The 113368-nt window shown below is 56.9% G+C and carries 110 protein-coding genes, 1 tRNA gene, 1 pseudogene and 1 riboswitch (2 of these 113 running past the window's edge); of the genes and pseudogenes, 68 read left to right on the plus strand and 44 right to left on the minus strand.

Annotated features, from left to right (window positions below; genetic code table 11):
* The 4 genes from ACR0M9_RS03940 to ACR0M9_RS03955 all read right to left on the minus strand — a co-directional run.
* Window positions 1-207, minus strand: partial view of a sarcosine oxidase subunit gamma gene (locus ACR0M9_RS03940; protein WP_480480299.1) — the 5' end (the start) only. It extends 360 nt beyond the left edge of the window; the window shows 207 of its 567 coding nt (coding positions 1-207); it begins with the start codon at window positions 205-207; its stop codon lies beyond the left edge, outside the window.
* Complete coding sequence (locus tag ACR0M9_RS03945; protein ID WP_480772876.1) at window positions 200-3214, minus strand: sarcosine oxidase subunit alpha family protein; 3015 nt, start codon at window positions 3212-3214, stop codon at window positions 200-202. The genes ACR0M9_RS03940 and ACR0M9_RS03945 overlap by 8 nt, the downstream gene beginning before the upstream one ends.
* A gap of 67 nt (window positions 3215-3281) precedes the next feature.
* A complete protein-coding gene (locus tag ACR0M9_RS03950; protein WP_480772877.1) occupies window positions 3282-3611 on the minus strand; it encodes a sarcosine oxidase subunit delta in 330 nt (109 codons plus the stop codon).
* Between the two features lie 75 nt (window positions 3612-3686).
* Window positions 3687-4931, minus strand: coding sequence for a sarcosine oxidase subunit beta family protein (locus ACR0M9_RS03955; RefSeq protein ID WP_267365236.1), 1245 nt, complete (start codon window positions 4929-4931; stop codon window positions 3687-3689).
* A gap of 176 nt (window positions 4932-5107) precedes the next feature.
* Between ACR0M9_RS03955 and ccmI the strand changes: the two genes are divergently transcribed.
* From ccmI to ACR0M9_RS03970, 3 genes are read left to right on the plus strand one after another with little or no spacing between them, the layout of a single operon-like run.
* On the plus strand, window positions 5108-6328 hold the full coding sequence (gene ccmI / locus ACR0M9_RS03960; protein ID WP_480772878.1) for a c-type cytochrome biogenesis protein CcmI: 1221 nt from the start codon (window positions 5108-5110) through the stop codon (window positions 6326-6328).
* Window positions 6325-6789, plus strand: coding sequence for a Holliday junction resolvase RuvX (gene ruvX, locus ACR0M9_RS03965; protein ID WP_267365234.1), 465 nt, complete (start codon window positions 6325-6327; stop codon window positions 6787-6789). Before ccmI ends, ruvX begins: the two co-directional genes overlap by 4 nt.
* An 18-nt stretch (window positions 6790-6807) precedes the next feature.
* A complete protein-coding gene (locus tag ACR0M9_RS03970) occupies window positions 6808-7041 on the plus strand; it encodes a DUF1289 domain-containing protein (protein WP_209503450.1) in 234 nt (77 codons plus the stop codon).
* A 622-nt stretch (window positions 7042-7663) separates the two neighbouring features.
* Here ACR0M9_RS03970 and ACR0M9_RS03975 read toward each other — a convergent pair.
* The 4 genes from ACR0M9_RS03975 to dusA are packed head-to-tail and all read right to left on the minus strand — an operon-like array spanning window position 7664 to window position 11058.
* Window positions 7664-8389, minus strand: a complete 726-nt coding sequence (locus ACR0M9_RS03975; RefSeq protein WP_480772879.1) for a SpoIIAA family protein — start codon at window positions 8387-8389, stop codon at window positions 7664-7666.
* A gap of 39 nt (window positions 8390-8428) precedes the next feature.
* Window positions 8429-9211, minus strand: coding sequence for a hypothetical protein (locus ACR0M9_RS03980; protein ID WP_480772880.1), 783 nt, complete (start codon window positions 9209-9211; stop codon window positions 8429-8431).
* A complete protein-coding gene (locus ACR0M9_RS03985) occupies window positions 9208-10032 on the minus strand; it encodes a sulfite exporter TauE/SafE family protein (RefSeq protein WP_480772881.1) in 825 nt (274 codons plus the stop codon). Before ACR0M9_RS03985 ends, ACR0M9_RS03980 begins: the two co-directional genes overlap by 4 nt.
* Window positions 10033-10050: 18 nt before the next feature.
* Window positions 10051-11058 (minus strand): tRNA dihydrouridine(20/20a) synthase DusA, encoded by a 1008-nt coding sequence (dusA, locus tag ACR0M9_RS03990; RefSeq protein ID WP_480772882.1) that lies wholly within the window; start codon window positions 11056-11058, stop codon window positions 10051-10053.
* Between the two features lie 401 nt (window positions 11059-11459).
* Here dusA and ACR0M9_RS03995 point away from each other — a divergent pair, with 401 nt between their 5' ends.
* The 5 genes from ACR0M9_RS03995 to ACR0M9_RS04015 all read left to right on the plus strand — a co-directional run bounded on the left by ACR0M9_RS03995 (window position 11460) and on the right by ACR0M9_RS04015 (window position 17518).
* A complete protein-coding gene (locus ACR0M9_RS03995; RefSeq protein ID WP_480546534.1) occupies window positions 11460-12779 on the plus strand; it encodes a glutamine synthetase family protein in 1320 nt (439 codons plus the stop codon).
* Window positions 12780-12838: 59 nt separating this feature from the next.
* Window positions 12839-13519: a type 1 glutamine amidotransferase gene (locus ACR0M9_RS04000; RefSeq protein ID WP_209503436.1), complete on the plus strand. Its 681-nt coding sequence runs from the start codon at window positions 12839-12841 to the stop codon at window positions 13517-13519.
* The gene (locus tag ACR0M9_RS04005; protein WP_209596891.1) at window positions 13519-14877 is read left to right on the plus strand and encodes a glutamine synthetase family protein; all 1359 of its coding nucleotides are present in this window, start codon (window positions 13519-13521) and stop codon (window positions 14875-14877) included. Before ACR0M9_RS04000 ends, ACR0M9_RS04005 begins: the two co-directional genes overlap by 1 nt.
* A gap of 8 nt (window positions 14878-14885) precedes the next feature.
* Window positions 14886-16190, plus strand: a complete 1305-nt coding sequence (locus tag ACR0M9_RS04010) for an NAD(P)/FAD-dependent oxidoreductase (protein ID WP_480772883.1) — start codon at window positions 14886-14888, stop codon at window positions 16188-16190.
* Window positions 16191-16303: 113 nt separating this feature from the next.
* Entirely contained in the window at window positions 16304-17518 is a 1215-nt protein-coding gene (locus ACR0M9_RS04015) for a DegT/DnrJ/EryC1/StrS family aminotransferase (protein ID WP_480772884.1), read from the plus strand.
* 48 nt (window positions 17519-17566) lie between these two features.
* Here ACR0M9_RS04015 and phaR read toward each other — a convergent pair whose 3' ends face one another.
* The 3 genes from phaR to ACR0M9_RS04030 form a co-directional block, all read right to left on the minus strand.
* A complete protein-coding gene (phaR, locus tag ACR0M9_RS04020) occupies window positions 17567-18118 on the minus strand; it encodes a polyhydroxyalkanoate synthesis repressor PhaR (protein ID WP_480473452.1) in 552 nt (183 codons plus the stop codon).
* Between the two features lie 135 nt (window positions 18119-18253).
* The gene (locus ACR0M9_RS04025) at window positions 18254-18700 is read right to left on the minus strand and encodes a phasin family protein (RefSeq protein ID WP_209503426.1); all 447 of its coding nucleotides are present in this window, start codon (window positions 18698-18700) and stop codon (window positions 18254-18256) included.
* Between the two features lie 131 nt (window positions 18701-18831).
* Entirely contained in the window at window positions 18832-20634 is a 1803-nt protein-coding gene (locus ACR0M9_RS04030) for a PHA/PHB synthase family protein (RefSeq protein WP_480772885.1), read from the minus strand.
* Between the two features lie 111 nt (window positions 20635-20745).
* Between ACR0M9_RS04030 and phaZ the strand changes: the two genes are divergently transcribed.
* Both phaZ and ACR0M9_RS04040 read left to right on the plus strand, forming a co-directional pair.
* Entirely contained in the window at window positions 20746-22017 is a 1272-nt protein-coding gene (gene phaZ / locus ACR0M9_RS04035) for a polyhydroxyalkanoate depolymerase (RefSeq protein ID WP_480473454.1), read from the plus strand.
* A 5-nt stretch (window positions 22018-22022) separates the two neighbouring features.
* Window positions 22023-22610, plus strand: a complete 588-nt coding sequence (locus ACR0M9_RS04040; RefSeq protein WP_480473455.1) for a DUF6151 family protein — start codon at window positions 22023-22025, stop codon at window positions 22608-22610.
* Here ACR0M9_RS04040 and ACR0M9_RS04045 read toward each other — a convergent pair.
* The 4 genes from ACR0M9_RS04045 to ACR0M9_RS04060 form a co-directional block, all read right to left on the minus strand.
* Entirely contained in the window at window positions 22601-23317 is a 717-nt protein-coding gene (locus ACR0M9_RS04045) for an alpha/beta fold hydrolase (protein ID WP_480772886.1), read from the minus strand. The genes ACR0M9_RS04040 and ACR0M9_RS04045 overlap by 10 nt on opposite strands.
* A gap of 83 nt (window positions 23318-23400) precedes the next feature.
* Entirely contained in the window at window positions 23401-24015 is a 615-nt protein-coding gene (locus ACR0M9_RS04050) for a hypothetical protein (RefSeq protein ID WP_480772952.1), read from the minus strand.
* Between the two features lie 41 nt (window positions 24016-24056).
* On the minus strand, window positions 24057-25049 hold the full coding sequence (locus ACR0M9_RS04055) for an alpha/beta hydrolase (RefSeq protein ID WP_480772887.1): 993 nt from the start codon (window positions 25047-25049) through the stop codon (window positions 24057-24059).
* The gene (locus ACR0M9_RS04060; RefSeq protein ID WP_480772888.1) at window positions 25049-25798 is read right to left on the minus strand and encodes an alpha/beta fold hydrolase; all 750 of its coding nucleotides are present in this window, start codon (window positions 25796-25798) and stop codon (window positions 25049-25051) included. Before ACR0M9_RS04060 ends, ACR0M9_RS04055 begins: the two co-directional genes overlap by 1 nt.
* Window positions 25799-26009: 211 nt before the next feature.
* Between ACR0M9_RS04060 and thrS the strand changes: the two genes are divergently transcribed.
* From thrS to ACR0M9_RS04085, 5 genes are all read left to right on the plus strand, one after another.
* On the plus strand, window positions 26010-27968 hold the full coding sequence (gene thrS, locus ACR0M9_RS04065) for a threonine--tRNA ligase (protein ID WP_480772889.1): 1959 nt from the start codon (window positions 26010-26012) through the stop codon (window positions 27966-27968).
* Window positions 27969-28189: 221 nt separating this feature from the next.
* Complete coding sequence (locus tag ACR0M9_RS04070; protein ID WP_209503410.1) at window positions 28190-28492, plus strand: BufA1 family periplasmic bufferin-type metallophore; 303 nt, start codon at window positions 28190-28192, stop codon at window positions 28490-28492.
* Window positions 28493-28564: 72 nt separating this feature from the next.
* The gene (gene bufB, locus ACR0M9_RS04075; RefSeq protein ID WP_480772890.1) at window positions 28565-29422 is read left to right on the plus strand and encodes an MNIO family bufferin maturase; all 858 of its coding nucleotides are present in this window, start codon (window positions 28565-28567) and stop codon (window positions 29420-29422) included.
* Complete coding sequence (locus ACR0M9_RS04080; RefSeq protein ID WP_480484200.1) at window positions 29419-30180, plus strand: HvfC/BufC family peptide modification chaperone; 762 nt, start codon at window positions 29419-29421, stop codon at window positions 30178-30180. The genes bufB and ACR0M9_RS04080 overlap by 4 nt, the downstream gene beginning before the upstream one ends.
* Window positions 30177-30695 (plus strand): DoxX family protein, encoded by a 519-nt coding sequence (locus ACR0M9_RS04085; RefSeq protein WP_480504609.1) that lies wholly within the window; start codon window positions 30177-30179, stop codon window positions 30693-30695. Before ACR0M9_RS04080 ends, ACR0M9_RS04085 begins: the two co-directional genes overlap by 4 nt.
* A gap of 1 nt (window position 30696) precedes the next feature.
* Here the strand turns inward: ACR0M9_RS04085 and ACR0M9_RS04090 are convergent, their stop codons facing one another.
* Together ACR0M9_RS04090 and ACR0M9_RS04095 are read right to left on the minus strand one after the other, a co-directional pair.
* Window positions 30697-31065, minus strand: coding sequence for a hypothetical protein (locus ACR0M9_RS04090; protein WP_480504607.1), 369 nt, complete (start codon window positions 31063-31065; stop codon window positions 30697-30699).
* Window positions 31066-31106: 41 nt separating this feature from the next.
* Window positions 31107-31424, minus strand: coding sequence for an ArsC/Spx/MgsR family protein (locus ACR0M9_RS04095; RefSeq protein ID WP_480484202.1), 318 nt, complete (start codon window positions 31422-31424; stop codon window positions 31107-31109).
* 214 nt (window positions 31425-31638) lie between these two features.
* On the opposite strand from ACR0M9_RS04095, the gene ACR0M9_RS04100 reads away from it, so the two are divergent.
* Entirely contained in the window at window positions 31639-31845 is a 207-nt protein-coding gene (locus ACR0M9_RS04100; protein WP_008758035.1) for a cold-shock protein, read from the plus strand.
* Between the two features lie 84 nt (window positions 31846-31929).
* On the opposite strand, the gene ACR0M9_RS04105 is transcribed toward ACR0M9_RS04100, so the two are convergent.
* Together ACR0M9_RS04105 and thyX are read right to left on the minus strand one after the other, a co-directional pair.
* Window positions 31930-32238 carry a hypothetical protein gene (locus tag ACR0M9_RS04105; protein ID WP_480564114.1) on the minus strand — a complete coding sequence of 103 codons (309 nt, stop codon included), beginning with the start codon at window positions 32236-32238 and terminating at the stop codon, window positions 31930-31932.
* 61 nt (window positions 32239-32299) lie between these two features.
* A complete protein-coding gene (thyX, locus tag ACR0M9_RS04110; protein WP_480484204.1) occupies window positions 32300-33208 on the minus strand; it encodes an FAD-dependent thymidylate synthase in 909 nt (302 codons plus the stop codon).
* 176 nt (window positions 33209-33384) lie between these two features.
* Between thyX and ACR0M9_RS04115 the strand changes: the two genes are divergently transcribed.
* Genes ACR0M9_RS04115 through ACR0M9_RS04125 form a run of 3 tightly spaced genes read left to right on the plus strand, consistent with a single transcriptional unit; the run spans window position 33385 to window position 35221 of the window.
* A complete protein-coding gene (locus ACR0M9_RS04115) occupies window positions 33385-33813 on the plus strand; it encodes a VOC family protein (RefSeq protein WP_480564111.1) in 429 nt (142 codons plus the stop codon).
* Complete coding sequence (locus ACR0M9_RS04120; RefSeq protein ID WP_480564108.1) at window positions 33810-34511, plus strand: DUF1194 domain-containing protein; 702 nt, start codon at window positions 33810-33812, stop codon at window positions 34509-34511. The genes ACR0M9_RS04115 and ACR0M9_RS04120 overlap by 4 nt, the downstream gene beginning before the upstream one ends.
* A complete protein-coding gene (locus tag ACR0M9_RS04125; RefSeq protein ID WP_480772891.1) occupies window positions 34508-35221 on the plus strand; it encodes a DUF1194 domain-containing protein in 714 nt (237 codons plus the stop codon). The genes ACR0M9_RS04120 and ACR0M9_RS04125 overlap by 4 nt, the downstream gene beginning before the upstream one ends.
* On the opposite strand, the gene ACR0M9_RS04130 is transcribed toward ACR0M9_RS04125, so the two are convergent.
* From ACR0M9_RS04130 to ACR0M9_RS04140, 3 genes are all read right to left on the minus strand, one after another.
* Window positions 35222-35719, minus strand: a complete 498-nt coding sequence (locus ACR0M9_RS04130; RefSeq protein WP_480484207.1) for a MarR family winged helix-turn-helix transcriptional regulator — start codon at window positions 35717-35719, stop codon at window positions 35222-35224.
* Between the two features lie 78 nt (window positions 35720-35797).
* The gene (locus ACR0M9_RS04135; protein ID WP_480565240.1) at window positions 35798-36022 is read right to left on the minus strand and encodes a succinate dehydrogenase assembly factor 2; all 225 of its coding nucleotides are present in this window, start codon (window positions 36020-36022) and stop codon (window positions 35798-35800) included.
* 29 nt (window positions 36023-36051) lie between these two features.
* Entirely contained in the window at window positions 36052-36444 is a 393-nt protein-coding gene (locus tag ACR0M9_RS04140; RefSeq protein ID WP_267366820.1) for a helix-turn-helix domain-containing protein, read from the minus strand.
* A gap of 92 nt (window positions 36445-36536) precedes the next feature.
* Here ACR0M9_RS04140 and ACR0M9_RS04145 point away from each other — a divergent pair, with 92 nt between their 5' ends.
* Together ACR0M9_RS04145 and ACR0M9_RS04150 are read left to right on the plus strand one after the other, a co-directional pair.
* Window positions 36537-37739: a pyridoxal phosphate-dependent aminotransferase gene (locus ACR0M9_RS04145; RefSeq protein ID WP_480484208.1), complete on the plus strand. Its 1203-nt coding sequence runs from the start codon at window positions 36537-36539 to the stop codon at window positions 37737-37739.
* Window positions 37740-37741: 2 nt separating this feature from the next.
* Window positions 37742-38143 (plus strand): hypothetical protein, encoded by a 402-nt coding sequence (locus ACR0M9_RS04150; RefSeq protein WP_480473472.1) that lies wholly within the window; start codon window positions 37742-37744, stop codon window positions 38141-38143.
* Here the strand turns inward: ACR0M9_RS04150 and ACR0M9_RS04155 are convergent.
* Together ACR0M9_RS04155 and ppk2 are read right to left on the minus strand one after the other, a co-directional pair.
* The gene (locus ACR0M9_RS04155; RefSeq protein ID WP_480772892.1) at window positions 38140-39510 is read right to left on the minus strand and encodes an MATE family efflux transporter; all 1371 of its coding nucleotides are present in this window, start codon (window positions 39508-39510) and stop codon (window positions 38140-38142) included. The genes ACR0M9_RS04150 and ACR0M9_RS04155 overlap by 4 nt on opposite strands.
* Before the next feature lie 107 nt (window positions 39511-39617).
* Entirely contained in the window at window positions 39618-40541 is a 924-nt protein-coding gene (gene ppk2 / locus ACR0M9_RS04160) for a polyphosphate kinase 2 (RefSeq protein ID WP_480484209.1), read from the minus strand.
* 121 nt (window positions 40542-40662) lie between these two features.
* Between ppk2 and ACR0M9_RS04165 the strand changes: the two genes are divergently transcribed.
* Window positions 40663-41541: an alpha/beta fold hydrolase gene (locus tag ACR0M9_RS04165; protein WP_480484210.1), complete on the plus strand. Its 879-nt coding sequence runs from the start codon at window positions 40663-40665 to the stop codon at window positions 41539-41541.
* 70 nt (window positions 41542-41611) lie between these two features.
* Here the strand turns inward: ACR0M9_RS04165 and ACR0M9_RS04170 are convergent, their stop codons facing one another.
* A complete protein-coding gene (locus tag ACR0M9_RS04170) occupies window positions 41612-42220 on the minus strand; it encodes a carboxymuconolactone decarboxylase family protein (RefSeq protein ID WP_480484211.1) in 609 nt (202 codons plus the stop codon).
* 152 nt (window positions 42221-42372) lie between these two features.
* Here ACR0M9_RS04170 and parE point away from each other — a divergent pair, with 152 nt between their 5' ends.
* The 4 genes from parE to ACR0M9_RS04190 all read left to right on the plus strand — a co-directional run bounded on the left by parE (window position 42373) and on the right by ACR0M9_RS04190 (window position 46353).
* Window positions 42373-44331: a DNA topoisomerase IV subunit B gene (gene parE, locus ACR0M9_RS04175; protein ID WP_267364771.1), complete on the plus strand. Its 1959-nt coding sequence runs from the start codon at window positions 42373-42375 to the stop codon at window positions 44329-44331.
* A 23-nt stretch (window positions 44332-44354) separates the two neighbouring features.
* Window positions 44355-44705: a DUF6864 domain-containing function gene (locus ACR0M9_RS04180; protein WP_480772893.1), complete on the plus strand. Its 351-nt coding sequence runs from the start codon at window positions 44355-44357 to the stop codon at window positions 44703-44705.
* Window positions 44698-45099 (plus strand): hypothetical protein, encoded by a 402-nt coding sequence (locus tag ACR0M9_RS04185; RefSeq protein ID WP_152457479.1) that lies wholly within the window; start codon window positions 44698-44700, stop codon window positions 45097-45099. The genes ACR0M9_RS04180 and ACR0M9_RS04185 overlap by 8 nt, the downstream gene beginning before the upstream one ends.
* Window positions 45100-45381: 282 nt before the next feature.
* Window positions 45382-46353: a UDP-glucuronic acid decarboxylase family protein gene (locus ACR0M9_RS04190; protein ID WP_480564092.1), complete on the plus strand. Its 972-nt coding sequence runs from the start codon at window positions 45382-45384 to the stop codon at window positions 46351-46353.
* Window positions 46354-46381: 28 nt separating this feature from the next.
* Here the strand turns inward: ACR0M9_RS04190 and ACR0M9_RS04195 are convergent, their stop codons facing one another.
* A complete protein-coding gene (locus ACR0M9_RS04195; protein ID WP_480772894.1) occupies window positions 46382-47221 on the minus strand; it encodes an EamA family transporter in 840 nt (279 codons plus the stop codon).
* A 244-nt stretch (window positions 47222-47465) separates the two neighbouring features.
* Between ACR0M9_RS04195 and ACR0M9_RS04200 the strand changes: the two are divergent.
* Window positions 47466-48221: pseudogene (locus ACR0M9_RS04200) on the plus strand (hypothetical protein); the annotation flags it as partial.
* Window positions 48222-48228: 7 nt separating this feature from the next.
* On the opposite strand, the gene ACR0M9_RS04205 reads toward ACR0M9_RS04200, so the two are convergent.
* Window positions 48229-48903: a TIGR04283 family arsenosugar biosynthesis glycosyltransferase gene (locus ACR0M9_RS04205; RefSeq protein WP_480538169.1), complete on the minus strand. Its 675-nt coding sequence runs from the start codon at window positions 48901-48903 to the stop codon at window positions 48229-48231.
* A gap of 73 nt (window positions 48904-48976) precedes the next feature.
* Here ACR0M9_RS04205 and ygfZ point away from each other — a divergent pair, with 73 nt between their 5' ends.
* Window positions 48977-49720 carry a CAF17-like 4Fe-4S cluster assembly/insertion protein YgfZ gene (gene ygfZ / locus ACR0M9_RS04210; protein WP_480564086.1) on the plus strand — a complete coding sequence of 248 codons (744 nt, stop codon included), beginning with the start codon at window positions 48977-48979 and terminating at the stop codon, window positions 49718-49720.
* 106 nt (window positions 49721-49826) lie between these two features.
* Window positions 49827-50768 carry an ABC transporter transmembrane domain-containing protein gene (locus tag ACR0M9_RS04215; RefSeq protein ID WP_480772895.1) on the plus strand — a complete coding sequence of 314 codons (942 nt, stop codon included), beginning with the start codon at window positions 49827-49829 and terminating at the stop codon, window positions 50766-50768.
* Window positions 50769-50821: 53 nt separating this feature from the next.
* On the opposite strand, the gene efp is transcribed toward ACR0M9_RS04215, so the two are convergent.
* Window positions 50822-51385: an elongation factor P gene (efp, locus tag ACR0M9_RS04220; RefSeq protein ID WP_209503361.1), complete on the minus strand. Its 564-nt coding sequence runs from the start codon at window positions 51383-51385 to the stop codon at window positions 50822-50824.
* Between the two features lie 219 nt (window positions 51386-51604).
* Between efp and ACR0M9_RS04225 the strand changes: the two genes are divergently transcribed.
* Both ACR0M9_RS04225 and ACR0M9_RS04230 read left to right on the plus strand, forming a co-directional pair.
* Entirely contained in the window at window positions 51605-51925 is a 321-nt protein-coding gene (locus ACR0M9_RS04225) for a DUF6280 family protein (protein WP_037310273.1), read from the plus strand.
* A 156-nt stretch (window positions 51926-52081) separates the two neighbouring features.
* Complete coding sequence (locus ACR0M9_RS04230) at window positions 52082-53539, plus strand: cobyric acid synthase (protein ID WP_480772896.1); 1458 nt, start codon at window positions 52082-52084, stop codon at window positions 53537-53539.
* Window positions 53540-53542: 3 nt separating this feature from the next.
* Here ACR0M9_RS04230 and ACR0M9_RS04235 read toward each other — a convergent pair whose 3' ends face one another.
* The 3 genes from ACR0M9_RS04235 to ACR0M9_RS04245 all read right to left on the minus strand — a co-directional run bounded on the left by ACR0M9_RS04235 (window position 53543) and on the right by ACR0M9_RS04245 (window position 56571).
* Window positions 53543-54331: a hypothetical protein gene (locus tag ACR0M9_RS04235; protein WP_480772897.1), complete on the minus strand. Its 789-nt coding sequence runs from the start codon at window positions 54329-54331 to the stop codon at window positions 53543-53545.
* A gap of 73 nt (window positions 54332-54404) precedes the next feature.
* Window positions 54405-55823: a TolC family outer membrane protein gene (locus ACR0M9_RS04240; protein ID WP_209503355.1), complete on the minus strand. Its 1419-nt coding sequence runs from the start codon at window positions 55821-55823 to the stop codon at window positions 54405-54407.
* A gap of 94 nt (window positions 55824-55917) precedes the next feature.
* Complete coding sequence (locus ACR0M9_RS04245) at window positions 55918-56571, minus strand: protein-L-isoaspartate O-methyltransferase family protein (RefSeq protein WP_209503353.1); 654 nt, start codon at window positions 56569-56571, stop codon at window positions 55918-55920.
* Window positions 56572-56795: 224 nt separating this feature from the next.
* Between ACR0M9_RS04245 and ACR0M9_RS04250 the strand changes: the two genes are divergently transcribed.
* Together ACR0M9_RS04250 and ACR0M9_RS04255 are read left to right on the plus strand one after the other, a co-directional pair.
* A tRNA-Cys gene (locus ACR0M9_RS04250) sits at window positions 56796-56869 on the plus strand.
* Window positions 56870-57301: 432 nt separating this feature from the next.
* On the plus strand, window positions 57302-58261 hold the full coding sequence (locus ACR0M9_RS04255) for a DNA cytosine methyltransferase (RefSeq protein WP_480772898.1): 960 nt from the start codon (window positions 57302-57304) through the stop codon (window positions 58259-58261).
* Between the two features lie 6 nt (window positions 58262-58267).
* Here ACR0M9_RS04255 and ACR0M9_RS04260 read toward each other — a convergent pair whose 3' ends face one another.
* Window positions 58268-59035: an HNH endonuclease gene (locus ACR0M9_RS04260; protein ID WP_480772899.1), complete on the minus strand. Its 768-nt coding sequence runs from the start codon at window positions 59033-59035 to the stop codon at window positions 58268-58270.
* A gap of 216 nt (window positions 59036-59251) precedes the next feature.
* Here ACR0M9_RS04260 and ACR0M9_RS04265 point away from each other — a divergent pair, with 216 nt between their 5' ends.
* Window positions 59252-62878, plus strand: a complete 3627-nt coding sequence (locus tag ACR0M9_RS04265) for an ORC-CDC6 family AAA ATPase (protein ID WP_480772900.1) — start codon at window positions 59252-59254, stop codon at window positions 62876-62878.
* Window positions 62879-62914: 36 nt separating this feature from the next.
* Complete coding sequence (locus tag ACR0M9_RS04270; RefSeq protein WP_480772901.1) at window positions 62915-63409, plus strand: hypothetical protein; 495 nt, start codon at window positions 62915-62917, stop codon at window positions 63407-63409.
* Window positions 63410-63565: 156 nt separating this feature from the next.
* Here the strand turns inward: ACR0M9_RS04270 and ACR0M9_RS04275 are convergent, their stop codons facing one another.
* On the minus strand, window positions 63566-64939 hold the full coding sequence (locus ACR0M9_RS04275; protein WP_480772902.1) for a hypothetical protein: 1374 nt from the start codon (window positions 64937-64939) through the stop codon (window positions 63566-63568).
* A 449-nt stretch (window positions 64940-65388) separates the two neighbouring features.
* On the opposite strand from ACR0M9_RS04275, the gene ACR0M9_RS04280 reads away from it, so the two are divergent.
* Entirely contained in the window at window positions 65389-65697 is a 309-nt protein-coding gene (locus tag ACR0M9_RS04280) for a hypothetical protein (RefSeq protein WP_480772903.1), read from the plus strand.
* A gap of 29 nt (window positions 65698-65726) precedes the next feature.
* Window positions 65727-66599, plus strand: coding sequence for a hypothetical protein (locus tag ACR0M9_RS04285; protein WP_480772904.1), 873 nt, complete (start codon window positions 65727-65729; stop codon window positions 66597-66599).
* A 309-nt stretch (window positions 66600-66908) separates the two neighbouring features.
* Here ACR0M9_RS04285 and ACR0M9_RS04290 read toward each other — a convergent pair whose 3' ends face one another.
* The 5 genes from ACR0M9_RS04290 to ACR0M9_RS04310 all read right to left on the minus strand — a co-directional run bounded on the left by ACR0M9_RS04290 (window position 66909) and on the right by ACR0M9_RS04310 (window position 73846).
* On the minus strand, window positions 66909-69200 hold the full coding sequence (locus tag ACR0M9_RS04290; protein WP_480772905.1) for a virulence-associated E family protein: 2292 nt from the start codon (window positions 69198-69200) through the stop codon (window positions 66909-66911).
* Window positions 69190-69396 carry a helix-turn-helix transcriptional regulator gene (locus ACR0M9_RS04295; protein ID WP_480772906.1) on the minus strand — a complete coding sequence of 69 codons (207 nt, stop codon included), beginning with the start codon at window positions 69394-69396 and terminating at the stop codon, window positions 69190-69192. The genes ACR0M9_RS04290 and ACR0M9_RS04295 overlap by 11 nt, the downstream gene beginning before the upstream one ends.
* Window positions 69397-69894: 498 nt before the next feature.
* A complete protein-coding gene (locus ACR0M9_RS04300; protein WP_480772907.1) occupies window positions 69895-70557 on the minus strand; it encodes a DUF2026 family protein in 663 nt (220 codons plus the stop codon).
* Between the two features lie 667 nt (window positions 70558-71224).
* Complete coding sequence (locus ACR0M9_RS04305) at window positions 71225-72511, minus strand: tyrosine-type recombinase/integrase (RefSeq protein WP_480772908.1); 1287 nt, start codon at window positions 72509-72511, stop codon at window positions 71225-71227.
* 315 nt (window positions 72512-72826) lie between these two features.
* Window positions 72827-73846, minus strand: a complete 1020-nt coding sequence (locus tag ACR0M9_RS04310; protein WP_480772909.1) for an NAD(P)-dependent oxidoreductase — start codon at window positions 73844-73846, stop codon at window positions 72827-72829.
* An 84-nt stretch (window positions 73847-73930) separates the two neighbouring features.
* Window positions 73931-74135: riboswitch (cobalamin riboswitch) on the plus strand.
* Window positions 74136-74229: 94 nt separating this feature from the next.
* On the opposite strand from ACR0M9_RS04310, the gene ACR0M9_RS04315 reads away from it, so the two are divergent.
* Genes ACR0M9_RS04315 through cobJ form a run of 7 tightly spaced genes read left to right on the plus strand, consistent with a single transcriptional unit; the run spans window position 74230 to window position 82194 of the window.
* Complete coding sequence (locus ACR0M9_RS04315; RefSeq protein ID WP_480484221.1) at window positions 74230-74604, plus strand: DUF1636 family protein; 375 nt, start codon at window positions 74230-74232, stop codon at window positions 74602-74604.
* A 4-nt stretch (window positions 74605-74608) separates the two neighbouring features.
* The gene (gene cobW, locus ACR0M9_RS04320) at window positions 74609-75664 is read left to right on the plus strand and encodes a cobalamin biosynthesis protein CobW (RefSeq protein WP_480772910.1); all 1056 of its coding nucleotides are present in this window, start codon (window positions 74609-74611) and stop codon (window positions 75662-75664) included.
* A 3-nt stretch (window positions 75665-75667) separates the two neighbouring features.
* On the plus strand, window positions 75668-78961 hold the full coding sequence (cobN, locus tag ACR0M9_RS04325; RefSeq protein WP_480772911.1) for a cobaltochelatase subunit CobN: 3294 nt from the start codon (window positions 75668-75670) through the stop codon (window positions 78959-78961).
* Window positions 78958-80079 (plus strand): cobalamin biosynthesis protein CobG, encoded by a 1122-nt coding sequence (locus tag ACR0M9_RS04330; protein ID WP_480772912.1) that lies wholly within the window; start codon window positions 78958-78960, stop codon window positions 80077-80079. The genes cobN and ACR0M9_RS04330 overlap by 4 nt, the downstream gene beginning before the upstream one ends.
* Window positions 80079-80708 (plus strand): precorrin-8X methylmutase, encoded by a 630-nt coding sequence (locus tag ACR0M9_RS04335; RefSeq protein ID WP_480772913.1) that lies wholly within the window; start codon window positions 80079-80081, stop codon window positions 80706-80708. Before ACR0M9_RS04330 ends, ACR0M9_RS04335 begins: the two co-directional genes overlap by 1 nt.
* A complete protein-coding gene (locus ACR0M9_RS04340; RefSeq protein WP_480504568.1) occupies window positions 80705-81433 on the plus strand; it encodes a precorrin-2 C(20)-methyltransferase in 729 nt (242 codons plus the stop codon). Before ACR0M9_RS04335 ends, ACR0M9_RS04340 begins: the two co-directional genes overlap by 4 nt.
* Complete coding sequence (cobJ, locus tag ACR0M9_RS04345; RefSeq protein ID WP_480504566.1) at window positions 81430-82194, plus strand: precorrin-3B C(17)-methyltransferase; 765 nt, start codon at window positions 81430-81432, stop codon at window positions 82192-82194. Before ACR0M9_RS04340 ends, cobJ begins: the two co-directional genes overlap by 4 nt.
* On the opposite strand, the gene ACR0M9_RS04350 is transcribed toward cobJ, so the two are convergent.
* Window positions 82185-82916, minus strand: a complete 732-nt coding sequence (locus ACR0M9_RS04350; RefSeq protein WP_480772914.1) for a cobalt-precorrin-6A reductase — start codon at window positions 82914-82916, stop codon at window positions 82185-82187. The genes cobJ and ACR0M9_RS04350 overlap by 10 nt on opposite strands.
* Here ACR0M9_RS04350 and cbiE point away from each other — a divergent pair.
* From cbiE to mdoH, 13 genes are all read left to right on the plus strand, one after another.
* Window positions 82915-84114: a precorrin-6y C5,15-methyltransferase (decarboxylating) subunit CbiE gene (cbiE, locus tag ACR0M9_RS04355; RefSeq protein WP_480485191.1), complete on the plus strand. Its 1200-nt coding sequence runs from the start codon at window positions 82915-82917 to the stop codon at window positions 84112-84114. The genes ACR0M9_RS04350 and cbiE overlap by 2 nt on opposite strands.
* Window positions 84111-84479, plus strand: coding sequence for a cobalamin biosynthesis protein (locus ACR0M9_RS04360; RefSeq protein WP_480484230.1), 369 nt, complete (start codon window positions 84111-84113; stop codon window positions 84477-84479). The genes cbiE and ACR0M9_RS04360 overlap by 4 nt, the downstream gene beginning before the upstream one ends.
* Window positions 84476-85270 carry a precorrin-4 C(11)-methyltransferase gene (gene cobM / locus ACR0M9_RS04365; protein ID WP_480484231.1) on the plus strand — a complete coding sequence of 265 codons (795 nt, stop codon included), beginning with the start codon at window positions 84476-84478 and terminating at the stop codon, window positions 85268-85270. Before ACR0M9_RS04360 ends, cobM begins: the two co-directional genes overlap by 4 nt.
* Window positions 85257-86579, plus strand: a complete 1323-nt coding sequence (locus ACR0M9_RS04370) for a cobyrinic acid a,c-diamide synthase CobB (protein ID WP_480485190.1) — start codon at window positions 85257-85259, stop codon at window positions 86577-86579. Before cobM ends, ACR0M9_RS04370 begins: the two co-directional genes overlap by 14 nt.
* On the plus strand, window positions 86576-87304 hold the full coding sequence (cobA, locus tag ACR0M9_RS04375; protein WP_480772915.1) for a uroporphyrinogen-III C-methyltransferase: 729 nt from the start codon (window positions 86576-86578) through the stop codon (window positions 87302-87304). Before ACR0M9_RS04370 ends, cobA begins: the two co-directional genes overlap by 4 nt.
* Window positions 87297-88040 carry a precorrin-6A synthase (deacetylating) gene (gene cobF / locus ACR0M9_RS04380; RefSeq protein WP_480504556.1) on the plus strand — a complete coding sequence of 248 codons (744 nt, stop codon included), beginning with the start codon at window positions 87297-87299 and terminating at the stop codon, window positions 88038-88040. Before cobA ends, cobF begins: the two co-directional genes overlap by 8 nt.
* A gap of 87 nt (window positions 88041-88127) precedes the next feature.
* Window positions 88128-88586: a DUF302 domain-containing protein gene (locus tag ACR0M9_RS04385; RefSeq protein WP_480585105.1), complete on the plus strand. Its 459-nt coding sequence runs from the start codon at window positions 88128-88130 to the stop codon at window positions 88584-88586.
* 79 nt (window positions 88587-88665) lie between these two features.
* Window positions 88666-90285, plus strand: a complete 1620-nt coding sequence (locus ACR0M9_RS04390; RefSeq protein WP_480772916.1) for a thiamine pyrophosphate-binding protein — start codon at window positions 88666-88668, stop codon at window positions 90283-90285.
* Window positions 90272-91456, plus strand: a complete 1185-nt coding sequence (locus ACR0M9_RS04395; RefSeq protein ID WP_480772917.1) for a CaiB/BaiF CoA transferase family protein — start codon at window positions 90272-90274, stop codon at window positions 91454-91456. Before ACR0M9_RS04390 ends, ACR0M9_RS04395 begins: the two co-directional genes overlap by 14 nt.
* 179 nt (window positions 91457-91635) lie before the next feature.
* Window positions 91636-93006: a tetratricopeptide repeat protein gene (locus ACR0M9_RS04400; protein WP_480772918.1), complete on the plus strand. Its 1371-nt coding sequence runs from the start codon at window positions 91636-91638 to the stop codon at window positions 93004-93006.
* A gap of 28 nt (window positions 93007-93034) precedes the next feature.
* A complete protein-coding gene (locus ACR0M9_RS04405) occupies window positions 93035-94252 on the plus strand; it encodes an OpgC family protein (protein WP_480772919.1) in 1218 nt (405 codons plus the stop codon).
* Window positions 94249-95748 (plus strand): OpgD/OpgG family glucan biosynthesis protein, encoded by a 1500-nt coding sequence (locus ACR0M9_RS04410; RefSeq protein ID WP_480772920.1) that lies wholly within the window; start codon window positions 94249-94251, stop codon window positions 95746-95748. The genes ACR0M9_RS04405 and ACR0M9_RS04410 overlap by 4 nt, the downstream gene beginning before the upstream one ends.
* Entirely contained in the window at window positions 95745-97616 is a 1872-nt protein-coding gene (gene mdoH / locus ACR0M9_RS04415; RefSeq protein WP_480772953.1) for a glucans biosynthesis glucosyltransferase MdoH, read from the plus strand. The genes ACR0M9_RS04410 and mdoH overlap by 4 nt, the downstream gene beginning before the upstream one ends.
* Here mdoH and ACR0M9_RS04420 read toward each other — a convergent pair whose 3' ends face one another.
* Window positions 97617-98441 carry a CE1 family esterase gene (locus ACR0M9_RS04420; protein WP_480772921.1) on the minus strand — a complete coding sequence of 275 codons (825 nt, stop codon included), beginning with the start codon at window positions 98439-98441 and terminating at the stop codon, window positions 97617-97619.
* Entirely contained in the window at window positions 98438-98899 is a 462-nt protein-coding gene (locus ACR0M9_RS04425; RefSeq protein ID WP_480772954.1) for a rhodanese-like domain-containing protein, read from the minus strand. Before ACR0M9_RS04425 ends, ACR0M9_RS04420 begins: the two co-directional genes overlap by 4 nt.
* Before the next feature lie 233 nt (window positions 98900-99132).
* On the opposite strand from ACR0M9_RS04425, the gene ACR0M9_RS04430 reads away from it, so the two are divergent.
* From ACR0M9_RS04430 to selD, 7 genes are read left to right on the plus strand one after another with little or no spacing between them, the layout of a single operon-like run.
* Window positions 99133-102003: a monovalent cation/H+ antiporter subunit A gene (locus tag ACR0M9_RS04430; protein WP_480772922.1), complete on the plus strand. Its 2871-nt coding sequence runs from the start codon at window positions 99133-99135 to the stop codon at window positions 102001-102003.
* Complete coding sequence (locus tag ACR0M9_RS04435; protein ID WP_209503290.1) at window positions 102003-102362, plus strand: Na+/H+ antiporter subunit C; 360 nt, start codon at window positions 102003-102005, stop codon at window positions 102360-102362. The genes ACR0M9_RS04430 and ACR0M9_RS04435 overlap by 1 nt, the downstream gene beginning before the upstream one ends.
* Window positions 102359-103903 (plus strand): monovalent cation/H+ antiporter subunit D, encoded by a 1545-nt coding sequence (locus ACR0M9_RS04440; protein ID WP_480772923.1) that lies wholly within the window; start codon window positions 102359-102361, stop codon window positions 103901-103903. The genes ACR0M9_RS04435 and ACR0M9_RS04440 overlap by 4 nt, the downstream gene beginning before the upstream one ends.
* Window positions 103903-104400 carry a Na+/H+ antiporter subunit E gene (locus ACR0M9_RS04445; protein ID WP_209504851.1) on the plus strand — a complete coding sequence of 166 codons (498 nt, stop codon included), beginning with the start codon at window positions 103903-103905 and terminating at the stop codon, window positions 104398-104400. The genes ACR0M9_RS04440 and ACR0M9_RS04445 overlap by 1 nt, the downstream gene beginning before the upstream one ends.
* Complete coding sequence (locus ACR0M9_RS04450; protein ID WP_209503286.1) at window positions 104397-104666, plus strand: K+/H+ antiporter subunit F; 270 nt, start codon at window positions 104397-104399, stop codon at window positions 104664-104666. The genes ACR0M9_RS04445 and ACR0M9_RS04450 overlap by 4 nt, the downstream gene beginning before the upstream one ends.
* 7 nt (window positions 104667-104673) lie before the next feature.
* A complete protein-coding gene (locus ACR0M9_RS04455) occupies window positions 104674-105060 on the plus strand; it encodes a Na+/H+ antiporter subunit G (protein ID WP_209597047.1) in 387 nt (128 codons plus the stop codon).
* A 5-nt stretch (window positions 105061-105065) separates the two neighbouring features.
* Complete coding sequence (selD, locus tag ACR0M9_RS04460) at window positions 105066-107225, plus strand: selenide, water dikinase SelD (RefSeq protein WP_480772924.1); 2160 nt, start codon at window positions 105066-105068, stop codon at window positions 107223-107225.
* On the opposite strand, the gene mnmH is transcribed toward selD, so the two are convergent.
* On the minus strand, window positions 107216-108268 hold the full coding sequence (gene mnmH / locus ACR0M9_RS04465) for a tRNA 2-selenouridine(34) synthase MnmH (protein WP_480772925.1): 1053 nt from the start codon (window positions 108266-108268) through the stop codon (window positions 107216-107218). The genes selD and mnmH overlap by 10 nt on opposite strands.
* A gap of 37 nt (window positions 108269-108305) precedes the next feature.
* Window positions 108306-108971 (minus strand): SOS response-associated peptidase, encoded by a 666-nt coding sequence (locus tag ACR0M9_RS04470; protein WP_480558296.1) that lies wholly within the window; start codon window positions 108969-108971, stop codon window positions 108306-108308.
* Window positions 108972-109026: 55 nt separating this feature from the next.
* On the opposite strand from ACR0M9_RS04470, the gene ACR0M9_RS04475 reads away from it, so the two are divergent.
* A complete protein-coding gene (locus tag ACR0M9_RS04475; RefSeq protein ID WP_480772926.1) occupies window positions 109027-110679 on the plus strand; it encodes a tetratricopeptide repeat-containing sulfotransferase family protein in 1653 nt (550 codons plus the stop codon).
* A 63-nt stretch (window positions 110680-110742) separates the two neighbouring features.
* Here the strand turns inward: ACR0M9_RS04475 and ACR0M9_RS04480 are convergent, their stop codons facing one another.
* Entirely contained in the window at window positions 110743-112320 is a 1578-nt protein-coding gene (locus ACR0M9_RS04480) for a bifunctional metallophosphatase/5'-nucleotidase (RefSeq protein ID WP_480484248.1), read from the minus strand.
* A 107-nt stretch (window positions 112321-112427) separates the two neighbouring features.
* Between ACR0M9_RS04480 and ACR0M9_RS04485 the strand changes: the two genes are divergently transcribed.
* The 3 genes in view from ACR0M9_RS04485 to ACR0M9_RS04495 are tightly spaced (each overlapping or abutting the next) and all read left to right on the plus strand, a layout consistent with a single transcriptional unit that may run on beyond the window.
* Entirely contained in the window at window positions 112428-112766 is a 339-nt protein-coding gene (locus ACR0M9_RS04485; protein WP_209503272.1) for a DUF952 domain-containing protein, read from the plus strand.
* Complete coding sequence (locus tag ACR0M9_RS04490; protein WP_480772927.1) at window positions 112763-113194, plus strand: DUF1330 domain-containing protein; 432 nt, start codon at window positions 112763-112765, stop codon at window positions 113192-113194. Before ACR0M9_RS04485 ends, ACR0M9_RS04490 begins: the two co-directional genes overlap by 4 nt.
* On the plus strand, window positions 113191-113368 hold the start of the coding sequence (locus ACR0M9_RS04495) for a quinone-dependent dihydroorotate dehydrogenase (RefSeq protein WP_480538202.1). 881 nt of this gene lie beyond the right edge of the window; only the first 178 of its 1059 coding nucleotides appear in the window; it begins with the start codon at window positions 113191-113193; its stop codon lies off the right edge, out of view. Before ACR0M9_RS04490 ends, ACR0M9_RS04495 begins: the two co-directional genes overlap by 4 nt.

Below are 113368 nucleotides of genomic sequence, written 5' to 3' on the forward strand. Positions count from 1 at the left end.
TGACATCCAGCATACGCCGGTATCTCCGCTGACCAGCGCCTCGCGCTGACCGGGTACGTTCTGCCCAGTCGCGTCCTTGACGGCCTTGGCGAGGCTTTTGTCGGACAAGTCACCGCGCAGGGTGATCATGCCTTGCAGGCCACATTCCCTGACATTAGCGATGCCATCATAGCTGGCGTGGTTCAATGCGCTGATAGGTTCAGACATTCTGCTTCTCCCCGTCCTTATCGAAGAAGATCGGGTCCACGATCTTGGCTTTGTAGGTTTTGCCGTCGGTGCCCGGGAACTCGACCACGTCGCCCATCCGGTCCGGGCCGTGCTTGATCAGGCCCATAGCGATCCCTTTACCGAGGTTGGCCGAGTAATAGGTCGAGGTGACCCGCCCGATCATATTGCGCTGACCATTGGCATTCACACCCTCGCCCACTGCATATGCGCCATCAGGCAGAACAGAACCATCCACAGTCTCAAGCCCAACCAGTTTCCAGCGCTCGGGGTCCGCCATATGGCTGCGCAAATGGGCGCGTTTACCGAGGTAGTCCTCTTTCTTTTTCGACAGCGCCCAGTGCAGCCCAAGATCCTGCGGGATCACGGTGCCGTCGGTCTCGTCGCCGATCATGATAAAGCCCTTCTCGGCCCGAAGAATGTGCAGACATTCTGTGCCATAAGGCATCACACCGAATTCCTTGCCTGCTTCCATCAGGGCATCCCAGAACGCCTGACCCTGCGAGGCGGGAACGGCGATCTCGTAGGACAACTCGCCCGAGAACGAGATGCGATAGGCGCGGCAGTCGAACGCGCCGATCTTGCCATCGCGCCATTCCATGAAGGGCAGCGCCTCGCGGCTGACATCCATGCCGCCCAGCTTTTCAAGAACCTTACGGGCATTGGGGCCGACTACAGCGACCTGAGCATATTGCTCGGTCACGTTGGCGACATAGACTTTCCAGTCCCACCATTCGGTTTGTAGCCATTCTTCCATGTGACCATGGATACGCTCGGCACCGCCGGTGGTGGTGTGGCACAGCCATGTGTCCTCATCGATGCGTGCGACCACGCCGTCGTCGATCAGAAAGCCGTTTTCCGAGCACATCAGGCCATAGCGGCATTTTCCGACCTTCAGCGTGGACATCATGTTAGTGTACAACATGTCCAGAAACTTGCCAGCGTCGGGGCCTTTGACGATCAGCTTGCCCAGCGTCGAGGCGTCCAGCAGGCCAAGGTTTTCGCGGGTGTTCTTCACCTCACGGTTCACGGCGTCATGCACGGATTCACCAGGACGGACATAGGCGTAGGTCCGGCGCCAGTGGCCGACCGGCTCCCAGTCCGCGCCGTTCTTGTCGTGCCAGTTGTGCATTGGGGTCTGACGGATCGGCTGGAACACTTCACCCCGCGCTTCACCGCCGATCGCGCCCATCGAGATGGGTGTATAAGGCGGGCGGAAGGTCGTGGTGCCGACCTTCGGGATTTCGGACTCCAACGCATCAGCGAGGATCGCCAAGCCATTGATGTTGCTCAACTTACCCTGATCCGTCGCCATACCAAGTGTGGTGTAACGCTTGGTGTGCTCAACGCTCTCATAGCCCTCGCGCGCGGCCAGCTGCACGTCCGAGACTTTGACGTCGTTCTGGAAGTCGAGCCAGGATTTCATGCGCAGCTGGATTTCGGCGTTTGCCGGCATCAGCCAGACAGCCTCCATCGGTGCTTCTGCAGTGGTTTCGCCAACCGGAGCCTTGATGTTTTTCGGCTTGAACCCGGCCGCCTTGGCTGCTGCTTTTCCTACAGTGTGGGCGTCAGTCAGAACATCGCCCAGCGCCAACGCGCCATTCGATGCCCCGGCGGCCAGAACAAAGCCCTCACCATTTGCGCCCAGCGGCGGGCGTGAGGGATCGGGGCGGAAAAAGGCATTCGCGTCATCCCAGGTCAGCTTGCCACCGCAATGAGACCACATATGAACGACCGGCGACCAGCCGCCCGACATGGCCACTGCATCTGCTTCAACCTCTTCACGAGCGCCTCCAACACCTTCCTGGTTGCAGATGGCGACTTTTTTGACGCGCTTGCCGCCCTTGACCTTGGCAATGGCCTTGCCCGGATCGACGCGGATACCCAACTGGCGGGCTTCCTCTGCCAAAGGTCCAGCCGTTGCCCGTGCGTCAACAATACGCAAAACATCCACACCCGCTTGCTTCAGCGTAATCGCGGTGCGATAGGCGTCGTCATTGTTGGTGGCGACGATGACACGTTCGCCCGGGGTTACACCCCAGTTCACGGCATAATCGCGCATGGCCGAGGCCAGCATCACACCCGGAACATCGTTACCCGCAAAGGACAACGGGCGTTCAATTGCGCCGGTTGCAGTCACAATTTGCTTGGCGCGGATACGCCAGAGGCGGTGGCGCGGGCCTTGCACGCCCGGCGTGTGGTCTGTCAGGCGCTCATAACCCAGAACGTAACCATGGTCATAAACACCTGCGCCCATGCAGCGCGAGCGCATGGTGACGTTGTCCATTGTTTCGAGTTCGGAAACCAATTGCTCCACGAACTTATCCACAGGCTCATCATTGACTGTGCCACCATCAACCGGAGCGCGACCGCCCCAATGTGCGCTCTGCTCAATCAGCAGAACCTTGGCTCCCGAAGCTGCCGCCGCCTTTGCCGACTGTAGGCCAGCCACACCGCCACCGATGACCAGAACATCGGTGAAGGCATAGAAGTGCTCATAGGTATCGGCATCGCGGCTGTCCTTGTCGGGCGCTTTGCCCAGACCGGCAGACTGACGGATGAACGGCTCGTAGACGTGCTTCCAGAACGGTTTGGGGTGGATGAACGTCTTGTAGTAGAAGCCAGCCGGCAGGAACCGGGCGAATGCCGTATTCACCGCGCCGATGTCGTGTTCAAGGCTTGGCCAATGGTTTTGCGAAACCGCAGTCAGGCCGTTGAACAGCTCGGTCGTGGTGGCGCGCTGGTTCGGTTCAAACCGGTTGCCCTGCCCCAGCCCGACCAGAGCGTTTGGTTCTTCCGCACCGCTGGCGACAACGCCGCGGGGGCGGTGGTATTTGAACGACCGGCCCATCATCATCTGATCGTTGGCCAGCAGCGCCGAGGCAAGCGTGTCGCCCTCATAGCCCTGCATCGACGTGCCATTGAAGGTAAACGTGACCTTTTTCGACCGGTCAATCAGCCGGCCTTGTTTTGCGAGACGGGTGCTCATTGTGCGGACCTTTCGCGGGTGGAGGCGTCGGAGCCTCCGGCGGGAGTATTTTTGAAAAGATGAAGCATCAGGAGAACTCTCTCCAGGTCCGTCCGGGACGCTTTGCGGCGATGGCCTCTTTGATGTCCTGCGGTGGCTCGGAGGTCTGAGCCGTGTAAGTGCCGAACACTTCTAGCGTGCTTGTGCAGCGCGCCGCGTGAAACCACTTGCCACAGCCATTGGCATGGCGCCAACGTTCAAAGTGCACGCCTTTGGGGTTTTCGCGCATGAACAGGTAGTCGTGGAACTCGTCATCCGACGAGCCGGGACCAAAACGCTTCAGATGCGCCTCGCCACCGGCGGCCAGTTCTGTTTCTTCGGCATCAACGCCGCAGTAAGGGCAATTCAGGATCAGCATGTTGTCATCCTTTTGGCGGTTGGTTGGCGCAGCGGCCAACCAGAATTCTGTTTCTTGGCAACCTCGGACCCACCTTCAGTGGGCCACCCCGGCAGCCACGCTTTCGTCGATGAAGCGGCCTTCCTTGAAGCGGTCCAGCGAGAAGGCCTCGGTCAAAGGTGAATGACCTGTGGCCATCAGCTGCGCCATGCCCCAGCCCGAGCCAGGGATTGCCTTAAAGCCGCCGGTGCCCCAGCCCCCATTGATAAAGCAGCCCTGCAGCGGAGTTTTCGACAGGATAGGCGAGCGGTCACCGGTCATGTCCACAATCCCACCCCACTGGCGCAGCATCTTCAGGCGCGAGATCATCGGGAAGGTTTCGACCAAGGCGCGGACGGTTTCCTCGATATGATGGAAGCTGCCACGTTGGGTGAAGTTGTTGAACCCGTCGGTACCACCACCGATCACCATCTCGCCCTTGTCAGACTGCGACATGTAGCCGTGAACGGTGTTGGCCATCACGACCACGTCCATGCAGGGTTTGATGGGTTCGGATACCAGTGCCTGCAATGCGACGGCTTCCAGCGGGAGACGGAAGCCCGCCATCTCGGCCAGTTGACCGGAGTGGCCCGCAACGACGATACCCAGCTTGTCGCAATCGATGGCACCCTTGGTGGTGTCTACGCCGACGACACGACCGTTTTCCGAGCGTACGCCGGTGACCTCGCATTGTTGGATGATATCCATACCCATCGCCGAACAGGCGCGCGCATAGCCCCACGCCACGGCATCGTGACGCGCAGTGCCCCCGCGTTCCTGCCAGAGCCCGCCCAGAACCGGATAGCGGGGACCGTCCAGATTGATGATAGGCACAAGTTGCTTGACGCGTTCGGGCCCGATCCATTCGGTCTTCACACCTTGAAGGGCGTTTGCATGGGCCGTGCGCTGATAGCCGCGAATCTCATGCTGGGTCTGCGCCAGCATGATCACGCCACGCGGGCTGAACATGATGTTGTAGTTCAGATCCTGGCTCAGATCCTCATAAAGGCCACGTGCTTTCTCGTAGATCGCCGCTGAAGGATCCTGCAGGTAGTTCGAACGGATGATCGTTGTGTTTCGACCCGTGTTACCACCACCCAGCCAGCCTTTTTCGATCACCGCGACATTCTGAATGCCGTAGTTCTTGCCAAGGTAATACGCGGTTGCAAGACCATGCCCGCCAGCACCGATGATGATGACGTCATAACGTTTCTTGGGCTCGGGCGAACGCCAGGCGCGTTCCCATCCGGTGTGATAGCGCAGGGCCTCCCGCGCGACAGCAAAGGCTGAGTAGTGTTTCATAAGCGAATCCATCCGGTTCGGTGATTGCGCGCAGATATGCCGCGCGGCGACAGTTTAACCGCGCCGCGCAACGCCGCAATATCGCACTATTGCGACATGTCGTTCATTCGCGGCCATTTGTCCCTTTTGTCGGACGCCCCACAGGTCTAAGTCAGGGCAGTATCTTCGGAGGGGCCATGACGTTCTGGGTTCTGATTTTTCTTGTCGCGCTTCTGATTGCGGCATTTCTGAGCTTCACATTGCTGCGCAAACGCCGCGGGGATGAACCTGCGGCGGCGTACGATCTGCGGGTGTATCGCGAACAGCTGACCGGTGTGGACCGGGATCTGGCGCGCGGGGTGATTGGTGAGGCAGATGCGGAACGGGTCCGCACCGAAATCTCCCGACGAATTCTTGCCGCTGACGAACAGATGAAAAAGGGTGGCTCGGGTGCCGGGCCATCACGGACCGTCTCGATTGTGACAATCCCGGTTGTCATGCTGATCATCATCGGGGGCGCGATGGCGATGTATCATCGTATTGGCGCCGTCGGGTTGCCCGACATGCCCCTGACCGCGCGACTGGAACTGGCCGAGGAGGTCCGTGCCAATCGCCCGTCCCAGAACGCCGCAGAAGAACTGGCGACCCCACCTCAAGCGGCGCAGCTTGACGAAAATTACGCGTCCCTTCTCAAGCAGTTGCGAGAGACCGTTGCGGCCCGCCCGGATGATTTGCAGGGGCAGATGCTTTTGGCGCAGCATGAGACCAATTCAGGGAACTTCAAGGACGGATATACCGCGCAACAAAGGGTGATCGAACTGTCAAGCGACGCAGCCACAGCCGAGCATTACGCGGATTTTGCCGAGATGATGATCCTGGCTGCGGGTGGATATGTGTCGCCCGAAGCTGAACAGGCCCTTGCCGAAGCTTTGAAACGCGATCCTCATCACGGTCCGGCCCGGTATTACTGGGGGCAAATGCTGGTTCAGACCGGACGACCAGACCTTGCCTACCGCATTTGGGTTGAAACGCTGAGGGAAGCCCCAACAGGCGCACCATGGGCAGGTGCGATCCGGGATCAGATTGATGAGTTGGCCTTTCGGGCAGGGGTTTTCAATGCACCGGACATGAGCGCACCGTCCGGACCAAGTCGCGAAGACATGGCCGCAGCAGCGGAAATGAGCCCCGAGGAACGGCAGCAGATGATTCAGGGAATGGTGGATCAGTTGTCCGACCGCCTGGCGACAGAAGGCGGCGCACCCGAGGAATGGGCTCGTTTGATCGCCGCACTGGGTGTTCTGGGTCAGGGCCAACGGGCCATGGATATCCACAATGAGGCGCTGGAGGTGTTTGCCGGAAACACCGAGGCCTTGCAGATCATTGATGCCGCAGCCCTGCAAGCAGGGATTGCGAAATGATCCACGACGTTTTCGAAGACTTCGCCAAGGCGCTGCCCCCGATGCAAGCGCTGATTGGGCTGGATCTGGGCGAAAAGACCATCGGTGTCGCAGTTTCCGACCGGATGCGGGGCGTGGCCAGCCCGTTGGAGACTGTAAGGCGCAAGAAATTCACACTCGATTCCGCCCGGTTGATTGAAATTGCTACGGATCGCGAGATTGGCGGCATTCTGTTGGGTCTTCCCAAAAACATGGATGGCACAGAGGGGCCGCGCTGCCAATCTACGCGGGCATTTGCGCGAAACCTGTCCCGTCTGACGGAATTACCTATCGGATTCTGGGATGAACGGCTGAGTACGGTTGCGGCAGAAAAAGCACTGCTTGAGGCGGATACGTCACGAAAACGTCGCGGACAGGTTATTGATCACGTTGCAGCAGGTTATATCTTGCAGGGAGCGCTGGACAGGCTGCGCTTTTTGTAACAGGTCGGAGACCGATCGATGACGAACATGGTTTGGAAGCGCAATGAGGTCGAAAGCCCTTGTGTCCAGATTTGTGTTGTCCATCCAGCCGAGCGTATCTGCACCGGATGTTACCGCACGATTGACGAGATCTCTCGCTGGTCCAGGATGGACAGCAGCGAACGCGCTGAAATCATGAACGACCTGCCGTCTCGTAAACCGCGGCTCAGCAAGCGGCGCGGCGGGCGTGCCGCTCGCATGAATGGCTCCTGACCGATCAGCGTAGACGTTTTGATGACATTTCTGCCGACTGTGCGGCCCTTTTCGGGATAGGTGCGTTCGGCGCGGTGCCACGCAGTTCTTTCTGAAACAGAAGCGCAATCTCGGATTGGCTGGTTTTGGGCCGCCGATCATCATTGCGCGCGCATTCCGATTGCAGCACGTCAGCCGCACGTTTGGTCTTTCTGGTATTAGTGAGTCTTCCGATCAAAGTCTTAAGTGGCATTGCGGACGTCCCGTTTCCAGTAACCGTGCCACTGCGGGTCGAGTTCGAGCTCCGAGGGGGTCTAGCTCTTGAACATTGAGGTTCAACGTGAGTGGTAACCCGCAGCGACAGGGTGTGGCTAAAGGTATTTCCCGTCACAAGTAGGGGGAAAACACGCGGCCTTTGATCGTTTTTGACGCCTCAATCAAGAAAAACTCACAAAAGCCCATAATTTCCTTACGTCACTTTTCGATTCGACTTTGCCAAGACTGGGAAAGTTGGGGCTGAAGCTGTGAAAATCCGCCGTCAGCAGTCGAATCATGCCTGACATCGCACAACCGGATTTGAGGCTGCATCACGAACCTTGACCGATTGGGTGTTGCCTGCTCAGGCGTTCCACAGTCGAAGGTTTTATCCGGCGGCAAGCCAAGCCCTGGCGTTCTCGTACTCTTCGGACGGGAAAAACTGTGTCCGGGTCCCTAACACATGGCTGGCGACCTTCTGCGCCATGCGCTGCCAGCTTTTGTCCCCAACGATGGCAGCTCGGTCCAGTTGTCCGATATGTCGGCTGGCCAACCGAAAATGCGCCGCAAGCGCTGACAGCCCTTGCCAGCCGTCAAACTCCCTGAGGTCTATCAGCAGGCGAAACCCTGGCCGGTCCTGTAACAATGCATCCAGATCACGTTCTGCCTGTTTGTACCATTCAGGGTCCAGCTTGCCCAATAGGCTGATCTGAACACATGGGCCGCTCAGGTCAGTCACGTGGATCGATCCCAGGGACTCACGCATCCAGCGTCGGGCCGCCTCAAGCTCGACCAGATCGAACACCTGAACCGGACAGGGCAGGATGGGGGCAGCCAGACGAACGCTTGTCTGCACCCAGCCCTGGTCAGCAACAACTGCGATCCGGTCGAAACCTCGCCAATGGCTTAACCCCAGCTTGGTGTCGGACCAGGCCGCGCCCAGATCGTACCCCTGGAATTCAGGTTGGATTATTGCCAGCAGCCGAACCGTGTCATGTTCGGTCAGCGCAGCCTCGATCGCGGGAACCAGAGTATTGGCGTAGTCGGCGCTGGTCACTTGCCCCGACAACTCGACTTCTATGAGTGCACCGTCAGAATTCGTATGAACCGTCATCATCGGTCAAAACCTCCAAAGCCAAATAATGACAGGACGTTAGGCGGATTCGATCCATTCGGCTACTCCACCGGAGCATTCGGGGCGGAAATAGGCGATCATTCGACCATCCTGCCCCGCCGTCGCCCCTGCGGCCCAGGGAGCAACCCCGTGCAGGCAATGGCGGTGCAGCAGATAGGCCTCTCCCGGCTTTGCAGGCACCTCGATCCTTGGGCAGGTCGCAAACACCTCGCGACGGGCGGATTGGTAGATATCCGTTATGTCAACTTCGTGCAGGACCTCAGGCGGTATCCCTTCAAGCGCCCGCCTGAACGCGGTCCGTAGAATGTCATGACTGCCGTCCCACACCACCATCGGAGACGCGTCTGCGCTGGCCTCGGTCAGTGGAATGCCCAGAATCCAGGCATGAGGTTCATCAACCCGGCGGCGGCGATCCGGCCCTGTTGGGCGCAAACCGTCCACATGGGCCGCATCCCTGTTTCGACGGTAGCGGGTGGCCGCTTCATTCTCACCCCGGCGCGGGCGCGGATAACCCGGATAAACAACAGAAACCTGCCCCTTGTGCAGCGGTAAATCTCCAAAGTGTTTGTCGATGAACGCCATGGCCTTGCCGTTCAACGGCCCGGACTGCCCGACCCTGCCCTTCGTGTCATTGGGCAGTGCGTCGACACCGATGAACCACGTCCCTTCGCAATCCAACCATTCCGCGTGGACCGGATCCTTTGTAGACGCCCGTGCGGCAGGCAAAGCGTGGCTCACCCATTCGGCCAGCACCGGATCATACGGGAATTTCACCCAGCCCCGGGCCGAAAAATCGCTCATAAGCCTACAGCCTTGCGCAGCATGTTCAGCGCGACCAGCGTCAGGAACACGGCGAAGACACGTTTCAACGGTTTTGGGTCCATTGCATGGGCCAGCTTTACCCCCCATGGCGCGGTGATCATTGTCATTGCGACAACGATCCCGAAGGCCACAAGATTAACCGCGCCAATGGTCAACGGGGGGCGATGCTCGGGCGCGATATCCACAAACAAGAACCCAATGACCGACGGTACGGCGATGATCACCCCAAACCCGGCCGCGGTCGCGACCGCGCGGTGGATAGGGGTGTTATAGAGGCTCATCAGCGGCACACCGAAACTGCCGCCGCCGATGCCCATCAGAACGGAAAGAAACCCGACCAGCGGGGACAGGACGGCCCGTTTGATACCGCCGGGCATTGAGTCGCCCACCCGCCATTCTGCGCGACCCAACCCAAGATAGGCACCGATCACCATGCCCAGAATTCCGAAAAGTGCCTGCAAAGCCTCGGTCCGCAGCGCCGATGCGACCAGCACTCCGACAATTGCGCCGACGACAATACCCGGACCCCAGCCGCGCAGGATATCCCAATCCACCGCACCCTTCTTGTTGTGGGCAAGAACCGACCGCAAAGACGTTACAATGATCGTGGCCAGCGACGTCGCCAGACAGAGCTGCATCAATTGCGGACCGCCATAGCCAAGCGTTTGAAACGCATAGAAGAACGCGGGGACCAGCACGATACCGCCGCCCACTCCCAACAGCCCGGCAAGCACACCGGCCAGCGCGCCGATCACAAGCAAAAGGCCCATCATCTGGGCCAGCAACATTGTCTCGGGCATCGTCCCCCCTTTTGCCGTCTAAACCTCGGCCATCGGCGCTATGTGGTTCAGGGCCTGTAGCATGACTTCTGGCCCGGCCCCTTCATGCACGGCCCCTTCGGACAATGCGCGCCGCCATGCCCGCGCACCGGGACGCCCCGCAAAGAGACCCAGCATATGCCGTGTGATCTGGTGCAAACGCCCGCCATTGGCAAGGTGCATCTCAATATAGGGCACCATTTCTTGAACAACCGTCATCGGATCGGGAACGGTTCCAACGCCAAAGATGCGCCGGTCGGCATCTGCCAGGATATCACCGGGCTGATGATAGGCCGCCCGACCGATCATGACGCCGTCAAGACCTGCGTCCAGATGTGCTGCTGCTTCGTTCAAACTGGCGATACCACCATTGATCGATATATGCAGATCCGCAAACGCGACTTTCATCCGATGCACAAGGTCATAGTCGAGCGGTGGAACATCGCGGTTTTCCTTGGGGCTCAACCCCTGCAACCACGCCTTGCGCGCATGGATCGTTACTCTTTGACAACCTGCCGCACTGATCTGCTCAAGAAACGCAGGCAGAACTTCTTCGGGCTCTTGATCATCCACGCCGATGCGGCATTTGACCGTGACATCCACATTTACCGCGTCGCGCATTGCTGCGACGCATTCTGCAACCCGCGCCGGATCTTTCATCAGAACCGCCCCGAAAGTACCAGACTGCACCCTGTCCGACGGGCACCCACAGTTCAGATTGATCTCATCATATCCTGCATCAGCACCCAAACGCGCCGCTTGCGCCAGCTCCTCCGGATCGGACCCACCCAACTGCAAAGCCACGGGATGTTCCTGCGGTGAATGATCCAACAGATGCAGCGCCCCACCCCGAACAAGCGCCGGTGCGGTTACCATCTCGGTATACAGCAGGGTTTCCGAGCTAAGCAGCCGATGAAAATACCGACAGTGGCGGTCGGTCCAATCCATCATCGGCGCAATGCTCAGCGTGGCATGGTGTTGAATGTTATCTCTTCCACGTGCAGTCAACTCAACTATCCTCAAGAGTACGAAACCCGCAGCTATCATAGAAAAATCGTCGAAATAAGCCAATTTTCGAGGAGTGGTCAAAAGAAGCTGCTTTGCGGATTCAGGCGTCGCATCAAATCCGATCGCCGCGCTTTCAACACTGGGAAAATCTAACCACTCTCTGACTTGCCGCAGACAACGCCATTGTGGAATATGTTCAATGGATTAACAGATACTCCCATGATGTTTTCACTGCTGGAAATGCGAGACGCGAGCTTTGTCGGCAGGACCACTTTTGCACTCAACCAAAAATCTATGTCGAGCAGCCGCATCTGACCCAAAAATCAAAATTTGATCAAATTTGGTGACAAATCCGATCCATTGAAGTACATCACGGGGAAACAGAATTGACGGAGCCCCAAATGGACCTGAGCGCCCTGCACAGTTTTCGTGTGACTGCCTGTGACCTGAACGGTCAGATGCGGGGCAAGCGCGTGCCCCCTGAATATGCGAGCAAGCTGGAGAAAGGTGCAGTGCGAATGCCGTTCTCGGCGCTCAATGTCGATCTCTGGGGCGCGGACATCCACGGCAGCCCGCTGGTGTTTGAAACGGGCGATGCTGATGGCGTGCTGCGACCAACCGACCGGGGCCCGGTGCCTGTCCCCTGGCTTCCGAAAGAAACGGCGCTGGTTCCGATGAGCTTGTTTGACGATGCAGGCACTCCGTTTGCGGGTGATCCGCGTCACGCTCTGTCTGCCATTCTTGACCGATATGCCAAACGCGGTTGGTCGGTCGTCGCGGCGACCGAACTGGAATTCACACTCATCGATGCCTCGGGCGCGCAACCGCAACCTCCGTTGAACCCGATCACCGGGCGCCGCCTGCTGCACGAATCCGTTCTGTCGGTCGCTGAAATGGATGCGTTCGAGGATTTCTTTACAGACCTCTACGATGGCTGCGCCGCCATGGACATCCCCGCACAAACCGCCATCTCGGAAAGTGGCGTTGGCCAGTTCGAAATCAACCTGAATCATCAGGATGCCATGCGCTGCGCCGACGATACGTGGCTTTTCAAGGCGTTGACACGCGGCCTTGCGCGCAAACACGGGTTTGCCGCAACATTCATGTCAAAACCCTATGCCGATGATGCGGGCAATGGGATGCATGTGCACTTCTCAGTGCTGGACCAACGCGGTCGCAATGTGTTCGACAATGGCGGGCCTGAAGGGACCAGCATTCTGCATTCCGCTGTCGCGGGTTGTGTGGCGGCCATGCCAGGCAGCACGTTGATTTTTGCTCCGCATGGCAATTCATACACCCGGCTTGTACCGGGTGCGCATGCGCCGACCGGGGCCTGCTGGGCCTATGAGAACAGAACAGCCGCAATTCGCATCCCGGGTGGAGCACCGGCAGCGCGGCGCATCGAACACCGCGTCGCGGGTGGTGACATCAACCCTTACCTGATGCTGACGGCGGTATTGGGCGCAGCCCTTGTCGGGATCGAAGACGGCCTGCACCCCCCTGCCCCGATCACAGGCAATGCTTACGATATTGAAGACCTGCCCCAACTGATGCCGGACTGGGCAACTGCAATTGACAGGTTTGAAACCGACCCCCTGGTCGCCCGACTTTTCTCGGCTGACCTGATCCAGTACCTGACCATGACTAAGCGACAGGAAGTTGAACGATTTGAGCGCATCACTCCTGAAGATCACTGGCTGAGCTATCTCGAGGCGGTTTGACCCCCCTTGCCGCCTCATTGGGACTCAGCTAGAGTGAATTTGATCAAATTTGGTGACACATGAAAATCGGCATTTTACAAACCGGCCACACACCAGATGCCTTGCACGGCGAATTTGGCGACTATGATGAGCTGTTTCCTGAACTTCTCGGTGGCAACGGATTTGAGTTCCAGACCTTTGCCGTGGTCGACGGCATATTCCCAGGCGGCGCATATGACGCAGATGGCTGGGTCATTACCGGTTCGCGCCACGGCGCGTACGAAGACCTGCCGTGGATCGCCCCACTGGAAGACTTGGTCAGAGAGATTCAGCAAAGCGGAAAGCCACTGATCGGCGTATGCTTTGGACATCAGATCATCGCGCAGGCACTGGGCGGCAAGGTCGAGAAATTCTCGGGCGGATGGGCCGTCGGACGCACTGAATACGAATATGACGGCAACACAGTCTGGCTGAATGCCTGGCATCAGGATCAGGTTGTCGCGCTGCCCGAAGGGGCGCGCGTTCTGGGTCAGAACGCATTTTGCGAAAACGCTATGCTGGCTTATGGAGACACGATCTGGACGGTTCAGGCCCACCCCGAATTCACCAATGGTTTTGTCGCGGGCCTGATGCGCACACGGGGAAAAGGCGTCGTCCCCGAAGACCTGATGCGCGAGGCCGCAAATCGCGAAACCGCTCCGGATGACAACGCCACAATCGCGCGCCATATGGCCGAGTTTTTAAAGAAAGAGAGAGCCTGATGGCTGATTGGACTGATAAACTGCCGGAAGCCGCCAAAGCCTATTTCCACGGACAGCGGCTGGACGAGGTTGAATGTATCATCTCGGACCTTCCCGGAATTGCGCGTGGCAAGGCCGTGCCTGCCACGAAATTCGCCAAGCAATCCTATTTTCACCTGCCCGACAGCATCTTCTTCCAGACCATCACGGGGGACTGGGGTGAAGCCGCGGGTGACGACGGGTTCATCGAAAAGGACATGATCCTGAAGCCCGACTATTCGACGGCTTCAGCCGCGCCCTGGACCGGGGACTGGACGCTGCAGGTGATCCACGACGCCTATGACCGGGATGGTGATCCGATCCCTTATAGCCCACGCAACGTGTTAAAACGCGTGGTCCAGCTGTATCACAACCGAGGCTGGAAACCGGTTGTTGCGCCAGAGATGGAGTTCTTTCTGGTCGCCCCCAACGTCGATCCCGCACAGGAAATCAAGCCGATGATGGGGCGTTCTGGCCGCCCCGCTGCGGCGCGGCAGGCGTATTCGATGACTGCGGTGGACGAGTTCGGCCCGGTCATCGACGATATCTATGACTTCGCCGAGCATCAGGGGTTCGAAATCGATGGCATCACCCAGGAAGGCGGTGCGGGCCAGTTGGAGATCAACCTGCGCCACGGCAACCCGGTCAAACTTGCTGATGAGGTTTTCTACTTCAAACGCCTGATCCGCGAAGCGGCATTGCGGCATAATTGTTTTGCAACCTTCATGGCCAAACCGATCGAGGAAGAGCCGGGCTCGGCCATGCATATCCATCATTCAATTATCGACATGGAGACCGGCCAGAACATCTTTTCGGGCCCGCAGGGCGGCGAAACGGACGCGTTCTATCACTTCATTGCCGGGTTGCAGAACCATCTGCCCGCCGGTCTGGCCGTGATGGCACCTTATGTGAACTCGTATCGTCGTTACGTGAAAGACCACGCGGCGCCGATTAATCTGGAATGGGCTCGCGACAACCGCACTACAGGCATTCGCGTTCCTCTGTCCGGACCTGAATCGCGCCGTGTCGAAAACCGCATCGCCGGTATGGATTGCAACCCGTATCTGGGCATCGCCCTGTCGCTGGCGTGCGGCTATCTGGGTCTGGTCGAGCAGGAACGCCCGCGTCGTCAATTCTATGGTGACGCCTATGAAGGCGAAGGGGATATCCCTCAGGTCATGGGCGATGCACTGGATCTGTTTGACGAAGCCACCGCCCTGCACGAAATCCTTGGCCCCGAGTTTGCCCGTGTCTATGGCATCGTGAAACGGGCCGAGTATGAAGAATTTCTGCAGGTCATCTCTCCGTGGGAACGGGAACATCTGCTGATCAACGTCTGAGACTTTTCGTGAACCTGCTCTATTCCAATGACCGCAAGGGCGAATACCCTGCCAGCTGGTATGCCGCGACGGCAAACCCAACGGCACGCTTTCCTGTTTTGGCCGAAGATATTGTGGCGGATGTCTGCGTTGTGGGCGGCGGCTACACAGGCCTGTCCGCAGCATTGCATCTGGCCGAGGCGGGGTTCGATGTCGTTCTGCTTGAAGCCCACCGTGTCGGATTTGGTGCCTCGGGGCGCAATGGTGGTCAACTGGGCAGCGCGCAGCGGATGGATCAGGAAGACCTTGAGCGTCTTGTTGGCGACCCGGATGCCGCAAAGCTGTGGGACCTGGCCGAAGACGCCAAGGATCTGGTCAAATCACTGATCGCCAAGCATCAGATCGCGTGCGACTTGCAACCCGGTGTCGCGGTTCTGGGTCTGTCAGCTTCGGAACGAAAAGAGCTGCATGACCATGCAGGCCATCTGTCCGACCGGTATCACTATGACCAGATCAAGCTGCTGGATGAAGACGAAGGCCACAAACTGTGCCCCTCGCCCGCTTATAAGGGTGGGTATCTGGACATGGGGGCCGCTCATCTGCACCCATTGAACTTTGCGCTGGGGTTGGCACAGGCTGCGGCCAAAGCGGGTGTTCGCATCTTTGAGGGTACCGAAGTCATCGGTATTGACGAAACCCGGCCTGCCCTGATCCGGACCGCCAGGGGGAACGTTAGGGCCGACCATGTTATGCTGGCCTGCAATGGCTATCTTGGCAATCTCAACCGGACCGTCGCGGCCCGTGTCATGCCCATCAACAACTTCATTGCAGCGACCGAACCCCTTGGCAGCGAGGCTGCGCGGGTCCTGACTCAGGATGTCGCGGTCGCGGATACCAAGTTCGTGGTGAACTATTTCCGCCTCAGCGCCGATGGCCGGCTTTTGTTCGGTGGCGGCGAAAGCTATGGCTATCGTTTTCCTGCGGATGTCGCTGCGAAGGTCCGCAAGCCGATGACCGAGATTTTCCCACATCTGCGCGATGTCAAAATCGACTATGCATGGGGTGGGACGCTGGCCATTACCATGCGGCGGATGCCTTATCTGGTGCGTATCGCACCCAACATTCTGTCTGCTTCCGGCTATTCCGGTCATGGTGTAGGCACCGCGACCCATGCCGGGCAACTGATGGCGCTGGCCATTCAGGGACAGGCAGAAGGGTTCGATACAATGGCCCGCGTGCCAACTCTGCCCTTCCCCGGCGGGTCCGCCCTGCGCAACCCGCTGCTGGTGCTGGCAATGACATGGTTCGCCTTGCGGGACCGGCTTGGGATCTGATCCACGTTACTTGTGACAAATTGGTGAATTTCCGCTGGCGCGGCGATTGAGGGCTTGGATTGCCACCTGAATAGCTTTATCTTTACCAAAGATAGAATTCGGGAAATCCAAATATGACGCTTCCACCAAACGTTCATGACGCCGAACCCATCCCAGAAGCAGCAAAAGAAGCCATCGACGCCCTGATGCAGTCGGGCGACTTGTTTCGTTATACCGCCCCGCAAGATGCCCCGGTGTCTTTGCTGGAGGCCGAGTTTGCCGAACTGCTGGGCACAAAATACGCTCTCGCTGTTTCATCCTGCTCTGCTGCGCTGTTCCTGTCGCTCAAGGCACTGGGTCTGCCGCGCGATGCGCGCGTCCTGATCCCCGGCTTCACTTTTGCGGCGGTTCCTTCGTCAGTCATCCACGCGGACTGCATTCCGGTTCTGTGCGAAGTAGGCGAGAATTATCGCATCGACATGGCCGATTTCGAGGCCAAGCTCGACAGCGTTCATGCGGTGATCATCAGCCACATGCGCGGCCACACATCTGATATGGACGCGATCATGGCACTTTGTGACGCGCATGACATCCCGGTGATCGAAGACGCCGCGCATTCGCTGGGCACGACCTGGCATGGCAAAAATATCGGAACCATCGGCAAGGTCGGCTGTTTCTCGTTTCAATCCTACAAGATGATCAATGCGGGCGAAGGCGGTATTCTAATCTCAAACGATGCTGATCTGGTGGCTCGTGCCGTCATCATGTCGGGCGCGTACGAACATAACTGGAAGAAACACAAAGGACCGCACGGCGACAACTCGCCCGAGTTGGAAGAGGCCTTCGTCCGCTGGCAGAACAAGTTACCACTGTATAACCTGCGTTTAAACAACCTGAGCGCCGCTGTGATCCGCCCGCAGATCCCAGAACTGGCCCGTCGTGTCCGCGATGGTCTGGCGAACCACGACTATGTTGCCGGGCGCTTGAATACCTCACCCCATATCGACGTGCCAGCGCCACTGCCTCCTGAGCGGCGCGCGCCGGATTCGATTCAGTTCAATCTGGTTGGGTTGCAGGAACACGAGATTCGCGCATTTGCCGCCGCAGCCGAGGCGCGCGGCGTCAAAGTTCAGGTCTTTGGCCTGAGCCAGGACAATGCACGCGCCTTCTGGAACTGGCAATTCCTGCCGGAAACGTTCGAACTGCCGCAAACACGTGACATGCTGATGAAAGCGTGTGACGTCCGACTGCCCGTACGCCTGACACGCGCAGAGTTGGACGTGATCGCGGATATTCTGCTGGCCGCCGTCGGCGAAGTGACCGGCCCAATGCCGGTCTACGGCACCTGAGACTAGAACTGACCCACTTAAATGGTGGGCCTTTTCCTCAGGCTCACCTTAATTCAGTTTTGAAAGCTTCTGTTGAAGTTCGGCCAACTGTTTCTTGATATCGTCAAGATCCTCTTTCGGCTCTGACTTTTCGCTTTCCTTCTCTGGCGAGGACCATCTGCCAGACAACCCACCAGTCATAGCCTTCAGAAAGGCCTGCTGCTGTGCTTTCAACGCTTCAAAACCCGGCATCTGGGACATCGGGTTCATGGCGTTCATGTTTTCCATCATCTTGCTTTGGCTTTCGCGCAGCATATCGAACGAGCTTTGCAGGAATTGCGGCATCATGCCCCCGCCAGGCAGCATGTAACTGCGCACAAGATCGTTCAGAACATTGACAGGCAGCACATTCTCGCCGCGGCTTTCATGTTCAGCAATGATCTGCAGCAGATACTGCCGCGTCAGGTCGTCGCCGGATTTCAGGTCGATGATTTGTACTTCGCGCCCGTCACGGATGAATCCCGCGATATCTTCGAGCGTCACGTAATCGCTGGTCTCGGTGTTATACAGCCGACGGCTGGCATAGCGCTTGATCAGCAGCGGTTTTTCTTGGTCCGACACCGGGTACCCTCCCCAAGGATGATGCGTTGCAGCACAGGTTATGCGAGTGCAGCACAAAAAGAAAGGGCAGGTCAATGGACCTGCCCAACGCGATTGCACCTATAGGGAGGGTCGGGTGCGTTTCGCTGACTTTTCTTACTTCGCAGCAGCAGCTTTTTTAGCGGCTGTGGTCACGTCGTTGGTTGCTTTTTTAACAGCGGCGGATGCTTCTTCCGCAGCTTCTTTACCAGCAGCCATCAGCAGTTCGACGGTTTCGGTCTGAACTTTTTTCGCGATTTCTGCGAAAGCGGCCATGTTCTCGGCTGCAACTTCAGCAGACGCGCTTGCGAAATCGGTTGCTGCTTTTGCGTAGTCGGCAGGCTCTGCCTTGGCTTTCGACATCTCGGTCAGTTTGGCCAGCGTGTCTTTGGTCCATTTGCTCGAGATTTCTGCCGATTTCTCTGCTGCTTCCAGAGCAACGCCCGACAGCTTTTCATTCAGCGAAGCGGTCGATTTGAATGCGCCTTCCATTGCGGTTGTGTCCACAGGGAATGCACCCATCATGTCTTTCATGATCGCGGTAAAGTCTTGGGTCTTAGCCATTGTCATAATCCTTTTAGCCAGTCCGGGCCCACCCCGGGTTTCATCAGCTTGAGGACAATATGATTGCTGCAATGCAGCATTGCAAGTTTTTTCTTGCTGCATTGCAGAAAATTTTAAATTTCAGAATGAAATCAGTCGTTTGGTTTTGCCACTACATACGTTCCGGGTGCAGCAGCCAGGCTCGGGTGCTTCGAATCGCCGGGTTTGCGGGCCGGTACCTGCTTGCCCGACCGTTTCTTCAGCCAGGCATCCCACATGGGCCACCATGACCCTTCATGAAAATCGGCTTCCTTTAACCAGGTGGCGGCGTCTGATTTCAAATCCGGGTTGGTGTAATGCCCGTACTTTTTCTTGCTGGGCGGGTTCACAATACCCGCAATATGACCCGACTCGGAAACCACGAAAGTTTTTGATCGCGAGCCCATTTTTTGCACACCGCGATAGCAATCTTTCCACGCCGCGATGTGATCGGTTTCGCATGTAATGGCCATAAGGGGCACATCAACGTCACCAAGCTTTAGCTTATGCCCCAGCAACTCAAAGCCATCGGTGGCAAATTCGTTGCGCTGGCATAGTCCACGCAAGTACTCCACCGCCATTTTCGCCGGCAGGTTGGCTCCGTCACCGTTCCAGTACAGCAAATCAAAGGCCGGGGGCACTTCACCCATCATATAGCTGCGAATGGCCGGGCCATAAATCAGGTCACGTGATCTCAGGAAGGACATTGTGCGCGCCATGATCCACGACCGCAGAACACCTTCCTTTTTCACTTCTTCTTCGATTCCGTCGATAAAATCGTTTTGAAGGAAGGGCGTGAACTCTCCCTGATCGGAAAAATCCGTCAATGCGGTGAACAGAGTCGCCGATTTGACCGACTTGTCTCCTCGTTGTTTCAGCAGTGACAGCGTCAGGCTCAGGGTGGTGCCCGCGATGCAATACCCCACAGCGTTGACCTGTTTGACCTTGCAAATCTTCTTGGCCGTCTCGATTGCGGTCAGGAAACCATCCTGAATGTAGTCTTCCATGCCTGTTTCAGCATAGCTTTCGTCCGGATTGACCCAGCTCACAACAAACAAGGTATATCCCTGCTCGGTGATCCATTTGATCATACTGTTCTGGGATTTCAGGTCCAGAATATAGAACTTGTTGATCCAGGGCGGGAACAGGACAATCGGAGTCTCATAAACCGTTTCGGTCGCCGGCTTGTACTGGATCAGTTCCATCATCCGGTTGCGAAAAACCACCTCCCCCGGCGTCGTCGCCAGGTTACCGCCGACCTCAAAGGCACTTTCATCTGCCAGTTTGACGACCAGTTCTCCATTATTGGCCTCAAGATCTGACACAAGGTTTTCCAACCCCTTGATCAGTGACTGGCCCTCGGTTTCGACCGCTTTTTGCAAGGCATCCGGGTTGGTCGCCAGGAAATTTGTCGGCGCCATCATGTCGACGATTTGTTGCGAGAAATACTGCAGCCGCCTTTTGTCCTTGGCATCCAGATCGTCCACGGACGCAACAGCCTGCGCGATCGCTTGCGCATTGGTCTGGTATTGCTGGCGGATCAGACGGAAATAGGGGTTAGTTTCCCAAAGGGGGTTCGAAAATCGCTTGTCTTCTGGCTTGGGTGCTTCGCCTTCCGCGTCAGACGCAGTCAGCGCTTTCTGCGCCTCGGCAAAGTTCAGCACTGACTTACCCCAGAATTCTATCTGCTGTTCCAGTAATTTGGCGGGATTTTGCCAAGCCTCGGCCCAATAGGCACTTGCTGCTCGTGCGAAAAGCTCTTGATTCGGGCCGTCTAGCGCGGGAGTGTGGGGCCGTTTTACAGCCATGACCTCAATCAGGCGCTTCGATAACTTCTCGACCTTATCCATATTTTCTTTAAGGCGTTCAATGTGTTCTTCGGATACGTCTGGCATGTGGTCTTCACTAGTTGTCATTTTAACAATTCCCCCCTAACCTCGCTGCTATGCAGAATAACGTCGTGGGTGCTGGGGGGCAAAGCGACGAATGGTCCGAACTATCAGGCTGACACTCAGGAGGCCCCGTTTATGCGCTATATGATGACCTACGACCTGATGGAAACTGCGCGAAACACCAACCAATGGCTTGGTGCAACCGCCAGCGCGATGGCGTCCTATCCGATGTTTTCGATGGTGCCGAACCCCGCATTCAACTGGATGGCCGCTTGGGGCGAGGTTACCGAGCGTACGTTCCAGCGGATGGTTGCAAAGCCCGATTGGGGTATTCGCACGTTCACCTGCGAAGATGGCAAGGATCATCTGGTTGAAATCACGACTGTTCTGGAACGCCCTTTTGGTGATCTGGTACATTTCCGCGTCAATGGCCGGAAAGAACAACCCCGCAAAGTGCTGTTGGTTGCCCCGATGTCCGGGCACTATGCAACGTTGCTGCGCTCGACGGTCAAAAGCCTTCTGGTCAATTGCGAAGTCTACATCACCGATTGGCATAATGCGCGTGATATCCCTGTGTCCGCAGGTAAATTCGATGTCGAAGACTACACGCTCTACCTTGTAGATTTTATGAAAGAGCTTGGACCGGACACCCATGTTGTTGCCGTTTGCCAACCTGCGCCTCTGACATTGGCCGCAACGGCATACCTGGCCGAAATCGAACCCAAAGCGCAGCCAAGCACTCTGACGCTGATTGGTGGCCCCGTCGATCCGGACGCAACGCCGACCGATGTGACAGACTTTGGCCGTCGCGTCACCATGGGCCAGTTGGAAGAAACAATGATCCAGCGCGTTGGCTTCAAGTACAAAGGCGTTGGACGTATGGTCTATCCGGGTCTGCTGCAATTGGCCTCGTTCATGTCCATGAATGCAGATCGTCACTCCAAAGCGTTTTCCGACCAGATTCAGCGCGTCATGCGGGACGAGGCCTCAGATCAGGATGCGCATAACCGCTTCTACGACGAATACCTGGCCGTTATGGACATGACCGCCGAGTTCTATCTTTCGACGGTCGAGCGGGTCTTTAAGAATCGAGAGATTGCGAGAAACGAGTTCGTGGTCGCGGGTCACAAGGTGGACATCAGTAAGATTACCGATGTTGCGGTGAAGACTGTCGAAGGTGCAAATGATGACATCTCTGCACCCGGCCAGTGTATTGCCGCGCTGGATTTGTGCACCGGCCTGCCCGACAGCAAAAAGGCAAGCCACGTTGAACCCGGCGCCGGTCACTATGGTATCTTCGCAGGCCGCAGCTGGCGCGACAACATTCGTCCTCTTGTGATTGATTTCATGAACGAAAATGCGCGAAAACCAAACCGTCGCGCGGCCAATTCCAACAAGGTTGCCTAACCGAAATGAGTGGGTCAGCGCAAAATGGCCTTACCTTTTCCTGCCAATGCGGCAACTTGCAGGGACGCATTTCACCCCGCGGTGTTCAGCAAGGGACACATGTTGAGTGTTTCTGTCACGATTGCCGTGCCGCTCAACTATATTTCAAGCAACCCGACCCTGCACCTGCGCCTGTCGAGATTTTTCAGATCGCACCGGATGAGATCGAAATCAGCACCGGAAGTCAGTATCTTGCGGCGATGCAACTCAGCCCCAAGGGCATGCTGCGTTGGTACGCCAGTTGCTGTAACGCACCTTTGGCGGCAACGCCCAAAACCGCGAAACTCCCGTTTGCTGGCGTTATCGTCGGCAGGGTTGCGGGAGGTGCTTCAGCGCTTGGGCCCGTCACGACACGTGGGTTTGTTCCCCAACCGAACGGAAAGCAAAAGCACGAAAATCCCGGCCCCGCTATTTTTGGACTGTTGCGCAGGGCCGTCGGATCGCGCCTGTCTGGGCGATGGAAGAACACACCGTTTTTCGACCGAGAAACCGGTAAACCCGTAGTGACGCCAACTGTCATTTCAAAGACCGAACGCGCGACGCTTTACCAGTAATCAAACCGTTGCTGGGCGTCCAACCAGGTTTGCAGCGCCTCATTGACGATGTCGGGCGTTTCGAGGGTCGGCAAGTGACCCGCCTTTTCAATAACCAGCAGTTCCGCTCCGGTAATGAGCTCTGCCATGAAAGAATGTCGTTTAACCGGTGTCAGAGTGTCATGCGCACCGCACAGAACCAACGTGGGCACCTTGATGCGGCGCAATGCGGCCTGTTGATCCGGGCGGCGTTGCAGAGCACGCATTTGACGCACGAAGGTTTCAACACCCAAATCCTGTGCCATTGCCAACAAGCCGTTCAGGATGGGAATGCGCTGCGGGCCCGGTGCCAGCGTGTCGGACCCCACAAGTTTCCGCAGGACCTCCTCCAACCGGCCACCCTGCGCGCCAATGATCAGGTCTTCGCGACTGGCAGCCATTTGAGGCGTGTCCGCCTGTGCATCAGTGGCCATCAGGCACAGGCGTGACACACGTTCCGGTGCCCGGCGGATCAGCTCTAACGCGACCACACCACCCATGCTTAATCCGGCCAGTGCAAACCGATGTGGAAGCTGGTCCAGCAAACCCGAGGCGATCTCTTCGATACGCTCACCTGCGGAAATCGGCGCAACGGTTACGGGTCGCGTCTGCGAAAACACCTCGATCTGAGGGCGATACAGTCGGGCATCGCACATCAGTCCAGGTAGCAGTACCAGCGGCTCGATCACACGGGGCCTCCATGCGCTCGGTTTTCCGAGTCTTTGGGTTTGTAGTCAGGTTGAGAGTTTATTACATTCAAACCAGCGGAACGTCACGGATAGGCGATTGCCAGAAAAGCCGGAAAGTCAGCATAGCGGGACCGTCGTGAAGCTGTACTTTCCTCGGGCTCAGCGCCCGGTTTCAGCAGGCATCCGCGTGGCGCAATGTAGCTGTCAATCCGGCGCTGCGGTTTAGGGCGCCACACCAGATTGAAAGCGCAGAGTTTCGGAAAAAACCAGATCTCGGAGTAATCCAGGTGATCATGCATCCACCATGCCAGATCCCGCCAATCCCTGCCCTGCGCATACTGATCCGCGAACCAGGGAATTACAACAGACGCCCCGGCAATCCGCGCATCACCGGCCCCACGATCCCAGATGTGGCATTCCAACGGGTGATCATTCCGGGCGCAGTTCAGTTTGTTTTCATTCCCAAACCTGTTTAGCGACGGTGAGCGATAGCCCGAGCGCACGGCGATCCTGCCAAAGGTCTCTTCCAGAGGGTCCAGCAGAGTTTCACAGAACGCACGTCCTGTCTCGATTGCCAGATCCGGGTTGTCTGGAATGTTCTGTTTCTGGTGAAAGTTCCCGATCTCGGAATAGAGGAAATCGCGCATGAAGAAATACCGGGACAGACGAACGCGCCCCAACGTCTCAAGGCTCCACATACTGCCCGGCTTTCGCATCGTCCCACGACCCGAGGCCGCCATCATTCCACCCCCAGCCCTTTTAGCCAATCCAGAATACCGTCCACAGCCGCGCCGGTCTGCCCTGGCGACATCAGGCGACCGGCAATAACATGAGATGACGGATCATCCTCGGGGCCCATTGTCACCAGTTTGACGGATGTTGGTGCACCCCACAGTTTGGCGACCTCGTGGGTTCGGTCAGGGCGCACCACCTGATCGTTGTCCGAGAACCAGAACAGCACGGGCACCAGGGCATTCGAGAAATCCAGCGCATAGACTTTTTCAACCAGAACGGACATCGGTACGACCGATTCCCACGGATAGACAGTAGACCAATATTTGTTCTTCTCCGGGTCTGGCCCCGATACATCGCGTTCGTCCCCCATCAGGACCGGTAACCAATCCCTTGCCCATGGCAAAGTGGGGATCCAGGCCGCAGACGTGTTGACCCCGAAATTAGGTGAGACAAAGACCATGCCGACAACATCTTTGCTGAGGCTGGCATCCAAAGCGGCGGCGGCTGCAAGCGTCGCACCGGTCGACGTTGAGATCACAATCACCTTGTCCCCAACAGCACGTGCGGCTGCCAATCCCTCGGCAGTGTCCAGCATCCAGCCCGAGGCAGTGCCTTCCGCCATGGCTGATCCGGTTCGCCCGTGACCTTGCAAGCGTGTGTAAACCAGATTGGCCCCCAGCGCGTCTGCCACAAGGTCCGGCACTGGCCGGATTTCCTCGGAACTTGCTGAAAAGCCATGGATGTAAAGAACGGAATACGGGGTGCGCCGCTCGTTATAACCATCCTGCCAGATCACTCGTTTTTCGACACCCGGAACGATATCGTCAAACGCGGCTTCGTTGCTTTCGAAATAAACCTGCACGCCCTCACCAAACTTTCGAGGATCAAAGCTTGGGCTCAGGTTCACCTCTTCGCGCGGGCCAAACCAGTAGATAAGGCCACCAACGGCAATCAACGCAAGGAACAAGCGTCCTAGAAGCCTTCCAAAACGCCGCATCACGCGTCTCCCAACACATCCAGAACCGCCGCCTCGATCATGCCAAGACATGCATCGTCCGAGAACCTGTGATCGGCATCCTTGACCAAAAGAAGCTGCATGTCCGGCCCTGTTGCGTGGTCTAGCAACCGAACGGCCGTTTCAGTCGAAACGGCTGTATCCGCTGTTCCCTGTAGGAAACGAACCTTGAACGGCAGGTTCAACGTGTCGCGCAGTACAAGGCGCTGCCGCCCATCTTCGATCATCCGTTTGGTGACGATGTAAGGCTCCATGTAATCGGACGGCAACTCGACATGCCCGACAGTTTCCAGGGCGGCTTTCTGGTTATCGGTGAATGAAGCCCAATAGCCATCTTCCGTGAAATCCGGCGCGGCTGCGATCGTGACCATACCTGCTATCCGGTCCGGCATGGCCTTGGCCAGCAAAAGCGCCTGCCACCCCCCCATGGACGAGCCGACAACAATCAGCGGCCCCTTGGTCAAGGCATCGACCGCAGCAACAGTGTCCTCATGCCAATCCCCAATGCAGCCATCCGTGAAAGCACCAGAGCTTTCGCCGTGACCGGAATAATCAAACCGCAAAAAGGCCCGCCTCCGCGCCTGCGCCCAAGCTTCCAGATGGACTGCCTTGGTGCCTTCCATATCCGACATGAGCCCACCCAGAAAAACGATGGTCGGCCCTGCCCCTTCGGTCTTGTGATAAGCCAGTCGCCGCCCCTGCGGCGTCTCCAGAAAATTCGTCGCTGCCATGAAACCTTCTTTCCTTTTACTGCATCATGCACGCCCCACCCCCGAGTGCAATTCCGCCCACTTCATCTTTTTTCAAATACTCCGGGGAGCGCGAGGGGCTGGCCCCTCGCCCCTACACTTGACACAGGCATATCCACCTGCCACATCAGCCAGACGCAAATAACCCGCAACCGGGCGTTCAGTGGGCGCCAAACCGACGAGGAGAGCCGACATGGCCCTGGATTCAAAATCCGTCTCTCTCACTTTCCCAGATGGCAACGCACGTTCCTATGACGCAGGGGTTACGCCTGCGCAGGTGGCTGCCGATATTTCAAGTTCGCTGGCCAAAAAGGCCATCTCAGCCACCGTTGACGGCAAACACTGGGACCTGCAATGGCCCATCGAAGCCGATGCACAGATTGCCATCCACACCATGAAGGATGACGTCCAGGCCAACGAGCTGATCCGCCACGATCTGGCCCACATCATGGCCCGCGCCGTGCAGGAAATCTGGCCTGCGACCAAGGTCACCATCGGACCCGTTATCGAAAACGGCTGGTATTATGACTTCGACCGGGACGAACCGTTCACGCCCGAAGATCTTGGCCTCATCGAGAAAAAGATGAAAGAGATCATCAACAAGCGCGACCCTGTCACCACCGAGGTTTGGGACCGCGAACGGGCCATCGAGTTCTACAAGGCCAATAACGAGCCCTACAAGGTCGAGCTGATCGAAGCCATTCCCGGGGATGAGCCGTTGCGCATTTACTGGCACGGCCACTGGCAGGATTTGTGCCGCGGTCCGCATCTGCAACATACCGGTCAGGTTCCCGGTGATGCGTTCAAGCTGATGTCCATCGCCGGTGCCTATTGGCGCGGCGACAGCAACCGCGCGATGCTGCAACGCATCTACGGCGTGGCCTTCACCGGCAAGGAAAAGCTGAAAGACCACCTGCATATGCTGGAAGAGGCCGCAAAGCGCGACCACCGCAAACTGGGCCGCGAGATGGACCTGTTTCACATGCAGGAAGAAGCCCCCGGTCAGATCTTCTGGCACCCCAATGGCTGGTCCATCTACACCCAGTTGCAGGATTACATGCGCCGTCAGCAGCGCAAGGGTGGGTATGTCGAGGTAAACACGCCGCAAGTCGTTGACCGCAAACTGTGGGAACGTTCAGGCCACTGGGACAAGTATCAGGAGAACATGTTCATCGTCGAAGTGGACGAGGAACATGCCCGTGAAAAGGCCGTTAACGCGCTCAAACCGATGAACTGCCCCTGCCATGTCGAGATTTTCAAGCAAGGCCTGAAATCCTATCGCGACCTGCCGCTGCGCATGGCCGAGTTCGGGTCGTGCAACCGGTACGAACCCTCTGGCGCGTTGCATGGCATCATGCGGGTGCGTGGGTTCACGCAGGACGACGCCCACATCTTTTCAACCGAAGAACAGATCGAGGCGGAGACCGCCGAATTCATCCGTTTCCTCAGTGTGATCTACAAGGATCTGGGATTCGAGGATTTTTCGGTGAAGTTCTCAGACCGTCCCGAAACCCGCGCCGGATCGGACGATGTCTGGGACAAGGCCGAAGCGGCGCTTTTGTCCGCCACCCGTGCCGCCGGGATCGAACCGGAACTGAACCCGGGCGAAGGTGCATTCTATGGTCCGAAACTGGAATTCGTGCTGACGGACGCCATCGGGCGTGACTGGCAATGCGGCACCTTCCAGGTCGATTTCGTTCTGCCCGAACGGCTGGATGCCACCTATATCGGCGCCGACGGGGCCAAGCACCGCCCGGTCATGCTGCACCGCGCAACACTTGGTTCGTTCGAACGCTTCATCGGTATCTTGATCGAGGAACACGCAGGCAAATTGCCGTTCTGGCTGGCCCCGCGTCAGGTCGTCGTCGCGTCCATCACGTCCGACGCGGACGACTATGTCACCGAAGTGGTCGAAACCCTGCGTGCTGCGGGTGTGCGGGCCGAAGCCGACATCCGCAATGAAAAGATCAACTATAAGGTCCGTGAGCATTCGGTCGGCAAAGTACCTGTAATTCTGGCCGTCGGTCACCGCGAAGTTGACGAACGCACCGTAAGCGTGCGGCGACTGGGTGAAAAACAGACCCAGGTACAACCGCTTGATGTTGTAACAAAAGAGCTGGCACACGCCGCCACCCCGCCAGATCTGCTGTAACAAACAGCACCATTTCCAAAAAAATCCGACCCCTACTAAGGGGTCGGATTGTAACATTTCACCCTTTCTTCATCAAAAACAGTGTATTACGCTGCAAGGGGGCAGGCCGCCCCATGACGCGCTTGTGAGACACGGGCTCGTGAATTCAACTCTGCCCACCAAGCCACTACCTTTGTCATTGTCACAAGCAGACATACCCAGTCATCAAGAGGATTACCGAGATGTCGAACACAGCTAAGTCCCTGGTTATCGCAACCGCAGTCGCAGCCGCCGTATCGGGTGTCGCAACCACAGCAAGCGCACAGGCAAAAGAAAAGTGCTATGGCGTATCGCTGGCCGGTCAGAACGACTGTGCCGCAGGCCCCGGCACCACCTGCGCGGGCACCTCGACCGTTGATTATCAGGGCAACGCATGGACCTTGGTTGACGCAGGCACCTGCGCCGACATCGAATTGCCTGCGGAAGCAAACGGCACACCGCGCAAAGGTTCGCTGGAAGCACTGGACCGCGACCTGCCGGCATAAGACTGGCCTGACGATTTCAAGGGGCGGGCACCATCGCCCGCCCTTTCCCTTTCGTGATCAAGGAACTGGCCCATGTTGGATGACAGCCACCGGTCAAACCGCCTGCCCGCAGCACCGGGCGTTGGCTACAAGCCGCAGCATTTTGCTCAGATACTTGAACACGCACAGCCCGTTGCATGGCTGGAGATCCATGCCGAGAACTATATGGGCGACGGCGGGCGGCCCTTGGCGCAGCTGCGCCACCTTTCCGAACATTTCCCAATCTCGGTCCATGGCGTTGGCCTGTCCATTGGCGGTGAAGGCGCGCTGGACCCCGATCATCTGGCCCGGCTGAAACACTTGGTCGGCTGGCTGAACCCCGCAAGCTTTTCCGAACATTTGGCTTGGTCCACCCATGACAGCCATTTCTACAACGACCTGCTGCCCCTGCCCTATACAGACGAAACTCTAGCGCGGGTTTGTGAACATATCGATCAGGTCCAGCACACTGTCGGGCGGCAGATGCTGCTGGAAAATCCGTCCAGCTATCTGGCCTTCGAGGAAAGCACCTGGTCCGAACCTGATTTCCTGAGGGAGATTGCAAAGCGCACCGGATGCGGCCTGTTGCTTGACGTAAACAATGTCTTTGTCTCAGCCACCAATCTGGATTTCTCGCCGCAAGGTTATATTGACGCTTATCCGCTTGAAAAGGTGTCGGAAATTCACCTTGGCGGCCATGATGAGGATGAAGACGATCACGGTCATCCGCTGCTAATCGACAATCACGGACGAGAAGTGGTCGACCCGGTGTGGGCTCTGCTGGATTATGTGCTGGAGCGTTCGGGGCCAAAACCCGTTCTGATCGAATGGGACACGGATGTGCCGGATTGGCCCGTTCTGCGGAATGAGGCCGTTCGCGCGCAATCCGCTCTGGACCGGATACCGGTATGAGCGTTTCGCAATCTGAATTCCGCGCGGCCATGATGGATGCGTCAGCGCCCGTTCCCGGTGGATTGCTGGACGGCGGTGCGCGACCGGCCGGTCGCAGATTCAGCGTTTACCGCAACAACGTTGCGGTGTCGCTGACCGAAGCGATGCATCAGGCGTTTCCTGTGATTGCCAAATTGCTAGGGGCGCAGAACATGGATGGGTTGGCCGGGATTTTCCTGCGTCAGCACCCGCCCTCCTCTCCGCTGATGATGTTTTATGGCGAGGCGTTTCCTGATTTTCTGGCAGGAATGCCCCAACTTGCCCATCTTGGATACCTGCCGGACGTGGCCCGGTTGGAGATTGCCTTGCGCAAGTCCTACCACGCCGCCGACAGCGAACCTGCACCGGCAGATGTTCTAGCCGTCGAACCCGAACAGGTCATGCAGGCCCGGTTGCAGTTTGCACCGGCCATGCAGGTGATCCGCTCGGATTGGCCAATTTTCGCGATCTGGCGATTTAACAGCGAAGAGAACGCACCGAAACCGAATGCCGGTGCAGAGGACGTGTTGATCACACGCGCCGAGTTCGATCCCACACCCAATCCACTTCCGGCGGGTGGTGCAGACTGGATCGCCTGTATGCAGAACGGCGACACAATCGGTGACGCATATGAAAAAACGACTGCCAAACTGCCTGAATTTGATCTTGGAACCACTCTGGCACTGCTGTTGCAGGGCGGTGCAATAACCTCTGTGACTATCGAAAGGCCCGAGACATGACTGCTTTGATCTCAACCTACAATAACACCATGGGAAAACTGGACCTTGCCTCTGGCTGGTTGACCCCTACGCTGGCACGACTGGTCTTTGTTGCGGTTCTTCTGGTTTATTACTGGAACTCAGCCATGCTGAAGATCGACGGATCGATCTTTTCGCCTTCGGCAGGTGCCTTTGGTCAGATATTCCCAAAAGCGGCCGAGGCTGTTCTTTATGACGTCTCCCAAATGACGTTCTTCCAACGCATCGTCATCTTCATGGGAACAATTGCCGAATTTGTTCTTCCGACCCTTCTTCTGGTTGGACTGTTCTCGCGTCTGGCGGCTTTGGGCATGATCGGTTTTATCTGGGTACAGACTCTTGTCGACGTCACCGGCCATGGCGTGAAACTGGGCAGCCTGTTCGACGCGGCGCCGTCCCTGATGGATCAGCGCACGATGTGGACCTTCCTGATGCTGGTGATCGTCATCAACGGCGCAGGGCCGATCTCGCTCGACCGGATCCTTCGCCTTAAGTAACTTAGAAATGTGCCTTGGGCTGGTCCGGTTTTCCCGCGGCCAGCCCAAGTATCCCGGCGATCCCGGCAAATGTGATCGGGAACATGGTGAAAACACCAAAACCAAAGGCGTAGTACATCGCAGCCGCTGACCCCAGCAACAAGATCCCGCCAATCAACGCGCGCGCTGGTGCCATGGCCCCGCCCGCGATTGCCAGCAAGGGCGCGATAATCGAAATGGCTTGCACCAGATCAGGATTGTCGACCTGGCTTAGAACTCCGTCAATCTCGCCGACATGGTCAACCACGACCACCTTTGCATAGCCGAAGAACCCGACGATCATTCCGATCAACCCGGCGATTACACCCAATAACATTGCGGCATTACGCATTGAAAACCCTCATTGTAGCTTTCACGCAGATAAGCACCCGTTCAGGAAATGCCAAGCTGAGCACGGGTTTCAGCTGTCCAACCCAACAACAGCCTGCCATCGACTTCGATCAATGGGCGTTTCATCAGGGTCGGGTGCTCTTTCAAAAGCTCCAAAGGGGGCTTGGCACGCTGGGTTTCGTCCAATCCGCGCCATGTCGTCGATCTGGTATTAAGCAAGTCATTGCCGAACTCGGCAAAGGCCCGTGACAGCACCGAACCCGGCACACCGTCGCTGCGTACATCAGAAAATTTGACGTCTGGCAGCGATTTCAATGCCTTGCGACAGGTGTCACAGTTTTTCAATCCATAAAGCTGCATGTCTTTGACGCTCCTGCCCATGCTTTGATTTTAAGCAATCTTGCCCGCTTCTTGCGGTTATTCTTGATTTTTTACTTCACCGTGCAATGTTGAAAAAGGCGAAACACACGAATTGGACTGTTCAGCCAGTGCCAAAACAACTTTTTCGTGGTGACGCTGACCACAGCCCCCACCAATTTGTGGGACAATGCGTAAGTAGAAGGAGACACGGGACATGCCAACCGGCACCGTGAAATGGTTCAATACCACTAAAGGCTATGGATTTATTGCCCCTGACGAAGGGGGCAAAGATGTGTTTGTACATATCTCGGCCGTAGAACGGTCCGGCCTCACCGGACTCGCAGACAACCAAAAAGTTTCGTACGAGTTGCAGGACGGACGCGACGGCCGCCAAATGGCAGCTGATTTGAAACCACTGTAACGACATCCCGCTAAACACGCGGTTGATCATTAAGGATGACGGCCAATTTCCGGCCGTTATCCATCCCCCACCGGTTTCGTTCCATTACCCTCGCGCGGGCTTGGCGTCGGCGTGGGTATTCCAGTTTTCGCCCATGGCAACGATGCAGGATGTGCCTGTCGCGTAGGTGACAACCATGGTCCAGTCCCCGTGCTGACTTGCCCAGACTTCCATAATCTGTTCCGGCCCGCGAACACCCGATGCCACGCGCCGCGCACCGAACTGCCTTTCCAGTTTCTGGTGCAACCGGGGCGTCGGTTCGCACAAAACCTCAGCTATGGGGGACTTGGCCTGCGCAGGCAAGGCGAGACCAAGAAACAGACATAACAGAGCAAGATGCAAAATGCGGGCCATGGAACAAGTGTAACAAATCCATGACTACACGTATAGACAAAAGCTATGCAGATCGTCAGCTCTATTTGCGAATGATCGCCTCGAACTCACGCCACTCGCGCGCTGTCATCCCCGAGTTTTCTTGCGTGACCGCCTCTCCTGCCAGCATGCGTTGCAGGCTTTCGACCATCTGGGCAGACAGGTTCACCGCACCCAGCCGGTAATCCTCGAACGCCTTATACGCAAACGGCACCCAATCAGCGACGATCTTGCACATCGCCTCGGCATAAACGCGGATTTCATACTGAGCATGCGGGTCGGCCCGCAGGCGCAGGAAGTGGAACAGATTATGCAGATCCACCTTCCAATACCATTGCGTATAAACGTTTGCGGGTAGGTTCATGCGGGCCAGTTCACGTGCTAGCCCCTGTTGCCCGTCCTGGCTGATCATGGACTCGTAATTGTCATAGCACCGCGTGCTGTCGGCCTTGAGGGTTTCCAATACGCGAGCGGCCTCTTCGCCTTCCAACGTTGCCCCACGGCCCTGATTGTTCACTTCGGATTGTGCCGCCACATGTTCTGGGGCTGGGATATAAAACTCCCGATCCAGAATTGAATACCGTGCCGAGTATTCATTCACATTGGCGGTCCGGTGCCGGATCCACTGCCGCGCCACGAACACAGGCAATTTCACATGCAATTTGACTTCGCACATTTCGAATGGCGTGGAATGCCAGTGCCGCATCAGATACCGGATCAACCCCTCGTCATTCTGAACGGATTTGGTGCCTGTGCCGTATGAAACGCGCGCAGCCTGACAGATGGCCGCATCGTCCCCCATATAGTCGATCACGCGGACAAAGCCATGATCCAGAACCTGATGCGCCGTGTACAGGTGGTCTTCCATTCCCGCCGAGACAACTCGACGCGTGGGATGCGATTGCGCGCGTTGCGCGTCGATCTCGGCCTGTTGGTCAGGGGACAGCGGCATCGAATCTTCCTTTCTGGCAATGAGTCGCCCACTACTATATATCGCCGATCCCGACACAGGAACCGCGATATATGCCGCAACCGGCGCAAAAATCAAATTGCTGCCGAGGGCTCTATCGACACATCGAGGCGGAGCGCTAAGCTCTTGGCAATGTGAGTCGAAAAAGGATGGCCGAAATGGCGCTGAAATATCTTCACACCATGGTCCGCGTGAAGGATCTGGAAAAATCCATGGCATTTTACGAGCTTCTGGGTCTGAAAGAAACACGTCGGTATGACAGTGAAACCGGCCGATTTTCTCTGATCTTCATGGCCCCTCCGGGACAGGAAGAGGCGCCGATCGAGTTGACGTACAACTGGGACGGCGATGACGCGCTGCCAGCCGACAGCCGTCACTTCGGCCATCTGGCCTACGGTGTCGACAATATCTACGAGGTTTGCCAACATCTTCAGAACAATGGCGTTACGATCAATCGCCCGCCAAGGGATGGTCGCATGGCTTTTGTTCGATCGCCCGACAACATCTCGGTTGAGCTTTTGCAGAATGGAGAAGCACTGGAACCAGCCGAACCCTGGGCCAGCATGGAGAGCAGTGGTCACTGGTGATCCGTTGGCTGATAGCGTTTGGGCTGGTCGTTCAGGCCAGCCCTGTTAAGGCCGAGCAATGCCGCTTGGCGCTGGCCTTGGCGATGGATATTTCCGTTTCAGTCGATGAGGCTGAAGATGTGTTGCAACGGCAGGGGTTAGCCGCCGCCTTGATTGCACCCGAAGTGCAAGAGGCCTTCTTTTCTTCACCGATGCCCGTTGCCCTGGCGGTATATGAGTGGAGTGGCCGCTCAACCCAAAATGTCGTCCTGAACTGGACAATGATCGATGACGTGGGTGATCTGCTGTTCGCATCCAGCCAGGTCAGCCAATCCGTCCGATCTGACAGCGGATCGGCAACAGCTATGGGCTATGCGTTGGCATACGGTGCAAGTCTTATGGAGCAAGCGCCGCAATGCTTGTTTCAAACCATTGACCTGTCCGGCGACGGCACGAACAACGATGGCTATGGGCCGCAGATCGCCTATCGGCACTTTCCCTTTCAAAACACTGTCGTGAATGGGCTTGTGATCAACGCAGCCGATTTCGAGGGAGAATTGTTCCTGATCCCTTTCTTCGAAAATAATGTCCTGCACGGGCCCGGCGCCTTTTTGGAGATTGCGACCGGGTTTGAAGATTTCGAGCGCGCCATGCGAAAGAAACTGAAACGGGAACTGAGCGGTCTGCAAATCGGTGCATTACGGAATGAAGGCCCATGATACGTCAGGTGGTCGTCTTTCTGGCTTGCCTGATATCAGGACCTGCCTTTGGCGAATGCCGGCAGGCCCTTGCGCTGGGGCTGGATGTGTCGGGTTCGGTGGACAGCCGGGAATACAGGCTGCAACTGGACGGGCTGGCGTCGGCCCTGAGCCGCCCCGAAGTCAGCCAGCTGATGTTGTCGGACGGCGCAACCTCCTTACGTCTGGCGATCTTCGAATGGAGCGAGCGGGGACATGAACGGATGCTGCTGGAGTGGACAGAAGTACGGTCCCCCGCCGACCTGATCGCAATCAGTGATCGCTTGATCCGGACCTCGCGCAGCACAGCACCGCAAGGAACGGCGGTAGGGTCGGCCATGTTATTTGGCTCTTCCCTGCTTGATCAGCAAAGGGAGTGCTGGCGCCGTACGCTGGATCTGTCCGGAGATGGTAAACATAACCTTGGACCGCATCCACGGGATGTGAAAGCCAGTTTACGACATGGCGGGATCACGATTAACGGGCTGGTGATCGGCGCTGACGATCCGAAGGAAGGTGATCGGAGATATGTTCAGGTGGGTGAACTTTCAGCTTATTATTCAGCCTGGGTCATTTTGGGGCCAAACGCGTTCGTAGAAGTGGCACTGGGCTTTGAGGCGTATGAAGAGGCCATGACTCGCAAACTTCTTCGTGAGCTGGACAGTCTTGTCCTGTCTGACGCCCGCCACTGATCAATAGATATACCTTATCTGATCCGTCCAGTACCGTTCAACGCGACGCAGCGAACTGGTGATATCTTCGATGCCTTCAAGCCCAAGCACCCCCCTGCCTTGCAGGCCTTCGGCGTGACGCGCAAACAGCTTGGACACGATATTGCGGATTTCCCTGCCTTGCGGCGTCAGGCGCACGCGAACTGAACGGCGATCAATCTCGCATCTTTGGTGGTGCATATAGCCCATCTCAACCAGTTTCTTGAGGTTATAGCTGACATTGCTGCCCTGATAGTACCCACGGCTTTTCAGCTCGCCTGCCGTGACTTCGTGATCACCGATATTGAACAGCAACAACGCCTGAACCGCATTGATTTCCAATACGCCGACGCGCTCAAACTCATCCTTGATGACATCCAGCAACAACCGGTGCAGTCGCTCCACAAGGGCCAGCGCCTCAAGATAGCTGGTTATGAAACCCTTAGTCTCTGGCGTGGAGACCTGCATTTCCATACTCATCCGACCCTCCGATTCAGTCGCGCTGTTTGACACACGATGAACCGAAAATCCGAAAAATCGGTTAAGCGGAACTTTGCCTTATTTCTGAAAGGTTTGAGCTATGTCTGCAATCAGGCTGGCAAATCGCGCCGGAGGCTGCACCTGCCCTGTAACCCATTGATAAAGGTCCTGATCGTTTTCATGCAACAGCGCGTCATAGACATCCAGACCGTCGGCATCCATGTCGGCCAGGTTGCGCCCCGCATAGGCGGACAGGATAATGTCCATCTCTTTGATGCCGCGTCGCATCGACCGCATTTGCATGCGCTTGATACGCACATCCCGGGGTTCGCTCAATTCTTCTGCTCCAGCATCTGACGCATTTTCTTTTCCAGACGCGCTGCACGTTCAGAACAGGCGCGCATTTCCGCACGGATGGCGCGCAGTTCGGCCACGGCCGAGGACAGTTCCATCCCGCCTTCGCCCTCATCCACGGGCGCATCCATGCCGTCGCCCTCGCCGGTCAACAACCACATGATTGAGACATTGACCATGCCCGCCATCATTGACAGCCTGTTGGCCCGGGGTTCGGACAGATCGTTTTCCCAATCTGAAATTGTCGCCTTTTTGACCCCAAGACGCCGCGCCAGTTGCGCCTGCGTCATTCCCGCGGCTTCGCGTGCGCCTGCCAGACGGTCTCCGAATGTCGCAGAATCCGGACCGTACCAGTCGTTTTCATCATTCATTCGGGTCTCCATCTCACATTGTCTATACTGCTTGATCGTCACTCGGACGCACCCTATGACAGTCGGGCTGAACATACAAACCGAGGCCGAGCATGAGTTTTCTGTCTGCGACACTGTCACGCGTCAAACCTTCACCCACCATCGCCATGACAGCCAAGGCAGCCGAGCTGAAGGCCGCCGGACGTGATGTCATCGGCCTAAGCGCTGGTGAGCCGGATTTTGACACGCCCCAGAACATCAAAGACGCCGCTGTTGCGGCCATCGCAGCAGGCAAAACCAAATACACCGCGCCGGACGGTATCCCCGAGTTGAAACAAGCGGCATGTGCCAAGATGAAACGTGACCACGGGCTGGACTATTCGCCGGCCCAGATCTCGGTCGGGACCGGTGGCAAGCAAACGCTGTACAATGCTCTGATGGCGACGATGAATGAAGGCGACGAGGTGATCATCCCTGCACCGTACTGGGTCAGCTACCCCGATATGGTGCTTTTGGCCGGTGGCACCCCTGTTGTGGTCGAGACGACGCTGGAAAACAGTTTCAAGCTGACCCCAGAACAACTGGAAGCCGCCATCACGCCCAAGACAAAGTGGTTCATCTTTAACTCGCCTTCGAACCCAACGGGCGCAGGGTACAGTCGGGATGAACTGAAGGCGCTGACCGATGTTCTGATGCGTCATCCGCATGTCTGGATCATGTCGGACGACATGTACGAACATCTGGCCTATGACGGGTTTGAGTTCTGCACCCCGGCCGAGGTTGAACCCGGTCTATTTGACCGAACCCTCACCTGCAACGGGGTTTCAAAAGCCTATGCCATGACCGGTTGGCGCATCGGTTATGCTGCCGGTCCGGTCGAAATCATCGCGGCCATGCGCAAGATCCAGTCGCAATCCACCTCGAACCCCTGCTCGGTCAGTCAGTGGGCTGCCGTCGAGGCCCTGAACGGAACTCAGGATTTTCTGGCCCCGAATAACGAGACATTCAGGCGCCGGCGCGATCTGGTGGTTCGGATGCTGAACGAGATTGATGGCGTCACCTGCCCCACACCCGAAGGGGCCTTTTATGTCTATCCGTCTATCGCCGGATTGATCGGGAAGACGACGCCCGCTGGGACCGTTCTGGTAGACGACGAAGCCTTTGCAACCGCACTTCTGGAAGAAGCCGACGTGGCCGTTGTGTTTGGCGCCGCCTTTGGCCTGTCGCCGAATTTCCGCGTCAGCTATGCTACGTCCGACGCGGCACTGACCGAAGCTTGCAGCCGCATCCAGCGTTTTTGTGCTTCTCTGAGGTGACCATGTCCGCCGAACTGCCTGAGTATTACTTTCGCATACGTGAAAACGGTGCTGCGGTGTTTCGGATCGATACGGAAAACCGTCAGCGCCGGATCGAGATGGACCAGATTGCCGTCATCAATATCCGCAATGGCGAGGTCAAGCCGCACGGGCAGCGGACGTTGTCAGACCGGGATCAGGCCGAGATTGCCCAATGGATGGAAGAGCGCCGGGCCCTGCTGGCCCAGCGCGACATTGACGATATCCATCGCGCGGTCGACTATCTGAATCTGACCACGCAATGGGCACAGTCCAAGGCAAGCGACACGCAGCTGGAGGATGTGACAGACAGGTTATTGATGGCCATGCACGACCTGCGTACGGTACTGGTGCGAAAAAAGGCAGATCGGCTGGACAAAGACTAGGCGGGCTCGGCCGATGCCTGTATCTGCTGTACCGAATACATCCAGAATCGGGTCATGAGAAGCACGGCTGCGAAGGCGAGACCAAGCACCAGGCCCAGCCAGACGCCGATGCCGTCCATATGACGGACAAAGCCGAAATAATACGACGCGGGAATCCCTACGACCCAATAGCTGAGCGCCGCCATGACCATTGGGATCTTGGCATCCTGCAACCCGCGCAGCAGGCCCAGCGCAATCACCTGCGCGCCGTCGACCAGCTGAAACAAAGCCGCCATGGCAAGCAATCCGGTACCGATAGTCAGGATTTGGCCCCGCTGCGGGTCATCTGTTTCCATGAACAGGGAAATCAAAGGCTCGGCGCAGGTCAGGAACAGAATGATGGTTGCCACCGACATGACCAGCGACATACCAGTCACGGAAATTGCACCCTTTTCCAGATGCGCCCTGTCCCGACGACCCAGCGCATTGCCAGCCCGGATGGTCGCCGCATTTGATAACCCCAGGTGAACCATGAAAGTGGCAGAAGCCAGATTCAGGGCGATCCCATGCGCAGCCAGCGGGACCTGACCCAGCCAGCCCATCATCACCGCAGAAGTCGCGAACAGTGAAACTTCGGCCAATGTGGTCAAGCCGATGGGTACACCCAACTTCCATACGCTGGCAAACATTTCCCAATCCGGTCGCCAGAACCGTTGGAATAGGCTGTGCTCCGGCAACGTCCGGATCACATAGATAACGACCGCGATCAGCGAAACAACTTGTGTCGTGATTGAGGCGATTGCCGCCCCTGTCACGCCCAGTTCGGGGGCACCCCAGTTGCCGAAGATCAGCGCATAATTGGTCAGCCCGTTCACAGCCGCCGCCGCAATTGTGATCCACAAAACAATCTGCGTTCGCTCCAATGCCGCCAGATAGCTTTTCAACACCATCACAACGAGGGCCGGAAACAATCCCCAACCGGCAACTCGCAGATATTCGGCTGCGGTTTCAGCAATTTGCGGTTCCTGTTTCATGGCGATCAGGATCGGATAGGACCACCACAGCAAGGGCATGACAACCACGGCATACAGCAACGACAACCATAGCCCCATCCGGGTCGAGCGGCGAATGCTGGTTTCATCCCCTTCCGCCGCCGCTGTGGCAACCATGGGCATGACGGCCCATCCAAATCCCGCACCAAACAAAAACAACACGAAATAATAACTGTTGGCCAAGGTAACGGCCGCCAACGCCTCGACCCCGTACCAACCCAGCATGATGGTGTCGGTCAAGCCGATTGCGTATTGCGCCAGATGACCGCCAACCAGTGGCAGGCCGAGAACGGCAATTGCCCGAAAATGGGCCGGGTATGTCATCACCTTTGTCATCGCTCCAGCCATATGCGCGGCTTTGGCGCGGGACAAGAGCGGATCTGCAATATTTCAGATTGAGACTTTGGTGCCCGACCTTTCCCTGTGGCCGGGCATTTTGATGCTCAGCGGGCGTCGGGATGCAACGCGGTGCCCAGAATATGCTCGGACCGGTGAATAACGTGATGCGCCTGCCCTACGATCAGCGGATCAGGCTCGCACACGATATCGTGATCCTTGCCAGGGTAATCCAGCGAGGACAGGAAGTGACGCATGCAGTTCAGGCGTGCGCGTTTCTTGTCATTTGACTTGATAATCGTCCAGGGTGCGTCAGCCGTATCCGTGTAAAAGAACATGGCTTCTTTCGCCTCGGTATAATCATCCCACTTGCTGAGGCTCGCCTTGTCGATGGGCGACAGTTTCCATTGCTTCAAGGGGTCGGTTTCACGGCTTTTGAAACGGCGTTGCTGCTCTTGCTGTGTAACCGAGAACCAGTATTTGTATAGCTGAATGCCCGAGCGCACCAACATCCGTTCCAACTCGGGCGTTTGCCGCATGAACTCAAGATATTCGTTGGGCGTGCAGAACCCCATGACCCGCTCCACACCCGCGCGGTTGTACCAGGACCGGTCATAGAACACCATCTCGCCCACGGTCGGCATCTCTTGAATGTAGCGCTGGTAGTACCACTGGCCTTTCTCTTCCCAGGTGGGTTTGTTCAATGCAACGACACGGGCCTGACGCGGGTTCAGGTGCTCCATGAACCGCTTGATCGTACCCCCTTTGCCGGCGGCATCGCGCCCTTCGAACAACAAGACAAACCGCTGCCCCGTTTCCTGCGCCCACAGCTGAACCTTCAAAAGCTCGGCCTGCAGATTGGCTTTTTGCGTCTCATACACCGACCGGGCCATTTTGCGGCCATAGGGGTATTTCCCACTTTCAAACGCCTGCCGGATTTTCTCGGGGCTGGGCGCTGAAGGGTCGGTGTCTTTGGTGAGCGTGGTCTTGATCTGGGTGGGTTCTGCGTTGGTCGTGGCAATGGCGTCCATACATCCTGTCCTTTTCTACTGTCCTGAAGGGTGGCTAGCAGAAAGCTCGGAAATGCGCTTTGATTGGTGTCAAATAGATGCCTCAAAAACCCATGATTTCCAGCGCGGATCCCTTGTTCCAATGCAGACGTCTTTTTTCAAGCTGAACGGCCATTCTTTCCACGTCAGGACATGGGGCGACAAAGCCGCGCCACCATTATTGATGCTGCATGGTTTCCCCGAATACAGCGGTGCCTGGGCCGATCTTGCGCCTCATCTGGCAGAACGCTTTTATTGTATTGCTCCGGACCAGCGCGGTTATGGCCAAAGCTGGTGTCCCGAAGGGGTGCAGAACTATACCCTGTCGCAACTGGTCACAGACATGGCCGCACTGATTGAAACCTGCGGCGCGCCAGTTGCGCTGCTGGGTCACGACTGGGGCGCATCGGTGGCTTATGGCGTTGCCATGTTCCGCCCGGAACTCGTTGATCGGTTAATCATTGCAAACGGCGTACATCCGGTGCCGTTTCAACGCGCCATGGCCTCAGGTGGCGCACAATCCACAGCCTCGCAATATATCAATCTGCTGCGAGCACCCGATGCCGCACAAAAACTGTCCGAAAACAACTTTGCGATGCTGGAACAGTTCTTTCGCCATGGTATGGGGCTGGACTGGTTGACCGAAGCTCGCATGGCCGACTACCGCACTGAATGGGCCCGACCCGGTCGGCTGCAGGCGATGCTGAACTGGTACAGAGCCTCTCCGTTGGTTGTCGCCAAACCCGGTGTCCCCGCGACAGACCTGCCTGACCTGCCGCTCGACCGGTTGCATGTCAGGTGTCCGCACTTGTTGATTTGGGGGCCGGATGACAAAGCCCTTTTACCAGAAGCCACTGAGGGGCTGGAGGCGTTTGCCACCCACCTCACCCGTGTCACGATCCCTGGGACCGATCATTGGTTGCATCATCAAAACCCGCGGGCCGTGGCGCAGGCCATTCTGGAATGGACTGGCCTGACGTAATCAGGCCGCGCCCGCGCGCAACGGCAAGCCAGGCAGCCTTTGTCGCAGCGCCGACGACATCTTTAGCACCTTACCGGTGCCCCCAGTCGTCAGGGTTGTCAGAGTTGTTCGGCGACAACCCCAACTCATCACCATCGGTTGAGCACCCAAGCCCCAGAACCGTCCGGTTTGCATATGAAAAATAGGAGCAGACCTGATTGATCTCGAGGATTTCGCCATCATCCCACCCCGCGTCGCGCAGGGCAGCGACGTCCGCCTCGACCAGATCGCCCGGCGCTTCGGTCAGCTTGCGAGCATAATCCATCGCAGCCATTTGCGCCGCATCCAGCGGTGCAGCCGAGGGATCGCGCGCCTCAATCGCTGCCCTGATCGCGTTGCCACGCACCGTATCACCCAGCAAGCGCTGAAGACCTGCAAAGTGATGCTCGACGCAATACCCGCACCGGTTCAGTGAGCTGACCCAAACCCCCAGCACTTCCAGAAACCATTTCGGTATCTTGTTGCCCGAATGATGCAGCACTGCCTTGTACATGGCCATATGGCCTTCCATCGAATGCGGGCGAAGGCTGTGTGCCATCATGATGTTGTCTACGTTATTGTTCGGCCCGGTCACGCGTTCGTAGAGTTTCTTCAACTTTCCAGTCGCGTCTTCGAACGGAACGGTTCTGATCCAGCTCATTTATTCACCTCCGCTTTACCGGGATCAAAGGACTGGTTATCTGCACGGATTGCAAGCGGCTTGACAGAAAATCCACAACACCTCGCGTCCCCCTTCCCCCGGACCACATCACCTGCCATAATGGCGGAAACCCAAAAACAAGAGCAGCACCCATGCCCGAAGATCTGTTGACGCCCAGCGCCACTTCTACCTATGACGCCTCCTCGATCGAGGTGCTCGAAGGGCTGGAACCGGTTCGCAAACGCCCCGGCATGTATATTGGCGGCACGGATGAGCGTGCGCTGCACCATATGTTGGCCGAGATCCTCGACAACTCGATGGACGAGGCGGTGGCAGGCTTTGCCAACCGGATCGAGGTCGAGCTGCATTCCGACTACGCCCTGACCGTCCGTGACAACGGGCGCGGTATCCCGATCGACCCGCATCCAAAATTTCCGGGCAAGTCCGCGTTGGAGGTGATCCTGTGTACCCTGCACGCGGGCGGCAAGTTCTCGGGCAAGGCTTACCAGACCTCGGGTGGCTTGCACGGGGTTGGTGCGTCGGTGGTGAACGCGCTGTCTGATTCGATGGTCGTGCAGGTGGCGCGGGACAAGCAGCTATATGAACAACGTTTCTCGCGCGGTATCCCACTTGGCCCGGTCGAAAAGGTTGGCGCGGCCCCGAACCGGCGCGGCACAACGGTGACCTTCCACGCCGACCCGGACATCTTTGGCCATCACAAGTTCAAACCCGCGCGGCTGTTCAAGTCCATCCGCTCCAAGGCCTATCTGTTCTCGGGCGTCGAAATCCGCTGGAAAACCGCCATCGATGACGGTGAAACCCCGCTTGAGGCCTCGTTCCACTTTCCCGGCGGCCTGTCGGATTACCTGAAAGAGACGATGAACGGCTCGTCTACCTATGCCGAGCAACCCTTTGCGGGCACCGTCGATTTCAACGAGAAATTCGGCACCCCCGGCAAGGTCGAATGGGCGATCAACTGGACACCGTCGCGTGACGGGTTCATCCAATCCTATTGTAACACCGTTCCCACCCCCGAAGGCGGCACCCATGTGGCCGGTTTCTGGGCTGCGATCCTCAAGGGGATCAAGGCCTATGGCGAGTTGATCAACAACAAAAAGGCCGCGCAAATCACCCGCGACGACCTGCTGACAGGTGGCTGCGCGCTGGTGTCGTGCTTTATCCGCGAGCCGGAATTCGTGGGCCAGACCAAGGACCGCCTGGCCACGGTCGAGGCGCAGCGGCTGGTCGAAAACGCGGTCCGCGACCATTTCGACAACTGGCTGGCGGCTGATACGAAATCCGCCGGCGCGATCCTCGACTTCCTCATCCTGAGGGCCGAAGAACGCCTGCGCCGTCGGGCCGAGAAGGAAACACAACGCAAGTCCGCCACTAAGAAACTTCGTCTTCCCGGCAAGCTGGTGGACTGTTCCAGTTCAACACGCGACGGCACCGAATTATTCATCGTCGAAGGCGATTCTGCGGGCGGCTCGGCCAAGATGGGTCGCGACCGCAAAACGCAGGCCCTGCTACCCCTGCGCGGCAAGATCCTGAACGTGCTGGGTGCGGCCAGTTCCAAGCTGGGCACCAATGCCGAGATCAACGACCTGACCCAAGCGCTGGGTGTCGGGCTTGGCACCAAGTTCAACGTTGACGACCTGCGCTATGACAAGGTCATCATCATGACCGACGCGGATGTGGACGGGGCGCATATCGCGTCCTTGCTGATGACGTTCTTCTTTACCCAGATGCGCCCGATGATTGACGCGGGCCACCTGTACCTGGCCTGCCCGCCTCTGTACCGCCTGACGCAGGGCGCCAAACGCGTCTACTGTCTGGACGAGGCCGAGCGCGACGAATGGCTGAAGAAAGGTCTGGGCGGCAAGGGCAAGATCGACGTGTCCCGCTTTAAGGGTCTGGGTGAAATGGACGCCAAGGACCTGAAAGAGACCACGATGGACCCCAAATCCCGGAAATTGATCCGGGTCACCATCGACGAGGACGAACCCGGCGAAACCGGCGATCTGGTCGAGCGTCTGATGGGTAAAAAACCCGAACTGCGGTTCCAGTATATTCAGGAAAACGCGCGGTTTGTGGAGGAGTTGGATGTTTAGGTATTCGAAGGAATAAAAACCAAATGAAGGTTGGAAATAACACGGTAATCTTTGCTGGGTCTCTACTTACACCAAACGACGAAGTTGCATTGTTTTCGATAAAAAACGACTTCGCGAACTTAGAAATTGCAGTTAAGTTTTCGAACCATTCGAACAATAGAGAACAACGTTTGAAAGTTGACAGAATAGACGGCGTTCCCACTATAGAATTGATCAATTGGAACAACAGCTTAGGGACCGCAACTACTGAACCACTTGAGTTGGGCGTAACGAACACTGGTCAGAGAATTCTCTTTCTATGCTCGAACAAAACAATCGGTAGTGTTAACGACGTCACTCTTCAGCTGATGCTGGAGGAAAACAAAAATGACTGACCAGATAAACGTCACTCCTACTTCCGTTCCTGTTGACAAAACATTCGACAACACAGGTCAAGAATTGATCTACGTTACTGTCGACAGATTAAGACTGGTTCTTACCGAACACAAAGAATGCGTAAGTGAACAAAGATCGCTTTGGGCACCGGTCGGGATTGGGGTTTCGATTCTAGCTGCCTTGGTAACCTCCAGTTTTAATCCAATATGGGGGATCCCTGCGGACAATATCCAGAGTTTCTTTGTCGGTTGCCTTTTCGTCTGCGCTTGGGTTGCGTTTTCTAGCATTTACAAAGTTGGGAAAGGATACCTTTCGGGCAAACGAGTAGGTGACATAGAAAGCGTGATTGAGAAATTGAAACCTGAGCTTCCTCCAAATGAGAAGGGAAAATAAGTACTTTGGCAAGTGTAAGATGGGTACTTGCACCCATAGTGTTTCTTTTGTCGAGCGAGTTGAAGGCACCTACTCTACTTCTTCTACTTCGCTATGAATCTTGGGCCTTGCCGGCATAGTGCCCCGCTTCACATGTTAGGTGAACGTGGGACACCCCAACACCACACGCGCCCTCAAAAAACCAAAATCTACTGCAATTCAAATTCCTTCAGTTTATTAATCAAACCAAGACCTGGCTTCCCTGTGGCAAGCTGGTTTGGATTTAACGATTAAGGATTTGCAATGGCCCGCCTTTATGACAGTCGAAAACGTGTTCTCGTAACCGGTGGGGCCGGGTTTCTGGGCTCGCATCTGTGCGACCGGCTTCTGGATCAGGGGCATGAGGTTTTGTGCGTCGACAACCTGTTCACCGGCACCAAGCGCAACATTGACCATCTGCACAACAACCCGCGGTTCGAGTTCATGCGCCATGATGTGACCTTCCCGCTTTTTGTGGAGGTTGACGAGATCTATAACCTCGCCTGCCCGGCCTCACCCGTGCATTATCAGCACGATCCGGTGCAGACGACCAAGACCAGCGTGCATGGCGCGATCAACATGCTGGGTCTGGCGAAACGTCTGAAATGCAAGATCTTTCAGGCCTCGACCTCTGAGGTCTATGGCGACCCGACGATCCATCCGCAGACCGAAGACTATTGGGGCAACGTCAACCCGGTTGGTCCGCGCTCGTGCTATGACGAGGGCAAGCGCTGCGCCGAGACGTTGTTCTTCGACTATCACCGTCAGATGGGGCTTGAGATCAAGGTCGCCCGCATCTTCAACACTTACGGCCCCCGAATGCACCCCGCCGACGGGCGCGTTGTGTCGAATTTCATCATGCAGGCCCTGACGGGCGAGGCGATCACCATCTTTGGCGACGGCACGCAGACCCGGTCATTCTGCTACGTGGATGATCTGATCGAAGGGTTCATCCGCCTGATGGACACCGGCAAGGAGGTCACCGGCCCGGTCAATCTGGGCAATCCCAACGAATTCTCGATGAACGAGCTGGCCAGCGAGGTGCAGGCGCTTGTTGGCGCGGAAACCCCTATCAGTTTCAGGGAGTTGCCCGAGGACGATCCGAAACAACGTCAGCCCGATATCACGCTGGCGCGGACCCTGCTGAACTGGGAACCTACAGTACAGCTGAAGGAAGGGTTGGACGCAACGATCCGGTATTTCCGGACGCTTCAGTCAGAAGGCGCAGCCGGATAACGCGTCTTGCCATGGCTCGGGGACCGGATCAGACCGCCGTGCCGATCAGCGCGACGCCAATCGCCATGAGGACCGCGGCGCCCAGGCGTCGCATCCAGTTGCCTTCTTTCAGGAAAATGAGCCCGATCAGCGCCGCAAAGATGACCGAGGTTTCCCGCAGGGCCGAAACCGCCCCAAGCGGCGCAAAGTTCTTGGCGTAAAGCACCAGACCATACGCTGTCATCGAAACCAGCCCACCCAAAAGGCCCGTCATCCATATTCTGACTGGCAGGTCTTTGAGGGTGGTGCGTTTCCTGACCCCGATAAACCCTACAATGAACAGGTGCAGAAAGGCCCCCCACGCCCAATAGCTGAGCGTATTGCCTGACAGCCGCACCCCAATCCCATCAACCACCGAATAGATCGAAATGCAGAACCCGGTTCCCAGCGCAAATCCCAGCGCGCTGCGCCCGACACCCGAACGCAGCGCCGCCCAGCTGCTCAGCTGAATGCCAACCGCGATTAAGGCGATCCCACCCCAGGCTTGCCAGGGCAGAACTTCGCCCACCAGCGCCATCGCCCAAAGCGAGACCAGTGCCGGAACAATCCCGCGTGCTATGGGGTAAACCACACTCAGATCGCCATGCTGGTAGGCCTTGCCCAGCATGAAGTAATAGCCGAAATGCACGACGGTCGAGAGCAGGATATAGACAAAGCTCTGCGTGTTCGGCAGCGGCAGCACCATCACCATAACCGCCGCCGGCAAGACCTGACCCAACGCGACCAGACCCAGCATGGTGGTGCGGTCCGCTGCCGTTTTCACGATGGCATTCCATACGGCATGCAGCAGCGCCGCCGACAGAATAATCAGAATGACGAACAGGGTCATACCCGAACCTTTCCCGCAGAATTCGTGCGTAAAAAGGGTCTTTGGCCCCATTTCACTTGGGCGTGGTGTCTGCCAAAACCGGGATTTTTGTCAAGCCGGATTCCAGTGGTCAAATTACCGCCACTGTTGGGGACGTGTCCGCAAGCCGTTTCCGGTCTCGTCCTGCACCCTTGTGCCCGGTAAGAAGTTACAACTGCACGTGATCCCGGTTGCAGGACGCGCATCACGTTCTAAGATCGGGCACATGAGTTTTGTGACAGACAACCAATTGCCCCTGCTAATCCTGTTTTTTCTGTCAGGATCGATCGGCACCGCCTTTTTGTTCCGCAAGCCAGCAGGGCACAGGGCATGGAAACTGGCCGATCTGGTCTGGGTCGTGCTGGGTGGCATCGGCGCATTGGTGGCTGTTCTGGCGGGGCTTTATACGTCGGACAGTTCGCGACTGGATCGCCAGATTGATGTAGCCTACGCCGCAACATTGGCATTCGACCGGGATGCCGCACGGTTTCGTCTGCGTTTCTGCGACCCTGCTTACGATCCTGACACGGCAGTGCTGTGCGACAAGGTTGAATTCCTGTCGGCATCAACTGCCAGCAACTCGGAATTGCCCCTGTTCATCGCCGTAACCAACGAAGTGGCCCCCCTGCAGGGCCTGCACTTCCTGTTCGGAAGTCAGGGCAAAGATGAAATGGACGAGCTGCGGGATATGACGGCAAAAGCTGATGCTTTCAATATCGACCAGTTCCTCGTATTCACGTCTCTGGACGACAAAACTCAGGTGGCCATCGACAACATGCGCCGTAAGGTACCCGCGATTGCCGGAGATTATCAGATCCTGGCACAAAGCTATGACGATCTGATCCAGCAGGTCGGCAAGTTGAAGGACGAATGGGAATACCTGCAGGCCAATGCCCATATTCTGGTTCTGCAAATCGTGGCGCTTTGTCTTGTTAGCTTTGCTGCCCCGTTTCGACTGGGAAAATCTTTGGTCGAATTGCGCCGGGCGCTCAACGTCGATAGCCCCGCGCCAACACCTGTGGATCAACCCCCAGAAAATAGCGCAGAAGTGTCCACAAGTTCCGCATGCCCCGTCGAGTCCAACCTGCCTGTTCATAGCGCTCCGCGCTCGTAAAGGCGCGCGACTCGAGTATTGCGATCCGTGGCAATGCGCGCACCAGCGCCACATCTTCCATCAAGGGTTGGTCCGGATACCCACCAGCCGCCAGATAGACATCACGCGGAACCAGCAACCCCTGATCTCCGTACGGTAAACCGAACAGCCTGCTGCGCAAATTGGCCCATCCGGCCACCCAGGTCGGCGCAAACCCACGCGCGCGAAAAGCCAACCGAAACGCAGCTGGTGCGTTGGAGGGTAGATGGGCGCTTACGCTCTCGGCCCATCCCTGTTGCAGCACGGTATCGGCATGAAGGATTAACAACCATTCACCATCAGCCTGCGCACACCCCCGGCGCAATTGACCGCCGCGCGACGGCTCACCTTTCAGAACAAGCGCGCCAACATCTTCTGCAATTCTCAACGTCTGGTCTGTTGAGCCTGCATCGCTGACGATCAGGTCCCTGATCAGCCCGGAATGCACCCCTTCCATCAGGGCTTCAAGGCACGCAGGCAAGGAACCGGCGGCATTCAAGGTTGGAATCACTACAGTGACGGGTGCGGGCACGTCCGATAACCTCTGGTCTTGACTGCGGGACTTCCTATATCACGAGGCCAAAGGCAATGACGAGGACCAAGCCATGCTCACCCGCCGCATCCTGCGCCTGACCGGCTCGGACACCGAAGACTTTTTGCAGGACCTTGTCACCAATGACGTTCGGGGGCTGGGCAATGGGCTTGTTTATACGGCGTTGCTTACTCCACAGGGCAAGTATCTGGCCGATTTCTTTCTGAAACGCGATGACGGTGGAGTGCTGCTGGACGTGGCCGAGCCTTTTGCAAATGACCTGATCAAGCGCCTGAACATGTACAAACTCCGGGCGGATGTAGTAATCGAAGGCACGGATCTACATCTGCAACGCGGCACTGGGCCAGCACCGGACACCGCCCTTCCTGACCCTCGTCACCCGGATATGGGTTGGCGCGATTACTCGACAGCTTCGGAAGGCGATGACGGAACCGACTGGGACGCGCTGCGCGTTCGACACTGCATCCCCGAGGCTGGGGTCGAACTGACGCCAGACAGTTATATCCTCGAATCCGGGTTCGAGGCGCTGAACGGCGTGGACTTCAAAAAGGGTTGCTATGTCGGTCAGGAAGTGACTGCGCGCATGAAGCACAAGACAGAATTACGCAAAGGCTTGCGGCGGGTCTTTGTCGAAGGCTCGGTTCCGGTGGGGACTGAGATTGCCGCAAACGGCAAACCTGTCGGCACCCTGTTCACGCAATCAGGCGGACACGGAATCGCGTATCTGCGCTTTGACCGTGCGAATGCAGACATGTTGGCCGGAGACGTCGTGGTTCGCCTGACGGACCAAGAATAACTTGTTGCCAAATCGGCACGGCCTTATCCGCCGTTTATCTCGTAAAGTTTGAACCCGTTACCCAGCCCTGCCAATGTGTCGGCACAGGGGCAACACGGATACCCGCATGTTTCAGCTTTACTCCGCGATTTGGCGCGCCAGCGCCGGACGGCAGATTGTCCTCATTCTGTTATCCATTGCCATTGCTGCGCTTGCCGCGGTTCCGCTTGAATTTCAACGCGATATTGTCAACCACCTTACGTCCAACGATCTTCATGTCGAAAAGCTGGTTCTGCTGGGCATCGGCATGATGATTGTCATCCTGCTAAGCCTCGCCCTGAAATGGGTTCTGGGTTTTCGCGCAGGGATATTGGGCGAAGACATGATCCGGCTGATCCGGCAACGCTTGCTCTGGCGCGCTACTGACCTGAAAGAAACGGGTGAAAACCTGCGCAAGGGCACCATGACGACCGCCATCTCGGCCGAAGCCGAGGAGTTGGGCAAGTTTGCCGGGGGCGCATTCTCGGACCCGGTGGTTCAGGTTGGAACGCTGATCAGCGTGATCGGGTACATATCCTCAACGCAGCCAGGCCTTGGCCTTATCGCGTTTTCCATGATTGTTCCGCAGATCATTATCGTTCTGGTGTCGCAACGCAAAGTGAACACGTTCGTCGCCGAACGCGTCCGCCTTTTGCGCAGCGCCACTGATAGGCTGACCACCGAGGATATCGATGCCGTCGAGCGGGATATCAATGCCCTGTTCGACGACATCTATGACACACGACGGCGCATGTTTCTTTGGAAGCTTTCGGCCAAGTTCCTGTTGAGCGTGATCAATGGCGCCGGAACCGTCGGTATTCTGATGTTGGGCGGTTATCTGGTGCTGCACGGCAAATCCGATGTCGGCACAGTGGTGGCCGCGACCAGCGGGCTTGGTCGGATACAGGGCCCGACCGCGTTCCTGATCGCCTTTTACAGACAAGTCAGTGCCAACCGCATCAAATACGAGCTGATGCTGGAACTATTCGGCCCGGACCCCGCGCATTACCGGTACCGCAACAGTGCATAAAAAAGACCGCGCAGCGGCTGTCTGCGCGGTCTGATATTAAAAGCGACGAAACGTCACGCGCGTTCGGAATATTCCATGGTTTCGGTGTTCACGATGATCATTTCATCCTGACCGATGAACGGCGGCACCATGACTTTCACGCCATTGTCCAGAATTGCAGGCTTGAACGAGTTCGCGGCGGTCTGACCTTTTACGACCGGCTCAGTTTCGACGATCTTGCAGGTCACTTTCTGCGGCAGCGTCGCGTTCAGCGCTTCACTTTCGTAGAATTCGACAACAATCGTCATGCCATCTTGAAGGAACGGACGACGCTCGCCCAGCAAATCCGCTGGCAATTCAATCTGTTCGTATGTTTCGGCATCCATGAAGACCAGCATGCCATCGGTTTCATACAGGAACTGCTGATCCTTCTGCTCAAGGCGCACACGCTCAACCTTGTCAGCTGAGCGGAACCGTTCGTTCAGTTTTGAACCATTGCGCAGGTTGCGCAGTTCGACCTGCGCGAAAGCGCCGCCCTTGCCGGGCTTCACATGGTCAACCTTGACCGCGGCCCAAAGGCCGTCGTTATGCTCAAGCACATTGCCGGGGCGAATTTCGTTCCCATTTATCTTGGGCATTACATAAATCCTTCACAAACGGTTGATGCGTCAGTTGCGCCTCCTATATCTGGCGGGAACATACCTGACAAGACAACCAAACCTAGTGCTGCAGGTGCAGCGAGATATGCAAGTGACGCAACGCAACTATGCATATTAGCTGTATCCGAATCGCACTTTATCGGTCATAAGGACCGTCACGCCGAAAATTGCAAGAGCAAGAAAAACAAGGAAGACGAGATGAGAGATTTCGTTGACGGCACTGCCTTTAACAACGAACAAGGCAATCGTGCTCGCAAACTTTTCGCGGCCGTTGTGTTGGCTGCACTCGATGACGCTATTGCCGATGACAAGAAATATGGCAATGGCCCGGAACAAATCGCCCGTTGGGCGCGCTCGCGCGATGGACGCGAAGTGCTGTCTTGCGCGGGAATCGACCCGAACGAACGGGTTGTCAGCGGACTGATGGAGTTCGTTGGCCGTGGCGTGCGGACCTCGGTCGCGCTGTCGCGTGAAGAAAGCGAGCGTCGCAATGCCGCTCAGCAGGCTGAAGCTGCCTGATCCAAGGCTGTTTCAACTCAGAAAAAACGCGCTCTGCCATCAGAGCGCGTTTTTCTATGCGTATCCCACCACGATCCCGGGCGTCAGGATGAGTTCGGGGCTTCCCCTGCCCGCCCAAATCAGGTCATCTGCGCCTTGACAGGTAGGAGACAATCCATGGTTCGCGCCATCATGATTCAAGGCACCGGCAGCAATGTCGGAAAATCCGTTCTGGTGGCGGGGCTTGCGCGGGCTTTTACACGGCGGGGTCTTCGGGTTGCGCCCTTCAAACCGCAGAACATGTCGAACAATGCTGCTGTTACAGAAAACGGTGGGGAAATCGGTCGCGCACAGGCCCTTCAGGCACGGGCGGCAAGGCGGGCGACGCATACGGATATGAACCCTGTATTGTTAAAACCTGAAACTGATACCGGCGCGCAGATCATTGTTCAGGGGCAGCGCGCGGGCACCATGAAAGCCGGTGATTACCGCAAGGATAAATCCAGACTGCTAAGCGCCGCACTGGAAAGCTTTGACCGGCTGTGCAACGACGCGGATCTGGTTCTGATCGAAGGGGCGGGCAGCCCGGCCGAAACAAACCTGCGCAAGGGTGACATCGCCAATATGGGCTTTGCCTGCGCTGCGAACATACCTGTAATACTTGTCGGCGACATTCACCGCGGCGGTGTGATCGCACAGATCGTTGGCACTCAGGCGGTTCTGGACGACGGCGATCTTGCGCGAATTCGGGGCTTCGCCGTCAATCGGTTCAAGGGCGATGTGTCCCTTTTTGACGAAGGGCGCGATGATGTTGCCTCTCGTACTGGGTGGCCCTGTCTGGGGGTCGTGCCATGGTTTCATGACGCCTGGAAGCTACCGGCCGAAGATATGATGGACATCCGTTCTCACACAGGCGGCACCTGCAAGGTTGTTGTGCCACAGCTTGAACGGATGGCGAATTTCGACGACCTTGACCCATTGTCGGCCGAACCCGGTGTGAGTGTCGAGATCATTCCAGCCGGACGCGCATTGCCGGGCGATGCCGATCTGGTTTTGCTACCGGGCAGCAAATCCACCATCGGAGATTTGGCCTATTTCCGTGCACAAGGCTGGGACATCGACCTGTACGGTCATGTTCGGCGCGGCGGGCATGTGCTGGGTCTCTGTGGTGGCTTTCAGATGCTGGGCAAGACCATTTCCGACCCCGATGGCGTAGACGGTCGACCGGGTAAGGTCGACGGGTTGGGGTTGCTGGATGTGGACACAGTCATGGGAGGACAAAAGCAAGTTGTCCTGCGTACGGCCCATGCGTTGCCGGGCCGAGAGCCGGTCACCGGATACGAAATCCACATGGGCCATACAAACGGGCCGGATTGCACCAATGCATGGCTTGAGGTCGAAGGCCGCCCTGAAGGCGCGGCCAGCGCAAACGGGCGGATCAAGGGAAGCTATCTGCACGGTATCTTTTCGTCCGACGCATTCCGGGCGCGGTATTTGTCAGCGTTAGGCGTGACCTCGGACCTGTCCTATGAGGACGGCGTCGAGCAGGCGCTGAACGATCTGGCCGATCATCTGGAGCGCCACATGGACCTTGACCTGCTGCTCAGCCTCGCGCAGCCTCCGCACCGTGGCTGAGAGTTACTCCAGATCCTGAGCCGCAAGAGCGCGGGCGATCTCTCGCCTGACCATCTTGCGCACATTTCGTGTAATCCGCTCACCCATCGTTCCTTGCAGCTCGGCGCGGACAACCTCTGCGATCAGGGTGCGCAGAGCGTCTTCATCCATGTCGATCGTCCTGACGTTTTCGTCGGAACCAGGTTCTTCGGCATCAGCATCAGACACAACAGCTTGAGACGACCGGATGAATTCCGCCTGATAAGGTGCGTCTTCGTCCTGCTGAACCGCGTCTGGTTCTTCGCCACCGGCAGCATCAATCGACATCGCAGCGGCAAATTCTTCTTCGACATCCCATGGCAGCGCGTGAGACGGTGTGCCCGAATATGCATCCTGGCTGTCACCGTCCGGTTCCCACTGATCTTCTGTTTGCGCAATGGCCGCTTCCAGCGCTTCGATCTTTGCACTCAGGCTGCTTGTTGCATCATCCGCCGCGACGCGTTTCGTCTCGGCTGTTTCTGGCTTGTCCTGGTCGGCGTTCGCGGGTTGACCCGTCTGAACGATATCGCAGGTGCGCAGCAACATCGGCTTCGCAGCATCTGAAACTTCGGCTTCTGATACAGCTTTAGCGGGAATCACCCCCAATTGATCTGGTGTGCTGATCCGCAAAGCATCTGTAAGCACCAGCCGCCCCGGCTTGCGTGCCTTAGTCGTTTGATCCGCGACGGTTTTATCACGACTGTCTTCACTGACCAGACGTTTGACCGAAGACAGAACGTCTTCGATCCCTGCTTTCACGACATTATCAGACATTGTTCTCTACCGCTCTATCCTTGGATCGAGTGTAGCCAAACAATCCGCGCCTCACAACAGATAGTATTGGCGATCAGTCCCGGCGCAATGCTTTGAGAACGCGATCCAGATCCTTGCTTTGCTTGCTGACCTGTGCCGGCGCATTCTTGACCAGATTGTAATACAAAGTTGGATCATAGATTTGCACCGCCAGCCCAAGACGCTCGGCTGTCAGAAGGCCCTGCGCCTGCAACAACTGATAGGCAGCCCGCGACCGTTCGGTGCGCGAAGCGACTTCTGCCAGCTGCGCATCCAGCAAATCCTGCTGCGCATTCAATACATCCAGAGTTGTTCGCGCGCCCAGTGTTGCCTCTTCCCGGATGCCATCAAACGCCACCTGTGAGGCGTTAACACGCTCGGTTGACGCCCTCAGACTGGCGCTGGCCGCCTGAAACGCCGCATAACGGTCGGTCACACCCTGCGTGATGTTCTTTTGAACGTTCAGAAGATTCGCACGCGAGGCATCCCGGCTGGCCATTGCGCGGCGCACATTTGCCGCCAACCGGCCACCCGCGTAGATGGGTTGTGTGAAGTTCAGCGACACGGTGGCGTCGTTCACATAGTCATTATTGTCATAGCGCTCGGACACGCCAGCATCGGCATTCAGGCTGACATTCGGCCCAAGGTTTGCCCGTTGCTGCTGCACGACCAGATCAAACGCCCTGACCTGATGCTGCGCCGACAGAATGGCTGGGTGGTTGCGCTGCGCCAGATTCACAGCTTCAGCTTCGGAACGCGGCAGATTGGGCAGGCTCGGCTGACCAGCCGTTCGCCCCGGTGCCTTTCCGACTGCGTTCACGTATTCGGCCTGCGCAATGCTCAACTCGCCACGTGCCACCGCCAGATCCGCCTGAGAGCTTGCCAGCTGTGCTTCGGACAATGCGACGTCCGTGCGGGTTACTTCGCCCACTTCGAAGCGGTCATTCGACGCCCTAAGTTCCTCTGCTGACACATCCACGTTGTTCTGGCGGATCGCCACGGTCTCTTCCTGCAACAGGACGCCCAGATAGGCATTTGCTGCGCGAATAAGAACCTGTTGTTCGATATCAATCAGGGTTTGCCGGGTAGACAGCACCGTTTCCTGCGCCGACTGCTTGCCCAGCACAGACGCGCCGCCATCGTACAAAAGCTGGCTCAGCGTCAGGCCCGAAAAGAATCGCGACGGTTCGTTTGTCGTCACGACGTTATTGACCCGCGACCGGGTGTAATCCTGGCTGACCTGCACGGTCCAGTTGATGATTGGTCGCAACGCAGAAAGCGCAATGGCCACATCTTCATCCGCCGCGCGCAGCAACGCCCGGTTCTGTTCAAGCAAACCACTGGTGTTATACGCGCCGATGAACGCATCCGTTATGTTGTCTGCCCACGCTGCACGCCCTGGCATCACGCTCATGGCAAGTCCTGCGGTCACAGCAAACGCCCTGACCAGCTTACCTGTCGCCGAACCACGCATACCAAAATCCTCTCAAACGAAATTACACTGCCCTGCAGGCAGTTTGCGGCCTTCTTTTCAACTAATCAAGGCGATAGAAAAATCTATCGGCGGACTATAGCGAAAATGCACACTCTGCCGAAAAACCTTCCAGAACCGGCGCATTGGCATTGAACACATCACGCCAACTGACGCGACCACCGGTTTTTCGACCGATCCGCACGGTGCCCAGGTTGCCGTTGACAAACAGACACACGATCCGACCGTGATCCTTGAGTTGATCCAACAGGGCATCAGGCACCTGCTCGACACCGCCCTGCACCATGATTGCATCATAGGGACCGTGTTCCGCCACACCCTGTTCCAGCGCGCCAACGTGAATGATAGCGTTAAGCACTTCGGCTTCGGCCAAAAGGTTTTGCGCCTCGGTTGCAAGGGTTTCGTCGCATTCAACACCCACGACCAACTCAGCCATCCGTGCGGTAACAGCCGTGGAATACCCCATTGCCGGAGCGATATCTAAGACCATCTCATCCTTGGATATGTTCAACACGTCCAGCATTTTAGCCAGGGTCCGCGGCTCCAGCATGCTGCGCCCGCCACCCAGATCAATCAGGCCGTCCACATAGGCCGCCTCGCGCTGAGAATCGGGTACGAAGCTTTCGCGCGGAACACTCAGCATCGCCTCAATGATCGGGAACTTGGTGACGTCAGACGGGCGGATCTGCGTATCAACCATTGTGCGGCGCCGGGCTGCGAAGTCAGTCATTGGATATCTCGTCTCATTCCCAAAGATGTCGGGCTTGTGCCATATCCTGAACCTTCCAGCAACGCCCCTGTTGCCGCAACCTGAATCTTGATCACCTCCTTGGGCGTGGACGTCGGCAAATTTCGATCTTGCCGGCAATTTCGCGCGCAATCCACTGGACGCCCCAGAGGAAAGCTGTTAAAAACCCAATCACACCACGGCAAGTATTTGATTTTACTTGAAAAGGCGAGTTGGCGGAGTGGTGACGCAGCGGATTGCAAATCCGTGTACACCGGTTCGATTCCGGTACTCGCCTCCACTTTTGAAGCAAAAACAAATGGTTAAGATGGATCTATCCATCATACCCCCTATTGCCCCCAACTTACCTCAGTTCTTAAACCTCGTTAGCTTCGCCCATTCCATGAGTAATGAACAATAGCGACAAAGCAGTACATGAGAGGCAAACATGGCTTTGCGATTTTCCTTCTCGCAACAGACCACTGAGACCAAATTTACATGAAAGTGGTTACTTTTCAAAATATTAAAGGAAGATAGCACCACGATTGCAAGATCGGTGTCACATTGATCATTTGCGTGTTTGTTGAATCTACAGAGAAACGGGTAACCGACATTCAGCTTGTTTGATGTGCAAGTAGCAAGTAAGAACATACTAAGAACAGGTAACCGAACTCCTACACGTGCTTGATCTACCAACAAACACGTGATTCTATGGTTGGAAAAGGGCTAGTTAATGCTGTCATCTGTAGAGCTGTGCGCTGGTGCGGGCGGCCAAGCGCTCGGCTTGGAGAGGGCCAAATTTGAGCACACTGCGCTCGTCGAAATCGATAAGCATTGCTGCGCGACTTTACGGCATAACAGACCTGGGTGGAATGTCATTCAAGATGACATTCGAGTGTTTAAAGAGCGGGCAATGGACTTTAAGGGCGTTGACCTGCTAGCAGGCGGTCTCCCTTGCCCCCCGTTTTCAGTTGCTGGCAAGCAACTTGGAGAACAGGACGAGCGCAATCTTTTTAATGATGCGATTGATATCGTCGACGCAGCAAGACCACGCGCAATAATGATTGAGAATGTACGGGGCTTTTTGGACGCCGTTTTCCATGACTACCGTGAGCGCTTGAAAAAGCAGCTTAAGAAACTAGGGTACCATACTGACTGGCGGCTGCTAAACGCTTCGGATTTTGGCGTCCCCCAGCTCAGACCTCGCGTAGTTATTGTTGCCGTTGAATCTAAACGCTCTGATTTTTTCGATTGGCCCGAGGCCAATCCGCATAATCCGCCGACAGTCGGTGAAACACTATGCGATATGATGGCCGCTCGTGGCTGGCGTGGCGCAGAAGACTGGGCGAAATCCGCAGATGAAATTGCTCCAACGATCGTTGGCGGTTCAAAAAAACATGGTGGCCCCGACCTCGGGCCAACACGTGCACGACGAGCATGGGCTTCTCTTGGTGTAGAAGGTCGAACTATTGCACCTGAAGCACCTGACCCATTCCATAGCGGGATGCCTCGCCTTACAGTGCCGATGGTTGCGCGCATTCAGGGTTTTCCAGATGATTGGCATTTCACAGGCGCAAAGACCAACGCATACAGACAAGTAGGCAACGCCTTTCCGCCACCTGTTGCACACGCAGTGGGTGATCAAGTCTCGAAGGCGTTGAAAAGACGTACTTTGAGATCGTTGGCTAGCTAGTCGCTTTTATTTTTTTCGCTCAAAATCTTTTATTATTCGAACATGATCTTCGGGTAGGTCACGCCAGTTTTTCAGTGCGTAAAACGATTGCACACCTTTTTCGTCTCGCTTCTTTGATACCTCTATTTTCAAACCGATAGGCTCATAACGAAGCTCCCGCAAACGCTTTCGCCAATCGAGCTGTTGCTCTTTCGCATTTGCAACAAACTCTATTGCGTAAGCAGGTACCGGATTCGGCATATGTAGCCTCAAAAAACGTGCAATTCTTTCGTGCACTGACTCGAAATTAATGACTTGCTCCATCTCCTTGTCGTCAAACGAAGCAAAGTAGTTTCGCTTGCCGCGATTACATGCTTCACACAATGCCCACAGGTTTTCGAGAGTAGTTGGTCCACCCCAACTCTGAGGTATTCTATGGTCTGCTTGAAGCTTTATTCCGTCGTCCGAAATTGTCTTTCCGCACATCTGGCAGCGCCCATGCGCGGCATGCAAAACAGCAGCACGAAGCCTTTCTGATACCTGCCCGGAATCTACCGTAGGCGTCGACTTTCTTTTGCCTAGCGTATAGATTGATACACCGCCTTCGACGTGTCGATTCAAATCATAGTACTTACGGATTTCACGCACACGCCTATTGAAGTGCTCCTGAGTCTCAGCATCGGCATCGAGAATATCACGCATCTGAGCCATGCTCAGGCCGCTTGAGCTCTTCTTCAAAAGCGCCAACGCCTTACTGGCTATATGCCCTAGTTTTATCGGTTCTTCTTTCGACATGCCGTACTGTTCATCGGGTGCGGGGTGAGGTCAAGCCATCTAGTTCGCTGCGCGAAGCACACCTATAAATTGTGAAGCTAAACCAAATAGGTTGTGGAACTTCGCCACAAATGTTCTTGGGAAAGTGTCCCCCCTTCCGATAGGGGTAAATCTGCTTGCAGACTGGCAAACCAGAAGTGATAGTCAACAAAAAGAAATTTTGTAGGATTACAACACGTGTCGAGCGCAGGAAAGTTCTGCTGTTTCAGCTGCCCCAGAAGCGACTTTAGCATAAAACCTATTGAGGACCTCTGCCCTGAATGCGGCAGACCATACAACTATGAGCTGCTCAATCCCCCCAAGAATGTAGGTGATTTTCGAATTCTGAAGTCGTTGGGCCGAGGGTTTTATGGCGCAACATTTATCGCTGAGAAAACCGGCCCAATCCCAAGAAAGTACGTTCTTAAAATTGTGCCGAAGAAACTTTACGAACACTTTGGCAAAAACTTTAACGAGGAATGTACAAACCATGCCACAACGGCGGAAGGTGCGGACTATATCGTAGATATCGCCGATGCGTTTGACAGCATCGCGACGTTTGGCGAGAAAACCATCGAGGTTCATGTAGCTGTTCTTGAATACCTGAATGGGAAGCCACTACAAAAGTACCTGAATGGCAGCGAAAACTTACAACCCAGCCTCGTTGCCCAAATTTCTTGTGACTTAATCAAAGTGGTACACGAACTGAGGGCGAGAGGACAGAACCACAACGATTTTCACGCGGGCAATATTCTCATTGAAGAGCTGACAAAGGAGCGCAGTCGTGATGGCGCTATCGAAACCTCAATTCGTGCGGTTGCGATTGACTTAGGATCGACGTCGGGTGATCGCAGGTCTGGAGGTGGGTATAAGAGTGATCTACACTGGGTCGCCGAACACATTGAAATTCTTTCGCGGAATCTAGTGGGTTCTTCCAAGCAGCCTTCCGACCTGGACGCACGAGTTTCGCTTGCTCTTCAAGACGTTGCAGCTTCTATTTCGGCTCCAGTAGAAGCCCAAAGAACGCCATATGCAGAAGACTTAATAAGGGCAATCGAAGACGCCTATTACCGCTCGGCTGAGCCATGGCGGCCTTGGCGAAAACAGCTGGCGTTTCGTAAATTTGACGAGTCTTACAATGCCCAAACTTTGGCACCGTGGCATGTTCCCCAGCTATTGGTTGACCCAGAAGGCGAGTGGCAAAAAAGAACGAGTTCAAAAGGCCCGTTAATCGTGACGGGCATGCGGGGTTGCGGTAAAACCATGCTCCTGCGCTCCTTACAGTTTCATGCTCGCGCTCGCCAAGGTACAGGAGAGACCGATCAAACTGTTTTGAAGCGGCTTGAGGAAGATGGCTTTGTAGGTTTTTTTGTTTCAGCTCAAATCCTGGTCGACAGTGTAAGCGGAGCGTCTGTAGCAAACGAACAACTATTCGCTCGACTGACAGTAGCATATGCACTTGAAGCTGCTCGGGCACTAGCTCACCTAAAGGACATTGATGAGGCACAGGTTGCGCCGCGAAGCCCGGCGATACTTTCAGAAGTACTCGAGCAACTACTGACTAATTTCAAAATCGAAGCGCAAACCACTTCGATTGAACGCTTTGAGCACACGCTTATTCGAAAGCTATTAGAGGTCAGCAGAGCGGACAGCCCATGCAGACTAGAAATACACCCGTCAAAGGCGTTTCCAGTACTTGCCAAAGCAATCGTTGACTGCTCGAAGCTGTGGGAGGCGTCACGGATATTGTTCCTTCTGGACGATGTCTCCACCCGATACCTTGAACCAAACAAAATCGAGGAGATTCTGTCGGCCATTATTTTCCAAACCACGGACCAAACCGTGGATTGTTCATTCAAGCTTACTTCCGAAACCCAAACAATTTTCCTGTCTCTGAAATCATTAGGCGGAATCGAGCAAGCCGCCCATTGGCGTGATTTCGAGACATTTGATTTAGGTGCCGAAGTTTACAAGAGATTGAAAGGTAGAGGTGGAAAAGACTTCATCGGCAAAATTCTTGCCCAGCGGTCTGACTACTTCCCAGGACATCCAGAAGAACAGCCTGCTTCAATCTTGGGTGACAAAACGCTTAAAAGCATCGCTGAAACGATTTGCAAAACTTCGCCAACATCCGCGAGCCGAAAATCAGTTTACTCAGGAATCTCAGCTCTGAAGGCGGTTTGTGTTGGGGACATTGGTAGCGTGATCTCAATATACGAGAGTATTCTTCAGCGAGGAGAAACCAAGTACCCAGTGTCAGCTCGAGCGCAGTCGGAGGTTTTTCAAGACCATTGCTCGCAACATCTGTACGTCTTGGACCGGCGCGGGAGCGAACTGAAGAGCGCGGCCAAGTCCTTTGCGTCCGCCTCTAACCGCGCGCTGCGCGATTCATATAAGAAGGGCGAGTCAAGAGGCCTGCGCCAGTACACTTCCATATACGTGCGTGTTTCAGCGGAGGATGAAAGAGCCCAAAGCGACCATCTCAGAGAACTCGTTGATGCAGGCGTATTTGTATTCCACGGAGGAACGCCGAGGAGCAAAACACACGATTCTGACCCAGTGCAGCAATTTCAGCTCGTATTCAGAAAGATTTACGGCCTTGCCGATTTCTTGCCGTTGGCAGATCGTGATCGTTTCGAACTATCGGGGCACGCACTCTCTGAGTGGCTGACAAAGCCGGAAGACGGCGCAGATCTACTATGCCGGAATTTGGGGGAGGCTGTAGACGAAGATGTAGAAGAAGATGAAGAAGATGGCGATGTGGATGAAACCGACGGCAAGCCGGAGTTGGCTGACCAGATTTCTTTCGAGTTTCTAGCCCCACAAAGGTCCAAAGTGAAAGCTGCACCAGAAAAAGGCTTAAACGTCCCTAGCATTAGGGAACTCTACCAGAACGACATGTCGTTAATACCAAATGTTTCGTACCTTGCTGGACTTGGGTTCGAAGAATGCTGCAAGATTTCCGTTCAGCGCAGCCTTGAAATTCTAAATCCGCATCAGATTAGATTTGTCAAATATGAGCTTTCAGGACGAAGCGAGCAAATCTTGGAACTGGTTGGAGGACGTGCGGCAAGCGTTTTCTTCCATGAAGAGACAGAAAACAAGTTTTTTCAAGATTCGGAAGCCTGCGAGAACACAGTGATAGATATCTCAGGCCTATCCAAATCTCTCATATTCAAGACCATTTCTGAAACATTACGGACTCGACGTAAAGTCATAGTTTGTTACACCGAACCTCAAGAAACTGGGCCTAGCGAACAATCCTTGCGGGGAGTTCTTAAAGCTCAAGAAATGCTTGAACAAGTTTCGGTGGTTGAAGAGTTGAGGAAGATTGTGGGAAGTGAGTTCCCTCCATACAGTAATCATTCGATTGAAAACATTGAATCTGACGCAACGCGTGCAAGGTCTTTGTTAGCGTTCTCGTCACCTGCGCACGAAAGGCTTGTGCATTTGGTAACCGACCGGAGCTACAACCACGTCGACGTTCTAACCAGTTCGGGAGCCGATGCTGGATCCAAGGTTGCCGCTATGGTCGCTCAAGTTGCTGTACGTGAGGCGGAAACTCACGAGATAATCGAACGCAACATGTCTGACCTTCCTCTAATCATTGAAACTATTGAGGAATCTTACAGAAAGAAATATTATCAGGGTGGCATGAATTTCGAGATAGGATTGACGGGAGGCAAGCTTTCAACGCTTGCAAGCGCCGCCTTTTGTTCAATGTATCATGTCAACAACGTTTGGTATGTGCGCCCGAACGGGTTTGACACTGACAAGTTTTCAACCGGCGCCAAAGAAACTCGGTTCTTCGAAATTTCCATATAACGCCATAATATAATCGCTTAAGATTGGCGGTACTGAATGAAAAAATCTCCCTACCTAAAAGATGATGCCCGATTGGCAGATGTAATTGCGGCGATTCAAGCGATGAGCATCTACAAGTTCTATAAACTAGATTTCGCGGGGTGGGCAGATAGGATCTCTGGTGACCCCAACATGGGAGAGCATTGGCGTCAGGTTTTTGTGGATCATCCCGAGTTTTTTAGGCTCGATAGCGTCAGAGTGAAAGCTTCACTTGTTGCACGCAGACAGCACCCAAAGAACTACGATGTAGATACGCGTAAACAAGTAGAAAAAGTCGAGTTCAATGCCATGAACTCGGAGCAAAAACAAAGGATATCTAGGAGTCCCCTTCGGCAAGACGAGATAGCCTCATTAATTCAAACCGCAGTCGAATTGCATTCTAGAGCTTTAGAGCAATCAAAAGATCGCAGATGGTGGCTACCTGTACTCACCGCATTGATTGGTGCAGCATCCGGTATTGCGGGAACTTTGATCGGGGCTATTTTCACTTAGAAACTCCAAAAAAGTCGCTCACGCAATCGCACGAATCCAATGTAGCCAAAGTGAAGACGGCTACCTTTCTGAGTGAAGGCGTTGGCTGCTACTATGAAATTCCTCTCTTTAGCCAAAATTGGTATCTTTTGGGCCAATCTGAATGCTGCGACAGCACTAAACGTGATTTTTCGCACCTTCGATGCTGTGTACCAATTCGGAATGAGTTAGGCGTTCAGCGTGCTCACACAGTTTCCTCAGGAAATCAGTGGCGAACCTGATCAAAGGCGTTGTCTGAGGGTAGTCCCCAAAAATACAAGCCTGTACACGTTCCAACCGATCAGCAGCTACAGGGTGGGTATCTACCTCAGCTCTGGAAATGAAATCATCTGCAGTGCGTTCTTTGATGATGGAACCCGCTTTCTGAATAAAATCCATGTATAAAAACAGAAGATTCATAGCTTCAATTTTTTCATAGTAGCTAGCTATCGGAGAAAACTTCTCGTTTTCAACCTCTGCTTCATTAAAGTATCCTGGGTTCCGCATATTATTTATCAAATTGGATCGAAAAAGTTCCAAAGAAAACTGATCAGCTGCGAATTCGAACTCGTGCCTAATACTACCTAACTGGCTTTCGTTGTTTTTTTGAAACTCAGCTAAGCGCTTTGGATGGTTAAGTACCGCATGTCCAAATTCATGCCCGACAATAAAATCAACTTGATCAACTGTGAGATGTTGAGCCTTTTGCACGTTTTCCATTCCAATCATCATTGGTGGTCGGACTGCTGACGACGCGTATGGCCTAAGCGCGTTCCAAAAATATAGAACGATTGGAACAATTTCTCCCCATGCCCGAGTGTAACGCTTTGGGCCTGCCAAGTGTTGGGTGCTAAAATACTCTAGTAGGAACCGATTCAGTAGCTTTAACAAAGGTTGGAGAGCATAGTTTAAGCCTATTACAGAACTACCGGACAATGAGAAAGTCGTCGCGTTAAGACCTGTCCTCTTAAGAACCGTTATCCCAACGCTTGGAAAACTTGCACTGCTAACCGTGTTTGGCGGAAGTCGACTCAGCACGTTCAAAAAGCTGAGGCGTGCCCAGTAAGGGTGCTTGGAGTTTTCAAACTTGAGATTCTGAGATATCTCTTGCGACGAATTTCTCATCGCCTTCAACAACAACGCATCGCAAGTCGCAGCCTTCAATAATTCTTCTTGAAACTTAGGTTCTGGCCAAAAAAAGGTGGCAAGCGATGAAAGCGCCAGGAAAGTGATGTCTTCGGGATCTATAGGATCGCTGATATTCTTTGCCGCAATGAAGTCACGCTGCTCAGTGTTTAAGTCTTCAAATTGAGTGTAGTTGGCAACCTGAAGTAACTCTAAGTCCAGTGCAACAGAGGCTTTATACTCGTCGCCTTCTAAAGGATCATTTTCCCCGAAGTACGCAGGAACTTGAGAAAATATCTGGCCAAGTTGCTGTTTCGTAGCGATCGGAACGCAGTGAGAATAATCCGTTTCAAAGTAGTTTCTGTAGAAGTTTTCTGTAGAACTCAAATCATCACCTCCAATATTTCTCGCGCCGTGTCCGATACCGGCGCAATCTTAGGCCATGCACTTGAGTACTTTGCCGTCAGTCGTTGCATGACCTGTTTTTGACGCCTTGAAAAGACGTTTTTCCACCCTCCCCGGCTTGGGAATTTGAAACTAAAAATCAACACCTTCGCAGTGTTTACCCCAACGCGATTGCGCTTTCGATTCCCAGAAATTCGAGCTAGGCTGCGTTCAGGATTGGCAGATAGAGTCAGTCTCGGGGCGTAGTAACCCCTCCCGTAGCGGTCGGTGCAGACCGTAATGCACCTCCTCGAACCTTATGGTCGGGGAGGCACTGGCGTATGTCCAGGGCTTCGGCCTAAAGGCCAGCGCGGTTGTCTACGGGCGGCTTACTAACTCCCCGGCTGCCAGAGGAAACTCTGGTGGCCGATTTCGTTAGTAGAGGAACCGCTATGAGCAGAAAAATTGCACTCTCGTATTTATTTGTGGGCGTGATGTATGCGGGTGCCGCGCATGCATTGGATGCCGAAGCTTGGATCGCCAAGTCGGATGATCTGGACCGACATCACGAAGCATTCCTGATCGCTGCCACAGAGTTGGTAGAGAACGGCACATGCACACCGACCGAGTTTGTTGAGCACGGAGGATGGGTGAGGTCGGGCTCATTTGAATCTAGGCCCGTGTACTTCATGTATTGCGGTGGACCTACAGTCGCCAATCGTTTGTATCTCGACGCCTCCACCGGCGAAGTATTTCGTTAATTTTCAATTCGTTAAAGAGAATAAACCACATGAAGAATTCAACACGACTCTGTCCGTTCTGCGCAGAGGAAATCAAAACCGCCGCCATCGTTTGCAAACACTGTGGCAGCAACCTTGGCGATCTTTCGGCACCTAACACGAGCAACCAAAATGCTGACAGGGTTATCACTAAACCATCGAAGCATCATGGAGTCGCAAAACTTGGCAAGTCTGCGGTGGGTGGGTTCATCAGGTTCCAGATACTGATTTTGGAACTTATTGCGTTCGGGTTTGCTCTCCATCTACTGCAAAAACAGGACGCTGATATCCAAACCGGTGTCGCGATGCTGCTTTTCGTACTGTTTCTATTCACCTTGATAACAGGCATTGGTATCCCTCACTTCCGGCATCGTGGAAAAGCCCTGTTGTTTCTGGCGGTCGCGACATTCTTTTCGCTCCAAGGTGCTGGGATAGTGAGCGAACAACGGGAGGCTCGTCTCGCCGAACTCCGCGAAACCGATCCCGCTGCGTATCTCGCCGAGCTTCGGAGCCTTGACGAAAATCGCTGGTTTACGGAACTCAGAACATTGGACCCTGATGCCCATGCAGCGGAAGCCGAGCGTCGCGCAAGGAAAGCCAAAGCAGAACGCCTTTCCAAATGCACCGACAAGAACAAGAGCCTCGCATATGTGATGATCCAAACCGACGTGCGAAATTCTCTGCGCTCACCGTCTACGGCGGAATTTCCCGGTCGATACGGTTCGGGGACAGGTCACATTGGCGATTGCGTTTATCAGGTTGTTGGAAACTTCGATGCCCAGAACGGATTTGGCGCGATGATCCGAGGCAGTTTCACTGGAACAATTCAGTATTATCCCGAGCGTGGTAGTTGGCGAACACTAACACTGGACGTGCAGAGCTAGTTGCCCAACTGACGATGAACCTAGTTGACGGCCCATCACGTTGCGGAGGTGCCCAGCGCGTCCTCTGGCGTCCGCTGGGTCGGTTGGCAGCCCAATGGCAGGGGTTGCACCCAGCAAACGATATTAAGCGCCCAGCGCGGCGCTAATAGGCTGCTGATGTTTGGCTAAGGATGTTACCTGTAACTGTTACTTTAGGTTGAACAGCAGCAAACAAAAAAGGGGGGGCCGCAACACCCCCCCCAATTTGGAACAGCTAACAGTACGTGGCCAAGTTACGGGTAACAGGTAACGCCACCCGCAACACTAACCTCAAAACGGCGTATCCGTCGGTGTCACTCGACCTTCAACTACGACCACTACACCATGCTTTGCGGTTGCGAATAGTTCAGTGGCACGTTCGTTAATACTACCCCGAGCGAACCCCTTTTTGGGGCGTCTATCCCCACCAGACAGATCGTGCAGGCGATGGGTACCATATTCCCAGCCTAGACGATCCATAGCCGCCTTGATGCGGTGGGCATTATCTTTAGTCATCCGGGATGTGTCGAGGTTCAGCAAAAGCTTAATGCTGTCCATCGAAACTCTGCCGGTACGGTTAGCAAAATTGTCAGTAAGAACCTCGGCAAATTCGTCCTCTACCATCCGTAAATCTTGAACACGGCTAGCTTCGCCCCAGAGATGTTTGGACAGGACGATAGATCCGCCTTCTCTTTCCCGCACCACAGCTTCGGCCCAAAGTTGGTTCACGGTGGCACTGAATCCCTCCAAATCAATCTCGCCAACTCTGACAGGCCAGATCCGGCGGTTGCCAGTACGATCACGCAGATATGTGTCTTCGTTGGTGGTACCTATGATGACGCAGTGACGCTTGAAGGATAGCACCGTTCTTCCATACGCAGGGCGAAACAGATCAACACTCGTGCTGAGAAATTTCTTCAGGCCTTGGCTGGTGGTCTTATTCATCCCATCCAATTCCTGGCATTCGACGATCCATGCACGGGAGAGAAGCTCAGCTTTGGTTTTGTCATCACTACGAAGGTCAAGGCTGCCACAATACCATTCGCTGCGGACCGCCAACATGGCCGCCAGTTGGGATTTCCCCGCACCTTGAGAACCTTCCAACACCAGCATGGTATCAAACTTGACGCCCGGTTGTTTGATTCTGCGCACTGCTGCGACAAGGAACTTACTGCCGAATTCACGATTCAGTTCTGTGTCTTCTGCCCCGCAATACGACGCCAACCAAGTATCAATGCGAGGGATTCCATCCCACGACACCCCTTCGAGATAGTCTTTGACTGGGTGGTAGGTATTCTCGTGAGCGACAGCCGCAATTTCCCGCCGGATAACTTCCGGGTTAGCACTAAAATTGAATTCGCGACTGAAAACGCTCCACAGGATGTCACCGACCTCATTCAGGTCGCGATTTTCAAGTTTGTATCCTGTTACTTCGTTTGTTTCGGTGAATTCATTGCGCTGAACATCAATGCCCAACAGGGTAAATGCATGGCGGATGTTCTCAGGCACCCGGGGAATCGGCTTTCCGTCATCATCAGCCACGGGCCAGCCACTTTGTTTGGTTTCCAGCAGTTCGTAAGCCCTCTTGATCTGACGGCGGCCATATTTCAGCGGGTTCGGGTTTTCGAGCACATGGGCGCTGATGCCGAAATCAGAGTCAGTGATGATTGACAGCACGTGACCGGGTTCCATACCTTTCCCCAGCATCCAAAGTGTGGCCGCAAATACCAACTCAGACCGGGAACTGTATGCTTTGTCAGGTGGAATCTGACCGGTCATAAGCACTTCTACCCATTTCTGATCCAACGGGATGATAGAACTCAAGTCGTCCGGCAACGGCAGAGCCTCGAAGTCCAGCGGCACATTGGTTGTGCCACCAGTCGCTTGCGGAAGCTTCGGTTCAGGGTCTGCACGGCGCATCTGGAAGTCATCCACGGCAAAAGATACCGGAGGAGACTCGAAGCTAATTGGATGAATGGGGTGTGCCACCTTCGGCACCCGACCGCTATCGCGCTTCTTATCGTTCAACCAATTCGTAGTCCAAGGCAAACGCAACAGGCGGTTGGCGTCATGCGTTCCTGGACCACCTTGCAGCGCGAACAGCAGAGATTTATTCAATGCTTCTGCAGCGTCTACGCTGATTGGTTCTTTAAGTTTCCAAACCGCCTGAAATCCGCCACCGGTAAACCAGATTGCGGATGGGTGCGGTATTCCTTTGGGCCGGATACCTTCTTCAGTTAGCAAATCGATAATACGTTCTTCTTGTTGGTTTTCGTCACCGGGATAATCCTTGTTGTCCAAGTCGACGTGCAGGTAACCCACCGCCTTCAAGTTGGCTTTGCTGCGTTTACCCTCAAGGTATTCAGCGTTCGGCAGGAAATAGAGGTTGCGCTGATAGGTGTCGTTGTTGTTGCCGGATACAAAGCTAACGGCAGATGCGGTTTCACCAACGCCGTAGGATTTATTTTTAGGATTGGCTGTTCCGTGGCTGCTCATCTGTTCCAGATAAAGTGGTGCATTTTGTGTGAGCCAGCCGACGAATTCGACGGCTTTCTGCGGGTCGCGGCGAAGATCAATTGGCATCAAAACTTCCTTCGCGGCTACGATCCTCAAGCCATTGGTCAATGTCGGAGCGGCGGTAGAAAACACGCGCACCGATTTTCACGTAGGTAGGGCTTTTGTTGTAGGATCGCCGCTTCTCAAAAAAGGAAGCACTCATGTGTGTATACTGGGCGACCTGCGCGGTCGTCAAAAGGTCAAGTTTTTTGGAATCAGCCATAGTCATCTCCAAGCTGAAACGGTCCTGCTGCAGAGGCAGCAAGATGTTTAGTGGGTGACTACGGTCAGTGGGTCATACGTTTCTTTAAGGGGCCTCCCAGCCGTCTCGGCCCCGCCGTCCTACTACCGGCCTCTCACCGGCCCTGCGTTTGTCGTTACGCGCTTGGGACAAATCTCTTGTAGGCAAGCTCAAAATATCAAATCGGGCACGTCCTTCAATCACAAAATCAACTATGTGCAAGCCCGTCCAAAACAATCTAACACACGTGTCACACGCGCTCGCGCGAACAGGCAACCATAGGATCAGTCGATAAATACTAGATTGGCGTCTCTGGCCTCTTTTTAGAAACAGGATTGCACTCGTGGATGTGACCTGAACTGGAACCCGGTGATGCGCCCTTGCCCTGATAGCCGTTGATGGGGTGGGGTCGCCCTGCCCTCCTGAAACCACTAGTGCAACAACAGGTCCTACCGAGCCCCACCGATCCTTCTTCCTTCTTTAGGCGATTACACCCGAAGTTTTCCAAGCGCCCCTAGCTTCATACCCGGCGCAAGAAATGGTCCGAATTTCACCACCGCTCTGATACAGCGTGACGACGGACTTGGCTTCCACTTTCAACTTAGGCCACCATTCAAGCAGCACCCCGGCAAGTTCCTCACAGCGTTGATCACTTGCGACTTGCTCCATGGTAGCGTCAGTCAATTCCACGTCGGGCAGCGTCAACAGTGGAGCGCCCCGTCGAAACTCGTCCCAGCTTTTGGCGTCAGCATTCTTGGGAAGCTGCAACATCCGCCGTTGAAACGGGAACGGAGAATTGGCTGCCGGGAAGATCTCAGGGTAAAGTGGTGACATCAGGTCAATGATATGGGTTTCCGTTTGAATCCACATATGGAAACCAGCCTGCTTCGCGCCCGCGCAATCGCCAATGGCGCTTCCAATGCCTAGAACACTCAGCCCATCTGGATGGTTGACATACCATTCGCCTGCAACTGGGCGGCAATGAACACCAAGCTTGTTCCTAATGATGACAGCTCCAAGTATTGCAAACAGCGATGCACTTGTCTCGTGATCCTTCACCAGTCCGGTTTTTGATAGAAGCCCTTGGATCGCCGTCGAGATTAGGTTGAAATCCATCTCGGTGATCGTGCTTTGTTTGGTCATTTTGTTTTCCTCATTTAGAGAAACCTATCCATCCGATGTCCGGATTTCTCTCGAATTGCTTTGAAGTGTGTGTCTTGTGGGATAGGTCTGCGTTTGCAGCTCGGATCACAGACGATGCGCGTCCGAGCCCCACAGCGTTAACTTTCAACAGGTGTTTCCTGTTGAGCCGCCAATTCCAACCATGCCCGGATTTTGGCCCATGGCCAGACACGGTTGCGCCCGTGGTAATTGGGCATAGGGAAGCGGCCTTGAGCAATCCTGCGATCAAGGACGGCTGGGGACATCGAACACAATGTCCGTACTTGTTTTGCGTTCAACAAGGCTTGGTCCGGCAACGTTGCAAAGTCGATTTGCATTGTCCGTGACCCAACCCCGGCATTTTTTGCGGATGAAGTCATATGTGCACCTACAATCTAGAGTGGTGGGTGCTGGGAATTTGTAGCAATGATGTAAGCACACGGATTCCCAGCAGTTGTTAACTGATTGGGACATCTACGCGGTTCACGACCTAGTTTTGGGTCAGTCGCAGCCTTGTCAAAGGCCCGGTGGTCATTGGCGTATCAAGCCTATGTAGTTCTCGATCATAGACACAAGGTGCCCCGCCATACCCCCAAAACAGGCTGGCGGCCTAAACTGATCGCTAAAGACTTATCGAAAAGATGTCAATTCAAAGAGATTTTTGGCTGCTGGTGCTTTGTTTACCATAAACAAAATTCGCCCAATCCTGCATCATAGCCCGACGACGCTCAAGCATATCTGACCTCCGGTAAGCACGCTCGACTGCTGAACCCATATTGTGAGCAAGAGCAATCTCGGCCATTTCCCGTGGCCATTCGGTTTCTTCAGCGGCCCAATCCCTAAATGTCGAGCGAAAACCATGGGGCGTAGCGACCCTGTTTGTTTGGCTATCCTTCCAACCATCGCCACCGGCAGCTTCCTCTGCTGCATTCATCTTTTTGATAATCGCAGCAATTGTCATATCGCTCATCGGCTTCCCAGAAGTTCCAGTCCAGATGATTTCGGCACCAGCAATTCGCGGTGTTGCCTTCAAAACAGCCAATGCTTGCTTGGACAATGGAACACGGTGACTTTTGCCCGTTTTGGTGCGCCCAGCAGGTACATTCCAGACCTTTTGCTTTAGATCGATCTCTTTCCATTCCGCGTTTCGCACTTCGCCAGAACGGCTAGCCGTAAGAATAAGAAATTCGAGGGCCAGCGCCGAGTTTGAAACTTTGCGCTTCTTGAGAGATCGCATGAACGCAGACATTTCCTTTACCGGCAACGCCGGGTGGTGGCCTTGCTTGTGCAACTTGCTTGGCGGAGCCAAAATCTGATCCAGATGGCCACGCCACCTTGCCGGGTTTTCACCTTTCCGGTGTCCGCTGACGGTCGCCCAATTTAGAACTCGCTCCATACGGCTTCGCACCCTTGAAGCAGTATCTGGCTTCTCCTTCCATATTGGACGCAGAACTTTCAGGACATGATCGAGTTCGATTGTTTCGACAGGTAAGTCGCCTAAGATAGGAAAAGCGTAGGCCTCCAATGAGTTCTCGAACTGTTGGCGCGCGCGGTAAGCGTTCTTTTGGTGCATGATTTTGTCTTGGCAGAATTCCAGAACGCATCGCTTGAAGGTTTTGGCCACTACCCTCTCTACGGTTGGTTTTGACTTTTCTCTTAGCGTGCGTCTTTCCTCAACCGGATCAAAGCCAGCCCACGCGCGGTCAAGCGACATACGCGCCCGTTCGCGAGCCATACTCAATGTTACAGAGGGGTAGCTTCCAAGGCCCAAATCACGGCGCTTACCACCAAAGGTCATCCGCAACACCCACGACCGGGAGCCTGAGGCCTTTACTTGCAAACATAACCCGCTGACCCCGCCAACCCTGTGGTATCCAGGCTTGTCCAGCTTATCGACCTGAAAGGCCGTCATTTCTTTGAGAGTACGACGCGGCAAATCTCACTCCTATTTACCCCTCTATTCTTCAGTTCGAAAGATAGCTTGAGAGGAGTAAAGAGGAAAGGCAAATCGTCACAAATCCGAAAAAAGGTATTAAGATCAATTATGAGGCCATCGGATGGCCGTGGTACTCGCCTCCAACTACATCCAAATCGCTGACTTGGCCCCGCAGTACGCGCGTGCGACGCTTGGTATTTTCAGACGTTCATGGCCCGCGATTCTGTCGAACTGCGGGCCAGATATGGCGTGTTTTTTCGGAACACCAGCCTACCCCTGCTCGTTCACGGGGCGCGATGTAGTCTGGTATGTGGCTTACCCACAGGCGCGCCCTTGTGGCACAACCTCGTATCCCGGCTCTTCCGGCTCATCATCCGTCATTTCGGCTGGAAAGCCCGGGGCGGTGATATCCAGGCCGGTTGCCTCTTCCAGCCGTTTGATAATATTTGGTGAAAGCTCGCGTTCGCCATAGCGCGCGATACCATCGTTAAAGATGCTGATCATCACCGGGTTTATTTCCAGCGGCACCCCGGCGCGGTCGGCGACCTCCTGAAACAGACCGATATCCTTCTTCACCAGATCCATGGTGAAGGAAATATCGCGCGACCCGTTCAGGATGACCTGACTTTCGGTTTCGTGCACGAAGGACGTGCCGGACGAGATTTTGATCGCCTCATAGGTCGTGTTCAGATCCATCCCCGCAGCCTTTGCCGTAACCAGTGCTTCGGCGCAGGTGATCAGGTTGGCGGTGGCAAGATAGTTGGTCATCACTTTCAGCACCGACGCCGAGCCCAGTTCACCGGTGTGCAAAACCCGGCGGCCCATTGTCGTCAGGAACGGCAGAATTCGTTCAAACGTTTCCCGGTCGCAGCCCGCAAAGATCGAGATATTGCCCGTCGCGGCACGGTGGCACCCGCCAGAAACCGGGCAATCGACGGCCGCACCGCCGCGCGATATGACTTCGGCACCCAGGTGTTTGACTTCGGCCTCGTCCGTGGTCGACATCTCCATCCAGATCTTGCCGGGGCCCACTTCGGGCAACATCTCCTGCATGACTGCGTCCGATGCTGCCGGAGACGGCAGACAGGTGATCACCGCATCGCAATCGCGCATCAACTGGGCGGGCCCTTCTGCCGCCTTTGCGCCTTTGGCGACAAACTCGGCCACCAGATCCGCGTTCAGGTCATGCACAGTCAGATCAATGCCGTTGCGCAAAAGGGATCCCGAAAGCTTGCCGCCTACGTTACCCAGACCGATAAATCCCACTTTCATATGACGCATCTCCAAGTTCGTCGTTTTCCCGTCATGCGACCATATACCGAACACGTTCTTCATGCCGCCGAACGACGCCTACAGGTCGCTTTTTTCACCTTGGCTTATTTGTTGCGCGCGAACCGCTTGACAAGCGGGTCAGCGGTGCCGCATGTCCCTGTCGTTGGTGTCGGCGACAGCCGATGAAAAGGGAATGCGTCAACGGTTCATCCGCCAAACGCAGCCGCCCCCGCGACCGTGACCGGAGAGGATGCCCAATGCCACTGGCCTGTGCCGGGAAGGCGGGACATCCGACAGAGCGACCGCTCTGGCATCCGCAAGCCGGGAGACCTGCCAACACCCGAAGTTGAAACCGGGCGGGGTGTTCCGGTGTCGGGTCCATGTGCAGACGTGGTGCCCGCATGAAACCCCGTCCCCCGCGAAGAGGATTTGGGGGGATGAGAGACATGACCGAGACCGCACCGGTAGAATTACTGGTCTGCACGACTTGCCGCCGGGGTCTGCCCTTCGAGGATGATGCTGAGCGTCCCGGCACATTGTTGCACAAGGCCTTGGAACAGGCTGCCCTGCCAGATGGCATCATTCTGAAACCTGTCGAATGCCTTTCGAACTGCGATCAGGGCTGTTCCATCGTTCTTCGGGGCGGGCCGGATCGCTGGACCTTTGTTTACGAGAACCTGAACGAAGTCGATCACGTCGATGTCATCATCGATGGTGTGACCAAGTATCTGGCCACAGACGATGGTCTGGTGAAGTGGCGCGACCGTCCTGAACATTTCCGCAAAAACTGCGCCTCGCGCATTCCCCCGATTGGAGGCTGAGATCATGTCGAACCTAGAAAAACTTCCCGTCACCGTGATCACCGGCTTTCTGGGCTCGGGCAAAACCACGCTGGTGCGCCATCTGATGCAGAACCCGCAGGGAAAGCGTCTTGCGATTGTTGTTAACGAGTTTGGCGATGTGGGTGTTGATGGCGACATTCTGAAATCCTGCGCGATACCGGATTGCCCTGCGGAAAACATCATGGAACTGGCAAACGGCTGCATTTGCTGCACCGTGGCCGATGACTTCATCCCGACCATCGAGGCGCTGATGGCGCTGGAACCGCGCCCGGATCACATCCTGATCGAAACATCCGGCCTTGCACTACCCAAACCGCTGCTGAAAGCATTTGATTGGCCTGATATCCGTTCGAAAATCACCGTTGATGGCGTGATTGCGCTGGCCGATGCCGAGGCTGTGGCCGCCGGTCGCTTTGCTCCGAACGTTGAAGCGGTGGATGCCCAACGGCTGGCTGATGACTCGATCGATCACGAAACACCCTTGTCCGAGGTGTTCGAAGATCAAATCTCGTGCGCGGATATCATCCTGCTGACCAAGCCCGATCTGGCAGGTCCCGAAGGTGTCGCGAAAGCCAAACAGATCATCGCCACCGAGGCGCCGCGCCCGCTTCCCGTCGTCGAGGTTGCAGAGGGTGTCGTCGACGTACGTGTCGTGCTTGGCCTTGAGGCTGCCGCCGAAGATGACATGGACGCGCGCCCGTCACATCACGATGGCCATCACGATCATGAGCATGACGATTTCGAGAGCATCATCGTCGAGTTGCCGGAACAGACCGACCCTGCGGAACTGGTAGCCAGAATCGAACGTCTTGCGACTGAGCTGAATATCCTGCGCGTCAAAGGCTATGCCGCCGTCGCTGGCAAACCGATGCGCCTGCTGGTTCAGGCTGTCGGCGCGCGGGTTCGTCACCAATACGACCGCCCGTGGGAGCCCGGTGAAGAGCGCCGCTCGCGCCTGGTCGTGATTGCCGAGCATGACGACATCAAAGAAGCCGAAATCCGTGATATCCTCGTGGGTGTGACCGAGGTTGCCGAGTAAGTCATGCACGTCGTCTTTCGCGAAAGCCACGGGCTCGAGGAAACCGAGACCCCAACCGATCTGGGCCAAAGCCCGGGTGATCTGGTTGTGCTGTCCTTTTCCGACAGTGACCTGGGCGCTTTCGCGGCGGGCTGGCATCGCGGCGGCGGGCCTGAGGGGCGGATGCCCACGATGCGGCTGGCCAATCTTGCGGCGCTGAAGCACCCTCTGTCCGTCGATACCTATGTCGAACAGACACTTGAGGGCGCAAAGGGCATCCTGATCCGTCTGATAGGTGGCGTGCCCTATTGGTCTTACGGGCTGCAACAGGTTCTGGCACTGGCGCAAGCCAAAGGCATCGCGTTAGCCGTTTTACCGGCGGATGGGCGTGAAGACACTCGGTTGGATGAGTATTCGACCCTGCCCCTCTCGACCCTGAGGCGGCTGGCACATCTGTGTGACACCGGCGGCGAAGTCGCCGCGCAGGCCGCATTGGCCCAGATGGCCTTGGCAGCAGGGCTTTATGCCGGGCCAGTGATGGGCGCGAAAACCCTGCCCGAATGCGGTGCGTGGTGTCCAGATCAGGGTGTCGTCCCGGTGGGTTCCGCATTCCAGAGCGATACGAAACGCATCCTTGTCACCTTTTATCGCGCGTATCTGACATCCGCAGACACCGCCCCGGTCGCGGCCCTGATCCGCAGCCTGCGCGCCCGCGGGCTTCAGGCGGTGGGTCTGTTTGCCCCGTCGCTCAAGACCCCAGCCGCTGCCGACTGGCTCAGGGAACAGGTCGTCGCCTTGCGACCGTCGGCGATCATCAACGCCACTTCATTCTCGGGCAAGGGCGCGTCCGGCACGTCGCCTCTGGACGCAGCGGATGTGCCGGTGTTTCAGGTCGCTCTCGCCACCTCGCGACGCAAGGCCTGGGCGGAGGCCGAACGCGGCCTGTCACCCGCCGACCTCGCCATGCATGTGGTATTGCCCGAAGTGGACGGGCGAATATCGGCAGGCGTTGTCTCTTTCAAAGAACCGGGCAAGCGCGATCCGCATTTGGAATACTCGCGTTTTGCGCATCGGGCCGAGTCGGACCGGATCGAGGCGATCATCGATCGGGTATCGGGCTGGCTTGCCCTGAATGACAAACCCAAGGCAGACCAGATCCCCGCGTTGGTACTGTCCACATATCCCGGCAAAGACTGGCAAATGGCCCATGCGGTTGGTCTCGACGCGCTGGCCTCGGCTGAGGCGATGCTGTCTGATCTTTGCGGTGAAGGCTACGACATCGCGGCTGGCGATCCGGTTGCCGACGCACTCTTGGACGCCCGGATATCGTGGCCGCTTGAGGATTATCTGAGCGCACTCGCTGAATTGCCCCAAACCCTGCGCACCGATCTGCACACCGTATGGGGCAATCCTGAGCAAGACCCAACTTTCACTCAGGGTGCGTTTCACTTCACGGCTTTGCGACGCGGCAAGGCGCTGGTCGCACTGCAACCAGAGCGCGGAACACCCGAACTGCGTGATGACGACTATCACGACCTTTCGCGTACCCCGCGCCATAGCTATGTCGCCTTCTATTTGTGGCTGCGCAAAGGTCTTGGCGCGGACGCGCTGATCCATATCGGTGCGCATGGCACACTGGAATGGCTGCCCGGCAAATCGGTCGCCCTATCAGCAGACTGCTGGCCCGAGGCGCTGATCCGTGACCTGCCGGTGATCTACCCGTTCATCGTCAACGACCCAGGTGAGGCCGCGCAGGCCAAGCGCCGGATCGGCGCGGTGACCCTGGGCCACATCCCGCCCCCCATGAAAGAAAGCGGAACGCCTGACCGGATGGTGCGACTGGAAGCCCTGCTGGACGAGTTCTCAAACGCGGACGGCCTTGACCCCAGACGCCGTGACCGGTTGCAGGAAGATATCCGGGATGAGGCGCAAGCCATTGGGCTGGAGCACGATCTGGGCCTGAACCAGGCCACCAGCACCGCGGAAGCAATCACGCGCATCGACCGCTTTGTCTGCGATATCAAAGAAAGCCAGTTTGGCGACGGGCTGCACGTCTATGGGCGTGTTCCGGATGTGATCGGCAGTTTCGACCCAGCCCCATCCGCCCATGCCGAACGCAAGGCACTGATCAATGCGTTGGCTGGCAAGCGGATCGAGGCTGGCCCGTCCGGCTCGCCCTATCGGGGCCGCTCTGACGTGCTGCCGACCGGGCGAAACCTGTTCACCACCGACCCGCGGTCTGTGCCCACCCGCGCAGCCTACACGCAAGGCGTGAAACTGGCCGAGGAACTGGTACGGCGGCACTTGCAGGAGGAAGGCGATTACCCGAAAGGGCTGATTGTCGATCTGTGGGGATCGGCCACCATGCGCACTGCGGGCGAAGAATTCGCCATGGCCCTGCACCTGCTGGGTGTAAAGCCGGTTTGGGATAAGGGATCCGAGCGGGTTTCGGGTATTGAAGTGCTGCCCATCACCGACCTGAGCCGCCCGCGCCTGGACGTCACCTTGCGGGTTTCGGGCTTGTTTCGCGATGTGTTCCCCACGTTGTCAGCCCTCTATGGTCAGGCGGTTCGGGCATTGTCAGAGCGTGACGAAGCGACCGACTGGAACCCCTATGCCGGTCACGCCCCGGCTGCGCGGGTGTTTGGCCCGGCACCCGGCAGTTACGGCCTGAACATGACCCATCTGTCCGAGACCTATACGGACGAGGCGCGCGCCCAAGCCGGGGAGGCATGGCTTGAGGCCAGTTCGTACGCGCTGGAAGGTGAACACATCGCGCAGGACAAAGCGGGGATCACGGATCGTGTCGCCAAGGCCGACAGTTTTGTTCACCTCCAGGATCTGACGGAAACTGACCTGCTGCTGGCCAACGATTATGCCACGCATGAGGCCGGTTTTGCCGCCGCCAAGAAATTCGTCGGCGGATCCGCGCAGCTTTACCATCTGGACAACACCAACCCCGATAATCCGCGCGCCCGGACTCTGCCGGAAGAAATCAGCCGCGTCGTTCATGCCCGTGCTGCCAACCCTGGCTGGATCGCGGGGATGCAGCGCCATGGTTTTCGCGGCGCCGCCGAGATTGCTGCGACGCTGGATCACATGGCCTCTTTTGCGCATCTGTCCGGAACCGTCGCTCCGCATCTATTTGATCTCTACCACGAAGCCACATTGGGCAATGAGGCCGTTGATGCCTTTCTGCAAGAGGCCAACCCGAAGGCCCATCAGGCCATGCAAGACAGGTTCCGTGCATTGCTGGAAGCGGGGCTTTGGAACACACGCCGGAATTCGATCCGTGCCGACTTGGAGGGTTTGGGATGAGTGCACCTATCGTTCAAGGCTGGTGCCCTGGCGCACATCGCCCGATGATGTCAGGCGACGGGCTGGTCGTGCGGGTCCGTCCGCGTCTGGCGCGACTGAGTGCCAGGCAGGCTATTGGTTTGTGCGAACTGGCTGAACGGTTCGGCAACGGCACCATTGACCTGACCAATCGTGCCAACCTGCAACTGCGCGGCGTGGATGAGCGCGACCACCAGCCGTTGCTTGTGGAACTTGCAGCGCTGAACTTGCTTGATACGGAACCCGGCATCGAAGTACGCCGCAATATTCTGGTCACTCCGCTCTATCAGGCGGGCGATTTGACCGCGCGGCTGACACTGGAGTTGATTGATCGACTGGCCGAATTGCCTGCTCTGCCCGCTAAGTTTGGTTTTGCCATAGATACAGGCCCGAAGCGCCTGTTGGCCTCGGATTCTGCAGATATTCGTCTGGAGCTGGGTGCCGGCGGTCCGATCCTGCGCGCCGACGGCTGCAAAACCGGGCGGTCTGTGACCGAGGATAACGCCATTGACAACGTGATCGCATTGGCCCTGTGGTTTTCTGAGACTTACACGGCCGAGACACGTCGCATGGCGCGGGTCACCCACGCGTTGCCACAGGAATGGCAGGGATTTGCCCCCGGTCCTTTCGGTGAAAAACTGCAACCCGGCCCCTGTGAACTGGGTGCTCTCTACGGCGCGGCTTTCGGCTCGCTGCCTGCGCACAAGCTTTGTGAACTGATCGAAGCCAGCGGCGCTTCTGCCTTGCGTGTCACACCGTGGCGGCTGATCCTGCTGGAAGGCGGGGCGGCGATACCCGCCCCGGATTTTGTCACTGACGGAGCCGATCCGATGATGACAACCGACGCCTGCCCCGGCGCGCCGTTCTGCCCGCAAGCGCAGGTGGAAACGCGCGACATCGCCCGTGCATTGGCCCGGCGCATTCCCGGTCGCCTGCATGTCTCGGGCTGCGCCAAGGGATGCGCCCATATGGGCCCGGCCGACATCACTGTGGTCGGCAACAACGGGCGATTTGATCTTGTCAAACAGGGCCGCGCGGGGGATGAGCCCAGCCAACGCGGGCTCGACCCGGAAACACTCATGACTATGGACTTCACCTGATGCCCTATACATACGAAACTGATGGCGCGGCGATCTACAAGGAAAGCTTTGCCACCATCCGGTCCGAGGCTGATCTGGCCCGCTTTGATGCCGATGAAGAGCAGGTCGCCGTTCGGATGATCCACGCCGCCGGCATGGTCGGGCTGGAGGAGTTTGTACATTTCTCACCCGGGTTTGTGCAGACCGCACGCACGGCGCTGGAAAACGGCGCGGCGATCCTGTGTGACGCGCGCATGGTCAGCGAAGGTGTGACCCGCTTCCGTCTTCCTGCCGACAACGAGGTAATCTGCACCCTGCACGACGAACGCGTGCGTCCCCTGGCCGCCGAGATGAGCAACACCCGTTCCGCCGCTGCGCTGGAATTGTGGCGGCCGCATCTGGAGGGCGCGCTGGTCGCCATCGGCAATGCGCCCACCGCGCTGTTTCATTTGCTGAACATGCTGGAAGACCCGGATTGCCCGCGCCCTGCCGCGATCATCGGCTGCCCGGTCGGATTTGTCGGAGCGATGGAATCCAAAGATGCGCTATGGCAGGCGCAACCGGTGCCGTCCTGCATTGTCAAAGGTCGTCTGGGCGGCAGCGCCATCACCGTGGCGGCCATCAACGCCATTGCAAGCCGGGCAGAATGAAGATGGGCACCATATACGGTGTGGGCCTTGGCCCCGGCGATCCGGATCTGATGAGCGTCCGGGCTGATCGCCTGCTGCGCAACGCCAAGCATGTGGCATTCTTTCGCAAACCGGGTCGCAGCGGTCAGGCCCGCAAAATCGTCAACGGGATGATCCCCGAAGGCGCGATTGAATTCCCGATGGAATACCCTGTGACCACCGAGATCCCGGTCACCGATCCACGTTATAACGAGTTGCTGGCCACATTCTATGAAGAGTGCACAGCACACCTGAAGACGCTGTCGGAACAGGGCGAGGATGTGGTGGTCCTGTGTGAGGGCGATCCATTTTTCTACGGCTCGTTCATGCATCTTTACAATCGGTTGCGTGACGAAGCTCCGGTCGAGGTTGTTCCAGCCATCACCGGCATGTCCGGTGCGTGGACGGCCACGGGCGATCCGATCACATGGGGCGATGATGTGCTGACCGTGCTGGTCGGCACCCTGCCCGAGGAGGTTTTGGCTGAACGTATGGCGCAGACAGATGCTTTGGTCGTGATGAAAATCGGGCGGAACATCGACAAGGTAAAACGCGCACTGAAAACCTCGGGGTTGTACGACCGCGCTTGGATTGTCGAATATGCGCAAATGCCGAACCAGACGGTGACAAAACTGTCCGAAGCCTGCGGGAAGATCACCCCGTATTTCTCGATCATCGTTGTGCACGGTCAGGGGCGGCGACCATGAGCGGCTGGGTCAAGATCGCAGGCCTTGGTCCGGGGGACGAGACGCTGGTCACCCCCGAAGTTACAGCGGCTTTGGCCGACGCCACCGATGTGGTGGGCTACATCCCTTATGTAGCCCGCGTGGCCGACCGACCCGGCCTGACCCTGCACGCCAGTGATAACCGGGTTGAAATCGACCGCTCGCAACACGCGCTGCAAATGGCCGTCGAAGGCAGGCGGGTGGTTGTTGTGTCCTCGGGCGATCCCGGTGTGTTTGCGATGGCTGCCGCTGTGTTCGAAGCGTTGGAGAATGGCCCAACAGAATGGCGTGACATTCAGGTAGATGTGCTGCCGGGGATCACCGCAATGCTGGCCGCATCTGCCCGCGCGGGCGCTCCGATGGGGCATGATTTCTGCGCCATCAACCTTAGCGACAACCTAAAGCCTTGGACGCTAATCGAAAAACGCCTGCGCTTGGCTGCGCAAGCCGATTTTTCGATGGCCTTCTATAATCCCCGCTCGAAGTCTCGCCCGGAAGGCTTTGTAAAGACACTGGAAATCCTACGCGAAGAATGCGAGCCCGAGCGGGTGATCCTGTTTGCGCGCGCCGTGTCACGAGCGGATGAGGTGATCCGGGTTTCTACCCTGGCCGAGGCCACGCCCGAGATGGCGGATATGCAGACCGTGGTTATTGTCGGTTCGTCGCGCACCCGAGTCATCGAACGCAAAGGCACGCCGATCGTCTATACGCCACGCTTCACCCCGGTCGAGGATCAGGGATGAGACACCCAGTCCAGCACCTGTGCGACAGTCGAAAGCTCGGTCCGCTTTGGCAGAACAGGGCGCTCGATCATAAGCACTGGCAGGCCCAGCGCCCGCGCTGCGTCCAGCTTGGCGCGCGCGCCCAAGCCGCCCGCGTTCTTGGACACCACAAGTTGCGTCCTGTGTTGCTGCATCAATGCGCAGTCATCGGCTTCTGCAAAAGGACCCCGGGCCACGACAACCTGCGCCAAAGGAAAAGGCACGCTGTCAGGCTCGTCCACCAGACGCAGCAGGTAGTGATGCTGGGGCTGGGCTGCAAAGTCTTCAAGATGCATACGCCCGACAGCCAGGAACACACGCTGCGGATCACCTGCAAGCGCATCGACGGCGGCAGTGATATCGGGCACGCGGTGCCAGACATCGCCGGGTTGCAGCTTCCACGCCGCGCGGGTCAAGGCGGCCAGTGGAACCTGAGTTGTGTGACACGCCTCAATCGCGTTCCGGCTCATCTGCGCCGCAAATGGATGGGTCGCATCCACGACATGGGTGATCGCGTTTTCACGGATGTAGTGGGCCAGACCTTCCGGGCCGCCAAACCCGCCAACTCGCACCGGCAACGGCTGCGGACGCGGGGTTTCCACCCGTCCCGCATAAGAATACACAGCCGCAATCCCTTGTTCCGCAACAGCTTTGGCCAAAGCGTTGGCCTCGGTCGTGCCGCCAAGAATCAGGAGGTTGAGCATGTCTGAAACTCCGTGGCTGACCGTTCTGGGATTGGGCGAAGATGGGTTTGATGGCCTGTCGCCTGCAAGCCGTCAAGTGCTGGACCGGGCCGAAGTGATCATGGGGCCGCCTCGTCACCTGTCGCTGCTGCCGGAAAACGAGGCTGAGCGCGTCGAATGGCCGGTGCCGTTCTCGGACGGATTGCCGATCCTGAAAGGCCTGCGCGGACGGCAGACGGTGGTTCTGGCGTCAGGTGATCCGTTCTGGTTTGGCGCGGGGTCCGTCATCGCGCGTAACTTCGATGCCAACGAGTGGACCGCCCTGCCCGGCCAGTCCACATTTTCGCTGGCCGCTGCGCGGCTGGGCTGGCCTTTGGAAAGCACGCTGACCTTTGGCCTGCACGCTGCGCCTTTGACCCGATTGCGACCGCATCTGGCCCCGGGACTTCATGCCATTGCGCTATTGCGTGACGGCAAGGCAGTTGCTGAACTGGCGACATATCTTAGCGAAACCGGATTTGCCGACAGCGCGTTGCATGTGATGCAGGCCCTCGGCGGCCCGCGTGAAAGCGTCCAGACAGTGAGCCTGACCGAAGCTTTGCTGGGAACCTTTGATCATCCCGTCTGCGTCGGGTTGGAAGTGACCGGCACTGGGCGGGGACTGTCCAAGGCCTCGGGCAAGCCAGATGATCTTTTTGAAACCGACGGCCAGATCACCAAACGCCCGATCCGGGCGCTGACCCTGTCCGCATTGGCGCCACAGAGAGGTGAGCATCTGTGGGACATTGGCGGTGGCACCGGCTCGATCAGCATCGAATGGCTGATGTGCGACCCGACCATGACCGCCACCAGTATCGAACCCCGTGCCGACAGGGCCGAACGCATTCGTCGCAATGCCGACGCGCTGGGGCAGGATCGGTTACAAGTTGTCCACGGTACCGCACCCGAAGCGCTGGCCGGATTGCCCCTGCCGGACGTGGTTTTCATCGGCGGTGGGCTCAGCACTAGCCTGCTGGCGTGGCTTCGCGATGCCTTGCCCGCTGGCACCCGGTTGGTCGCCAATGCGGTAACGCTGGAAAGCGAAGCCCTGTTGGCGCGATGGCACGAAGACCTGGGCGGAGACCTTTTGCGGATCGAACTGGCACATTCTGCACCGCTCGGACCGCGGCGCGGCTGGAAGGCTGCCTATCCAGTCGTACAGTGGAGCGTGACGCTATGATCGTGGCAGGTTTGGGCTTTTCATCAGACGCGACGACAGACAGTTTGCGCGCCGCCTATGACGCGGCAGCGGCCAGCCATGATGTCCAAGCTCTGGCGACGGTTGCCGACAAAAGCGGCCACTCTGCGCTGGTGGCCTTTGCGGAAAGCCTTGCTCTTCCGCTGCATTTCGTGGCGGCTGCCGATTTGGCCGGACAACGCACCCTGACATGCTCTAACCGCAGCCGCGCCACTTATGGCACCGGCAGCGTTGCCGAAGCATCGGCCCTTGCCGCCGCCGGGTCCGGCGCGCGGCTGCTTTCACCCAGACACATTTCGGACGACCGGCTGGCCACCTGCGCCATCGCCATCGGAGGACAAACATGACCGTTCATTTCATCGGCGCCGGACCGGGCGCTGCAGACCTGTTGACATTGCGCGGGCGCGACATCATCGCCTCGTGCCCTGTGTGCCTATATGCCGGATCACTGGTGCCCGAGGAAATTCTGAGCCACTGCCCCAAAGACGCAAAAATCATCAACACTGCGCCCATGGATCTGGACCAGATCATGGCCGAGATCGAAGTCGCGCATAAAGCGGGTCAGGATGTGGCGCGGCTGCATTCGGGCGATTTGTCAGTCTGGTCGGCGATGGGCGAACAGATCCGCCGCCTTAAAGAAATGGGCATTCCGGTCAGTGTGACCCCTGGCGTACCATCCTTTGCCGCCGCCGCAGCGGCCCTGGGCGCCGAACTGACCCTGCCGGGACTGGCGCAATCGGTGGTTCTGACCCGGACGCCGGGGCGCGCGTCATCCATGCCCGAAGGTGAAACGCTGGTGAATTTTGCCCGTACCGGCGCGACTTTGGCTATTCATCTGTCAATCGGCAATCTGGACAAGGTTATCGCAGACCTGATCCCGGCTTATGGCGCCGATTGTCCGGTGGCCGTTGTGTATCGCGCAAGCTGGCCGGATGAAAAGATCATCCGCGCAACGCTGGAAACCCTGAAAGGGTCGCTGGACGAAAGCATCTCGCGCACCGCTTTGATCATGGTCGGCCCCGCGCTGGCCGGTGAGGGATTTGACGAAAGCTGTCTTTATTCCAGAGATTACGACCGCCGCTATCGCCCGCAAAGTGCCGACAGCCCTTGGTCAAGCTGGAGCCATGGTGATGACTAACCCTCCGGGTATTCTGATTTCAGCACCATCTTCGGGTACCGGCAAGACGACGGTCATGCTGGGCCTTTTGCGCGCGCTGGCCGAAGATGGCCTGACCGTGCAACCCTTTAAAAGCGGGCCGGATTATATCGATCCCGCCTTTCACCGGGCGGCTGCCGGGCGGGCTTCGTTCAATCTGGACAGCTGGGCAATGACGGATCCCCTGTTCAGCGCTATTTCCGCTCAGGCTGAAGGCGCTGACATTGTGGTGGCCGAGGGCTCGATGGGTTTGTTCGACGGTGTCGCAAAGCCCGGCGAAGTTGGACACGGTTCAAGCGCCGAGACCGCCCTGCGCATGGGCTGGCCCGTTGTGCTTGTGTTGGATGTGGGCGGGCAGGCACAATCAGCGGCGGCAACGGCGCTGGGGTTCAGGATGTACAATCCTGACCTGCCCTTTGCCGGAGTGATCCTGAACCGATGCGCCAGCCCCCGCCATGAACGCCTGACCCGTCTGGGGATGGAGCGCGCGGGCCTGCCTGTTCTGGGCGTCCTGCCCCGGCGTGGTGATTTGACCCTGCCCGAGCGGCATCTGGGACTTATTCAGGCGGTCGAACATCCCGATCTGGAAAGCGCCATTGTAGGTTATGCCGCGTTCTTGCGAGAACATGTGGACCTTGACGCAATCAAGCGGGCGGCTTCCTCAGGCCCCGGCGGGCCATCGTCAGCCGCGCTGCCGCGCCCCCCCGCCCAGCGGATCGCGCTGGCCCGCGATGCCGCCTTTTCCTTTACCTACCCCCACCTTTTGCAGGGGTGGCACGATGCGGGTGCCGAGATCTTGCCTTTTTCCCCCTTGGCGAACGAACTTCCGGCGGCGGATGCCGATCTGGTCTGGCTGCCCGGCGGGTACCCCGAATTGCACGCCGGAACATTGGCAGCGGCCACCACCTTCCTGAGTGGTTTGCGAAAACATGCGGAAACAAAGCCGGTGCACGGAGAATGCGGCGGCTACATGGCACTTGGTCAGGCGCTGATCGACAAGGACGGCGTGCAACATGAAATGGCCGGCTTGCTGGGGCTCGTCACATCCTACCAGAAGCGCAAGTTCAATCTTGGCTACAGAAAAGCCGAGTTGTTGGCCCCCATGCCCGGCTTTGCCAAAGGCGCAGCCTTGCGCGGGCACGAGTTCCACTATTCCTCGATCGTGGATCAACCGGACGCCCCATTGGCACGCGTGTTTGACGCCGAAGGGGAAGAAGGTCCGCAAACCGGATCACTGCGTGGCAATGTCACTGGCACGTTCTTTCACCTGATTGCGGAGGCGTCGGCATGAGCGGCTTTGTTTCTTTCATCGGCTCTGGCCCCGGTGATCCGGAACTGCTGACACTCAAGGCGGTGGACCGGATGCAAAAGGCCGATGCGATCCTGTTCGACGATCTCAGCAGCGGCCCGATCCTGAGCCATGCGCGCGACGATGCGGATCTGGTTGGCGTCGGAAAGCGGGCCGGTCGTCCGTCCCCCAAGCAGGGCCATGTCAGCCGGTTGTTGGTGGATTACGCGCAGTCCGGTCAGCATGTGGTGCGCCTGAAATCAGGCGACGGCGGTATGTTCGGACGGCTTGAGGAAGAGCTTGTCGCCCTGCGCACAGCCGGAATCGCCTATGAGATTATTCCCGGCGTCCCCTCAGCAGTGGCAGCGGCAGCGGCCGCAGGCATTCCATTGACGCGCAGGCTCACGGCCCGGCGGGTCCAGTTCGTGACCGGCCATGACGTCAGTGGTGAGTTGCCCGACGACCTGAACCTCAAGGCGCTGGCTGATCCGCAGGCCACGACCGTCGTTTTCATGGGCAAGCGCACCTTTCCCCTGCTGGTCGAAGCCCTGCACACGCAAGGATTGCCGTTGGATACTCCGGCGCTTATGGCCGAATCCGTCTCGACCCCCGAGCAAAAGCTGCAACGCGCCACGATTGGCGCGCTGGCAGAGCAGCTAAGAACCGAGATTGGCAAAGCACCGGCGCTGATCCTTTATGGTCCGCTGGCGGAGTTCGACGATGATTGATCTGAGCTTGATCGGTATCGGTACCGGCAATCCGGATCATGTAACGTTTCAGGGCGCGCAGGCGATCCGGGCGGCGGATTTGATCCTGATTCCACGCAAGGGGGAAAACAAGGCTGATCTGGCCGGGCTGCGTGAAGCGATCATCGAGCGTGTCGCCGAAACGCCGCCGCAGATTGCCTATTTCGATATTCCCCAGCGCCGGGCCGACGATGGCTACCTGCGCGGTGTCGATGAATGGCACGACGCCATCGCCCTGCGCTGGCAAGCGGCCATAGCCGCTCATCCAGAGGCGCAGCATGTCGCGCTGCTGATTTGGGGGGATCCGTCCCTCTATGACAGCTCACTGCGCATCGCTGCCCGGTTGAACCCGCAACCCAATACCAAGGTTATCCCCGGCATCACCGCCTTGCAGGCGCTGACCGCCGCCCATGCGATTCCGATCAATGATCTGGGCGCGCCCTACGTTGTCACAACCGGTCGTCGTATCCGGGATGAAGGCTGGCCTGATGCGGCCTCGAACGTCGCTGTGATGCTGGACGGCGAATGCTCGTTCCAAACCCTTGATTTGGCAAGTTATGACATTTGGTGGGGCGCCTATGTGGGTATGAAAGAAGAGGTTCTGATCAGTGGCCCGCTGGATGAGGTTGCGCAGAATATCCTTGAGACCCGGGCGAAAGCCCGCGCCGAACATGGCTGGATCATGGATATCTACCTATTGAAGGCTCGACGGAAGTAACGCACGGGCACATGAACACGGGTTTGTGATGTCGCGGGTCGGTCAGGTCTGGCACACAGGTTGCACCTCAATACAGGATACGTGACAATGAAAGCCCTCATTCCCTTGCTCTGCCTGATCGCTTTACCCGTTTGGGCACAGGACGCCCCAACCGGTTGGACCGTGTTTCCCGCGGACAAGACCTACTCGGAACTGGTCGATGCAACCAAGGCTGCGATCAAGGACAACGGATTGATAGTGGTGACGCAGGCTGGACCCACCAAGGCAGCTGCGGCACGAGGGATCACCATTCCGGGTAACATGGTGATTGGCGCGTTCAACAACGATTACGCCGTAAGGGTGCTGGAAACCTCTACCAATGCGATGATCGAAGCACCGATCCGTTTCTATGTCACCGAGAACGAGGACGGAACCGCAACCCTGTCTTACAAGACCCCCAGTTTCGTGTTTGACCCTTACATGGCGGAAGGCGGGCAAGCCTTGCAGGACATTGCCGCGGAACTGGATAAAACTTTTCAATCCGTCGCTGAAGACGCAGTCAAATAGTCACACTGACGTGATCCGCCTTGCGTCTGGTGGCGTCCTCCGCAATCTGCTTCGAAACGGTTATCTCGGAGCATGACTGATGCAGGACCCCACGCCGCGCGCCGCCGATCTTCTGGCCCAACGCCTGTACGAAGCGGGGTGCCGCCACGCCTTTGGAATGCCGGGGGGTGAGGTGCTGACACTGGTGGATGCGCTTGAAAAGGCGGGCATCACTTTTCATCTGACAAAACATGAAAACTCGGCCGGATTCATGGCCGAGGCCGTGCATCACCGCGACGGCGCGCCTGCGATTCTGGTCGCCACTTTGGGTCCGGGCGCGATGAACGGCATCAACGTGGTGGCCAATGCGTTGCAGGACCGTGTTCCGATGATCGTTCTGACCGGTTGCGTCGATGCGGACGAAGCGCTGACCTACACCCATCAGGTTATGGACCACAGCCAGGTTTACCGTTCCATCACCAAGGGCACGTTTACACTGACGGCCAAGGGCGCGGATATCATCGCAGACAAGGCGGTGTCACTGGCCACGCAACCGCGGCCGGGCCCGGTCCATATCGATGTTCCGATCTCGGTCGCCGATACGCCGGTGACGGGTGTGAAACGCCGCCGTCTGGCCAAGGTCGCGCCTGTCAGCCCCAATGGCGAATGCCTGGAAAAAGCCAGGCGCTGGGTGGCCGAGGCCGAGCGCCCCATCGCCATTATCGGTCTCGATGTCCTCTATGACGACTCGCGCAGTGTGGTGCAGGCGTTTTTGGAACATTTCGGAATTCCATTTGTTACCACCTACAAGGCCAAGGGTGTTGTTCCCGAAGATCACCCTTTGTGTTTGGGCGGCGCGGGCCTGTCGCCTTTGGCAGACAAGCACCTTGTCCCATTGGTCGAACACGCCGATCTGGTGCTGTGTCTGGGGTATGACCCGATCGAAATGCGCCCCGGCTGGCGCGAAATCTGGGACCCCGAAGAAAAGCGCGTCATCGACATATCAGCGGTGATCAATGACCACTACATGCATCAGGCGGGTCTTAATCTGGTGGCCGACACGGGCGAGACGCTGGAGGCCATCGCCAAGGGAAACCCTGCCCGCGCAACGTGGCCGGGTGGTGAGCCCGCGCAGGTCAAATCTGCTCTGGCACAGGCCTTTCCCACCGATGAGGACTGGGGACCCGCAGCGGTCATCGCCGAAACGCGCGCTACCCTGCCCCCCGAAACGCTGGCAACCGCCGACAGCGGCGCGCATCGCATTCTGCTGAGCCAGATGTGGGACTGCCGCGAAGAACGTGGGCTGATCCAATCCTCGGCGCTCTGCACCATGGGCTGTGCTGTCCCAATGGCCATTGGTCTGAAACTGGCCGAGCCCGACCGCCCGGTGATCAGCTTTTCGGGTGATGCCGGGTTTCTGATGGTCGCCGGGGAAATGTCGACGGCGGCTGAAATGGGCGGCAATCCGATCTTTCTTGTCTTCGTAGATGCCAGCCTTGCCCTTATCGAGTTGAAACAGCGGCAGCGGCAGATGGGCAAGAATGGCGTGGATTTCGGCCACCATGACTTCGCCGCCATGGGCCGTGCATTTGGTGGGAACGGCCACACTGTCCGCAACCGGGCAGAGTTGCGTGCAGCACTTGAAGCTGCTGTAAAGGCCGAGACATTTACCGTCATCGCCGCTGAAATCGACCGTGGAGGATACGATGGCCGCATCTGAGGGCCCCCTGAAGGGCGTCAAGGTTCTGGACCTCAGCCGTATTCTGGCCGGGCCGACCTGCACGCAGTTGCTGGGTGATCTGGGCGCAAGCGTCATCAAGATCGAAAACCCTGCCACCGGGGGCGACGACACGCGGCAATGGGGTCCGCCCTATGTCACCGATGCCGACGGCAACCGCTCGGACCTGAGCGCCTATTTCATGTCAGCGAACCGAAACAAGAAATCCGTGGCGCTGGATATCGCGACTGAGAAAGGTCAGGCGGAAATCCGACGGCTGGCCTCACACGCGGATATTCTGATTGAGAATTTCAAACCCGGCGGTCTGGCGAAATACGGGCTGGACTATGCCACCCTGTCGCAGGAGTTCCCCAGCCTCGTTTACTGCTCGATTTCGGGTTACGGCCAAACCGGACCAAATGCCAGCAAGCCCGGCTATGACCTGATGGCGCAAGGCTATGGAGGGATCATGTCCCTGACCGGCGACCCGGAAGGCGCGCCGATGAAAGTGGGGGTCGGAATCGCTGATGTGATGTGCGGAATGTATGCGAGCGTTGGTATTCTGGCCGCACTGCGCCACCGCGACCTGACCGGTGAAGGTCAGCAGGTCGATCTGGCACTGGTTGATTCTCAGATCGCATGGCTGATCAACGAGGGCGTCAATTACCTGACTTCTGGCAACGTTCCGCAACGCCGCGGAAACGGGCACCCCAATATCGTGCCTTATGACGTTTACGAGACATCCGATGGGCATGTCATTCTGGCGGTTGGAAATGATGGCCAATTCAAAAAACTGTGCGGTTTCCTGGGACAACCCGAACTTGCCGACGACCCCAGATTCGTGACCAACCCGGCGCGACTGGAACACCGTGATGCGCTGAACGCCATTCTTCGGCCGGCTGTTCAACGGCTGGATACGCGATCCGTAATTTCCGGTCTTGAAGACGTGAAAGTGCCTGTTGGTCCGGTCCAGACGCTGGATCAGGTTTTTGACACGGAACAGGTAGCAGCACGAAATATGCAGATTTCGATGCAGGCCCAGCCCGGTAAGGTGAACCTGATCGGGAATCCCCTTAACCTGTCACGTACGCCTGTAACATATCGCAGCGCACCACCCACCTGCGGGGCGGACACTGACTGGGTATTAAACGCTGAAAACCCGTTCGACGATTGAAACACTTGCACAACTAGGCGGCAAGTTGCTGAAACATGCCTTTGAATCGGCGGATTTTTTCGACTTTTTCACACACGACATTTCACCAATTCGAGAGCGGGGTCGATACTGATACGCCGCTCTCGCACACTCTGTTACATCAAACAGTGTCAAATACCGCAATCAGATTGGACCCAAGTATGAAACAAGACATTTTTGGACAGATGAACACCTTGGCGCAGCCTGAAGCTGTCGAAGCCTGGAATGGTGTTCTGCTTGGGTTCATGGCACATGCCGCGGTTACGCCCCAACATCTGGGCAAAGTGTTGGAGCTTGAGCCCAATTTTGCTTTGGGCCATGCCGTTAAAGGCCTGTTCATGGCCCTTCTCGGTCGACGAGAGATGATGGCGGTTGCGGTCGAGGCTTTGGCAGCAGCCAATGCTGCGATGAAACGGCAGCCCGTCTCGACGCGCGAGCGGCTGTTTGTCGATGCATTGGGGCTGTATCTTGCGGGCCAACTGACACAGGCGGTGCAAAAGTTCGAAGCGGTCCTGCGCGACCATCCGCAGGATACGTTGGCGATGAAACTCAGCCACGCGACCCGTTTCGTTCTGGGCGATCCGGACGGAATGCGCCGTTCGATCGAACGGGTTATGCCTGCATATGAACCCGATCACCCCGGTCGGGGTTATCTGCTGGGCTGCCATTCCTTCGCGCTGGAAGAAACCGGAGCCTACGAAAAGGCCGAAATCGCGGGACGTCAGGCGCTTTGGATGGTGTCCGATGATGCCTGGGGTCTGCACGCGGTGGCCCATGTCCATGAAATGACCGGCAACGCGCAGCTGGGCCTTGACTGGCTGGCCGGGCGCGAGGCGGCCTGGGCCCATTGCAACAACTTCCGCTATCACGTCTGGTGGCACAAGGCCCTGATGCATCTGGATCTGGGTCAGGTCGATCAGGTGATGGACCTGTATGACAACCACGTCCGCAAGGACAAAACCGACGATTACCGCGACATCTCGAACGGAACTTCGCTTCTGATGCGGCTTGAATTAGAAGGCGTAAATGTCGGAAATCGCTGGGAAGAACTGGCTGACCTGAGTGCCGCACGCACCGAAGACGGCTGCCTGATCTTCGCCGATCTGCATTACCTTTTGGCACTGACAGGCGACAATCGCGTCGACGCCACAGCCAAAATGCTGAACCGCATGAGCAAGGATGCAGCGCGTGCCAATGACGACACCACCCGCCGTATGGCTGATCCCGGTGTCGCGGCCGCCATGGGCCTTGAAGCCTTTGGTGACGGCCATTATGGCACGGCATTTGATCACCTGTTGGCAGCGCGCGGTTCAATGCAACTGGCTGGTGGCAGTCACGCGCAACGTGATGTATTTGAACGCATTACCATCGATTCCGGGCTTCGGGCCGGTCGTCTTGATGCGGTTGAACGCATTCTGGATGACCGTCGCGCCAAGCGCGCCGGGGGTGAAGACAATTATGCCATCGCGCGCCGCGCCCTGATTGATGCGGCACGCGACGGCGGAGACATGCAAAGCGTCCCCGCCGAATAACAAGACGACCAAGAAGGACAGAGACCGTATGGCGACCATATCGCCCGCTGCTGATTTTGCACCCGTCGCAGCCCCGGCTGCGGCCCCCGCCCGCACGCGTGACCCGCGACTGGATTTCTATCGCGGCATCGCGATGTTCATCATCCTGATCGCCCACATTCCCAATGATCCTTGGGCGAATTGGATCCCGGCGCGCTTTGGGTATTCGGACGCAACCGAGATTTTCGTGTTCTGTTCGGGCATGGCCTCGGCCATCGCCTTCGGCGGGGCGTTCCTGTACAAAGGCTGGTGGATGGGCACGGCCCGAGTGGCCTATCGCATCTGGCAGGTTTATTGGGCCCATATTGCCCTGTTCTTCTTTGTCGCCATGACAATGGCAGCGCTGGACCTGACCGGCGCGTTCGGGAAAACCTATGTCTCGTCCCTGAACCTTCAGCATTTCTTCAATGATCCCGCCCCGCAGATGGTGGGGATCTTTACCCTGACTTATGTACCGAACTACTTTGACATCCTTCCGATGTATCTGGTGGTACTGGCGCTGATGCCGCTCTACATCGCGCTGTACCGTGTCAGTTTCTGGCTGATGGCGGCTGCATCTGTGACCATCTGGTGCATCACTCAGACCGGCGCGCTGGCCCTTCCGGCCGAGCCTTGGTCGGATCGGCAATGGTTTTTCAACCCGTTTGGCTGGCAATTGCTGTTCTTCACCGGATTTGCCTTGATGCGCGGATGGATTCCCGCTCCACCAGTATCGAAATCTCTGGTCTGGGCGGCTGCCTTGTTCCTGATCCTGTCAGCTCCGTTTGGATCTTGGAAGGTCTTCCTCTGGGTTAACAGCGCTGCGCCTGAGTTGGGCGCTGCGATCCGAAAGATCTGGCCACTGACCGACGAATTGCGCGACAAGACCGAGTTTGGTGCGCTGCGATATGTCCATTTTCTGTCACTGGCCTATCTGGGCTGGGTCGCGGCAGGCGAACATGGTCACCGCCTGATAGCGACGGGTCACGGAATAGGCGCGCGTGTCTGGCAATTCCTTCTGACTGTCATCACCAAAGTCGGTCAGCAATCCCTTGCGGTGTTTGTATTTTCCATGGCAGCAGCACGACTTATCGGCGTTGCCCTCGATCAAGCTGGGCGGGATGTTGCCACCGTCTTTGTCGCCAACATAATTGGCTTTGCCATGATCATCGGTGTGGCCTATCTGGCAGCTTGGTTTAAGTCTCAACCCTGGAAATTGAAGAGATGAATTTCACCCGTCGCGCATTCCTAGTCTCGACGACTGCCTTGGCCTTTGCCCCATCGGCCTATGCGACCGGGGGCGCAGTCCCCTTTGACCGCGACCACGTGATCGAACTGGCCCGCGAACTGGCCAGCCGCCCCTATGCGGAACGCGAAATGGTTCCCCAAGAATGGCAGGATCTGACTTACGAACAATATCGCTCGATCCGTTTTCGGCTGGACCGGGCGTTGTGGTACGAAACCGAAACGCCATTCAACGTCGATTTCTTCACACCGGGCCTGTATTTCCCCCGGACCATCAAGGTGGAAACGGTCGAAAATGGCATGACAACACCAGTCGATTTCGATCTGGGGATGTTCGACAAATCCGAAGATGTGCCGCAATTGCCCATCGACGAGACTCTGGGCTTTTCAGGCCTACGGCTGCGGACCGAGATGCACCGACCCGGCAAGACGGATGAGTTCTGCGTCTGGCAGGGTGCCAGCTATTTCCGCGCTATTGGTCTGGACGAGGTCTACGGTCTGTCGGCACGCGGTCTCGCCCTGAAAACAGGCGACCCGGATGGCGAGGAATTTCCTGAGTTCATCCGTTTCTGGCTGGAGCGCCCCAAGCCCGGCCATCGGAATATGGTCGTACATGCGCTGATGGACAGTCCCAGCGTGACTGGTGCCTATCGCTTCAATGTCACGGCGGGGGCGGATTGCATTATCGACGTCGAGGCCACGCTGTTTCCCCGCGAAGACCTACCTCATGTAGGTATCGCGCCGGGCACCTCGATGTTTCTGTTCGACCAGACCAACCACAGCCGGTTCGACGATTTCCGTCCGGCCGTCCACGACAGCGACGGGCTGTTGATCCGCAATGGCGCGGGCGAGGTGTTGTGGCGTCCGCTGGCAAACCCGGCCCGCCTGCAAATATCGTCTTTCGTTGACGAGAACCCGCGCGGCTTCGGGCTGATGCAGCGCAAGCGCGAGTTTTCGGACTATGCCGACCTTGAGGCGAATTATCACAAGCGCCCGGGTCTGTGGGTCGAGCCTCGGGACGACTGGGGCAAAGGCACCGTTACACTGGTCGAGATACCGGCCGATCAGGAAATCTATGACAACATCGTCGCCTATTGGCGTCCGGCAGAGCCCTATGCGGCAGGCAGTCGGGTTGATCTGTCCTATCGTCTGATCTGGGGTGAGGAGCCTCAGCGCACTCCGATGCCACGGGTGACCAACACCGCCATGGGCGAAAACACCTTCGGTGAGGGGCGTTTGGCCGTCATCGATTTCGAAGGCAGCGATTTGTTCGATGATATCGAGGCGATCAGTGTCTTCGTGGATTCCCCTCATGCCGAAACCTCGGACGGTGTTCTGCAACGCAACCCGGATACGGGTGGATTGCGTCTGGCGTTTTCGTTCCAGCCTGATGGGCGCGATCATGTCGAATTGCGCGCGCAACTGCTGAAAGACAAACAGCCCGCCTCTGAGGTGTGGCTTTACCGATGGACCATATGAACCGCGATCTGCATATCATGCCGCCTGAAGCACCTCTGGCGATGCCCGCGCAGAATTTCAACGTGGGGTTCCACGATGCCGATGCCCCGTCGGGCACAGACACGGGCGCGACTGGATTTTGGCGCGCGCTTGCGTTTTCACCGGCGATGGTGGCGACATTGGGCCTGCTGTGGATTATGAGCGACTGGTTCAGCGCCCAGGGAATCAATCTGATCGAGGGCATCCTGTTGGCGCTTATCTCGTTCAACTTCTTCTGGATTTCGTTCACGGTCTGCACCGTTCTGCTGGGTATGGTTTCGCTGTCGCGACAGGATCGTCCGCAGCGCAAGCGCACAGCACAGCCCCTACGCGTGGCCCTTTTGACACCGGTATACAACGAAGTGCCATGGAACGTACTGGGCAACGCCCGCACCATGCTTGAAGATTTGCAGGCACGCGGAGGGCAGCATCACTATGCCATGTTCATCCTGTCCGACACACGCGACCCTGAAATCGCGGCACAGGAACAAGCCAGCGTCGAAGCCCTGCGCACCACGCTCGCCCCGGGGCTGGAGTTGTATTACCGCCGCCGCGAGCAGAACACCGACCGCAAGGTGGGTAACATCGCCGACTGGGTCAGTCGCTGGGGCGCAGACTGGGACGCGATGCTGGTTCTGGATGCGGACAGCCTTATGACCGGTCGCGCCATACACCGGCTGACCGATGCTTTGGCGCGTGATCCCGGTGCCGGGCTGATCCAGAGCTATCCGCAACTGATCGGCGCGCAATCGGTATTTGCCCGGATGCAACAATTCGCCAATGGGGTCTATGGCATCGCCTTTGCCGAAGGGTTGGCGCGCTGGTGCGGGCAAGAGGGCAATTATTGGGGCCACAACGCCATAATCCGCACCAAGGCTTTCGCCACCAGTGCCGGACTGCCCAAGCTGCGTGCGTTCAACGGTCAGGACAAGCTGATCATGAGCCACGATTTCGTCGAGGCTGGATTGCTGCGCCGTGCCGGATGGGCGGTGCGGTTCCTGCCGCGCATTCGGGGATCTTACGAGGAAACGCCCCCCACACTGATAGATCATGCGATGCGGGATCGGCGTTGGTGCCAGGGCAACCTGCAACACCTGAAACTGCTGGGCTCGACTGGATTCCGGGCCGTCTCGCGTTTTCACATGTTCCACGGTGCCGTAGGATACCTGATGTCACCGCTGTGGTTTGCGCTGCTGTTGATGTGGGCACTGATCGGTCAGGGCAAAGACGCCTCTGTCCTGCATTACTTCAGCCCCGATAATCCGCTGTTCCCGCAATGGCCGGAAATGTCGGAAACCCGGCACGTTCTGATCATTCTCGTGATGTATGCAATGCTGCTGGCACCCAAGGTGCTGGGAGTTCTGGCTTTGCCGCTAAGCGGTGTGCGTTATTCCGAGTTCGGAGGCGGCCTCAAGTTCCTGACCTCGTTTCTGGCCGAGGTCATTCTGTCGATCCTGTATGCGCCGATCTTGATGGTGCAACAGATGATCGCCGTTTTCCGGACAGCGCTTGGCATTCAGCGGGGCTGGTCGCCGCAAGCACGCGACGGTGGCAGTTACGGATTGCGCACGCTGATCCTGTGTCACGCATTGGAAACCGTCAGTGGCATAGCCTTGAGTGTTGGTATCCTGTCCGGGCTGGTCTCGATCTGGCTGGCTCCGATTGCCATCAGTCTCGCACTTGCCATTCCGCTATCGGCACTCAGCGGTGTTTCGGCCGGTGCCGCACGCCGGATGGTCGGAATGCGCGAGGATTTCCGCGAACCTGCCATCACCCGGTCGGCCCGCCGTTACCGAGCCGAGCTGAAGCAACTGGTTGAAGGCAAGATCAACATGACCCCGGCAGAGTGATCAGCTACCGGGAAGCCCTTCGTACCAATCCACGACCATATCAGCCCAACCGGCTGGAACTGTATGACCGCCCGGGAACAAGGCAAACTCCAGCGCGCTGCCTTTGGCACAGGTGGTCCAGCGGCGGCGCATAAAATTCCCCGTTGTGCTAAAGCCGGCCGGTTTGTGATCGACGCAGCCATTTGCCTCGCGCCAGATTTCGAGCCCGGCATAGATATCGCCCTGCCGAAACCGGCCACCGCCCAGTACGCGCCCCTCAAGCGGTACCACGTTGTCCGTCCAGCCATGGGTATGAAACATCCGGATTGGACCCTTGCAGGTTTCCGGGTGTGGCCTCCAGAATCCTCCGGACACCGGAACATATGCCGAAAATGTCTCGGGCGCCTTGCAGGCGAGATAGTTGACCATAAAGCCACCAGCCGAAAACCCGCCCAGCATGACCCGGTCCGCATTGATTCCGAACCGGTTTTCCGCGTCCTGAACCACTTCGGACAGAAAGGCGGTTTCATCCCGTTTGCCAAATCCTGGAATAAAGTTCCAGCTTTTTCTGCCGCCCCGGTTGGGCCTTTCCGAACCTTCCGGTGCCATCACAGCATACCCCCGCGCCAGCAGAGGTTCGACCATCCCGCGATTTCGCATCGTGCCAGATCCACTGCCGCCATACCCGTGCAGAAACACCAACAACGGCGGGTTTTCCGCACCGGGCAATTCGATGTGATACGCGCCCAAGGATGTTTCGCAAATTTCCCCCTGATCAGCACAATCCGCCAAGGCCAACTGCGCGGTGAAGGCAAATACTGCTGCCAGGCTGATTTCCCTGATCATCCTGCATCCTCACTGTATTTACGGACCGGTAAACCGGTCCTTACCCATCCCGGCCCGGCCGCCGAGCCCAACATACCCTCGGGTACGTCGATGATATTTGTGAATCCGGCTTCAATCAAACGATTGCTGAGGCGCGCGGACCGCACCCCTCGGGCGCAGATCAGCGCCACGGGCGCAGCCTGATCACCGCCGGTCATTTGTGTCAGAACGTCGACGAAATCCTCGCGGCGCATGTCCAGCGGTACCGCGCCCTCGCCTATTCCCGAGGCGCGCCACTCGCGCGGTGTGCGGATATCAACCAGCAGAACGCGCCCGTCCGCGGCCTGCTCATGGGCGTCGGCCACACTGATCCGGCCACCGCTGTGATCTTCAGGGATCAGTCTGTATTGCCTGATCGCAAACCCGGCAGCAATCGCGGCACCGACGCCAATCACTACCCACCGTCGGGATCGGTTCATTTTTTCGGCCACACCTCAGCCTCCTGTTCGCTGGTGCTGTTTCTATCACAACCAAACAGCAGGTTGCGCGGTGAAAGACAGCTCGCAGATCAAGATCGCGTCATTAATGCGCTGCGCCGCCAATACCTTGGTGATCCATTTCAGCTCGTTAAAAAGTTGCCATCTCTGGACAGTCGGCAAAATATCCTTACAAAATTGACCTCACCCTGACCGCCCAGACCGGAGTATCGCACTTGTCCCTATTCCTTATTGCGGCCCTTCCCTTCCTTGGTGCTGTATTTCCCGCACTGCTGATCCGCGCGGGCCGAAATGCCGCCGCATCCGCAGCCGGGTTGACCACATTTCTGGCCCTGATGGGGCTGCTGATCCACATCCCTTCGGTAATACGCGGAGACGTCGTGACTGCCCGGTTTGACTGGATACCGAGGTTGGGCCTGAACGCGAATTTCATGCTGGACGGGCTGGGATTTCTTTTCGCCTTGCTGATCCTTGGCATTGGATTGCTCATCATCCTCTACGCACGGTTCTACCTGTCGCGCGAAGATCCGATGGGGCAGTTCTATACCTATCTGCTGCTGTTTCAGGGGGCGATGGTTGGTATTGTCCTGTCCGACAATATCCTACTTTTGATTGTTTTCTGGGAACTTACATCGCTCAGCTCATTCCTGCTGATCGGCTATTGGAAACACCTGCCCGATGGCCGTCAGGGCGCGCGCATGGCTTTGGCCGTCACCGGCTCGGGCGGGTTGGCGATGATCGCCGGGATGCTGATCCTCGGCAATATCGTTGGATCCTATGACCTGAGTGTCATTTTGCAGAATAAGGAGCTGATCCAGGCGTCCCCCTACTACCTGCCAGCGTTGATCCTGATCCTGCTGGGCGCCTTCACCAAGTCGGCACAGTTCCCGTTTCACTTCTGGCTGCCCCACGCAATGGCCGCGCCGACGCCGGTGTCTGCCTATCTGCACTCGGCCACCATGGTGAAAGCCGGTCTGTTCCTGATGGCGCGGATGTGGCCTGTTCTGGCAGGAACAGATGCGTGGTTCTACATCGTGGCCACGACTGGTCTGATCACCATGCTGCTGGGTGCGGTCATCGCGCTGTTCAAGGATGATCTAAAGGCGTTGCTGGCCTTTTCGACTGTATCCCATCTGGGCCTGATCACCATGCTATTGGGCTTTGGCACTAAAATTGCCGCCGTGGCCGCCATTTTCCACATAATCAACCATGCGACCTTCAAGGCCGCCCTGTTCATGACCGCCGGGATCGTGGATCACGAAACCGGCACGCGGAACCTGAAACGGCTGGGGGGTCTGCGTCACCTGATGCCGATCACCTTCACCATCGGCACCATCGCGGCCCTGTCCATGGCGGGTCTGCCGCCGCTGAACGGCTTTTTGTCGAAAGAGATGATGCTGGAAGAGACCGTTCACACCACTTGGTTGCATTCACATTATCTGGTTCCGGGGCTGGCACTTTTGGCAGCGCTGTTCTCGGCCGCTTATTCTTTCCGCTTCGTCAGCCATGTTTTCCTTGGACCCAAGCGAGAAGACTATCCCAGCCATCCGCATGACCCGCCTGTCGGGCTGTGGCTGGCACCCGCATTGCTGGTGGTGCTGGTCGTCCTGATCGGTCTGAATTCCGCAGTAATCGTTGGCCCCCTGATCGCCGTGGTTTCCAGCGCGGTGATAGGCGGCGAGAAGCTGCCGTATTACTCGCTCAAACTGTGGCATGGCTTCACGCCTGCACTTTACATGTCGGTTGTTGCGACGTTGGGCGGCCTGTTCCTGCTGGCAATGCACAAACGCGGCGAGCAGGTCTGGAATGCCCTGCCCCGACCCGAGGCCAAGGTGATCTTTGAGGCAATCATCGACGCGCTGACCAGATTAAGCCGCTGGATCACCGATGAAATGCATAACGGTGTTCTCAGCCGCTATGCGATCATCTTCGTCGCTTTCACCGTGGGCCTTGGTTATTACGCCTATTCGACAGGAACCATCGGCTTGGAAACCCGCGTTCCGCTGCCAGCGCAGATCATTCCGATGATCGGCTGGATTTGTCTGGTGGGCGCAACGCTTGGTATCATGTGGTTCCACCGGAACCGCCTGTTGTCGCTGGTGTTGATCGGCGTCGTGGGCCTGATCGTTTCCATCGCGTTCAACTATCTTTCCGCTCCGGACCTTGCCCTGACGCAAATCTCGGTCGAGGTGGTAACGATGATCTTGTTGCTGCTGTCGCTGAACTTCCTGCCGACCGAGACGCCATGGGACAGCAGCGCAGCGCGGCGATGGCGGGATGCCGCGATTTCCGTCGTTGCCGGTCTTGGCACCGGCGCGCTGGTCTACGCGATGATGATGCGCGATTTTGCATTTCCAACGATTTCAGAGTTCCATCTGGCCAATTCCTATAAGGGCGGTGGCGGCACCAATGTGGTCAACGTGATCCTGGTCGACTTCCGGGGTTTTGATACGTTTGGAGAGATCATCGTGCTGGGCATTGCCGCGCTGATTATCTTTGCGCTGACGGAATCCGTGCTAAGCACCAATGTCCGCAGTTACCTGCTGAATCGCAAACCGCACTGGCCGCAGTCTGGTGATTCACACCCGCTGATGATGGTTGTGGCGACCCGCGTGATGATGCCGATTGCGCTGATGGTCGGAGCCTATATTTTCTTCCGTGGGCACAACCAGCCCGGCGGCGGATTTATCGCTGGGCTGATCGTCGCCATCGCCTATCTGATGCAATACATGGCCAGCGGCTATACTTGGGCGATTGAGCGGCAGCGGTTTTATTACCACGGCACCATTGGCTGGGGCGTGCTGATCGCCGCTGCCACGGGGCTGGGGGCCTGGTTCAATGAACGCCCCTTCCTGACCAGTGATTTTGGCTATCTCCACTGGCCCCCGCTTGAGGAATTCGAATGGGCCACCGCCATGCTGTTTGACACGGGCGTGTTCCTTGCGGTTCTGGGTGCGGTCATGCTGGCACTCGACAGCCTGTCCCGCTTTGCGTGGCAGCCCGGAATGGCACAGGAATTCCCGATGGATATCAATCCCCTGCGGGACTCTCCACCGGAACAAGAACAAGAGAAGGAGCAGGCCTGATGGAAGCGCTCGTAGCCTCTGCCGTCGGTATATTGACCGCTGCCGGAATATTCCTGATCCTGCGCCGCCGGACGTTTCCGGTCATTCTGGGCCTGTCGCTGATCACTTACGCGGTCAACGTGTTCCTGTTCGCGACCGGGCGTCTTGCGCTGAACGCCCCCCCGGTTCTGAACAAATACAAGGACGTCGCTTACACCGATCCTCTGCCACAGGCGCTGGTGCTGACCGCAATTGTGATTTCCTTTGGAATGACCGCGGTGATCGTGATGATCTCGCTCAGCGCGTACCTGTCCTCCAAGGATGACCATATCGACATGACAGCGCAGGACAGCGTGGACGCAGCAGGAGAAGACGCATGAACCACTGGATCGTTGCGCCGATCGTCCTGCCCGCGATCCTGGCTCCGTTTAGCATCATGGTCCTGCGATACCATCTGGATCTGCAGCGCATCTTTTCGGTCGCCGGTGTTGTGGCCTTGCTTGGAATTGCGCTGACAATCACGGCGCAGGCTTCGGGCGGAGATATTCAGGTTTACGAGCTTGGAAACTGGCCCGCCCCGTTTGGCATTGTCATGGTGCTGGATCGAATGTCAGCTATGATGGTTTTGCTGACAGCTCTGCTTGCCTTGCCGATTGTGCTTTATGCAATAGCTTCGGGCTGGGATGATCGGGGCAAGCACTTCCACGCCCTGTTCCATTTTCAGCTTATGGGTGTCTGCGGCGCATTTCTGACCGGAGATGCCTTTAACCTTTTCGTGTTTTTTGAAGTTTTGCTGATCGCCTCTTACGGTCTGATGACCCATGGTGGCGGTGCGGTACGGTTGAAGGCGGGTGTGCAATATGTGGCCTACAACCTGTTGGGATCGACCTTGTTCCTGTTCGCCTTGGGCACGATCTATGGCGTGACCGGGACACTGAACATGGCGGATATCGCCTTACGGGTTGCAGAAATCCCCGCCGAGGATACAGCATTGCTGCGGGTTGGCGCGGTCCTTTTACTGCTGGTCTTTTGCATCAAGGCCGCCGTTCTGCCCCTGCATTTCTGGCTACCTGCCAGCTATGCCAATGCGCCAATGCCCGTCGCGGCCCTGTTTGCAATCATGACAAAGGTCGGGGCTTACTCAATTCTGCGGATGTTCACACTGGCCTTTGGCCCCGATGTCGCAGCGACAGAGGGTCTGGCGGGTGAGTGGTTGCAACCTGCTGCACTTGTCACTTTGGCTGTCGGGACTATCGGCATTCTGGGGTCAAAACACATCGCCCGCATGGTGGCGTTCTGCGCGATTGCATCCATGGGCACCCTGTTGATCGCGATCTCGCAATTCACGCCTGATGCGACAGCCGCGGCGCTGTACTATGTCTTCCATTCGACGCTGGCGACAGCCCTGCTGTTCCTGGTTGCCGATCTGGTGATGGCGCGGCGCGGCGGGGCCATCGCGCCGACGCCACCGATGCCGCAAAGCGGTTTGGTGTCCGCACTGTTCTTCGTGGGGGCGATTGCGATGGCGGGAATGCCGCCCTTGTCCGGCTTTATAGGCAAGCTGCTTGTGCTGGACGCCTCGCGCGATGCTTCGGATGCCACGACGGTCTGGGCCGTGATTCTGATCAGCTCATTCGTCACAATAATTGGCTTGGCCCGAGCCGGAACTTTGATTTTCTGGAAAAGCTACGACACTCAGGCTGTTCCGATAGCAGAGCCAGCGGAAAATGAAGCTGCCCCCGCACCGGTCGCACCTGAACCACAACCCGGTCTGGCCTTTACTGCCGTGTTTGGCGCCGTAGCCGGCCTGATCCTGCTAACATTGTTCGCGGGCCCTGCGCTGGAATATACAAGCCAAACCGCAGGGCAGCTGTTTACGCCTGAAAACTACATCTCTGCCGTATTGGGAGGGGCCGAGTGATGAAACTGCTACACCGGATATTTCCGCACCCGCACCTGACCATTTTGTTGACGATCGTCTGGATCCTGCTGGCGAACAAGCCGTCGCTGAATTCTCTGGTCTTTGGCCTGATCCTTGGGATCATCATTCCCTTTGTCACACAACCCTACTGGCCCGACAGGCCCAAGCTGCGCAACTGGCCAATGGTCGCCGAATACATGATCGTAGTGCTGTGGGATATTGTCGTCGCGAACGTGACCGTGGCCCGCATCGTCCTGTTCAAACGCAATGAAGACCGGCGGCCCAACTGGGTGTGCATTCCACTGGAGCTTCGGACACCCGAGGCCATAACCGTGCTGGCCGGGACCATCACGATGACACCCGGCACCGTCAGTTGCGACCTGTCGGCACAGGGGCACAATCTGCTGGTCCATTGCCTGGATGCACCAAACCCGGATCAGGTGCGCGACGAAATCAAGCAGCGCTATGAACGTCGCCTGAAGGAGATTTTCGAATGATCGAATACGCAATCTACTTTGCATTTGCCTGTTTCGGCGCGGCGATCATGATGTGTCTGTGGCGGATCATCACCGCAGACGGCGTTGGGACCCGGGTTCTGGCTCTGGATACTATGGTCATCAACACGATTGCCCTGATGATCCTTTATGGCCTGTCGAAAGGGACCGAGATTTTCTTTGAAGCGGCCATGATCATCGCGATGCTGGGTTTCGTCTCGACCGTCGCATATGCGCGCTTCATGCTGCGCGGCAACATCATCGAATGAGGGCGATATGACATTCATTGCAGAGCTGCTGATCGCCGTTTTCCTTATAATCTCGGGTGTTTTCGGGTTTGTCGGGTCCTTCGGCATGATCAAGCTGAATGACCCTATGTCCCGCCTTCATGCGCCGACCAAGGCGACTACTTTGGGTGTGGGCGGGGTGTTGCTGGCTTCGATCACCCATTCCGTTCTGCTGGAAGGCAAACTGTCGCTGCACGAGCTTCTGATCACGCTGTTTTTATTCCTGACGGCTCCGATCACGGCCCTGTTCATTGCAAAATGGCACATTCACCGTCATGAACTGCCCAGTGACCTGCCCGATGCTGGCGAGGATGAGCTTTGGGCCACCCATGCGGTCGAGCAGGTCGAGGATGTTCCGGACCACAGCGCGAATTAACACAAATGCACACATCTCCGCTGCCCCTGACCCGTGATCTGGTTTTAATTGGCGGCGGCCACACCCATGCCCTGCTGCTGCGCAAATGGGGAATGAGCCCTTTGCCCGGCGCCCGGGTAACCGTGATCAACCCCGGCCCCACCGCCCCCTATTCCGGGATGTTGCCCGGATATGTCGCCGGACATTACGACCGGTGGGAGCTGGATATCGATCTTGTCAGACTGGCCCGTTTCGCAGGCGCGCGGGTGATCTTGGGCACGGTCAATGGCATCGATACCGAAACACACGAAGTGCACGTCCCTGGGCATCCTCCGGTAGGCTTCGACGTGGCTTCGGTCAATGTAGGGATCACGTCGGACATGCCCGCCCTGCCGGGCTTTGCGGAATATGCAGTGCCAGCCAAGCCGTTGGGACCCTTTGCCGCAAAATGGGCCGAGTATCTAAAGGATCAAGGCCCGGCCTCGGTCGCTGTGATCGGTGGCGGCGTCGCGGGCGTCGAACTGGTCATGGCGATGGCACATGCGTTGAAGGCCAGGGGGCGGGCAGCACAGATTACCCTGATCGATAGTGCGTCGGCCCTGACTGCAACCAAACCCAAGGCGGCGGCAACAATCCGGATTGCAATGCACGACCTTGGTGTGGAGGTGATTGAAAACGCGGTGATCACCCGGATCGGGCAGGATCACGTGGAACTAAAGGACGGGCGCACAATTCCGGCTAGTTTCGTGACCGGTGCCGCCGGAGCCCGCGCCTATGACTGGGTCGCAAACACAGGGCTTGACCTTCAGGACGGATACATCCGCGTGAACGGCTACCTGCAATCCAGTGATCCGGCTGTGTTTGCCGCCGGGGATTGTGCCCATCTTACGGAGAACCCCAGACCGAAGGCTGGTGTCTATGCGGTGCGCGAAGCGCCGGTTTTGTACGATAATCTGCGCGCAGCGCTCGGCGCGGGACAGATGCGAAAATACACACCGCAAAAAGATTATCTCAAACTGATCTCACTGGGTGGCAAGTCAGCACTGGCCGAGCGTTTGGGAACATCGTTCAGCGGCCCGTTGATGTGGACATGGAAGAACCATATCGACCAGACCTTTATGAACAAGTTTCGCGACCTGCCGCAAATGACACCGCCCACCCTGCCCCGCGACCGGGCCGCCGGGCTTGATGGGGTTTTGGGTGAAAAGCCCATGTGCGGCGGATGTGGAGCAAAGGTCGGGCGCGACGCATTGCAGATCGCCCTGAAATCCCTCCCCGCCCCTACTCGTACCGACGTCACCCCCCTGCCCGGCGACGATGCCGCGCTTTTGCAAACGGGCGGGGCGCGGCAAGTCATGACGTCCGATCATCTGAGGGCTTTCACCAACGATCCCACACTTATGACGCGTATCGCCGCCATTCACGCCCTGGGGGATATCTGGGCCATGGGGGCTGCACCTCAGGCAGCCACGGCAACGATCATCCTGCCACGCATGTCTGCCGCCCTGCAAAGCCGCACAATGTCCGAAATCATGTCCGTCGCGAGTGACGTCATGCGCGATGCGGGCGCGGAAATCGTCGGCGGGCACAGCTCAATGGGCGACGAGATGACGGTCGGTTTCACGTTGACCGGCCTGTGCAAGGCTACCCCGATTACATTGGCGGGTGGTCAGCCGGGGGACCGTCTGATCCTGACCAAACCCTTGGGAAGCGGTGTTCTGATGGCGGCGGAAATGGCCGGTCTTGCCGAGGGGGCCTGGGTCGCGGCAGCCTACAAACATATGACACAGCCTCAAGGCGATGCAGCCCGCATTTTGGCCAACGCCCATGCGATGACCGACGTGACCGGGTTTGGTCTGGCCGGGCATCTGCAAGGCATCTGCGACGCATCGCATTGCGGCGCCACGCTTGATCTGGACGCGGTAAATGTGATGGACGGTGCGCTTGCGCTGACTGATCAGGGGGTCCGGTCAACGATTTTCACCGACAACAGCGCGATTGCGCCCAATCTTCCGTCCGGGGGCAAGGCGGCGCTGCTTTTTGATCCGCAATCAGCCGGGGGCCTGCTGGCCGCCGTTAATGCGAAGGACGCCGAAACCCTTCTGCAAGATCTTCTGGACGCGGGATATCCGGCAATGATTATTGGCCAGCTGACCGACACACCGGGTTTGCGCCTTCAAAGCTGATCCAGAAGGCTTTCAATTTGCGCGGCCGCGTTGCTCAGCCCCGCATTGTCCAAAGTTTCCACATCTAGACTGGCCAACACTTGCGCCGGGCGGGATTGCCGGGATTTGGTGTATGCGGGATCATAATGCTGTTCCATCAACGCCTGTGTCAGCGCCTGTTTTTGACCCGCATCAATCAATCGCAGCCATCCGTCCACGACCTCATGCCCGCGATGGAACCGCAGCGGTGATAACCGGTCCCGCAATCGGTCACTGTCAGACAGAATGTCGTCATAAGCCCGAACCAAGTAGGCAGAACGGGCTTCAATTGAAGCCGTAATGTTCACACGCGGAGCCTTGCACAACGCGTTCCAAAGGCTGGGCGGCAGGATCAAGCTGCCAATTTTGGATGATTCCGCTTCGACCATGACTGAACGCGCCGGATCCATTGAACACAGCGCAGCGGACAGGGCAGATTCAAACCCCTTCTGACTGGGCTGCCCCCCTGGCCTTTCGCCCAGCAAGGACCCGCGATGGTTGGCCAGCGCTTCAAGGTCCAGAATCTGTACGCCTCGTGCGTGCAACAGAGCCAAAAGATCGGTCTTTGCGGTGCCCGTGTAGCCATCCAGTGCGATCAGCCGATGTGGCAAGGGATCATCGTACAAATAAGCGTTCACCAATCGACGGTAGGTACGATAGCCGCCGTCTACCACTTCGGCGCGCCAGCCAATTTGCTGCAACATCCATGTGAATGATCCGGAACGCTGTCCACCGCGCCAGCAATAGACCAAGGGGCGCCACGCTCCGTCATGATGGCTGAGGTGGTGTTCGATGTGATTGGCTGCATTGCGGAATACCATAGCAGCACCCAGCTTGCGCGCCAGAAAGGGGCTGTCCTGTACATAAATGGTTCCGACCCGGGCGCGTTCCTCGTTGTTCAGCACAGGCAGGTTTATTGCACCCGGCAGATGATCTTCGGCAAACTCGGCAGGGCTGCGAACGTCGATCACGGTATCATACCTGTGCGCGTAAAGTTGGGTCAGGTCAGGAAATTTCAGAGCCATGCCGAAGGTCTAGCTTGCCGCGTTTCCAAAGAAAAGGTCACGCGTCACAAGGTTCGACCAGCTCTGGCCCGCTGGCCCGGTTCGAGTTCACCGCAGGCCCGACCCGGTGGAAGGTCAACACATCCTCGTTCCCCGGCTGCATCAGCCGTGCGGCCCCTTTTCCGGCTTCACCCAACCACAATGGCCAGTCATTGGGTTCTACGATCAAGGGCATTCGCTGATGAATGACCTCAAGCCTTTTGCTGGCAGCCGTCGTCACGATAGCACAGGTGCCCTGCCGTTCGCTTTCAGGGCCCCAGTCCTGCCAGACCCCGGCAAAGGCAATGGGAGCTTTGTCCTGACGGTGGATATACCAAGGCAGGCGCGTTCCCTGTTCCGTTTTTGTCCATTCATAGAACCCAGTCGCTATGATCAGGCAGCGGCGCGTCCGGCAGGCATCGCGAAAGGCGGGCTTGTCCGCCAGGGTCTCGGCCCGGGCGTTGATCAGTAACGGCCCCGCCGTTTCGGTCTTGTACCAATGTGGCAGAAATCCCCAGCGCAGCGCATCCAGATGGCGGCCTGTTTCGCCGCTACGCACGACATGTACCTGATTTGTCGGACAAACATTGAAATTCGGCACCACAGGTAGCGCATTTGCCGGGCGCGCCGAAAACAGCTGCGCCATTGCGTCGTTGGGAAGAGTTATTGCAAACCGTCCGCACATGGGTAATGAACCACCGATACATTCTTGATACAGGCACAGGATCTCACGGGGTCACATGGAATACCAGACAACGCAATCCCTCAAGAGCAAAGCACTGGCGCTTCTGGAAGCAGGCAAGCTGCCGCAAGCTTTGAAAAAGGCCCAGCTGGGTGTCAAGAAATTCCCAAAAGACTCGGATTATCATGCCATCGCCGGCTTTGTTTTGACCGAGATGAAGCAATACAAGAAATCAATTCCGCATTTTGTTGAAGCCTCGCGGATGAAACCGGACGACCTGCAGTTTGTCGAAAACCTGGCGAATGCATTGATGCAGACCGGGCAAATTCCTAAAGCCCTGGACTATACCGAACAAAAGCTGGAGCAATTCCCCAACAACCAGGAATTGAACCGCGTGCTGGATGAAATTCACCTCAAAGGCACCAATTGGCGCATGATGATCGAACATGCGAGCAAGAAGCTGGAGAGCGATCCAGACAATGTGGACCTTCTTGCAAAACGTGCCAGAGCTTACGCCAATATCGGCTTTGACGATGAAAACTCGCGGGATGTCGCCCGCGCCTACGAGTTGGACCCCGAGAACACAAAGATTGCCCTTATTAAGTCTGTAAACCTTCACCAAACGGGTGAAAAGAACGAGTCCAAGGCAATACTGAGGCGCGTTCTTCAAAACGAACCCGAGCATATGTCGGCTTTGCTGCAATTATCGGCAATTGCAACCACAGAAGAAGCTCCGGAGCTGCTGGAAGCCGTTAATAAAGCCATCTCCGAAAAGGGAGATGATAAGCTGGAACTCCAGTTCGCCAAGGCGCATTTGATTTCAAAGTTAGACGGGTTGAATGCCGCCATGCCGCATTATGCACGGGCCAATGAAATTCAGCACCAAGGCAACCCCTATGTCCCGGCGGATGAAGAGGAAAAACTGTTCCGGATCACCAGCTTGTTCCCTGTCGATTCCGATGCACCAGAGTCCGGCTTTGCCGAGGGGCCAGCACCGATCTTTGTACTGGGTCAACCTCGCTCGGGCACGACATTGATGGAAATGATGCTGAGTTCAGCCCCCGGAATTTCCGGTTGCGGCGAACTGACTTTGGGGGCCGATCTGTCGCGTGAGTATGAGAAAAAAGGCCAGAAGTATGACGCTGCCAAAGCGTCCGAGCTTGCGCGGGAATTCCTCGAATTGATGCCGCCCATTCCGGGCGACTCTGTCGCCTTTGTCGACAAGATGCCGCACAATTATCAACGTATTGGATTCCTGCTGTCTGCCTTCCCAAAGGCAAAGATTATCAACATGCTGCGCGATCCGCGTGATGTTGGATTGTCCAAATGGATCAGATGTTTTCCTGCGGGCGGAATGCGCTATGCCTCGAATATGCAAGCCATCGCCCATTCGGCAAATATGTATCGTCGTTATATGGCGCATTGGGATGCCGTGTTCGGGAATCGTATTCTGACGGTACCTTACGAAGAACTGGTGGCCGACCCGAAAACCTACAGCCTGCAGGTCGCTGCGTTCTGCGATTTGGAGTGGACCGAAACGATGATGCACCCCGAGAAAAACACCAAACAGGTACGTACGGCAAGCATCGATCAGGTGCGCAACAAGATCTCGACCAAGTCTATCGGCGGCTGGCGCGGGGTTGCTGAGCACATCAAACCGATGCTGGACGGGTTCGATCCGAAACTCTGGCCGGAATATGATTTCAGCTGATCCGTTCCCAAACAAAAAAGCCGCATCACAGGGATGCGGCTTTTGTCTTTGTCGTAAACCAAGTTACTTCTGTTTGATACGCCCGTCTACATAGGGCTGATAGGGCGCATTTTCCGCCAGGTATTCCGCGGTGACATCCGCAAGGTCCGGGCCGAAGTCATAGGCGTTCTTGTCATCGCCTTCGAACATCTTGTACCCGTCACCACCGTTGCGGACGTAGTTGTTGGTGACGACCAGGTAGGTCTTGTTCGGGTCGATCGGAATAAAACCGTCACCCTCGGCAATCATCACCTCGCTGACGCGCCCCTCGTTCGGTGCCACGCTTGGGTCCCAGGTAAAGCTAAGACCGGCGACTTGCGGAAAACGGCCTTTCACTTCTTCCACCTGACTTACGCCATTTTCGAGTGCGTCAATGACACCCTGTCCGCTGATTTCAAAGGTCGACAGTGTATTCTGGAAAGGCAACACCGTCAGAACCTCGCCCATGGTCACATCACCGGGATCGATAGAAGCCCGCAATCCACCCGAGTTGGCAATGGCAATCTGAACGCCCTGATCCGCCACACGCGCCAGCATCGCATCGGCAACCAGGTTGCCCATCTGGCATTCCTGCACGCGGCAAATTGAGCGATCCCCTTCAATGGCTTCTGCAGCGCTTGCAACAACCTTGTTGCGGATTTCATCCAAAGGCACCGCCAGTTCCGCAATCCGGTCCAGCGCGGCCTGATCCTCGGTCACAGCGTTGTCCATGATCAAAGGCTCGCCAGCTGCCTCGATCACTTTGCCATCGTCATCGAAAGTGACGTTCAATTCGCCCAGAAACTTGCCATAGGCATAGGCCTGAACGATCTGTACGCCGTTTACCACTGTTGGGTACGGACCTGCCGCCTTATCCGACACATTCGAAAGATACGTGTTCGAATGCCCGCCGACGATCACGTCAACACCAGTCGTCTCTTGCGCGACACGCTGATCGACGCCATAGCCGGAATGGCTGAGAACGATGATCTTGTTGACACCCTCACCTGTCAGTTTATCGACTTCGGCCTGCACAGCTGGTACCGGGTCCGAGAACGTGACATTGGGGCCGGGCGAGGCAAGCTCATCCGTGTCGATTGGGGTCAGGCCGATCAAGCCGATCTTCTCGCCGCCTACTTCGATAACGGTCGATTTCTTGATCCTGTCGGTCAAAAGCTCTTCGTCGTGAATATCGGCGTTGGACATCAGGACCGGGAAGTCGACCGAGTCGATGAACCCCCGCAACACTTCGGGGCCGTCATCAAACTCGTGGTTGCCGACGGTCATGGCATTATAGCCCAGCTTGTTCATGAACTCGGCTGCGACCTTGCCCTTGTAATAGGTATAGAAAAGGGACCCCTGGAACTGGTCACCTCCATCCACCAGAATCGAATTCTCTGCCCGTGCGCGCGCGTCGGCAACTGCCGTTACAAGGCGCGCCGATCCGCCAAAGCATTTGCCTTCTGCATTGTCTTCCTCACCGCAACCGCTGTCGTATTTGTTGATCGGCTCAAAGCGCGAATGGAAATCGTTGGTGTGCAGAATTGTCAGCTTGTAATCGGCAGCTGCGGCACCCGCCGTCAGGCCCACCACCGCGACCGAAGTTAAAAATCGGGTCAACATCTTGGAACTCCCTGTTATTATTGCCGGGGATCGTGCGCTTATGTCGACCGAGAGTCAAAGGAGAAATCCAGCTTGATTCCAAGCGCCGTGCGGGGCATCAGGTCATCATGCTGATCTACAAGATTTTCCGAGCCGTCGAATGGGCTGAACTGCAAAGTCTGGGCGCCACAGACGGAGCACCCATTGACGTGTCAGACGGGTTTGTTCACTTTTCTACCGCTGAACAAGCTGCTGAAACCGCTGCCAAGCATTTTGCGGGCGTTGAAGGGCTTACGCTGTTGGCCTGTGATGCCGATGCCATGGGCGATGACCTGAAATGGGAAGTGTCGCGAGGAGACGCCCTGTTTCCACATCTGTATCGTCAGATCAGGTTAAGCGACGTTGTCTGGGCGCGACCCCTGCCTTTTGTCGGCACGGCACATCAGTTTCCCGAGGACATGGCATGATATCTTATGTCGATCCGGATCGCGGCCAGTTCGAGGCGTTCAAGGCCCTGGACCGCGACCAGCCGATCGAAATGCTCAATCTGGTGAAGTTCCGCGCCGAGGCGCAGTATCCCAAATCACATGAATTGGCGGGCGCAGGGTTGACCGGGGCGCAGGCCTATCAGAAATACGGGACTGAAACCGCCCCAATCATTGGCCGTATCGGGGCAAGCATCCTATGGCGGGGTGTCTTTGAAACGACACTGATCGGACCGGCTGATGAGGTATGGGGTGCCGTCTTTATCGCACGCTATCCGACTGCATATGCGTTTCTTGAAATGGTGACCGATCCGGCCTACCGGGCGGCGGTGGTCCATCGGCAGGCTGCGGTAGAGACCTCGCGCCTGATCCGGTGCGGATCAAGCGAAAGCAGGAAAGCGTTCGGATGAAACTGACCGAGAAATTCGGGCTTGCAGCCCTGCACTGCATGGACCCCGAAACCGCCCACGGGATGTCGATCAGGGCTTTGAAGGCGGGGCTTGCGCCTGCGCCGGGGCCGGTGACAACGCCGCGCCTGAAAACAAGCCTTGCCGGGTTGGACCTGCCTAACCCGGTAGGATTGG

The sequence above is a fragment of the Ruegeria sp. CH2 genome (genome assembly GCF_056537065.1).

Excerpts from the sequence above, each read along its gene's own strand:
- ACR0M9_RS03945 (WP_480772876.1), bottom strand. The coding sequence starts at position 3,214 with ATGAGCACCCGTCTCGCAAAACAAGGCCGGCTGATTGACCGGTCGAAA.
- ACR0M9_RS03950 (WP_480772877.1), bottom strand. The coding sequence starts at position 3,611 with ATGCTGATCCTGAATTGCCCTTACTGCGGCGTTGATGCCGAAGAAACA.
- ACR0M9_RS03955 (WP_267365236.1), bottom strand. The coding sequence starts at position 4,931 with ATGAAACACTACTCAGCCTTTGCTGTCGCGCGGGAGGCCCTGCGCTAT.
- ccmI (WP_480772878.1), top strand. The coding sequence starts at position 5,108 with ATGACGTTCTGGGTTCTGATTTTTCTTGTCGCGCTTCTGATTGCGGCA.
- ruvX (WP_267365234.1), top strand. The coding sequence starts at position 6,325 with ATGATCCACGACGTTTTCGAAGACTTCGCCAAGGCGCTGCCCCCGATG.
- ACR0M9_RS03970 (WP_209503450.1), top strand. The coding sequence starts at position 6,808 with ATGACGAACATGGTTTGGAAGCGCAATGAGGTCGAAAGCCCTTGTGTC.
- ACR0M9_RS03975 (WP_480772879.1), bottom strand. The coding sequence starts at position 8,389 with ATGACGGTTCATACGAATTCTGACGGTGCACTCATAGAAGTCGAGTTG.
- ACR0M9_RS03980 (WP_480772880.1), bottom strand. The coding sequence starts at position 9,211 with ATGAGCGATTTTTCGGCCCGGGGCTGGGTGAAATTCCCGTATGATCCG.
- ACR0M9_RS03985 (WP_480772881.1), bottom strand. The coding sequence starts at position 10,032 with ATGCCCGAGACAATGTTGCTGGCCCAGATGATGGGCCTTTTGCTTGTG.
- ACR0M9_RS03995 (WP_480546534.1), top strand. The coding sequence starts at position 11,460 with ATGGACCTGAGCGCCCTGCACAGTTTTCGTGTGACTGCCTGTGACCTG.
- ACR0M9_RS04000 (WP_209503436.1), top strand. The coding sequence starts at position 12,839 with ATGAAAATCGGCATTTTACAAACCGGCCACACACCAGATGCCTTGCAC.
- ACR0M9_RS04005 (WP_209596891.1), top strand. The coding sequence starts at position 13,519 with ATGGCTGATTGGACTGATAAACTGCCGGAAGCCGCCAAAGCCTATTTC.
- ACR0M9_RS04015 (WP_480772884.1), top strand. The coding sequence starts at position 16,304 with ATGACGCTTCCACCAAACGTTCATGACGCCGAACCCATCCCAGAAGCA.
- ACR0M9_RS04025 (WP_209503426.1), bottom strand. The coding sequence starts at position 18,700 with ATGGCTAAGACCCAAGACTTTACCGCGATCATGAAAGACATGATGGGT.
- ACR0M9_RS04030 (WP_480772885.1), bottom strand. The coding sequence starts at position 20,634 with ATGACAACTAGTGAAGACCACATGCCAGACGTATCCGAAGAACACATT.
- phaZ (WP_480473454.1), top strand. The coding sequence starts at position 20,746 with ATGCGCTATATGATGACCTACGACCTGATGGAAACTGCGCGAAACACC.
- ACR0M9_RS04040 (WP_480473455.1), top strand. The coding sequence starts at position 22,023 with ATGAGTGGGTCAGCGCAAAATGGCCTTACCTTTTCCTGCCAATGCGGC.
- ACR0M9_RS04050 (WP_480772952.1), bottom strand. The coding sequence starts at position 24,015 with ATGTGGAGCCTTGAGACGTTGGGGCGCGTTCGTCTGTCCCGGTATTTC.
- ACR0M9_RS04055 (WP_480772887.1), bottom strand. The coding sequence starts at position 25,049 with ATGCGGCGTTTTGGAAGGCTTCTAGGACGCTTGTTCCTTGCGTTGATT.
- ACR0M9_RS04060 (WP_480772888.1), bottom strand. The coding sequence starts at position 25,798 with ATGGCAGCGACGAATTTTCTGGAGACGCCGCAGGGGCGGCGACTGGCT.
- thrS (WP_480772889.1), top strand. The coding sequence starts at position 26,010 with ATGGCCCTGGATTCAAAATCCGTCTCTCTCACTTTCCCAGATGGCAAC.
- ACR0M9_RS04070 (WP_209503410.1), top strand. The coding sequence starts at position 28,190 with ATGTCGAACACAGCTAAGTCCCTGGTTATCGCAACCGCAGTCGCAGCC.
- bufB (WP_480772890.1), top strand. The coding sequence starts at position 28,565 with ATGTTGGATGACAGCCACCGGTCAAACCGCCTGCCCGCAGCACCGGGC.
- ACR0M9_RS04080 (WP_480484200.1), top strand. The coding sequence starts at position 29,419 with ATGAGCGTTTCGCAATCTGAATTCCGCGCGGCCATGATGGATGCGTCA.
- ACR0M9_RS04085 (WP_480504609.1), top strand. The coding sequence starts at position 30,177 with ATGACTGCTTTGATCTCAACCTACAATAACACCATGGGAAAACTGGAC.
- ACR0M9_RS04090 (WP_480504607.1), bottom strand. The coding sequence starts at position 31,065 with ATGCGTAATGCCGCAATGTTATTGGGTGTAATCGCCGGGTTGATCGGA.
- ACR0M9_RS04095 (WP_480484202.1), bottom strand. The coding sequence starts at position 31,424 with ATGCAGCTTTATGGATTGAAAAACTGTGACACCTGTCGCAAGGCATTG.
- ACR0M9_RS04100 (WP_008758035.1), top strand. The coding sequence starts at position 31,639 with ATGCCAACCGGCACCGTGAAATGGTTCAATACCACTAAAGGCTATGGA.
- ACR0M9_RS04105 (WP_480564114.1), bottom strand. The coding sequence starts at position 32,238 with ATGGCCCGCATTTTGCATCTTGCTCTGTTATGTCTGTTTCTTGGTCTC.
- thyX (WP_480484204.1), bottom strand. The coding sequence starts at position 33,208 with ATGCCGCTGTCCCCTGACCAACAGGCCGAGATCGACGCGCAACGCGCG.
- ACR0M9_RS04115 (WP_480564111.1), top strand. The coding sequence starts at position 33,385 with ATGGCGCTGAAATATCTTCACACCATGGTCCGCGTGAAGGATCTGGAA.
- ACR0M9_RS04125 (WP_480772891.1), top strand. The coding sequence starts at position 34,508 with ATGATACGTCAGGTGGTCGTCTTTCTGGCTTGCCTGATATCAGGACCT.
- ACR0M9_RS04130 (WP_480484207.1), bottom strand. The coding sequence starts at position 35,719 with ATGAGTATGGAAATGCAGGTCTCCACGCCAGAGACTAAGGGTTTCATA.
- ACR0M9_RS04135 (WP_480565240.1), bottom strand. The coding sequence starts at position 36,022 with ATGCAAATGCGGTCGATGCGACGCGGCATCAAAGAGATGGACATTATC.
- ACR0M9_RS04140 (WP_267366820.1), bottom strand. The coding sequence starts at position 36,444 with ATGAATGATGAAAACGACTGGTACGGTCCGGATTCTGCGACATTCGGA.
- ACR0M9_RS04145 (WP_480484208.1), top strand. The coding sequence starts at position 36,537 with ATGAGTTTTCTGTCTGCGACACTGTCACGCGTCAAACCTTCACCCACC.
- ACR0M9_RS04150 (WP_480473472.1), top strand. The coding sequence starts at position 37,742 with ATGTCCGCCGAACTGCCTGAGTATTACTTTCGCATACGTGAAAACGGT.
- ACR0M9_RS04155 (WP_480772892.1), bottom strand. The coding sequence starts at position 39,510 with ATGACAAAGGTGATGACATACCCGGCCCATTTTCGGGCAATTGCCGTT.
- ppk2 (WP_480484209.1), bottom strand. The coding sequence starts at position 40,541 with ATGGACGCCATTGCCACGACCAACGCAGAACCCACCCAGATCAAGACC.
- ACR0M9_RS04165 (WP_480484210.1), top strand. The coding sequence starts at position 40,663 with ATGCAGACGTCTTTTTTCAAGCTGAACGGCCATTCTTTCCACGTCAGG.
- ACR0M9_RS04170 (WP_480484211.1), bottom strand. The coding sequence starts at position 42,220 with ATGAGCTGGATCAGAACCGTTCCGTTCGAAGACGCGACTGGAAAGTTG.
- parE (WP_267364771.1), top strand. The coding sequence starts at position 42,373 with ATGCCCGAAGATCTGTTGACGCCCAGCGCCACTTCTACCTATGACGCC.
- ACR0M9_RS04180 (WP_480772893.1), top strand. The coding sequence starts at position 44,355 with ATGAAGGTTGGAAATAACACGGTAATCTTTGCTGGGTCTCTACTTACA.
- ACR0M9_RS04185 (WP_152457479.1), top strand. The coding sequence starts at position 44,698 with ATGACTGACCAGATAAACGTCACTCCTACTTCCGTTCCTGTTGACAAA.
- ACR0M9_RS04190 (WP_480564092.1), top strand. The coding sequence starts at position 45,382 with ATGGCCCGCCTTTATGACAGTCGAAAACGTGTTCTCGTAACCGGTGGG.
- ACR0M9_RS04195 (WP_480772894.1), bottom strand. The coding sequence starts at position 47,221 with ATGACCCTGTTCGTCATTCTGATTATTCTGTCGGCGGCGCTGCTGCAT.
- ygfZ (WP_480564086.1), top strand. The coding sequence starts at position 48,977 with ATGCTCACCCGCCGCATCCTGCGCCTGACCGGCTCGGACACCGAAGAC.
- ACR0M9_RS04215 (WP_480772895.1), top strand. The coding sequence starts at position 49,827 with ATGTTTCAGCTTTACTCCGCGATTTGGCGCGCCAGCGCCGGACGGCAG.
- efp (WP_209503361.1), bottom strand. The coding sequence starts at position 51,385 with ATGCCCAAGATAAATGGGAACGAAATTCGCCCCGGCAATGTGCTTGAG.
- ACR0M9_RS04225 (WP_037310273.1), top strand. The coding sequence starts at position 51,605 with ATGAGAGATTTCGTTGACGGCACTGCCTTTAACAACGAACAAGGCAAT.
- ACR0M9_RS04230 (WP_480772896.1), top strand. The coding sequence starts at position 52,082 with ATGGTTCGCGCCATCATGATTCAAGGCACCGGCAGCAATGTCGGAAAA.
- ACR0M9_RS04235 (WP_480772897.1), bottom strand. The coding sequence starts at position 54,331 with ATGTCTGATAATGTCGTGAAAGCAGGGATCGAAGACGTTCTGTCTTCG.
- ACR0M9_RS04240 (WP_209503355.1), bottom strand. The coding sequence starts at position 55,823 with ATGCGTGGTTCGGCGACAGGTAAGCTGGTCAGGGCGTTTGCTGTGACC.
- ACR0M9_RS04245 (WP_209503353.1), bottom strand. The coding sequence starts at position 56,571 with ATGACTGACTTCGCAGCCCGGCGCCGCACAATGGTTGATACGCAGATC.
- ACR0M9_RS04255 (WP_480772898.1), top strand. The coding sequence starts at position 57,302 with ATGCTGTCATCTGTAGAGCTGTGCGCTGGTGCGGGCGGCCAAGCGCTC.
- ACR0M9_RS04260 (WP_480772899.1), bottom strand. The coding sequence starts at position 59,035 with ATGTCGAAAGAAGAACCGATAAAACTAGGGCATATAGCCAGTAAGGCG.
- ACR0M9_RS04270 (WP_480772901.1), top strand. The coding sequence starts at position 62,915 with ATGAAAAAATCTCCCTACCTAAAAGATGATGCCCGATTGGCAGATGTA.
- ACR0M9_RS04280 (WP_480772903.1), top strand. The coding sequence starts at position 65,389 with ATGAGCAGAAAAATTGCACTCTCGTATTTATTTGTGGGCGTGATGTAT.
- ACR0M9_RS04285 (WP_480772904.1), top strand. The coding sequence starts at position 65,727 with ATGAAGAATTCAACACGACTCTGTCCGTTCTGCGCAGAGGAAATCAAA.
- ACR0M9_RS04290 (WP_480772905.1), bottom strand. The coding sequence starts at position 69,200 with ATGCCAATTGATCTTCGCCGCGACCCGCAGAAAGCCGTCGAATTCGTC.
- ACR0M9_RS04295 (WP_480772906.1), bottom strand. The coding sequence starts at position 69,396 with ATGGCTGATTCCAAAAAACTTGACCTTTTGACGACCGCGCAGGTCGCC.
- ACR0M9_RS04300 (WP_480772907.1), bottom strand. The coding sequence starts at position 70,557 with ATGACCAAACAAAGCACGATCACCGAGATGGATTTCAACCTAATCTCG.
- ACR0M9_RS04310 (WP_480772909.1), bottom strand. The coding sequence starts at position 73,846 with ATGAAGAACGTGTTCGGTATATGGTCGCATGACGGGAAAACGACGAAC.
- ACR0M9_RS04315 (WP_480484221.1), top strand. The coding sequence starts at position 74,230 with ATGACCGAGACCGCACCGGTAGAATTACTGGTCTGCACGACTTGCCGC.
- cobW (WP_480772910.1), top strand. The coding sequence starts at position 74,609 with ATGTCGAACCTAGAAAAACTTCCCGTCACCGTGATCACCGGCTTTCTG.
- cobN (WP_480772911.1), top strand. The coding sequence starts at position 75,668 with ATGCACGTCGTCTTTCGCGAAAGCCACGGGCTCGAGGAAACCGAGACC.
- ACR0M9_RS04330 (WP_480772912.1), top strand. The coding sequence starts at position 78,958 with ATGAGTGCACCTATCGTTCAAGGCTGGTGCCCTGGCGCACATCGCCCG.
- ACR0M9_RS04335 (WP_480772913.1), top strand. The coding sequence starts at position 80,079 with ATGCCCTATACATACGAAACTGATGGCGCGGCGATCTACAAGGAAAGC.
- ACR0M9_RS04340 (WP_480504568.1), top strand. The coding sequence starts at position 80,705 with ATGAAGATGGGCACCATATACGGTGTGGGCCTTGGCCCCGGCGATCCG.
- cobJ (WP_480504566.1), top strand. The coding sequence starts at position 81,430 with ATGAGCGGCTGGGTCAAGATCGCAGGCCTTGGTCCGGGGGACGAGACG.
- cbiE (WP_480485191.1), top strand. The coding sequence starts at position 82,915 with ATGTCTGAAACTCCGTGGCTGACCGTTCTGGGATTGGGCGAAGATGGG.
- ACR0M9_RS04350 (WP_480772914.1), bottom strand. The coding sequence starts at position 82,916 with ATGCTCAACCTCCTGATTCTTGGCGGCACGACCGAGGCCAACGCTTTG.
- ACR0M9_RS04360 (WP_480484230.1), top strand. The coding sequence starts at position 84,111 with ATGATCGTGGCAGGTTTGGGCTTTTCATCAGACGCGACGACAGACAGT.
- cobM (WP_480484231.1), top strand. The coding sequence starts at position 84,476 with ATGACCGTTCATTTCATCGGCGCCGGACCGGGCGCTGCAGACCTGTTG.
- ACR0M9_RS04370 (WP_480485190.1), top strand. The coding sequence starts at position 85,257 with ATGGTGATGACTAACCCTCCGGGTATTCTGATTTCAGCACCATCTTCG.
- cobA (WP_480772915.1), top strand. The coding sequence starts at position 86,576 with ATGAGCGGCTTTGTTTCTTTCATCGGCTCTGGCCCCGGTGATCCGGAA.
- cobF (WP_480504556.1), top strand. The coding sequence starts at position 87,297 with ATGATTGATCTGAGCTTGATCGGTATCGGTACCGGCAATCCGGATCAT.
- ACR0M9_RS04385 (WP_480585105.1), top strand. The coding sequence starts at position 88,128 with ATGAAAGCCCTCATTCCCTTGCTCTGCCTGATCGCTTTACCCGTTTGG.
- ACR0M9_RS04390 (WP_480772916.1), top strand. The coding sequence starts at position 88,666 with ATGCAGGACCCCACGCCGCGCGCCGCCGATCTTCTGGCCCAACGCCTG.
- ACR0M9_RS04395 (WP_480772917.1), top strand. The coding sequence starts at position 90,272 with ATGGCCGCATCTGAGGGCCCCCTGAAGGGCGTCAAGGTTCTGGACCTC.
- ACR0M9_RS04400 (WP_480772918.1), top strand. The coding sequence starts at position 91,636 with ATGAAACAAGACATTTTTGGACAGATGAACACCTTGGCGCAGCCTGAA.
- ACR0M9_RS04405 (WP_480772919.1), top strand. The coding sequence starts at position 93,035 with ATGGCGACCATATCGCCCGCTGCTGATTTTGCACCCGTCGCAGCCCCG.
- ACR0M9_RS04410 (WP_480772920.1), top strand. The coding sequence starts at position 94,249 with ATGAATTTCACCCGTCGCGCATTCCTAGTCTCGACGACTGCCTTGGCC.
- mdoH (WP_480772953.1), top strand. The coding sequence starts at position 95,745 with ATGAACCGCGATCTGCATATCATGCCGCCTGAAGCACCTCTGGCGATG.
- ACR0M9_RS04420 (WP_480772921.1), bottom strand. The coding sequence starts at position 98,441 with ATGATCAGGGAAATCAGCCTGGCAGCAGTATTTGCCTTCACCGCGCAG.
- ACR0M9_RS04425 (WP_480772954.1), bottom strand. The coding sequence starts at position 98,899 with ATGAACCGATCCCGACGGTGGGTAGTGATTGGCGTCGGTGCCGCGATT.
- ACR0M9_RS04435 (WP_209503290.1), top strand. The coding sequence starts at position 102,003 with ATGGAAGCGCTCGTAGCCTCTGCCGTCGGTATATTGACCGCTGCCGGA.
- ACR0M9_RS04440 (WP_480772923.1), top strand. The coding sequence starts at position 102,359 with ATGAACCACTGGATCGTTGCGCCGATCGTCCTGCCCGCGATCCTGGCT.
- ACR0M9_RS04445 (WP_209504851.1), top strand. The coding sequence starts at position 103,903 with ATGAAACTGCTACACCGGATATTTCCGCACCCGCACCTGACCATTTTG.
- ACR0M9_RS04450 (WP_209503286.1), top strand. The coding sequence starts at position 104,397 with ATGATCGAATACGCAATCTACTTTGCATTTGCCTGTTTCGGCGCGGCG.
- ACR0M9_RS04455 (WP_209597047.1), top strand. The coding sequence starts at position 104,674 with ATGACATTCATTGCAGAGCTGCTGATCGCCGTTTTCCTTATAATCTCG.
- selD (WP_480772924.1), top strand. The coding sequence starts at position 105,066 with ATGCACACATCTCCGCTGCCCCTGACCCGTGATCTGGTTTTAATTGGC.
- mnmH (WP_480772925.1), bottom strand. The coding sequence starts at position 108,268 with ATGGCTCTGAAATTTCCTGACCTGACCCAACTTTACGCGCACAGGTAT.
- ACR0M9_RS04470 (WP_480558296.1), bottom strand. The coding sequence starts at position 108,971 with ATGTGCGGACGGTTTGCAATAACTCTTCCCAACGACGCAATGGCGCAG.
- ACR0M9_RS04475 (WP_480772926.1), top strand. The coding sequence starts at position 109,027 with ATGGAATACCAGACAACGCAATCCCTCAAGAGCAAAGCACTGGCGCTT.
- ACR0M9_RS04480 (WP_480484248.1), bottom strand. The coding sequence starts at position 112,320 with ATGTTGACCCGATTTTTAACTTCGGTCGCGGTGGTGGGCCTGACGGCG.
- ACR0M9_RS04485 (WP_209503272.1), top strand. The coding sequence starts at position 112,428 with ATGCTGATCTACAAGATTTTCCGAGCCGTCGAATGGGCTGAACTGCAA.
- ACR0M9_RS04490 (WP_480772927.1), top strand. The coding sequence starts at position 112,763 with ATGATATCTTATGTCGATCCGGATCGCGGCCAGTTCGAGGCGTTCAAG.